Raw genomic sequence first — 115,343 nt, 5'->3', positions numbered from 1 at the left:
GACGTCATCCACGTCCTCCAACGAGGTCTGGGGTACGAGCCCCAACACGGGGATCGGTATGAGTTTCAGGAGCTTGGCCCGCTCGATGCGTGGGTCGGGCGCGTCTTCGGGAAGGATACCTTCGAATCTCATACCTCGATTGTGTACCAAAGCCCGTGACCAGCAACTTGTGTTTCGGAAATAGATTTCCCGCGCACACCGGTCCGATAACCGCCCGGCTACCGGGCATCGAGCCGCTCCATTGGAGGCGAATTTCTCGCGAAAGACCGAATGTGGGCGGCATTGCCGCGGATCGCAGGTTTGTACCGTCCCATATCCGGCGAGTCAACACCTTCTGCAACCACCTCAAGCAGCGAAGCGACGGCTTCATCGACGCGGCCGGACGCATGAAGGGTGATCGCTTGGAACACTGCCAGTGAAGGCGAGTCCGGAAACTCTTCCCGGGCACGCCCGAAGACTTCCACCGAGCGTGTGAATGCGCCGAGATTCCGCAGCGTGGATCCGTACTGGAGGTAGCACCGGCGCAGCAGATCGCCTGAAAGGCCTGCCTGGAGTGCTTGTTCGTAGAACGAGCCCGCAGTTTCCTCCATCCCCGCGGTGTCGTAGGCGCCGCCCACCTCGTAGAGCACACGCGCGTTGGACGGGTGCTCAGCCAGAACTGGCAACAGCGCATCGATGGTCGGCTGCATGTTGTTCCGATCGCGAGCAGCGAAGATCCGGTCAAGCTCCTCATTCAGTGTCATCCACTTAGTATGCCGTCACCGACCGTGCCCGCCAGCGGATCCGTCGCGGACAACCCCAAATTTCGGTGGACCCGTCCCGCATGAGGTTGAGGCAGGGGAACTAGACTTCGGAGCATGGACTTCTCATGGGACGATTCGCGACGGGCGTTCACGGACGCCGCTGAATGGTTTGTGCGCATATCCACCCTCGTCGGTGACCGGTGGGACCAGCCGGGCCTCGGCGGGTGGGACATTCGGGCGCTCGTCGGCCACACGAGCCGCGCACTTCTGACGGTCGAGTCGTACCTTTCCCGTCCTGCCACCGCCGTCGAGGTCGCCTCGGCCGCGGAATACTTCCGGGCGACGAGTGCCTCCGGCCCAGCGGTCGAGGCCCGCGGACGCGACGCCGGGACCGCTTTGGGCGCTGACCCCGCGGGCGCAGTGGCGGAGATCGCCGCACGCGTGATCCCGCTCATCGATGCCCAGGATGGGTCCGAGCTGGTAACGACGATCGTGGGTGGCATGTGGCTTCGGGACTATCTGCCCACACGCACGTTCGAATTGGCCATTCATACGGCAGACCTCGCCAAAGCGCTCGGTTTGCCGGCGGACGTTCCAGACACGGCTGCCACCCAAGCTCTCGGCGTAGTGGCCGACCTCGCCATTGCCGGAGGCCTTGCAGCTCCGCTCCTGCTCGCCGCCACCGGTCGGCCGGGTCCTCCGCCGGGCTTCTCGGTGCTTTGACGCGGCACGGGTGGCCCCCAGCCATTCCTCTACGGCCACAGTGGGTGGCGTCGCACGGCAACCCACATGATTGATTGCCCCTTCCACAATCGGAGTGGCAGCACCTCAAACTCTTGACAGCGCTCGGGCATTGGTCGGCGCTCCGGTCCCCCAGCCGCCAACGGGACGTTCACAGCTGTGGAAACGGCCCAAGAACTCCGTCGAGGGCTTTCGCTGCGACGATGGTGATACACCTGAGCATGGCCATTCGCCGAATCCTGCCCGACCTGCCATCTCCAATGCTCCGCTCCAGTGGTGGACCTACTTCTTTAGTGGTGACCCGGCAGCTTCAGCTCATCAAGCGCACTCAGACGCCTTCACGGTGGTAACTTCGCTCGCGCAACGCTACCTGGCGGCTGGCCGGCGGTGACGCCCCCGCAGCCAGGGACCCGCTGAACGTAGCAGGTCCACACCGAGCGGTCGGCGAACGCGGGTAGGTCCCTAGGTGGGTCCAGGATCCTGTGGTCATTCCCATCGACAGGCACCCGCGCCGGGAATAGGCTTATGCCGTCCCAACATGACCGACGAGGAAGACGGAGAGGTGCCCGACATGGGAGCTGCAGAAAACGCCGAGCTGATTCGACGGGGATACGAGGCCTTCAACGCGGGCGACCTGGCGGCACTTGGCGAATTGTTTGCTGAGGACGCAGTCTGGTACGCCCCCGGAAGCGGCGTGCTGTCCGGGACGAAGCAAGGGCGCGACGCCATCTTTGCCTACTTCGGCGAGCTGGGTGCGCGGTCCCAGGGTACCTTCCAAGCGACCGTCCAAGATATCGTCGGCGGGGAAAACCACACCGTGGGGATCCATCAAAGCCACGCCGAAAGCAATGGAAAGACCTTGGACCTGGCCACGGCCATCGCGTTCGTGCTCCGGGACGGAAAGGTCATCGAGGGCCGGGAGTACTTCGATGACACGGCCAAGGCGGATGAGTTCTGGGCCTGAATCCGGACCCGCCCGGACCGGAGTGCTGGTTGCCGGTGCCGCGCCAGTGCGTCTTGCTGCTCTGGCGCGGGCCCTAAGATGGGCACCGCAGTAGAACCTGCTGCTTCATGGCCAACCGGGCGCCGTTGCGAGGATGGAAGATCCTGGCCTTCGCCCCCGGAGCCAAAGGACCAGGCTGCAAACGGCAAACCCAAAAAGCACCCGCGGGGGCCATTCCGTATGCTGCGATTTAGTAGCCCATAAAGGACGGACCATCGTCGGGCAATGCTTCCGTATCGATAAGCAATGGCACAGCATTGCCGCACGATACGACAAACTCGCCATCACCCACTCGGCATTCGCCGCCCTCTACTCGTACTCGGCGCCGATCTGGCTACGCCAATACGGGGACCCGCTTTAGATGCGGGCCTGGACAAGGTTGGCGAACGGCAACCTGCCGTGAATTTGGCGAAACTCCGCATGGTAGGTCGTTTGGGCCGCATTGAGCGCCTCCGCAGGCAATTCCTTCCAAGCCACGAGAAGGGTTCCCGCGTCCGCCAGCTGCCAGATCAGTCGGCCGTCCCAGTGTCCCGGCGGCTTGCCCCTTCCAAAGTCCACGAATTCCTGGATCTGGCGCCGGAGCCCGCGGTTGCCCTTGCTTCCGAGGCCGGCCTTGCCGATGAACAGGACATCCGCGTCCGCGACCCATTCGGCGGCGAGCCCAGACTCGGGCAGGGAAGGATTCTTTTTCTTGAAAACCCCGGCTGTGCTTTTGGCGAGGAACCGCGGTTCAAAACCCTCGGGCCGCAGCACAGCGAATATCCCTTGGCGCTGCGGAATCCTGTTGATCTCAAGGGAAGCGATGGGCCGGAATCCGGTGAACCCGTCGTCTTTGAGTGCTTTTTTGTTGAACTGCATCGGATTCCTTGGATCTGGGCGGCGGTATTGTTGCTGGGCATTCTCCCGTGGGAGCGATGATTCGCAACTCCGATGCTACCCGGCCGGGCGTTGCTCGCTTTTCCCTGATGCCATCCGGAAGCTCATCCACCCAGCCGGCCCCGATCGCGCGCATGGCCCCACACAGCGTGGCGTCTCCGGCGGAGGGCGCCGCCAGCCGCAGATTGTCCGCGACCGTGCCCAGGAATAGGTGCTGCTCCTGCGTCACAAACTGGACCTGACGTCGCTGCCCGTCTCCGAGCAGGTCGGCGACGGGCAGCCCGCCGACCGTCACGGTGCCGGAGCCCGGATGGCCCTGGCCCGCGGTCCTCCAACATTCGGACCGCATCCCAGCGCGGCACAGCAACGAACGAGTTTTCACCGAAAGATTGCCGAGAGCCCGTCGATCATGTCGGGTTCCAACCCGAAGTCAAACGACAAATCCATGCCGGAACGGCATCATTCATGTTCAATCCATGCGCGGCTACGACGTCGGCCACGGCCCGACGTTGATTGCACAGCGTCCGATTCACGAATTTTTGGAGGACGGCATACGTTCGGAATCGGGCTCTCCACCGAGTCACCGGGTTCGCACTTGCGAACCACGAATCAGGCCACTTCGATGCCGAGGCCGGTGATGACTACTGGGGTTCCGGTCCCATATGAGGGCCCGAGCAGTTCAACGCTAGCTGGCGCGGCATACCTCGCTTCTCTACCAGCTGTGGTCAGCCGTTGAAGGCCAGTGGCCGTCGTCGGTGAATTGCGTGGCCCAGTAGTAGGGATTGACTTGCAGTAATGTGCGGGTGCTCCACCCAGACGCGGTGTGTGGCCCTGGAACGGCGACTTGAACGGTTGGCCCCCAGAGAGCAAGCCGTTCCTGGCAAATACCGCAAGGGGCGAGGACGGAGATTTTGCCGCTTCCGGCTTCCCTGCTCACGCATACCGAGGCAGTCACTTGCCGATCCATGGTGTAGGCCTGGCATATTGCGCCGGTTTCCGCACACAAGTTTGCCGCCGCGTTGAAGTTGTCGAGACTGACGCTGGTCAGTATCTGCCCGCCCTCGAGATACATAGCAGCCGCGACTGCTTGCTCTGCATTGGGCCAGCGGCGGCTTATTTGATCGATAGCGGCGTCGATGAGGTTTTGGTCAAGCTCCATGGTTGAATTCTGGCATGCCTTGCCAAGCAATTCCGTGGTTGGCCCGTTCAGCCTGCCGTTGAGCTGCCTCCGGGCGCGCACGATTGACGCAAGGCCTTGGCTAGCACGGTCGCGCTGCCGTTCATGAAACCCATCGAATCGCCAGTCGCAAGGTGCCCGGCTAGCGGCGGCCCTACTGATTACCACGGAGCCAAGGTTGTCTCCGTGTCCAACGGCCCGCGGCCGGCCAGCCACGCCATGAACCTCCGGCGGTCGTTGGATGAACTGAGCCTCTCGGAAACGGTGTCAAGCAACACCGGCAGATCCCAGGCCACATACTCATCCGGCCAGTTGAATGCGGTGTAGCCAAGTCCGAGATCGACGTGGTGCATCTCCACCTCCCGCAGCCTGTGCGCCGGGCACCCAGCCACACCGTAGTGCCCTCCGCCGAGGAAGTGGCCGTTGGGCCACCCTGCTGCGGAGCTCTGCACGAAGATGTCCTCGAGATGCGACTGGCTGGCTTCGAGGTCGGCAATGATCTCACCGGCCGACCGACCAGCCCCTTCCTCGATCTCGCCAACGCGCTGATCCTGGCCGCTTGCGTACTTCGGAACATCCGCTCCGCGCAGCGCGCCCGATAGCCGTCGCGCATGCGCATCGGCGTTGCGAGCCAGATGGGTCAGGACATGCCCAACAGTCCAGCCGGGCAGAAGACTCGGCGAACGGACTTCCGTGTTGGTCAACTCCGCCACATTGCCCATCAAGCGCGCCTGCGCTTCATTGCACAGCTGGGAAGCACGCTCCGGATTGCATTCAAGATTCACAGATACATAGACCTTTCACTTGGTCACACATTCGCAGGCGAGGCACCCACCCACTCATCCATCCTTATCGACCGGTCAACGAAGATCTTGCTTCCGGCGCGTCAAAGACTGATTGTGTCTCGGATGAGCGTCTACCCGGACTCCGTCAAGCAGGGGTCGCCACCCCGCCATTGCCACTTCCATGGAAGTTCCATAGCGCGCGAGGGGTTGGTTTCCGTGAATACTGCCTGCTCATACAAGTGTCTGCCTGCGCGTTTCATCAATTGGAGATACCGACCAAGGTCTCGCCAAACTCGATGATCCGTGCTGTCCTAATCTCAGGTGGTTGGTTGGCGAATATGGGAGTCGGCATGGTCGGGCAGGAAGATCGTTCGTTGTTGATTGAACGCAAAGACACCAGGGGTCCACTCATCGTGGTTGGCGGCTTCGCTGCAATTCTCTTCTGGTGGGTCGGCCTGACTGCATACATAAGCGCCGGTTACATAGACGCCGGCAGCTTTGGCAGTGGCGTGGTCGGATTCCTTGTTTTTCTGCTCGTTCCCACCTTGATCACGGCTGCCACCTATCTGGCGATCCGCCGTCAAAGGCGACCTGCCCGCGAAGCCGGCAAGGGTCGCCACCGCTCCAACTGACGGAACTTTTGGAAGCCGGGTGCGGGTGCTCCTGAGGGGCCTCGCGCTGGTCGATTCCCTGCGGCGCTCACCCTATGAGGGAGCGGGGTCTGTCGAGGCGGACTGCGATGCCGGGTGCTCGGGCACCACAGGGTAAAGCTCGGGCGGCAAGCCAACCGTGAATCCGTCATCACGGACCCAGATGCCATCCACCCTGAGCGCATGGGCATCGTTATGGCTGCCGTCTGTCAGATGAACGGTCACGCCGCTTCCAAACTGCTCCCCCACCACCACGCTGACGTTTTGTGGGGTGATGCCCCGTTGGACCAGGATCTCCCGCGTCTTGGCAACCATTGCATCGTCCAGAACCCCGCCCGGGAAAGGGTGGGTGACTCGGCATACCCCGTCCCGATCGGCGGCATAGGCGGCAGCCACCAACTCCTTGCCGGCTTGTTCAAAGGAGCCAACCGGCTTGCGCCCGTCACAGGTATCGCCCGAGTAATCCCGGAACACGGAACACCCCGTCAAAACGCCTGCACACAACACCAAACCAACGACGCCCAGTCCAGCCGTCCGGCATTTGTCCAGGAATCGCACGCTTAACCCTTTGCATTCGCTCATGCAGTTCATTATTGCCGAGGCATTTCCAGATGCTGTGCAAACTCTCCACGTCGCCAGGCGTCGATGGAGGCGGGGTCGAAGCACTGCTGTCCCCGTCGACAAACAACCCGTCTCGTGGCGTCCCCATCAAAACACCGCGTGTGGACGCTCAGTCAAAGCGCAGACGACTTCGGGCACCAATGCATTCGCCTTCGGCATATGACAACGTACTTGCCCGTTGCTTTGGGAACCAAAAACGACGCTATCTGACGGGCAACCCCGGGCCGAACCAGAAGTCGAGCGCATCCGCCAGCCCTTGATCGGTTCCTTGTCCCACCCAGGCGACATACCCATCCGGGCGGATCAACACCGCAGTAGGAGGTGTCACTTCGCCGACGAGGGGCAGTCTCCACGCGCCGGCGAATCGGGCATCGACCAGCTGCACCCGCCCAGCCCGGGGCGCGATCTCGAGGCGGTTCGGCTCGGCGAAGTTGAGCAGCACCGGCTTCGCGTCGTGAAGGAGCGTAAAGACGCGTGTCGGACCGTTTGCCGTGTCAAGGTCAAGATCCGGCATGCGACGCCCGAGAAGCGGGTGCCCCTCCCCGAGGTCGTAGGTGATGTCGAGGCCGTGGATCAACGCGGCGACGTGCCTGCGCGGCTGGTCCATCGACATGAGTTCGCCGACGGTCTCGGCGAGCGCCGCGGTCCGTGCGTCCAGGCGCTGCAGGGCTGTTTGCGCCATTGAGTGCTTGAGCGCGCGGGCACCGCCGGAATGCCGCTCCGAGTGGTAGGTGTCCAGAAGCGATTCGAGTGAGATGCCCTTGACCACCTGCGCGAGCTTCCATCCAAGGTTGACTGCGTCCTGCAGGCCCAGTCCGATCCCCTGCCCGCCGGCTGGATAGTGGACGTGCGCTGCATCCCCGGCAAGCAGCACCCGACCCTTGCGGTATGTCGCGGCCTGCCGGGTGGCGTCGGTGAACCGGGAGATCGAGGTCGGTGAGTGCACTCCGAAGTCCGTGCCGTACGCCGCCCTGAGTGCATTGCCGAGGTCGGTCAAGCCGGGTCCCTCCCGCGAGCCCAGCTGTTGTTCCGTCGTGATGACACGATACCTGCGCCCGTCCTCCAACAAGGTGAAGCCGTGGACCCCCGTCTCATCCTGAAGCATGCCGGACGGCGGCTCCTCGGATACCTGGACTTCGGCAATCAGGTTGCTGCGGGTCGCGTCCCATCCGGGGAAGTCGATGCCCGCGTTCTTGCGGACCATGCTGCGGCCCCCGTCGGCGCCGACAAGGTACGCCGCCCGAACTTTCTGGCCATCGGCGAGATCGACATCGACACCGGATTCGTCCTGGACGAAACCGACCACTTCGCATCCGCGGTGAACGATCACTCCGAGCTGGTCGATCCACCCCTCGAGGATCGGCTGCATCTGGCTCTGCCACAGGCCAAGCCCGTACGGGTGCCGCGTCGGAAAGTCGCTGATATCCAGAACCGTGCTGCCGAACCGGGCCGTCTGGCCCGTCTTTCCCTCCGCCAGGAACCGATCGGCGATCCCACGCTGGTCGAGGATCTCGATGGTGCGGGAATGGAAGCCACCGGCACGGGATTCCGCCAGTTCCCCTGTCGGGCGTCGCTCCATGATCGCAACGCCTACCCCCGCCAGGGCCAACTCGCCGGCCAACATCATTCCGGCCGGACCGCTCCCCACGACGATCACATCTGGCATCTCGTCCCCTTCCAGCTACGCCCGACGGTCGGGCGCATCCGAGCAGTGTATGGCACACCGCGGGCCTTGCCACAAGGCACCGTCCCGGCGATATGCTGAAAGTTCCAGGTGCGCTGCCGGTTGACTTGTTTCTCTTGTCGGCGGCGCACGGCCAGCGGATTCCGCAATGTGCTTTCTCCCTGCAACGGCGATGATCGGCTGTCAAGGAAAGCTGGGGTCTACAGCGCATCAAGATATGCGATGGCCTCCGATTTGCCTGCAATTGGCCGCAGCACTCAGTAACTGCGTTTTGTCGCTCCTTTCAGGGGATGCATCCACTTGCGGAGCTCCCCCGTTCTGACGGCTTGACCGCTTCAGACCAATAACTACCCCGAGGAGCACGAGCATGGTGCCGACGGCTTGGCGGGGGCCGAATGGTTCGGCGGCCACGAACGTGCCGAGCAGCACCCCGGCGACCGGGTTGAGCAGGCCGACGAGTCCGACCGTTCCCGCCGGCAAGTGACGCAGTCCAGCAAACCATGCCACAAAAGCCAGTGCGGTAGCGACAACTGTCACGTACGTGAAACCGATAGCAGCGGAACGATCGATCTCGGGGACGCCGCCCTCAACCAGAAGCGCAAACGGGAGAACGAGAAGACCTCCGACGATGAGTTGCCATGAAGTGATTGCAAGTGTTTTCTGGCCGACGGCCCATTTCTTGGTCAGGACGAATCCCAGTGATGACAGCAGCATGGCCGAGAGGGATGCCGCCACACCGCGTGGATCGATGGACGCGGTGGCTCCGAGCACCATGACCCCAACCCCGATAAAGCCAAGCAGCGCACCCAGGAGCGGGAGCCGTTTGGGGCGATCCGCGAGAAGCGGCCATGCGATCAGCATCAGGACGGCGGCGGAGGTGGCCATGATCGTCGATGCGACGCTTGAAGGCAGCAGTTGCGAGGCGAGGTAGATCAGCACAAAGAATGCGCCGACATTGAGCGCACCGAGGACCACCGACTTCCACCACCAGGATCCGCGCGGCAGCGATCGTGCCATGGCCAGCAGCATCAAGCCTGCCGGCAGCGCGCGCAGCACGGCGCCCCAAAGTGGACGGTCAAGCGGGAGAAACTGGCGGGTCACGTAATAGTTTGATCCCCAGGCAACGGGGGCGAGCGCGGCGACGAGCACCCAGCGCCAAGTGGACCATCGACCGGGTGCCGGTGAAGAAATAGCTTCCATGGAAGCCACTATAGCTTCCGAGGAAGCTATAGTGAAGTGTGGAAGAAAACGATAGGGTCAGTCGCATCCAAGAGGAATGGCGCCGGGAGCGCCCCGAGATTGATGTGGGCCCCCAGGGCATCATTGGGCGCTTGCACCGGCTCGCCGCTTACCTGACGGCCGAGCTCACGGTGGTCTATGAACGGCACGGGCTCGGGGAGGGTGAATTCGACGTGCTTGCGTCCCTTCGACGCGCCGGGGCTCCCTTCGAGCGCGCCCCGGGCGAACTGGCTCAGCACACCATGGTCACAACCGGTGCGATGACCAAGCGCCTTGACCGCCTCTGCGAGGCTGGCCTGGTCGTACGCCGACAAATCGACGGTGACAAGCGCCGTCGGCTGGCCGCGTTGACGCCCCGCGGAATCGAAGTGATCGATGCTGCCTTCGCAGAGCACATGGCGAACGAGCAACGGCTGATTGAGCGTGTCCCCCCGTCGGATCGCCAACTGTTGGAAGTCATCCTCAAGGAATGGCTGCAGCAGTTTGAATCCCCGGCACACGGCTAATAGTCATGCTGGATCGAACGGCGCCACGCGGGCACTTTGACGAGATCAATCCGGGCTGGAAGCGGGCTTGCCACCACGTCTCCCCTGTCGAATTCGTCGGGCTTGGAAACGGTGTTGGTTTTTCCGTCCGTGCCGATCTCGTCGCAAGCCTTGCTCCGCGCAACGAAGTGGCTGCCACGACGGGAGTCAACTGCCACGACCTCGGCCCCGGATGATTGCCGCGCTGATGAAAGACGGAGGTCCTGCGATCTTCGCTCATCACACAGCTCCAATGACTTGGCGGCAAACCGCCCAGCTCCGGGTTTGAAACAAATTATCCTTGGCGGCCGCCCATAAAGTTCGGGGGCCGGCGGGCTCCCGGCCAACATTGCGCCTTGTCCTATTGACCGATTTTTCGGAGGGAATCACACTTAAGGAACCATCAGTCCTCACTGCGGAGGCGTGCCATGGGGATTCGAAATCAGTCGCCGGGCAGATACTACGTACAGCCGTTTGGCATGGAAGGCAGTTCTTGGCCTCTCACCGCCGCGGAGATCGCCCGCGTTGTTCGCTACGTCGCCATTTCCTGCGTTGTCGTATTTATTGTGACCGCAGAAATGTTCACTTTCTTGAGGCCAGGATCCGCTGCTGCCGGGCTGTATCCGTTTTTCACCTACGTGATCCTGCTGATTCCGACGCTCCACGTGGTAAATCGCTTGCTCAGACCACCGGATACCGAGATTGCACGACGGTGGGAACACATTTTGTCGCACCCCGACGACTATCCATATGAGCCGAGAACCATGGCATAGACTTGCGAGTCCCGGATCACCCCCATGCCCTTGGATGTAGAGGGCTCCTACAGGGACATCGTCTTTGCTTAGTTGATCAAGTTCACGTCATTCCGATTCCTGCGCGGAAAAATGCCCGCAATCTCGGAGATGTCCGGCACGGGGCCATCGCAAGATTGGCAGGACCCCGCGGGTCTGGGCAGGCTCCTAAATCAGCGATCGACGTCGACGGACGGGGACGGGTGCCCCGGCCAAAAAGGGATGCCGGCTCCTCGAGGACGCATCCCCGGGGAACCGGCATTCTCCTGCGTGCATTCACGGTGGCTTGCTGGATCAGCCACACCGCGGTGCGGCTACTTGGAAACCTTGCGCACCGGATCGATGATCGCGTCTCCGGCGCCCTTGGTGCGCTTTTCGGCGCGCTTTTCCTTGATGGACTTGGAAGGTTTCTTGGCTTCGCTCTTGCGCGGTGATTTGTTCGACATGTGGTGCCGTCCTAGCCGGGAACGTTGGACATTCCCAAGTGATAGGGGAAAGTACCCCTACCCGAACCATACGCTGTATTGGCGGTGGCCCGGCCCGGAACGCCGGATTCCCCTCACAGCACCACAAATCACCCCCGGACCTCGTTTCAGGACTCTCCCCTGGAAGCCAGTGACTCCTTGATCTTGGCGATGCCGAATCCCAACGCCTGCCCGGCAGAGGCATTGGGGGGAACCGACACCTCCTCGGGGTTCGTCACCACGTCCAGGAGCACGGGCCCGTCATGGGCCAAGGCCTCCTGGATGGCAGCATCCAACTTGTGCGGATCCTCGACCCTGATTCCGTGCAGGCCGCAGGCACGTCCCACCTCGGCCAGATTCGGGTTCTTCAAAACCGTGCCGAACTCCGGCAGCCCGCCCTGTTCCTGCTCCAGCTTAACCATGCCCAGCCTGCCGTTGTTGAACACCACCAGCTTGACCGGCAAGTCGTAGGCGACCGCCGTCAACAGGTCACCCATCAGCATGGTCAGCCCTCCGTCGCCGCAGAGGGCAACCACCTGGCGCGAGCGATCCAGCGCCGAAGCACCCAGGGCCTGGGGCATGGCGTTGGCCATGGATCCGAGGTTGAAGGATCCAACCATCCTGCGCTGACCGCGCATCGTGATGTAACGGGACAGCCACACGGTCGTCATGCCGGTGTCGGAGGTGAAAATTGCGGAGTCGGAAGCGTACTTGTCGATCGCGGCGGCCACCGCTTCGGGACGTATGGCATGCTCCGGGTTGTCCATCGCGGTGCGTACCCGGCCCACCAGGTGCTCATCGTGGCCCGGATCCGCAAGCCGAGCATGCCGCTGCGCCCACTGCTGGTACCTGTCACGGGAGCTGACAACCAAGGAATGATCGGAATGGAGCTTCAGCAACGGAAGCAGGGCGGCCAAGGAGAGCCCGGCATCCCCGACCACGCCGTGGTCCACGGCGGTTCGCCGGCCGATGTGTTCGCCCCGGCTGTCGATCTGGATGACGGTCTTGCCTTGCGGGTACGAATCCCGGTAGGGGAAGTCGGTACCAACCATCAGGAGCGTCTGGCAGGCCTCGAGGGCGTGTTGGGCGCCCGGGTTGCCGATCAGCCCCGCCTGTCCCACCTGGAAATCGTTCCCGTCCTCAAGCATTTCCTTGGCCTTGAGCGTCAGCACCATGGGAGCGGCAAGACGCTCCGCCGTTGCCAGGACCTCGTCCTTGGCACCGCGTGCCCCCATGCCCACCAGCATGGTCACCTTGTACGATGCGTTCAGCGCATCGGCCGCGGCCCGCAGTGCATCCGGGTGCGCGGCGGTCGGCTGCTCCACGTCGATGAAGTTCGGCACCGGGCCCTTGCGCAGCTCAGCCGCCCCGATGTTGCCGGGGATGCTCAGCACCGCGACGCCGCGACGCGCCATCGCGGTGTTCACCGCCTGCTCCAGCAGGTACGGCATTTGGGCGGGGCTCGTCACGGTGCGCGCGAAGACCGCCACGTCGCTGAAGAGCTGGTCGTTGTTGACCTCTTGGAAGTAGTCGCTACCGATTTCCTCGCTGGGAACCTGGCCGCAAATGGCCAGCACCGGGGTGCGTGACTTCTTGGCATCGTAGAGGCCGTTGAGCAGGTGGATCGAGCCCGGCCCGACGGTTCCCATGCAAACGCCAAGTGTTCCGGTGAGCTGGGACTGGGCGCCGGCGGCAAATGCCGCGACCTCTTCGTGCCGTACGCCAATCCAACGCACCTTGTCGCTGGTGCGGATGGCATCGGTCAGTGGATTCAGTGCGTCGCCCACGACGCCCCAGATGGTCTTGACGCCAAGGTTTGCCAGGGCCTCGATGACCATCGTTGCAACAGTGCTCATTTCAACGTCCTTCCGTTCGTTCGATACCGCAATTCAGTGCCGACCCCCGGAAACGGGCGCCGGCCGGGCCTATTTCATGCCGGCGAAGTCGGGCGCCTCGGCGTGTTCCAGACGGATGATGATCGATTTGGACACCGGGGTGTTGCTGCCCTCGGCCGTGGCTTCGAGCGGAACCAGCACGTTGCCCTCCGGGAAGTAGGTGGCGGCGCAGCCCGGTGCCGTGGGATAGGAAATGACCCGAAGCCTGTGCAGCACCCTGTCCCGCCCGTCGTCGGCCTCGGAGTGGACGTCCACGTAGCCACCGTCCTGGAAACCGAGTTCGCGCAGGTCCTGGGGATTCACGAAGAGGACGTTGCGGCCCTTGTGCACGCCGCGGTAACGGTCGTTGAGGCTGTAGGTGGTGGTGTTGAACTGGTCGTGCGAGCGCAGCGACTGCAGGATCAGCCGGTTTGCCGGAAGGTCTATGGTGTCCAGTTCGTTGACGGTGATCACCGCCTTGCCGCTGGGGGTCGGGAAACGGCGTTCGTCCCGCGGCGGGTGGGCCATGATGAATCCGCCCGGTTGCCGGACCTTGGCGTTGTAGTCCTCGCATCCGTCCACCACGCGGGCGATGTGTTCCCGGATCGAGTCGTAGTTTTCCTCGAACGCCTCCCAGGTGAAAGGGTGTCCGGCGCCCAGCACCGCGCGGGCCATGCGCGAAACGATCGAAACCTCGGAGAGCATCTTCTCCGAGACGGGCATGACCCGGCCCTGCGACGCGTGGACCGCGCACACGGTGTCCTCCACCGTGACGAATTGCGGTCCGGCGTCCTGGATGTCGATGTCGCTGCGTCCCAGCGTGGGAAGGATCAGCGCCTGCTCCCCCGTGTAGGCGTGTGACCTGTTGAGCTTGGTGGAGATCTGCACCGAGAGCCCGGTGTTTTGGATGGCTTCCTCCGCGACCCCGGTGTCGGAGATGGCGTGGACCAGGTTCCCGCCCAGGGCGATGAGAACCTTGATCTTCCCGTCGCGCATGGCCTGGACGCTCTGCACGGCATCAAGGCCGTGTTTGCGCGGGGGCGCGAATTCGAACTCGGCGGCGAGCTTGTCCATGAAAGCCTCCGGCATCTGCTCCCAGATGCCCATGGTCCTGTCCCCCTGCACGTTGCTGTGCCCGCGGATCGGGCACGGCCCGGCGCCGGGCTTGCCGATGTTCCCGCGCAGCAGCAGCACATTCATGATTTCCTTGATCGTGGGCACGGCCTTCTTGTGCTGGGTCAGGCCCATCGCCCAGGTGACGATGACGTTCTCAGCGGCCAGGTAGCGGGCGGCCAACTCGTCGATCGCGGCGCTGGAGAGCCCCGTGGCCGCAAGCACCTGCGCCTCGGTGAGGGTTTCCAGGTGCGCCCGGTACTCGGCCAGCCCGATGCAGTGCTCCGCGAGGAAGCGGTGGTCAAGCACCGATCCCGGGGCCGCGTCCTCGGCCTCGAACACGCGCTTGGCCAGCGCCTGCATCAACGCCATGTCGCCGGCAATCCTGATCTGCAGGTATTGGTCGGCCAGATCCGTCCCCTTGCCAATGATGCCGCGCGGGCGTTGCGGGTTCTTGAAGTTCAGCAGCCCGGCCTCGGGCAACGGGTTCACCGCAACGATGCTCGCGCCCGCGCGCTTGGCGTCCTCCAGCGCGGTGAGCATGCGCGGGTGGTTGGTCCCGGGGTTCTGGCCCATGATGATGATCAGGTCCGATTTCTCGAAGTCCTCGTAGTGGATGGCGCTCTTGCCCACCCCGATGCTCTCCGTCATGGCCTTGCCGGTTGACTCGTGGCACATGTTCGAGCAATCGGGGAGGTTGTTGGTGCCGAAGGCCCGCACGAACAGCTGGTAGGTGAAGGCCGCCTCGTTGCTGGCCCGCCCGCTGGTGTAAAACGTCGCTTCGTCCGGGGAAGGCAGGGCATTGAGCTCACGGGCGATGATGCCAAAGGCGTTGTCCCAGGAAATGGGCCGGTAGTGGTCCTGTCCGGCGGCCTTGTAGACCGGCTCGACCAGCCGCCCCTGCTGGCCCAGCCAGTACTCGCTGCGCCCGCGCAGCTCGGTCACCGAGTGCTCCTCCCAGAACGAGCGCGGAACCTTCAGCGGATCCGCTTCCCAGCTCACCGCCTTGGCACCGTTTTCGCAGAACTCGGCCACCTTGCGGTGGGGAGGATCCGGCCAGGCGCAACTCATGCAGTCGAACCCGTCCTTGTGGTTCATGTGCAAAAGGGTCTTCAGTGCCCGTTGCGGCCCCATCTCATTGAGAGCCAGCGGGATGGATGCCAGCAGGCTGGGGATTCCGACGGCGCTCGTCTTCGGCGGGCCCACTTCCAGGAACTCATCGGTTGGATCGTCTTTCAGGGGTTTGTTTGCCATCTCCGCGCACATCCTTCACCGGGCTGCCGAGCACCGGCTAGTGATTCCAAGGCCCTGGAGGTTTCCGTTCCCGGCACGCAAAACCATGGGAGAACCGGAGCACCATTTAGCGGGCACCGTATAGTCCACCTGTTTAGCACCGTGGGACGCGGCAAACAAGGGGCGGGAGCCCCTGTGCGGGCAGAACCCGAGGCAGCTCGAACCGGGCAGGCGCCGGAAGCGCTCGCCGACCGCGGCCATCGCCGACTTAGCACTCGCGGTTTTTGCCGTTTTGGCAAAATTTTGGGACTGATTCTGTCGGTCATGCCTACGCTTGGTACATGACTCATTCCCAGCACCCGCACGGCCAGCACCCGCACGGCCAGCACCCGCACGAGCACGGCGCAACTTCTTCGCACGGGCATACCCACGGCCACGGCCACTCGCACGATCCATCCGACGACGAGAGGATGGCCGAGATGCTCGACATGGACGCCACCCTGCAGGCCGCCCACCTGGCGGAGATCACAGACTGGGTCGCGGGGCTCGGCGGCGCCCCGGAAACCATCGTTGACCTCGGCTCGGGCACGGGAACCGGCACCCTGGCGCTGGCCGAACGCTTCGAGAAGGCAACGGTGTTCGCCGTGGACAACTCGGAGCACATGCTTGGACGCCTGGCAGCCAAGGCCGAAGCACGCGGGCTGGACGGCCGGGTCGTCGGGGTCCACGCCGACCTGGATGCCCAGTGGCCGCCGGTCGGGACCGCGGGCCTGGTTTGGGCTGCCTCCTCGATCCACCACGTGGCGAACCCGGACAAGGTGTTCGCAGAGGTCTTTGCGGCACTGAACCCCGGCGGGTTGTTTGCGGTCATCGAGATGGATTCATTTCCGCGTTTCCTGCCGGACGACATTGGCTGGGGAGAACCAGGGCTTGAGGAGCGCTGCCACCGGCTCATCGACGCACAGGGCTGGAACTCCCATCCGGACTGGCAGGAGCAGCTTGAAGCCGCGGGCTTTGAGGTGGAACAGCGGGCCTTCGCCTATGAGCTGGCCCCGGAGCCCGCGGTCATGGCACCCTATGCGCAGCTGTGGCTAGGCAGGACCCGAACCGGGCTGGAAGACAAGCTGTCCCCCGGGGACCTTGCCTCGATCGATGCACTGCTGGACACGGAAAACCCGGCAGGCCTTGAGCACCGCACTGACCTGGTGCTGCGCGGCAGCCGGACCGTGTGGGCCGCCCGCCGCCGCTAGCAATAGCTCCGGTGACGGCGGGAGCCTGCCGCTACCGGCCGAAGGCCACGTCGCCGGTCTTGGCGACGGCGGCCGTGCGCTCCGGGGCACTTTGAAACTGCCAATACAGGTTCATGTGTGCGATGACCGCCTCCGGAGGCGGGGCACCCCATTGGCTGCGATCGCCCGCGGTGTGGGCATCGCCCACGAGCGTGACGTCGTAGCCGCGCGTGAATGCGCCGTGGATGGTTGACCTGATGCAGGCATCGCTCTCGGCGCCGGCGACCACCAGGTGACCGACCTCCGCCGCGGCCAGCACGGCCTCGAGGTCGGTTGCCTCGAACGAGTCGCCATAGTTCTTGTGGACCAGCGCCTCCGACTCTCGGGGGTCCAACTCAGGCACGATTTCCCAGCCGGGGGTTCCTCGTTTGAGTTCCGGATCGGAGTGCTGCACCCAGATAACGGGCGTTCCCGCCGAGCGGGCGGCATCGACCAGTGCCCTGATGTTGCCCAGGACGGCGTCTCGCTCATAGCCGTCCTTAACAACGTCGATCTGTGTGTCGATGACCAGCAGTGCCGTGTTCTGTCGATCGTCAAACGTAGCCATGTCAGGTTCCTTCTGGGCCGGGGTTCGAAAGTTGCCATCAAAACCCTATGCCCGGGGTCCGAACTTTTGGAACCCTTACCTGCGCTCATCCACGATGGAAACGGCCGGCGGTTCCGGTGCCCGGAAATCGCGGGTCCTAGCAGGAACACGGATGGGGGCGGAGCCGTCCACACGGCTCGGCCCCCACAGGCGCTCAGTCATCCAGACACTGCCGAAAGTTGACTATCCGCAGGGCTTCCAGCTCTTGCCACCGGGCGCGTAGCAGCGCGGCCCGGTGTAACCTGCGTACGAGCCGCCGCTTCTCTTCGGCTTACGCGTTTGGACCGGAGCACGGTACGTTTTCTTGGGCGCGACGTATCGTTTCTTGAGCGCGGCCTTGCGCTGGGCCGCCTTCTTGGCGGCAGCAGCGGCCCTGCGATCGGCTTTCGCTTCGCGTTCCGCTGTGGCCTTTCGTGTGGCTTCAGCTTTGGCCTCTGCCTTGGCCTTCTTGGCAGCTTTCGCTTTCTTTTCGGATTCCTGCATTGCCATCCGGGTCGTGGCAAGCTTGGATTCCATGGCGGTCGCCCGGTTGAGTGCCGCATCCAGCCGCGGCAGGTGCTTGGCCTTGCGCGCAGCCCACACCGCGCCGGCGACCCCGTCTTCACCCGTGTCCAAGGCCGCCAGTGCCGCCTTCTTGGCCTTGCCCGCAAGCACCGCAGCGGCGACGACGGCCAGGGCGGTCCACGCAGCCGCCGACGATTCCGGATCGACTTCCTCGAGCCCTTCCAAATCGGAGGTCGCCTGGTTGACCATGGCCGGAACCGTGCAGTCGATGGACGGGCTGAAGAGTCCCTGTTCCGCGTTTTGGGCGTCTTGCTCGGCGGCCTTCACCTCGGCGTAAAAGCGTTCGTTTGGCTGGTAAAGGACCGCGACTCCGAGTCCGGCCGCAACAATGTCGGCGTTGACCAGGCTGTCATCCTTGTACACGCCGGCCAGCGTGCGCCCGTACGGGTCAAGGCGCTGCACGTCGTATTCAAGGTCGATCATGTCCCCCGGCGCGAGCAGCGACTTCATGTACTCGGTGGACTCGGGCCCGAGGCACTGAACGGGCTCGTTTGGATCCTTGGTTTCCGGGGTGTCGATATTCAACAGCCGGATGGTGGTTTCGGTGCCAGACACCTCGGCGACGATGGTGTCGCCGTCCACGATCCGCACGATGGTTGCCCGCGAATCGTTCTTGCCAGCTGCTGCCGCCGGCGCCGATGTGCAGCCCGTGGCCACGATGCCGACGCTCAGCAGTGTGGCAATCGCCGCGGCAAGTTTCCGCTTGGCCGGCCTTGCGGTGTTGGATCCCCCGAACAATTGGACTCCCTTGTCAAAGTGCGAAAGCAAAGACCCAAGTCTTTCCGCCCCGCCCCTGGCGATTTCGGTCTTCCCAAGCCGCCGTCGATCCGGCACTAAACCCGTTGTCCCGGGCATCACCTGCATGGACGCGCTGAAAGTGTTTCCAGGGCCCGCAAGGCATGGCAAATCCGGGCGTCGGGTTCCTATACTGGGGCGGACACCTAGCAATCCAACTGCAACGAACTACCCCCGGAATCACGGACTTCGCGCCCTGCGAGTCCCGAACTCAGCACATGCTGGAGGGGCACTGTAATGCTATGACGCGTTCCCGTATCAGGTTTCAACCCTTGGCCGAGGAATCCCCCGCGCCGTACGTGCGCCCGCGATCGGCGATTGCGCTCGGGCCCCCGGCGGAACCCGTGGACATCGTCATACCGGTGTACAACGAGGAGAAGGATCTCGAAAACTGCATCCGGCGCCTGCACGGATACATCAAGGACGAACTTCCCTATGCCGTGCGCATCAGCATCGCCGACAATGCCAGCACGGATTCCACGCCGCTGATCGCCGAACGGCTGGCCCGGGAGTTTCCCGAGGTACATTCTTTCCGGCTTCCGGAAAAGGGCCGTGGCCGTGCGCTTCGCACCGTATGGCAGCAATCGCCCTCCCCGGTTTTGGCCTACATGGACGTGGATTTGTCCACGGATCTGGCGGCACTGGGTCCGTTGCTAGCCCCGCTGCTCAGCGGACACTCGGACGTATCCATCGGGACCCGGCTGGCCCACGGTTCACACATCCAACGCGGCGCCAAGCGTGATGTCATTTCCCGCTGCTACAACCTGATCCTGCACACGGCACTTGGCACGCACTTCACCGATGCCCAATGCGGCTTCAAGGCCGTGCGCCACGACGTTGCCGACCAGCTACTGCCCTTGATCAAGGACAACGAGTGGTTCTTCGACACCGAACTGCTGGTGCTGGCCGAACAGGCCGGGCTTCGAGTGGCGGAAATCCCGGTGGACTGGATCGATGACCCGAATTCCAGCGTGGACGTGATGCACACCGCGAAAAGCGACCTCCGCGGCGTGGGACGGCTGATAGTCTCGCTGGGCACCGGGCGCATCCCGATTGCCGCGGTCAGGCACGAGCTCTCGCGGATCCCGCCGCAGGCCGGCACCCGCTCGCTTTTCAGCCAGCTTGTCCGCTTCGGCGCCATCGGGATTGCCTCGACACTGGCCTACATACTGATTTTTTGGATGGTGCGCCAATACACCGGCGCCCAGGTGGCCAACTTTGTGGCGTTGCTGACAACGGCCATCGGCAACACCGCCGCCAACCGTTTCTTCACCTTCGGCATCCGGGGCAGCACCGGCGTTGTCACCCACCACCTGCAGGGACTTGTGGTGTTCGGGCTGGGCTGGTCGCTGACGGCGGGTTCCCTCTTCGCCCTTCATGCGTTGGCCGAGCCGCCGCCCACAGTCGAGTTGGCCGCACTGGTGGCAGCCAACCTGTTGGCCACCGTGCTGCGCTTTGTGTTGTTCCGGAACTGGGTCTTCCCACGCCCCGGCCGGCCCATCAAGGACCGGCTGCTCACCACGGACAGGGCCGAAACATGATGAGCACCCGGGCACCGGCAAGCGAAGACGGCCCGCACCCGCACAACTCCCGCCAAAGCGCCACGAAAAGCCATCCGGGCGGGTTGCATGCCGCACCGGGCCGGACCCGGCCGCTTGACCGGTTGCTCCTGGCAACCCTGCTGGTTGGCACCGGGATGCTCTACCTCTGGAACCTCGGCGCCAACGGATGGGCCAATGCCTACTACTCGGCCGCGGCACAGGCAGGGGCTCAGGATTGGACGGCTTTCCTCTTTGGTTCCTTCGACTGGGCCAATTCGATCACGGTCGACAAGCCGCCCGCCTCGCTGTGGATTCCCGCGCTGAGCGTGCGTTTCTTCGGCCTGAACACATACTCGGTCCTGGTCCCCCAGGTCCTCATGGGCATTGCCTCGGTTTTCCTGCTCTACGCGACCGTCACCCGTGTGGCGGGGCGCCGGGCCGGCCTGCTGGCCGGATTGGTGCTGGCCCTGACTCCCGTGGCGTTGCTGATGTTCCGCTACAACAACCCCGAGGCCCTGCTGGTTTTGTTGATGACGGCAGCCGCCTACTGCCTGCTGCGTGCCTTGCAGGCGATCGGCGGCAGGGCGCTGTCCTGGCTGCTCCTGGCCGGGGCATTGCTCGGGCTGGGTTTCCTGACCAAGCAAATGCAGGTTTTCCTGGTTGTTCCGGGGTTTGCCGCCGCCTACCTCCTGACGGCCCGGGTCCGGTGGGGGCAACGGGTCTTGCATCTGTTGGCCGCGGGGGCCGCCATGGCCGTGGCGGCCGGACGGTGGCTGGTCCTGGTTGAACTCTGGCCGGCAGCGACCCGCCCCTACATCGGCGGATCGCAGACTAATTCGATCCTGGAACTTACCTTCGGCTACAACGGACTGGGACGCCTCAATGGCGATCTGGTCGGCAGCGTCGGAAACCCCAATCGACGGACCCCCGGTGCATGGCGCCTGTTCACCGGGAACTTTTCCACGCAAATCTCCTGGCTGATCCCCGCCGCGTTGATCCTGCTGGCCGGAACCATCTGGATATTGTGGGGCACCCGGGCCTGGCGGAACCGCCCGGGCAGGGAGTTCCTGGGCCTCGTGATTGCCTACGGCACCTGGCTGGTGGGCACCGGACTGGTCTTTTCCTTCATGCAGGGAACCATCCACCATTACTACTCCGCGGCCCTGGCACCTCCCGTTGCGGCGCTGGTCGGCATGGGCGCATGGCTCATGTGGAAAAACCGAAACCGTCCCGTGGCCATGCTTGCATTGGCCGCATCAATAGTGGCGGCGGGGTATTGGGCCGGCGCGGTGGTGGAACACGATCCGACCTTCATCCGGTCGTGGGCCGATGAACTGCTGTTGCTCTCGGTGGCCGGCGCCCTGCTGCTGCTCGCCTGTGCCTGGTGGCCGCGGAAGCGGTCCGCCGTTCGCTTCCTGCTGCCCGTCGCCGTTGCCCTTTCGCTGGTGGCGGCCCTCGCGGCACCGGCCGCCTATTCCGTGGCCACGACACTGGGGGCGCGCACGGGGGCACTGGTCCTCGCCGGCCCGGTGGAGCAAGGAACCCCGCCCGCGCAGCCGGGCGGCGGCCTGCTGCGCGTCACGGTCCCGGGTCCCGGGGCATTAGAGATGCTGCGCGCCGATGCAGGCGACTACCGTTGGGCGGCGGCAACCACGGGTGCCAACAATGCCGCGGGCTACCAGCTTGGTGCGGGCGTGCCCGTCATGCCCGTGGGCGGATTCAACGGCACCGACCCTTATCCGACGCTTGCCCAATTCAAGGAGTACGTGGCTGCGGGCCAAATCCACTACTGGATCACCGGACGCATCAGCCACGAGGCCAACGGCGGATCCAAGGAACCCCTGCTGATCCGCGACTGGGTCGAGGCGAACTTCACGGGAAACAAGGTCGATGGCAGCGTGTTCTACGACCTGACAGTGCCGCCATCCGGCGGCTGACCGGGCACCTCACCGGCGACGTCCCTTCAGTCCCCGTCCGGATCGACGGAGCAATCGGGTTGGGTGTTGAACGTCGGTCCGACCTCAATGCGGTAGGCAATCCCCCTCTCGTTGCGGTACTCAACGCGCACCGCGCGCAGGGAGGACAACCGGCTCGGGTCAACGGGCTCCAGGGCCATGATCAGTGATTCGTTGGAGGCGTCGCCCAACGTGGCCGGCAGCGCCACGCGCTTGAGCCAGGCCACCGACTCCGGCGACCCGTCGTCAGCCACCGGATAGGGCAGCGCCACGATGCCCGCACCCTGGTCCTGGACGCCGGCCCCGGCCCCGGCCCCGGCCCCGGCGAGTCGATAGTTCACCCCGTCAACCAGGCCGATCGACCGCACGTCCATCCAGCGGCCCGGTTTCACCTCGATGAAGGGCGTGGCGATGATGCCGGGCGGGAGACCGGTAACCGGCCCAGGCGCCGGTTACCAGCACCGCCAGCAGCGCACCGATCGCCACGGCCAGCGGCCAGCACCTGCGCCCGGCGGCGGCTTTTGGTTTCGGCTCCTGCATGTCGGCATCCCCCTCAAGGTGGCGGCGGGAGCGCTGTCCGCGCTCCATTGATTCAGGTCATCCTGGCCTTTGTAGGTGCCGATGCCGCCGTTCCTGGCTCCGGATCCCGGCTGCTCCTCCGCGACGGGATCGGGCATCCGGGGCCCTCGCCGGGAAACGGCTCCACACGGATTCTCCGTGGATGGCCATCCGCGGTTTCTGTTCCTCCACGAAGTGCCGGATCCTACCTAGTACGCTGGGCAGATGGCTGATCAAACAGACAACGACTCCTCAAAATTCCGATCCCGGCTGGGTGGCGCAGCGGCCCTGGGGCTGGCAAGCGGTCTGCTGACCCTCATCGATCCGGCCAAGCTGCGGCCGGCCACCCGGGCGGGCCTGTGCTTTGGCACCGGCGCGGTAACCGGTGCCGCCGCATGGTTTGGGTCCGTGCGGGAAGAACCGCTGGAAACGACGAAGGTTTTCCGCGGCGCGCTCGCCCTGGGGCTGGCCATGCTGGGCGTCGGCAGCACCAAGCTCGGCTTCGTGCTTGATGCCAAGATCCACCAGGCACTTCTGCGGCGCGGAATCTCGAACCCGCGGCCCATCATGGCCGTGGGTTCGGGAATCCTCACCACCGTGACTTTCCTGCTGGACGGACCACGCGAAGGCACCGGCCCCTCACCCCGGCCGGGCTCCGCCGAAGAGGAGCTGCCCATCCGCGACCTGCCGCAACCGGTGCGCGAACTCATCGAAGGGATCCTTGGGGAAACCGATGAATTCGGTTCCGGGATCCTGCGTGAACAATTGGGCGAAGCCAGGGAGCAGTACTGGGGCAACCCCTGGGAGTTCGCCTACCAACTCGATCTCGCGGTTCCGGCCGACACCGCCCGGACGGTGCCGCGCGACTACACCTTCCCCGTGCACGCGAACTTCACGACGCCTGAAGGACATCCCGTCCGGGTGAGCCTGCTGGTCAACGACGGACAGCTGGGCGCGTTGACGGTGGATATCGACCACGAGGCCATGGAGCCGGTCCAGGGCGATGCCGCCGATCCGCTCGGGTCGTTCGCCCGGTGGCCGCTGGCCTCGGAGGTTACCTACTCGCTGGAGGGCTAGCGCAAACCAGGCGGCGGCTCGGCACCCCTGCCTTCGAGGGGGCTTGCCGGGCCGTCGCGTCTTGTCGCCGGAGCGGCCGGCATGCGGTGCCCTAGAGGCCCCTGCCGCTGGGCGAGACGATGATCTTCACGGCCGTTTCGTTGTGGTTGATCAGCGTGTCGAAGCCCTTGTCGATCAGGTCCTCAAGCGCGATGCGCCCGGTGATGAACGGCTTCAGGTCGATCTTTCCGCTTCCCACCAGCTCGATGACTTCGGCGTGGTCCCGCACGTAGGCAATGGTGCCGCGCAGGTCGATCTCCTTGAGCACGATTTTCTGCATGTCCACGGTGGCGGGCCTGCCCCAGATGGAGACGTTCACCAGCACCCCGGTCGGCTTGAGCGCATCGAGCAGGGTGTCCAGCACCACGTTGACCCCTGCGCATTCAAAGGCGACGTCGGCACCGAGGCCCCCGGTGATCTCCAGGACCCGGGCCTTGACGTCCTCCTTGCTGGGATCGAGCACATGGTCGGCAACGCCGCTCTCCCACGCCTTGTCCTTGCGGGCCAGCGACAGCTCGCTCACGATGGTTGTCACGCCCATGCCCTTGAGCACGGCGGCGGTGAGCAACCCGATCGGCCCGGCCCCGCCCACGAGCGCGACCTGTCCCGCAACAACTCCGCTGCGCACCACCGCATGGTGGCCGACGGACAACGGCTCGATCAGCGCCGCCTCATCCAGCGGGATGTCGCCGATCGGGTGCACCCAGCGTTTGTCGACAACGACCTTTTCCCCCAGTCCGCCGCCGCCACCGGCCAGGCCGATGAAACCCATCTTTTCGCACAGGTGGTACTTCCCGGACTTGCATTGGGGACACGTGCCGCAGGTAAAGTACGGCTCCACCACGACGTTTTGGCCCACGGCAAGGTCCATGACGCCCTCGCCCAGCGCGGTGATGGTTCCCGAGAATTCATGCCCCAGGGTCACGGGCGCCTCCTCGTGGGAAAGCGGGTGCGGATGCCCCGGCGCCGGGATGAAGATGGGGCCCTCGAGGTACTCGTGCAGGTCCGTCCCGCAGATGCCGCACCAGGCGACGTCGATGGCGACCGCGCCGGCGCGCAACTCGGGTTCGGGAATCTCTTCGATGCGGATGTCTTTTTGAGCGTGGAAACGTGCTGCCTTCACGGCCTGGCCTTTCGTAGTCATCGGGCACGGGGGTTTTCCGGACCCGTTTGCATCCGACGCTATCCCCGGTGGCCGGAGGTTGGCTAGGGGGCCGCCCGGCTCCCCTACTGGCGGCCGGTGAAATGCTCCATCGACTTGTAGACGCCGAAAACGCGCCCGGCAACCGCGTCCCAGGCCGCCAGCGGCAGCACCCCGCGCAGCGCGGTGCTCAGCTTCACCGTCCACGGCATCATGAGCATGGGAGTTCCCTCCTTCATCGCCCGCCACACGCGCTGGGTCACCGCCTCGGGTTCCAGCATGGGGGTCAGCAGCGGACCGCGGGCGCCCTTGAACATGCCGGTGTTGATGTAGGACGGGCAGAAGGTCGTCACGGCGACATGCTTGTGGCCGGCCTGGATGAGTTCGAGCCGCAGCGAATCGCTCCAGCCGACGACCGCCCACTTGGAGGAGGAGTAGATGCTCATCCGGGGATTGGCCAGCAGTCCGGCGGCGGAGGCGACGTTCACGATCCGGCTGGTGCGCCCGCGTTCGATCATGGCGGGCAGGAACTCGCGGGTGATGTGCATCAGGGCCAGCGTGTTGATGTTCATGGTGGCGGCGATGTCGGTGCGCTGGTCGTGTTCCCAGAAGTACTTGCCGCGCACGATTCCCGCGTTGTTGATCAGGATGTCCGGGGACCCGGCCTCCGCCCGGGTCTTCTCGGCGGCGCGCTCGATCACTTCCAGCCTGCTGACGTCCACCACCTGGGTGTGGATTTGGGACCCCCTGCCCTCCAGCTCGCGGGCGGTCGCCTCCAGCAGCTCGGCGTTCACGTCCCAGAGGATGACGCGGCTCGCGTTGTCCTCCACGGCGAGGCGGGCGTACATCTTGCCCATCCCCATGGCGGCACCGGTGATCAGGATGGTGGATCCGGCCAGGGATCCGATGGTCTTGCTCATGCTTGTTCCTCCGTTGCTGCAGGGATGAGTTTTCCGGGGTTCATGATGCCGCTCGGATCCAGGGTGTCCTTGATGCCGCGAAGCACCTTGATGCCGAGTTCGCCGATCTCGGCACCCAGGTACGGCGAGTGCTCGGAACCCACTGCGTGGTGGTGGGTGATGGTGGCCCCTGCCGCGACGATGGCCCGGGACGCGGCGCCCTTGACCCTCGCGTTTTGTGCCAGGCCGTCTTGCTCGAGCCCGCCCAGGAACGTGTAGTAGAGCGAGGCGCCGTCGGGGTAAACGTGGGAGATGTGCGTTTGGACGTACCCGCTGCCGCCGCCTTCCTCAAGGGCCTCGAGGATGGAGGAACGAACCGCCGCATGGGTCTTGCCCAGGTCGCTCCAGGTTGCGGCCGTTTCGAGGGTCTCGACGTAGACGCCGCGGGTGAGCAGTTCGTCGCGCAGGTAGGGCGCGCTGAACCGGCCGTGTTCCCAGGCGGTGGCGGGCATCGGGCCCAGCGGCCGACCACCGGCGCGGCGCATGATGCGGGCGCTGCGCCGCTTGCGCGCCTTGGTCTCGTGGGCGTCGCCCTCCCAGACAAAGAGGGCAAGCGCTGGGGTTCGCTGCCCGCGCAGGCGAAGGTAGCGCGAGAGCAGGCCGGTTTTCCAGCCGCCGAGCTTGAAGGTCGCGGCGGTCTCGTCGGTGTCGCTGAGCCTGCATACGTGGGGCATGTCGCCGCGGACGCCGTCCTGCTCCAGCCGGCGCATGGCACGGGCCCCGGCCTCGAAGGACGGGAACGACCAGGCGCCGTAGGACTTGTGCGCGGGCACCGGGGAGATCTTCAGCGTGGCGGAGGTGATCACCCCGAGGATGCCCTCGCTCCCCACGACGACGTCGAGCAGCTTCGGGCCGGCGGCGCTGCCCGGGGCGGAGGAGCCGAGCTCAAAGGGCCCGACGGGGGTTTCCAGGCGGACCGACTTGACCAGGTTTTCCGGCCTGCCGTATCCGGTGGAGGCCTGGCCGGCGGATCGGGTCGCCACGTAGCCGCCGAGCGTTGCCTCTTGGTGGCTCTGCGGGAAATGGCCGAGCGTGAACCCGTGGGCCTGCAGCGCGGCCTCGATCCCCGGCCCCCGCATCCCGGCCTCGAGCGTGGCGGTGCGGGAGACCGGGTCGATGTGCAGCAGCTTGTCCATGCGGCGCATGTCAAGGGTGACCACCCCGGCGAAGCCTGCCCGGACCGGGTCGACGCCGCCGACCACCGAGGTTCCGCCGCCGAAGGTCACCACCGCGATCCCGCGCCTGACGCACAGCGCCAGGATCTCCCGGATCTCCCCGGCGTCGCCGGGGAAGACCACCGCGTCCGGGGCGGCCAGGGCGTCTCCGGCGCGCAGCCGCATCAGGTCCGGCGTGCTTTTCCCGCCCGAGTGCAGGATGCGTTCGGAGTCCTCGGTGGAGACGTGTACGGCTCCGCTGATGACCCGGAGTTCGGCCAGCGTCTCGTCGTCGATTTGGCTTGCGCCCACCCGGACGGCGGAGAAATCGACCGGAGGGTTGTTCGGCTCCACGCCGGAGAGGCCGAGCGTGTTGCGCAGATAGCCAAGCGCGCCGGCCCCCAGCGGCCGTGCCCGGGCCGGGTCTCCCCAGCCGTACCAAACCGAGCGGGGAATTTCCTCTGTAATGTGCGTCACCATGGGATACAGTGTGACACATGTCGTCACAACGTACCATCATGCAAAGCGACGAAAAGTTGCTCACCGCCACCCGGGACTCGGTGATCCTCCACGGCGTGCGGCGCACCACCGCCAATGACATCGCCGAACGGGCGGGGGTTTCCCGCATGACGTTCTACCGGCGCATGGGTTCGGTGGAGAACGCGGTCCTGCAGACCCTCACCCGCGAGTTCCGCTCCCACGCGGCAACCCTGCGCACCGGGACCCCCGAGGGGACCGGGCGCGAGCAGCTTGTCCACTTCGCCGTGGAAAGCGTGAAGGTGTTCGCCACCTCGCCGCTGCTGGCCTCCATCGGCGAGCGCGACCCCGAGTTCCTGATCCCCTACGTGACTGACAGGTTCGGTTCGAGCCAGCAACTGATCCTTGAACAGATCCGCTCGCTGATCGAGCTCGGAACCTCCGACGGGAGCGTCGAGGCGGGCCCCGGCACCGCAACCACGCTGCTGCTGGCACTGCAGGGCGTGGCGCTGTCCTCGAAGGTCCTGCTGAAACTCGGCACCTTCGAGGAATCCCTGGCCGAAGTGCGGAAAATGCTTGAGCGGTACCTGACCCCCGGGAGTGCATCATGACAGCGACGTATACCGACAAGACGTGGATCAACGACGCAACACGTTCGCGTGCGCTGGGGCACGTCGCGGCCAACACCGTGGACGTGGCCGTGGTGGGCGGCGGCATCACCGGGGCCGGCGTGGCACTGGACGCGGTGAGCCGGGGGTTGAGCGTGGCGCTGGTCGAAAGCAACGACTTCGGCTCCGGAACCAGCGGCTACAGTTCCAAGCTTGTCCACGGCGGGTTGCGCTACCTCACCAAGGCCGACTTCCCGGTCGCCTGGGAATCCGCGGTGGAGCGCCGCTGGCTGATGCAGACCATCGCCCCGCACTTGGTCCACCCGCTGGGTTTCATCATCCCCGACGCCAAGGACTCCCCCGCCCACGAGGCCGTGGTCGCCGGGGCCGGCGTGGTGGTCTACGACCTGCTGCGCCGGGCCTCGGGATTGCGCAGCACCACGCTCCCGCGCCCGCAGCTGCTCTCCAGCCAGGCAGTCTCCGCCATGGTCCCGGCGCTGGAGGCCAAGAGCCTGCGGCGCGGGCTGCTCTACTGGGACGGCCAGGTCTTTGACGACGCCCGACTGGTGCTCGGTGTGCTGCGCACGGCCGCCGGGCTAGGTGCGCACGTGATGCGAGACGTGAGGGCAACGGCCATGGATTCCACCTCCGTGACCGCGACCGACACGCGGACCGGCGATCCGGTCCGGATCACCGCGCGGGCCGTGGTGAACGCCACCGGCGTCTGGGCGGCCGGCTTCAACGAGAACCTCGAGCTGACCCCCAGCCGCGGGACCCACCTGGTGGTGCGTTCCGCGCGGCTGGGCAACCCCCATGCCGCGCACACCGTCCAGATCCCGGGGCATTTCGGCAGGTACGTGATTGTGCTGCCGCAGCCCACGGGGCTCGTCTACATCGGGTTGACGGACGAGGAAGACCGCCATTCCGACGGCCACCGACCCGCCGTGCCGGAACACGACATCGACTTCCTGCTGGGGGTCGTCAACACCGCGCTGGCCGTTCCGTTGACCCGCGCCGACGTCGTGGGCTCCTTTGCCGGACTGCGCCCGCTGGTGCGCGGCAAACACGCAAACGGCAGGGAAGGCACGGCGGACATTTCCCGGCGGCACCTGGTGACCGACATCCCGGGGCAGCCGGTCACGGTGGTGGGCGGCAAACTCACCACCTACCGGCGGATGGCCCAGGACGCTGTCGACGCGGTGGTCGTCCGGCTCGGCTCCACCCAGAAGAGCCGCACCAGGAACCTGCCGCTGGTGGGCGCGGCCCGCCGAAAGGAACTCAAGGCACTCGACGCGCCGGCCCGGCTCATCCGAAAGTACGGGACGGAGGCGGAAACCGTGCACCGGTTCGCCCGGGAGGACCCGCTGTTGGCGGAACCGGTCTTCGAGGGAACGGAGATCACGGGAGCCGAGCTTCTCTTCGCGGTGCGGGCGGAGGGCGCCGCGAGCATCGACGACCTGCTGGACAGGCGCACCCGGCTTGCCCTGGTGCCCGAGGACGCGGACAGGGCCCGCGAACGGGCGGCACGCATCTTGGCGATCGGCCTCGACGCGCGCAGCGAAGGAACGCGCAGTGATGGAATGCGCAGTGAAGGAACCGTGAAATGAGCGGATTCGCCGGCGGCACGGTGCTGCTCCTGGTCAACCCGACGGCGGGACGCGGCCGCGGGCTGCGACTGCTGCCGCGGGTTGCCGAGGCGCTGGAGGGCGCCGGGTTCACCACGGTGGTTTCCGTCACCGACAGCCTCGAACAGGCCACCGAACGGGTCCGCTCCGCGGCCAAAGGGTCGCTGGTGGCGGTCCTTGGCGGGGACGGTTTCCTGGGGGCGGCGGCGGCCGGTGCCGCGGAATCCGGGGCGGTCCTGCTGCCGCTGGCGGGCGGCCGGGGCAATGACAGCATCAGGCGCCTCGGACTGGACCTCGACCCGGCCAGGGCCGTCCGGGGCATCAACGACCTTGCGGTGCGCGAGCTGGACCTGGGACTCGTCAACGGGCGCGCCTACCTCGGCGTGGCAAACGTCGGGTTCGACGGGCTGGCCAACGAGTACGGCAACGGTGCCCGGATGAACCTCGGCCCGTTCACCTACCTCTACGGAGGGCTCAAGGCCCTGGCCCGCTGGCGCAACGTGAGGTTCACGCTCACCGTGGACGGGTGCTCGTCCACCTTCCCGGGGTGGTTCATCGCCGTGGGCAACGTCGGCCAGTACGGCGGCGGGTTGCGGATCTGCCCTGAGGCGAAGGTGGATGACGGCCTGCTGGACGTGGTGTCGCTGGGACGCTCCACGGCGCTCGGCGTTGCGGCGACATTCCTGCGTTCCTACCGGGGCAGCCACCTTGGGCAGGCCAACATCGATTCGGCACGGGGGCACACCGTGGAAATCAGCGCCAACAAACCGCTAAACATCTACGCCGACGGCGAGATGGCCGGCCCGCTTCCGGCAACCATCCGGATCGGGTCCCGGGCGGTCAAGGTCTTGGTCCCGGCCGATTCCCCTGCTTTTGGCTGAACCGTCAACCGTCCGTTTCGGACATGTTCCCGCTGCGCCCCGGCATCCGGCAGGAACAAGGCAACCGCCACAGCAGGGGCCCGCCCGATACCCCTGAACGAGAACGGGACGACGCCGAAAGCGAAGGCGAAGGCGGCGATCGCCCGGCCCGGCCACAGGCCTTGAAAAGTCACCGGTACCGGCGGAGGATTACGGCATCGGGCATGGAAATTCCCTCCACATGGGCTTCCCGACCCACCCCCGCCATGTGGCAATACGGCAATGCACCCTGTGGCTAAGGACTCGCAAGGCCAGGCCGAATCCCTTCCCGGTATCGACCCGATCACGTCGACAGCCGATGACCCAAACCCCTGGTTGTGGGTCGATGGTTCCGAAAGAGCGGCAAACCACCAAAGGCGAGTGATGACATGACGGTCAATCCAACGACCGAAGGCACAACACCGGGCCCGGGCACTGTTCGCAGCGGAGTCGCGGGCGCCGTCGTAGCCCTGGTGATGGGCGTCCTGCTCGCGCTGGTTGGCCTCGGTGCGATCATCGGCGGCATTGCCTCGACCGCTGTCCTGTCCCGCCAAGGACCCGACGGCTATCTCAGCACCCCGATGCGTCAATTATCCGCCGCGTCCTACGCACTGACCTCTCCACCCGCCCTGACCGACACCGACACACTTCCCTTCAATTTGGGCAGCCTGCGACTGGCTGCCGAGTCCACGGCACCCGGCGGCCAGGTCTTCATCGGCATTGGCCCCAAAAGCGACGTCGACCGTTACCTCGGCGGCGTCCACACCACCGAGATCACCGGCGTGGAAACATCGCCGTTCCGCTTCCAGTCCCGGGACGTCCCCGGAGCGGCGGTCCCCTCCCCGCCGAGCGGGCAGGACTTCTGGGCCGCCTCCGCGTCCGGGCCTGGCATCCAGCAGGTCACCGTGGACCTGCCTAGCGGCGACTGGGTCGTGGTCATCATGAATGCCGACGCCGGTGCCGGGATCACGGCCAACGTGCAGGCCGCGGTCCGTTCCGAACTGTTCGGGGCGCTCAACACCGGCCTGTGGATCGGTGGAATCATAGCCCTGGTCATCGGCGCCGGGCTGATCGCACTCGGCGCCATCCTCCTTGGCAGGCGGACACGCGCACCCGGGACGGGGACGCCCGGCCAACCGTCCGCGGACTTGGCCGCACGGAAGGACTACCCCGCACGGCTTTCCGGGCACTTGGACCCGCAGCTGTCCCGTTGGCTGTGGCTGGTCAAGTGGCTTCTGGCCGTGCCCCATTTCATCATCTTGTTCTTCCTGTGGTTCGCCGTCATCATCACCACGATCATTTCCGGATTCGCCATCCTGTTCACCGGCCGCTACCCGCGCCCCCTCTTCGAGTTCGCCGTCGGCGTCCTGCGCTGGAGCTGGCGGGTGTCCTTCTACGCCTACTCGGCCCTGGCCACGGACAAGTACCCTCCGTTCACCCTCGCCTCCACCGGCTACCCCGCCGACTTCGACGTCGAATACCCCGAAAAGCTCTCCCACGGGCTTGTCCTGGTCAAATGGTGGCTGCTTGCAATCCCCCAGCTGCTCATCGTCTCCGTATTTACCGGCAGCGCCTGGTCATCATGGAACGGCAGCCACACCGGGTCATCGTGGGATGTCAACGGGAACTGGTCATCGGATTATTGGCACGGTGCAGGGTTCTCCCTGCTGGGCATCCTGGTGCTCATCGCCGCCTTCATGCTCCTGTTCACCGGCCGCTACCAGCGCCCGCTCTTCGACCTGGTCATGGGGATCAACCGGTGGATATACCGCGTCCTCGCATACACCCTTCTTCTGCGGGACGAATACCCGCCCTTCCGGCTCGACCAGGGACCCGACGACCCGGCCAAGGCGGCCGTTCCCACCGGACCGGCTTCTCCCCCGCCGAACGACGCCCCGCAGCCACCGTTGGAATAGCCGTGCCGATGCGGCCACCGCTCCGGGAACGCGCATGCTCTTCCTTGTTGCCCCGAGGCCTGCCTCGCATCGCCAATCCCGCACGGCAGGCGCTAAGACGGCACGTCACGTTCAGGGAGACCACGACGCCCGGTCGGATCGCCCGGCTCTAGGAAACACCCGCATTCTTGGGCGACCAGGGAATGGCTTTTATCCTCGTTGCCAGCGGGAACCCGGAATCGGCGATGCGGCCCCGAAGGCCGGGGCCGCATCGCCGTCAATCGTGACCTCCGAAAGTTCCGCCACGACAGCACCGGAGTTGCCCGCCCAAAGAGCAAGTGTCAACGCAGCGTAGTCTCAGCCGAGTTCTCCTAGCCGACGGCAACGCGCAGCTGGTTGCGCCACGGATCCTCGAAGCGCAGTTCGGCTCCTGTGTGGTGACTGGCGACGCCCGCGACCTTGAGGCGGTCGGCGAGCGCGCCCACTTCGTCCTGGTTCGGGACGGTGATGACAACCTCTCCCAGCCCCAGGGTGTCCTTGCGCGGGCCGGCGCCGCGGGAGTTCCACACGTTCATGGCCATGTGGTGGTGGTAGCCTCCGGCGGAGACGAACAGCGCCTGGCCGTGGAAGCTGGTGGTCTTGGCGAAGCCGAGGGTGTCAACGTAGAACTTTTCGGCCATCGGCACGTCGCCCACCTGCAGGTGGACGTGGCCGATTCCGGCGCGGGTCGTGCGCAGTTCGCTGACGGCCTGCTCGTTCAGGTGCTTGTTCAGGTAGTCGTTCGGGTCCAGGTAGATGGTGTCCATGGCAACCGTGTCTCCGTTCCACGTCCAGGTGTTGCGCGGGCGGTCCCAGTACAGCTCGATGCCGTTGCCCTCCGGGTCGTTGAAGTAAAACGCCTCGGAGACCAGGTGGTCGGAGCTTCCGGTGAACAGCGAGCCGTCGAACTGGGCCGAGGAGAGCACGGTGGCGGCCAAGTCGGCCTGGGTGTCGAAGAGCAGTGCGGTGTGGAAGAGGCCGGCTTCGCCTCGGGCTGGCAGGTCCAGGCCCTTGCCGTCGGACAGGTGGACGAGCTCCAGGCCCTGGCGGCCCAGTCCCACCCCTTGGGCGGATTCGGAGACGACCTCGAGGCCAAGTGCCTTCTGGTAGTAGCCGCTCATGTTCTTCATGTCGCCGACCTTGAGCATCACGGTGCCCATGGAGAGGTCTGCGGAGAGTTGGTCCTGGGTGGTGCTCATGGCTGCCGATCCATTCTGAGGAGGGTGGAATTGTTCTTGTTTCAAGTATCGCACAATTTACTTGAAGCTACAATCATTCCAATTTCCGGTGCATCACTCCGGATCCTTGCATGGCTGAAATCCGTGGATTCCCGGGGACGGGCACGGTGTCACCGCGGCCCCATGAACCAGACCCCGCCCGCCGCCTGCTACGTGCTGGTGCCGTGCGCGGCCTCGGCCGCGCAGCAATCCGGGCCGCGCACCCCGAGTGCGCGCGGCCGGCGGGCTGGCGGCGGTGCGGCGGCGGTGCGGCGGCGATCGGCGCCGTCCTCAGGGTGCCGATGCTCAGTGCCCGGTGCTTGCCTTCCAGTAGCCGCAAAAGGTGACGTTGCGCTTGGGCACGCCGGCGGCGACCCAGTGCCGGCGGGCGCCGGTGGCCATCGCCGACTCCCCCACGGCCCAGGCGTAGAACTCCTCGGTGCCGATCGGCTCGCCCTTGAGCTCCTCGAGCCCCAACCGGCCTGGAACCGCGGAGTCCCCGCGCACCAGCCAACGGACATCGACGCCGGAAGGTGCATTGATCTCACGTGCATCCCGCTCGTCCGGGATCTCCAACAACGCGGTCCCGGTGGCGGTGCGCGGCAGCGAGGCCAGCACCCCCGCGGCGGCGGGCAGCCCGGACTCATCGGCGAGGATCACCACGCGCTCCAAGCCGGCCGGGGCATTGAAGCCCAGGCCCTCGTCGATGAAGGCGACCTTGTCCCCCTGCGCCGCGTCCAACGCCCACCGGGCGGCCGGCCCCATGGCACCGTCCGGGGACGCGTGGATCACGAAGTCGATGTCCAGCTCCGGACCCACCGGCCCGCCCGGCCGGAATGCGGCGACCGTGTAGTTGCGCAGCATCGGGCGCACGCCCTTGGGCAGGGCGAGGTATTTGAGGTAGGCGAGGGTGTCGAGCTTGGCCGGCACCCGCTCCAGGCTTCCGGCCGGGGACGGCAGGAAAAGCCGGAACCACTGGTCGTAGCCCAGCGGCACGAAGCCCTCCAGGTTGCCGCCCGCGAGGGTGACCCGCTGGAAGCTGTGGCCGAACCGGGCGCTGCGCAGCACCTGCGCCCGCACGAGTCCCTCGGTCTGCGCTGCCACGCGCGTTGCCGTCATGTTGGTCTTGGCCATGTGATGTGTCCTGTCGTCGGTGGGCGGTGGTTGCAGGAGGTGCTAGTTTGCCTTGGTGCGCGAGCGCCAAAGCAGGTAAATGAAGTACGGGGCACCGACCAGCGCCGTCATGATGCCAGCGGGGATCTGCGCCGGGGCTATCAGCGTGCGCCCGATGGTGTCGGCGATCGACACGGTGCACGCGCCGATGAGCATCGCCACGGGAAGAACACGGGTGTGCCGTGCCCCGACCAGCGAGCGGGCCGCATGCGGGGCGACGAGGCCCACGAACGCGATGACCCCGACGGTGGATACGGCGCCGGCCGTCAGCAGCACCGCGGCGCCCAGCAGCCAGAGCCGCCCGGGAACCAGCGCGATGCCGAGCACGCGCGGGGAATCGTCGTCCAGGGCCAGCACGTCCACGTCACGGCGCATCCAAATCAGCACCGGCAACACCAGCAGCAAGGCCAGGGCCACTGGCAGTACCGCGCCGAAGGAGCGCCCGTAGGTGGAACCCGAGAGCCAGGTCAGCGCCTTGGTCTGCGAATAGGGGTCGGTGGTGACGAGCAGCACCGCGATCAGCGCCGAGAGCCCGGCAGAGACGCCGAGGCCGATCAACACCAGCCGGCCCTGCTGCAGCCCGCCGCGCATGGCAAGCCCGAAGACCAGCACCGCCACCAGCGTGGAGCCGATGAGCGCGGCACCCGTCACGGTCCAGGGACCCGCCATGGGCACCATGGTCAGCACCAGGATCGCGGCGAGCCCGCCGCCGCCGGAAACGCCCAGCAGGCCGGGTTCGGCCAGCGCGTTGCGCGAAACGGCCTGCACCAGCGCGCCGGCCAGGGCCAGCGCGGCGCCGGCGAGCAGCGCGGCCAGCACACGCGGCATGCGGGTGCCCAGCACCGCCGAGACGGTGTCCCCGGCGCGGCCGGAAAGCCAGTTGGACACGTCCCCGAGCAGCAGCTTGGCATCCCCCAGCAGGGCGCCGGCAACCAGCAGCCCGACAAGCAGGAGCAGCAAAGTGAAAAGCACCGCCGCGAAGACGCGCGTGCTGCGCATCTTCGCCAGCGTGTCCCCGCCGCCGGCCAACGACGAATCGTTCAGCCGCAGCGCCAGGATGACCAGGAAGATCGCGCCGAGCACCGTGGTCACGGTCCCGGTGGGGACCTCCACGCCGGCGGCGGCCCCGAGCACCACGCGCAGCAGCACGTCGGCGCCGATCACCACCACGGCCCCCATGATGCCGGCCATCGGCAGCAGCGCCCGGTGCCGTGCCAGCCCGGGGACGACCCCGGCCAGCAAGCGGACCAGGGCCGGGGCGGCGAGGCCCACGAATCCGATGGGCCCGGCCAGCGTCACGGCGGCGGCCGAAAGCAGCACGGCCAGCAACACCGCGGCCAGCCGGGCGAAGCGGGGGTCCGCCCCGGCCAGCCGGGAGGCGTCGTCCCCCAGTCCCAGCAGGTCAAGCCTGCGGGACAGGGCCCACAGGGCCGCCACGCCAAGGCCGATGACGGGGGCCAGCTGCACCAGTTCGGCGTTGCGGGTCTGCACGATGCTGCCGCTACCCCAAGCCAGCAGGCCCGTGGTCTCTTGGCTGAAGAGCAGGAAGAGCGCGCTGGTCACCGAAGCCAAGCCGAGGGCCAGCGCGGAGCCGGCGAGCACCAGCCGCACCGGGCCGGAGGATCCGTTGGCGCCGGCGCCGGAGAGCAGCAGCACCAGGGCGGCGGCGGCCAGCCCGCCGACGAACGACACCGACCCCGAGAGCAGCGGCGGCAGCGAAACCCCGGTCACGGCCACGGCGGTGATCGCCAGGTGCGCCCCGTCGTTCACCGCCAGGGTGTCCGGCGAGGCCAGGATGTTTCCGCTGGCCGACTGCAGGCCGGCCCCGGCGACGCCCAGCGCCACGCCGACCAGCAGGCCGGCCAGCAGGCGCGGCACGCGGGAGGCCACCACCACGGCGGCCTCCTGCTCGCCGCCGTTGCCGGAGAGCACGTCGAGCAGCTGCCCCACCCCCAGCGTTGCGGTGCCCTGGGTCAGGTGCACGGCCGCGAGCAGCGCCAGGAATCCGAGCAGCGCGGCCGCCAGCACGGGGGCCGAGACCCTCCGGCGACTCGGCGCGTGCGCGGGGTCGCCGGCGCTGGTGTTTTCCCGGGTAAGGATCTGGCTCACGAGTGCTGCTTCCTGCGGTTCTTCGGGGGCGGGGACGTAGGGGTGTTACTTGGTGAGGGAGGCGACGATGGCGTTGACGTACTGCGTCATCGAGGCCGGGCCGCCGAACATCCAGATGCCGTCCTCCAGCCGGTGGACGTTGCCGGCCTTGACGAAGGCCAGCGAGTTCCAGATGGCGTTGGACTTCAGTTCGTCGGTGAAGTCGCCGTCGGCGCTGTTGGTGATGTAGACGAAGTGCTCGGCGTCGACCTTGGTCATGCCCTCGACGTCGGTGGAGGCCAGCCCGTAGGCCTCATCGCCTTCAAGTTCCCACGGGGTGACGAGCCCGAGTTCGGTGTTGATGTCGGTGATCAGCGATCCCTTGGCGAACGGGCGGATGGAGACCGCGCCGTCGGCGACCCAGCCGTCGGCGAAGGCCACGCGCGTGCCCTTGAGGCCTGCGGTTTCCAGGGCGGTGCGGCCGGCGGCCAGCGCGGATTCGTAGCCGGAGGTGATCTCGGTGGCCTTGGCCTGCGTGCCGGTCAGCGCGGCGACGGTGTTCAGGTTCGCGATGGCCTGGCCGATCTGGTTGGAGGCGTCGGCGGATTTGAGCACCACCACGGGGGCCAGCTTCTCCAGCTGGGCCACCGCGGCCTCGGGCAGGTCGGTGGTGGCCACGATGACGTCGGCGTCGAGCGCGGCGACGGTGTCGATGCTCGGCTCCCCGCGGGTGCCGATGTCCTTGACGGAATCGTCGAGCTTGGCTGCCTGCACCCAGGCGTTGTAGCCCTTGACGTCGGCCGCGCCCACCGGCATGGTGCCCAGCGAGGCCATGTTTTCCAGCACGTTCCACTCGGTGCCGACCAGGCGGGTGGCCGGGGCGTCGAGGGTCACGGTCTTGCCGCGCGCATCGATCACGGAGACCGGGGCGCCGGAGGCGGAAGGCGCGGCGGAGGAGGACCCGGAGGCGGGTTCCTCGGTGGTGCCGCAGCCGGTCAGCGCGAGGGCACCGGCGGCGATCAGGGCAAGCAGGGGGCGGTGGAGTGATTTCATGGCTGTCCTTGTTAGATGGTTGAAGCGAGTGGTTGTGCAGCGTCGGAGTGTGCGGCGGCTGCGTGCGCGCCGCGGTTGTGGCGGCCCACCGCGCGGGCCTGCACCCGACCCGTGAACGGGTCGGTGTGCGTGCGGATTTCGATGCCGTAGACCGCGGAGAGCAACCCGGCGTCCAGCACCTCGGAGGCGGGCCCCAGGCCCTTGACGACGCCCTGGCTGAGCACCGCGATTTCGTCGGCGATGCCCGCGGCCTCGTCGAGGTCGTGCAGCACCAGCCCCACGGCCACGCCGTGTTCGCGGGCCAGGTCGTGGACCAGGTCGAAGATCTCCACCTTGTAGCGCAGATCCAGGTGGTTGGTGGGCTCGTCGAGCAGCAGCACCGAGGTGTCCTGGGCCAGCGCGCTGGCCAGCCAGACGCGTTGGAGCTGGCCGCCGGAGAGTTCGTGCACCCCGGATTCCGCCAGCACCCTTACGCCGGTCATGTCCATGGCGCGTTCGACCATGGCGGCACCCTCCGGGTCCGCGGCGCGGAAGCGCCCGCGGTAGGGGTGGCGGCCGAATTCGACGACCTCGCGCACGCTGAGCCCGAGCGGGACGGGCCGGCTTTGCGAGAGCAGGGTGACCCGGCGCGCGAACTCGCTGCGCTTGAGTGCCAGCGCGTCGATCGCCGATTCGTCGGTGCTGCCGAGTTCGATGCGGCCGGAGTCGACGGCATGCAGGCGCGCCATCGCGCGCAACAGTGTCGATTTGCCGCTGCCGTTGGGCCCGACCAGCGCGGTGATCCGTCCGGGGCGAAGCTCGAGGCTGGCTCCGTGGACCACTTGCTTGGCCCCGTACCCCAGGACGAGGCCGTGGGCGTTGAGCGTGTATCCGCTTTTTCGTTCATGCACGGAACATCATAAACTTAGCCTTGCCTTATTTGTAAAATTTACGATTCGAAACCGTGTCCTAATAAGGTTCAGCGCTTGCGCATCCGTCACTTCGACCGACGCAAGAAGTGGATTTGACATGGGCATATCCGACGGAAAGTCGGCGGCAGGCTGGTGCTGCACATGCGTCGCGGCGCGTCATCAAACCCCTCGACGCGGCAGGAAGCGCGGCTTTCCGCCCTCCCCACCGAAGTCGACGGGGCACGGAGGGACGAAACATCAGACGGCCATCAGGTCCCGACCGGCGACGATTTCCCCGGCGAAGCCCTACCTCGCATCGGCCAGCCAGATCCCTTCCGGCACGGCCGGGCTGCCCGCCACGAAGTGCGAAAGCACCAGCTTGCCGACCCCGGCCCGCTCGGTCACCGCACCCACGTCCGTGGGCGAGGTGTGCAAATTGATCAGGTGGTCGCGCAGCCGGGCGCCGTTGGAACGCTTGAGCAACGGATCGATGCCGGGAATGTACATGACCTCGTGCACCAGCACATCGGCGCCCCGCGCCAGGTCGACGAGCAAGTCGCAGGGCGTGGTGTCCCCGGAGATCACGTAGGAGCGGTCCTCGGTGTCGATGCGGTAGGCAAGTGCCTGGATCGGCGGGTGGTTCACTCACGCGGCGGTGATCTTCACCCTGTCGTCCTCGAAGACAACCCCCGGGTCCACCACGTCGGTGGCGGTGACCATCGAGGCGAAATCCGGGCGCCCCTCGTCGACCTTGCGGATCTCCACGTCGGTGCGCGAGTACTCGAGGAACGAGGCCCAGATCCCGGACCACGTGGGCGGGCCGAAGGTTTCCACCGGCCCGGTCGCATCCCAGCAAGGGCCGAGCAGCCAATGAACCAGAGGCCCCCTCGCGGAGCCCGTTGAGATCGAACTACAAAGTTTCCGCCGCCTAGCAGACACACCCCGCCGGGCCGCACCCTTCCAAACGCCCACATGGAATCGCGCAACGCGTACTGGAAATCCGCCGAATCCTCGCGGGAGCGCTCAGCCCCGGCGAGGATTCGGCGTCAATGACGTGCAGAAGCAACTCGACGGAGCTGGTTTCGGAAATGCCCCAGCGAAGCCCTTCACGCTGGTGGCCCCGTGGCGCCACAGTCCTCGGCGCATCTGGGGCAGGTCGAATCCCAACTGCGACGTCACCGACAGCACCCGCACCCCGTCTCCGGGAAGGGAAATGTCGCTGAGCCTCCGGACGGCTGTTGCTCTATTGCCCGGGGGCCCGGTATGACGGTGTCTTCTGGGCTGCGTCGTCGATATCTTGGGGACTCATAAGCGGCTTCAAACGCAGGTTCACGGCGCCCGTCGAATTGATCATGAGGGACAGTGCCACGGCGTCGGCCTGATCCGGGATGTCAAAGATCCCTAGGACGTCGGTCTCCCCGAATGCGTAGTAGAAGCTTTCGAGCGAGCCCCCCACGGACTTGAGGGCCTCGTCGACAGCATCGCGACGCTTGGTGCCGCCATCGCGCATGAGGCCCTTGATGCCTTCGCCCACGTAGTTCGCTTCGAACAGATACTTGGTCATGGTCTTTCCTGTCCCGTGATGTCCAGGACATGCGGATCCTACGGTGCGCACGACGCTTGTCGTGGGAAGGTCCCGGAGCTGTTCCCCGAAGTGGGGCTCAAGGCACATGCTAGGCCTTCGGCTTCGCGCTGACAACGGTGCCCGGCAAGTCAGCCAACCAAAACATTCGGTCCATGCATGGCTCCCCTCCCGGCGATGAGCTGCAGAATGACTTTTCCCAGCAGCGCCCCGTCAACCCAGAGCGCCGCCCACAGGGCCGTCTCGTCACTGGTCACGCCCACCATGCCCAACAGGACGATTGCCAGCGGCACCGCCACTGTGCGTCCTTGCGTCGAAAACCGGGCCATGCTTGACTGCGGGCGAGCTTGGGGACGGGAATCGTGAACCAACGATCATCGAGGTGCCGAATGTCTGCTCGAGACAAATCAATGAACGGGAGCGGCTTCGCGGCGGAGCCGCCCGCGGAGAACGGTGCGGCACCGGAATCCGGAAACAAGCGAAAACCGGAATCGCCGGCAAACCTGAATGCGGCGTCCTGGAAGTATGCGGCGGGACGTTCGGTGCGGGAATTTTCCCGCCTCAAATGCACCGACCTCGGCGCAACCCTTGCCTACTTCGGGATACTCTCGCTCTTCCCGGCAATGCTTGCCCTCGTCTCCCTGCTTGGCGTAGTCGGGCAGGCGGAGGCCACGACGCAAACGCTGCTGCAGGTGATAGAAGGCGTGGCAAGTAGCGAGGTGGCGCAAACCCTGCGGCAACCGATAGAACAGCTCTCAAGGACCCCGTCGGCGGGATTCGCCTTGATTGCTGGCCTGGCAGGTTCCCTGTGGAGTGCCTCCGGCTATGTGGGAGCCTTTGGCCGCTGCGTCAACAGGATCTACGGGGTCAGCGAGGGCCGCCCGTTCTACAAGCTCAAGCCGCTGATGCTTTTTCTCACCCTGTGCCTATTGCTGACGACCGCGGTCATGGCAGTGATGCTGGTCGTCTCCGGCCCGCTGGCCAGGGCCATCGGGGACGTGGCCGGACTGGGTGAAGAATCGCTGTGGGTGTGGAACATTGCCAAGTGGCCGGTGCTGGCCTTGTGCGCCATCGCGTTGGTAGCGGCCTTGTACTACGGAACCCCGAATGTCAGCCATGCGAAATTCCGCTGGCTGAGCCCCGGCTCGTTCGCCGCGCTGGCAATCCTCGCCGTGGCGACCCTCGGATTCTTTTTCTACGTCTCGAACTTCGGCCAGTACAACAAGACCTACGGCACCATCGGCGGGGGAATCGTCCTGTTGCTGTGGCTCTGGATTGCCAACCTGTCGCTGCTTTTCGGCGCAGTTCTTGACGCCGAAACCGAACGGGCCCGGGAACTGCAGGAAGGCATCGAGGCCGAACAGTCGCTGCAGCTGCCTCCGCGGGAAACGACGGCAAGTGACAAGGCACTGGCCAAGGAAAAGTCGGACATCGATCGCGGACACATCCTGCGGCTCGACGCCAAGGAACGGAACGACTCGCGTGCGAAAACCGGGGAAAGCCAGGACTAGGGCCTATGCCTCGACGAGAATCGCCTGGTTCTCACCAGGACGCCGTCGTGGGCGATTGCCGCGGCCATCTCCTCCGATTTCATGGCCTCCATGAGGGCGTCCAGGTCGGGGATGTCCATCACCACCGCGGCCTTCTTCGGATTCCCGGGGTCCACGAACGTCCGGATGTTGGTGATGCCAAGGGGTCCGAAAACCTCTTCGCCTTTCGGTGCGGCAAGCCAATGATCCTTGTCCTTGTCGTCGTGGTATCCGATCACGGTCGGCCTGTCGGGTCCTCCCTACGGGGCCGGCGGTCCACAGGCCCACTATTCATCACACCACGGGCCGCTCGGCACGCGAACAAGGTCTTGGATCACGGCTTCCGGCCGGTGTGCCGCCGCGGCTTTCCATGGAAGGCGGCGCGGCTGGAACTGTCCGGAGCTCCGCCGCAGGGCCCAGGATTTTCCGTCCGGATCGCTGAAGCATGCGCATCTGGCTCCGCCGCAAATGTCGTTGGCCTCAGACACAGCAATCCCGTTCCCGACGAGTGTTCGGCGGGCGTCGACGAACAGGGGCTTGAATCCTTCGCATCCAACGTGCAACCTGCACCGTGCCGGGGCATCTCAACCGGCGATGACCTCCATGCCCTTCCACCATTGGCCGGTTGCGACGATGCCGGCCAGGGAGACCGGGACGCAGAGGAAAAGCTGCAGCGGGCCGACGGTGTCGGCGCCGCGTAGGGGAACCACGCCCCGCCGCCGAAGGCCGTCACCACCTGGGTGATGACAATCAGCAACACCAGTCCCCCGACGCCCGGAAGGTATCCGCGCGCCATGCTCGCCATGACGGCGAATGGGCAGGCCAGCAGCGCCGCGAGAACGCCAACGAACCACGCCTTGGCGGCCGCACCCAGGGCCTCCGGGCCGGGTAGGCCCAGGCCGATGACTAGTCCGGCCAGCAAGGAAACCGCCATGCACGCCAGGCAAAGGGCCAGCGACCACAGCAGGATCACCGCGAACTTCGCGTAGGCGATCCGGCGGCGGCCGACGGGCAGGCCGAACAGGCTCGCCTCCCTCTTTTCGGTGAATTCGCGCCCGAAACACCAACACACCACGAATCCAATGCCCAACAGCGCCCCCACGGACAAGATCATGCCCACCATGGCCAAATACCCGCTCCATCCCGCGCCCGTCAGCATGGCAGCCGCCTTGAGTTGGAGCTGGCCGGCGCCGCCGGAGGTGGCGGCGACCATGAATGCCGCAGCAAGCACGGGCAGTCCCGCACCGATCAGGATCGAAACCGTCCGCACCACGGGCGCACGGCGGAACTTCAGCGCCTCGAATGCCAGCACCGGCTCGGAGGCTTCCATCATTGCTCCTGCCCCTGCACGTCGGATTCCAGCACCAGGTCGAAGAAGCGACGCTCGAGGTCCGCCGTCCCGGGCAGCAGCGTTCCGATGATCCTTCCGCGGTGAAGCACGCTGATCCTGTCGGCCATGCGGGCAACCTCGTCCAGGTGGTGGCTGGAGACAAGGACGGCGGCACGGCGATCACGGCAGGCATCCCGGAGCAACCGGCGCAGCACAAGGACGCCCCGGGGATCCAGCGAGTTGGTCGGTTCGTCCAGGACGATCACGTTCGGGGCATGCACCAGGGCCGCGGCCAGGCCCACCCGCTGCCGGTTTCCCAGGGAAAGCGTCCCGGTCCGCTTGGCGGCATATTGGTCCAGACCCAGGGCGGCCAGCGCGTGCCCGGTGGACACGTCGGCGGTTTTCCTGTCCATGCCGTGCAGCCGCGCGGAGGAATAGACGTTTTCCCTGGCGCTGAGCTCCGGGTAGGCGAAGGGCGTTTCCAGCATCTGGCCAACCCGGGACCAGGGAAGCGCACCCGCCCCGGACACCGGGGACCCAGCCAGCATGACCGATCCCCGGTCGGGCTTGAGCATGCCGAGCAGGATCCGCATCAAGGTCGTTTTCCCGGCACCGTTCAGCCCGATCAGCGCATGGACCTGCGAAGGCTCCACGTCCAGGGAAACGTCGTCGAGGACGGGCAGCCCGTCCAGTGCCTTTGAAATCCGTTCGGCCTTGATGCCTGCCCGCGTTGTCATCGGTCGCCTCTCAGGGCCCGGTCCGATGCGCCCATCACGGCCAGGGCCGCACACATGCGCTCTCCCAGTTCCTGCCCGTCCGGTTCCGATGCCCAATCCAGCAGTGCGGCCGTCAAACCGCCCAGGCACGCGCCAGCGGCTACCCGCGCCTCAAACCGGCCCGTCCCGGTTCCAGTGAGGGCCTCGACAATCAGATCCTCGGTCCTGCGGTTGTTCTCCCAGATGCCTGCCGCAAGCCGGGGATGGCCGGCTATCAGCCCGATCTTTTCCTTGGTCGCGTTGTCGCCGGGTTCTGGCACAGCACCCCATGCAGCCAGCAAGCCCAGCCGGACGCGTTCCAGCGCGGGCAGGCCGGGTTCCTGAGCGGCTACGATTTCAGCGATCACTGGATCGTAGGGGTCGTCGAAGACCACCGCATCCTTCGTCGGAAAGTGTCGGTAGAAGGTCATCTGTGAAACCCCGGCAGCCTCGGTGATTTGCGCGACGGTCGTCTCGTCGAAGCCCTGTCGAACGAACAATGCCAAGGCCCGCTCCTGCAGGAGGGCTTTCGTGGCAGCGGCTTTTCCCATGCCACGAATGTTAGTCTCTAACATTTTCTTGGACAAGGGTTGACTCCTGGAATTGCTTGCGATTGCGAGCTTCCCGGCACGGTTCGCACGGTCAGCAAGATCAGCGGGCAGAAGCCGGAAGGCCGCCCGCCCCTCCGAAATCCAACCGTGCAGACCGGAGCCAAGACGCGTCGTTGTGTGCAGGATGGATCTTGCGCCGAACCGCGAACCACCGCCGGACAAAGTGGAGAAAATCATGGCCTCGCGCCAGCTTGGGGTACTCCGCCCCCTAGGTTCCGCCTACCATGTAAGAAGGCTGTGGGGGCACGGCGGAGCGTACCGGGTGAAGAAGCACGGGGCGGCTGGAGCGTCGCTTGGGAAAGTAAGAAGATGGTTCGACGGCGGAAGGGCAGACAGGACACTCAGAGCCAGAGCGTCCGGAATCGGCAAAAACATCCCCCCATTTCCGGACGCAGCGAAATTCCCACAGCATCGTCCCGTCATCCTGGGCACGGATTCGCCCGATCTAACCGGCAACCGCCTGCCACGAGCACGCAGACCCCTCCGTGAGGCGGCGACAACTACTCGGCGACGGATTGATGGCAACGATGCTGCTATCGGGGGTGACCAGATAGCACCTGAGATGAACCATGAGGTCCGTGATGAGCGTTGCAAGGCAGAATCCGGAATCCGCCACTGAAACCACCGCAACCCCCACTGTGGAGACGCCCGTGGCGCCTTCCCCAACACGACGAGCCATGGGAGTGGATGTTGCCCGCGCAGTGGCATTGATTGGCATGGTTGCCGTCCATGTCTTCCCCGAGGAGCATGTAGACGGAGCCATGAGCTGGCCCTTTGCAGTTTTCGCTGGGAGGGCCTCCGCCTTGTTCGCAGTGCTCGCCGGGGTATCCATTGCCTTCGTGGAGAAAAGATCCCGCGGCCAGCTCCACGGCCGCACCCTGGCCGCCGACAGGGCAGCCCTGGTTGTCCGGGGCCTGCTCATCCTGTTGATTGGCCTTCTGCTGGGCCACCTGGAAACGCCGATCGAAACGATCATTCCCTACTTCGGCATCCTGTTCATTCTGGCAGTTCCGTTCTACGGCCATTCCTCACGGTTCCTGCTGATCGCGGCACCGATCTTTGCCATTCTCGGACCCGTCCTCCGCCACCTGCTCAACGGGAACATTCCTGAACAACAGCCCGATCCGGAGGCCGACTACACACTGGTCACCGCGGCGCGGCAACCGGTGCTGTTCATCATCGACATGCTCGTGACCGGTTTCTATCCGGCGATTCTGTGGATGGCCTACCTCTGCGTGGGCATGGTCATCGGGCGCCAGGTGCTGACGTCGAGGAAAGTCGCGCTCAAGTTAGTTGGTTGGGGCGCGGGGCTGGCCATCTCCACTTGGGCGCTGTCGAAGATCCTTCTGGGCCCCGCCGGGGGCATGCAGCGCCTGATCGAGGCGACGCCGTCACTGAGCACGGAAGAAATCGCAGAGCAGCTGGCATACGGCCCGGAATCCATATTCATACCGAATACAACGTGGTGGTGGATGGCGGTCGTTTCGCCCTACTCCGATACGCCGCTGAACATCCTGCACAATCTTGGCGCGGCCGTGGCCGCCATAGGCGTCATCCTGCTCCTGACCCGCTCCGGCAGCAAGGTATTCTCCCCCTTTGCGGCGGTCGGGACGATGACGCTGACACTTTATTCGGCCCACTGCATCGTTATCATGCTCGAAGTACTGGACGAGGAGCGGCCGGTGGTGTCCCTGTGGGTCCAGATCATCTCGTTCATGTTGTTCGCCATGGTGTGGCGCAGCGCCATCGGCAAGGGCCCGCTTGAGGGCATCATCTCCGACGCCAGCGAATGGATCCGCAACCGGGTACGCACGCCGCGAAAAAGGCGGCCGAGGGATTCGTCGGCGACCGAACCGCCGACGCCGGGGACCATCAATTTGAAAGCACCACTCCAACGCCGGGACGGAACGCCATGACGGACGACCGTCCCCCGAATCCAAGGGGCCGTGCCTGCTTCCACGGTGCGGCCCGGCGCTGCAGGAACCCGGTGGGAGCCCGCGGACAGCCGAAGTTGCAGAGACTGCTGGGAAGATCCAGCCGAAATCGTGAGGTGGATGGACGATGAAAACACTGATAGTCGGAGCCGGGGCGACGGGAGGGTACTTCGGGACACGCCTGGCCCAGGCCGGCCGCGACGTAACTTTCCTGGTCCATCAGCAACGGTTCGACCAGCTGCGCCACGGGCTCCGGGTCTATGGGCCCGGATACGACGAGACGGTGCCCGTTCGCACCGTGACCGCCAGGCAACTCGACGGCACGTACGATCTGGTCCTCCTGATGGTCAAGGCATGGTCCCTGGAATCGGCGTTGCGGGACATGGCACCGGCCGTCGGGCCGGGCACAACCATCCTGCCGCTTCTCAACGGCCTGGCCCATCTGGAAACACTCAACGAACGGTACGGCCGGGACGCCGTCCTGGGAGGAATCGTCCGCGTGGTGTGCACGGTGACCCCGGACGGTTCGGTATTCCAGATGAAACCGCACGCATCCATGACGTTCGGCGCGCAGGACGGCAAGCCGACGGAACGACTGGCGCGCATCGGCCTCGAAATGGCGGCGCCGGGCTTCCGCATGTCCATCGCCGAGGACATCCTGGCCTCCATGTGGCACAAGTGGTCGTTCATCGCCGCAGGCGGAATCATCACCTGCCTGATGCGTGGCACGATCGGCGACATCATTGCCGCCCCGGGCGGGACGGAGTTCGTGCTGGACGTCGTCGAGGAAACCGAACGGGTGGCCGAAGCGGCCGGATACGCGGCCACGCCGGCCGCTCACGCCGCGAGCCTGGAAATGTTCACCGAGGAGGGCTCGGTTTTCACCTCTTCGCTCTACCGGGACGTATTGGCAGGCTCCGCCCATGAAGGGGAACACCTGCTCGGCCAGTATGCAGCCGTCGCTGAGAGGTTCGGCGTGGACGTCCCCCTGACGCGGCTGGCATTGACCCAACTTCGTGTCCACGACCAGGCCAGGCGCCGGTAGCCTTATCCTGATCGGGACAAAGAACCGAAGAATCAGCCAGTTCTCTTGTCCCCGATGGTTTCCGTTTCCCTTGCCATGCGCACTGATTACGTCGCTGAGTCCGCCACGCCAACCGCCCGCCCGAGACCTACCGAAATCTTGAGGAAAGAGACATGACACAGACACCCATCGCCCCGCTGGAAGGCGTGCGCGTCCTTGAACTGGGCAACTACATTGCCGCACCCACGGCCGGGCGGCTGCTGGCGGACTTCGGGGCCGAGGTGATCAAGGTGGAGCGGCCGGGCACGGGCGACGAGCTGCGGAATTGGCGCCTGCACAAGGGCAATACCTCCATGCTGTACCGGACCATCAACCGCAACAAGAAGTCGGTGGTGCTGGACCTGCGCGCTGAGGCGGGCCGGCAGGCGGTGCTGGAGCTGGCGGCGAAGTCGGACATCCTCCTGGAGAACTTCCGTCCCGGCACGCTGGAGAAATGGGGCCTGGGTCCGGAGGTGCTCAACGCGGTGAACCCGGAGCTGGTCATCACCAGGATCTCCGGTTTCGGGCAGACCGGACCGATGTCCGGGCGACCCGGGTTCGCCGCGGTGGCGGAGGCCTACGGCGGCCTGCGCAACCTGGTCGGGGACCCGGACCGTGCCCCGGTGCGGGTGGGCGTCTCGATCGGCGATTCGATTGCGGGCCTGTACGCGGCCTTCGGTTCGATGATGGGACTTTTCCAGCGCGAAGCCCGGCGGCGGACGGCGGATTCGACGATTGGGCTGCAGGAGCGGATCATCGATGTGGCGTTGAACGAGGCGGTGTTTTCGATGATGGAATCACTGGTTCCGGACTACGAGGCCTACGGCGTGCACCGCGAACGCACCGGCGGGCGGATGGAGGGCATCGCACCTTCGAATGCCTACGTGTGCGGCGACGGAGCCAGCATCGTGGTGGCCGGCAACGGGGACTCCATCTACCAGCGCTACATGGAGACCATCGGCCGGCCGGAGCTGGGCGCCGACCCGGGGCTGCAGACCAACGCCGGCCGCTGGGACCGGCGCGAGGAACTGGACGCGGCAATCGGCCAATGGGCCGGGCAGCGCAGCGCGGCCGGGGCGCTTGAGGCGTTGGCCGCCGCCGGGGTTCCGGCCGGGCCGATCTACACGGCGGCGGACATCGTCGCCGACGACCAGTACGCGGCACGGAACATGATCCAGAAATTCGATGTCTCCACCGGCGAGGAGATGCTCACCGGCATCGGCTTCCCTGGCATCGTCCCGGTGATCGGCGGGCAGTCGCTGCCCGTTCGCAACCTCGGCCCGGATCTGGGCGAGAACACGGAGGAAGTCCTGGGCGGGCTGTTGGGCATGGATGCGGACCGGATCAATGCCGCCACCGGCCGGGGGGAAGGACCGCAGGCATGAGCTACACCCTTGAACCCCTCGCGGAACTGCGCGACGTGACCCTGCGGGACGGGCTGCAGCTGACCGGCAAGGTGCTCTCCACCGAGCGGAAGGTGGAGACGGTCAGGGAGCTGCTGCGCCTGGGCGTGCCGTCCATCGAGCTCGGCTCGATGGCCCGCGCCGACCTTGTGCCGACCATGGCCAACACCCTTGAGGTTGTCCGGGCCCTGACGGCGGAAGAACTGGAAAGGTGCTGGATCTGGGTGGCGACTCCCGGCCACGTGGCCAAGGCCGCGGCGGCGGGTGCGCGGAATTTCCAGTACTGCCTGTCGGCGTCCGACTCGCACAACCAGGCGAACATCGGCCGCAGCACGGATGCCAGCCTCGAGGCGCTGCCCCAAGCGGTGGAGGAGGCCCGGAAGGTCGACGGACGGATCCAGCTGTGCATTGCCACCTCCTTCACCTGCCCCTTCGAAGGGCAGGTGCCCGAGCAGCGTGTGCTGTCCATCGCGAATGATCCGCGGGCCGAGGGCACGTGCGACATCGTCATCTGCGACACCCTCGGCCAGGCTGTTCCGGCGCAGGTGGCCAGCCTGGTCGGCAGGGTCCGCGCCGAGTCCCCTGCGCGGCGGATCGTCTACCACGGACATGACACCTGGGGCCTCGGGGTGGCAAACACGCTTGCCGCCATTGGCGCCGGAGCCACCTTGGTGGACGGTGCACTGGGTGGACTAGGCGGCTGCCCGTTTGCACCGGGAGCCAGCGGAAACACCTCCTCCGAGGACATCCTCTTTGCCACCCGGCCCGGGTGGCTCACCCCGGACACCTTTGCCAGCCTGGTGCACCTGTCCGAAGCGCTGCTGGCGGAACTCGGTGAACCCAACCGTTCCAAGGCAGCCCAGGGAGCCCGGTCCAGGGCCGCGGCCTTCGAATGGGTCATCGGATCCGGCCATGCGCCCGAGGGAACGGGGCAACTTGCGTAGGGGAAACGGCAGCCTGCCACAAGGGCGTTTGCGCCCCCGGTTTCCACAGGGCAGGGCACCGGGTCGGCGACTTCCTTCGTCGCAGTTTTCCTGCGTGCCGGCATTGCAGGACCCCGGCCAGTCGGGGCCCGTACCCGTGAACCTCGGTCCAGGCACGCTCGGGGAGAAACCACGGGAAACCCGCCGAAAATCTGGTCCTTTAGCCTCTATCCAAGGAACCGCATACATGTTTAGCCTGTAAAGGAATCTTGCGAGTAGGCCTAGAAACCCTAGGGGTCGATCATCGGTCGTTGGCATTCACATTGACGCCGTGAATGCCCGATTCAACCCAGGGACTGTTTTACCGGTCCCGAACGCACCAGAGACGGTGCAAGCCGTGCGCGTGATGAAGCGCTCTGAAAGGTCGTGGATTATTGTCGATCCGGTTACCAATGTGACGGCAACACCAAATGCCCGCAATATGGTTTCGATCGATGACTGGGCCTAGTTGCAGGATTCCAGGAGAGTTGGAGCCCGGTTCTCTGAGAGGCGACCGAAACAAGGCACCCATGGTTGTGGCCCGGATACACAGGTATCCGGGCCACAGCTTTGTCCAGCGGGGCGCTACTCGGGGCGCTGCGCACGCCGTTCGCGAAGCAGGCGCCTCAGGCCCAGTCCCAGGTTCGCCAGAGCATCGGCACTCCAGGCGACGACGATGAGAATGATGATCCACCGGTTCATCCAGGGATCGCTCCAGTTCGTGAGGGTGATTATCAGGGCAGCGACGATGCCCTCGAACACGCCCCACAGCATTTGCAGGCGGGGACGCCAGGCAAAGGGATTGAGGAACTTTCGGATTCCCGTGGCCTCGCGTGACTCGGCGGACATGCTGGCGGAAATTGAACCGGTGAAACCGCGCGGTTCGACATCCACGGCCGAGGCCGGAATGGGGGCCTGCTCCAGGTAGTCGGCCAGCTCCGGCGACTTGCCGAAGATGCCCAGCACGCGCTTGACGGCGTCCAGGCTTCCGCTTCCACTGAGCACCTGGTTCAGCTGCGCGAGCTGTTCCTCGTCGACGCCGAATTCGCGCAACTCCGCGATCGCTTCCAGGTCGGGTTCGGCCCATTCCCGTTGCAGGAACTCCACGGCCTTCGCCGCGGGCGTGCCCGGCACGACATCGAGCACCGGTTCCGCGGCAACCGACCATCCGTGGCCGAAGCCCGGGTAGCCGTGTAGTTTGCGGCTTTGCCCCTGGAACCAAAACACCATGGAAAACCGCGGGCCGGTGCGGCTGAGCATGATCGCGGGCACAGCGGATTTGGAGAGCATGATTTCGGGCATGTAGCCCTCGTGGATGGCAACATCCCCGTGTTCGGTGGAGAAGTACTTCCACGCCGTCTTGGTGACCCCGGCAAACATGGCAACCTCGGATTCCTTGAAGGAACCAAGGAGCACCGACCGACCGCCGCCAGGGTGGTCCAGACGGGGGTCTTCAATGGGCTCCCCGCCCTCGGCATCCACACCGTCGAAGTCGGCAAAGAGGGCGCCGGTGCCGCGTTTGAGGGCTATGGCAAAGCCCTCGATTTGCTGGCCGTAGCTCGTGTTTCCGTCGTCATCGGCCATGACAATGAAACCCTCGGGGTTCACGGCGATGACCATTTCGGCCACGCTGAGTTCGCCCCAGGCCACCGGCCGGGCCAACAACGAAATGCTGCGCCGGGCGGACAGCAGGTCCTGGACGCGGCGGTGGGCGTTCAGCCCCTCCGGCTCGTCAAAGATGAGCGCCAGGGAGGCGATCAGCATTTCGGGCCGCTCGCCCCCCTGGCTCCCTTCGGGGCTACTTGCCAAGGAACTTCTCAAACCCCTTGGGCAGGTTCATGTCGGCCGGGTTGAATTCCTTGTTGCCCGCGCCGAATGCGGCGCCGCTCGGTGCCTTCTTGGCGGCGGCCGCCGCGGCCTCCAACTGGGCCGCCTTGGCGGGGTTGCCGAACTTCTGCTTCTTCTTGTTGGCGCCCTTGGCCGCAGCCTTGCGGGCACCGCCCTTGCCGCCGGGCATGCCCGGGATGGCGCCGCCGGAGGCCAGCTTCTTCATCATCTTCTGGGCCTCGCCGAAACGCTCGAGCATCGAGTTGACCTCGGAAACGTGCACGCCCGAACCCTTGGCGATGCGGGCGCGGCGCGAGCCGTTGATGATCTTCGGTGCCACGCGCTCGTGCGGGGTCATCGAGCGGACGATGGCCTCGATGCGGTCCATCTGGGACTCGTCGAACTGCTCAAGCTGCTGGCGGGAGATCTGCGCACCGGGCATCATGCCCAGGATCTTCTTCATCGACCCCATCTTGCGGATCTGCGCCATCTGCGCCAGGAAGTCGTCGAGGGTGAAGTCCTCGCGGTCGGCGAACTTCTTCGCCATCCGCTCGGCTTCGCCCTTGTCCCAGTTGGCCTCGGCCTGCTCGATCAGGGTGAGGATGTCGCCCATGTCCAGGATTCGGCTGGCCATGCGGTCCGGGTGGAAGACCTCGAAGTCGTCGAGGTTCTCGCCGGTGGAGGCGAACATGACCGGTTTGCCGGTCACCGAGGCGACGGACAGCGCGGCACCGCCGCGGGCGTCGCCGTCGAGCTTGGTCAGCACCACGCCGGTGAGGTCCACGGCGTCGTTGAAGGCCTGGGCCGTGTTGACGGCGTCCTGGCCGATCATGGCGTCGATGACAAAGAGCACTTCGTCCGGGTTGATGGCGGCGCGGATGTTCGCTGCCTGCTCCATCATTTCGGCGTCGATGCCCAGGCGGCCGGCGGTGTCGACGATGACCACGTCGTGCAGCTTGGTGCGGGCCTCGGCCACGCCGTCGCGGGCCACCGCCACCGGATCACCGGTTGCGGCCTCGAACTCGGAGGAAACGCCCGGGTGCGGTGCGTACACCGGCACGCCGGCGCGTTCGCCGTTGACCTGCAGCTGCTTGACGGCGTTGGGGCGTTGGAGGTCGCACGCGACCAACAACGGGGTGTGGCCCTGTGACTTCAGGTGCTTGGCCAGCTTGCCGGCCAGGGTGGTCTTGCCGGCGCCCTGCAGGCCCGCGAGCATGATGACCGTCGGCGGGACCTTGGCCAGGTTCAGGCGGCGGGTCTCCCCGCCCAGGATGCCGACGAGTTCCTCGTTGACGATCTTGACGATCTGCTGGCCCGGGTTCAGCGAGGCGGAGACCTCTTCGCCCAGGGCGCGTTCCTTGACCTGCGCCACGAAGGCGCGCACCACGGGAACGGCCACGTCGGCGTCGAGCAGGGCACGGCGGATCTCGCGAACTGTGCCGTCGATGTCGGCCTCGGTCAACCTGCCCTTGCCGCGAAGGTTCTTGAAGGTGGATGTCAGGCGATCGGAGAGTGAATTGAACACGTGCCGTGCACTTCTTTCGTTGTGGGATTCAGGCGCGGTCTAACCCGCTGGTCTCAACATCCAAGATTACCAAGTTCGTGGGCCACATTGTGCCGGACATGGCAGTCTTGTGGTGTGAAACTTGATTCCGGCACCGCAAACGCGGTCCATGTACGCACGTTGTTGATCCTCGGAGCCTCCGGCGACCTGACCGGAAGGCTGCTGTTGCCGGGCCTTGCACGGCTCATCGCCTCCGGCCGTGCGCCCGGAATCACGCTGGCCGGCGCCGGCGCCCCGGGCTACTCCCCCGAGCTGTGGGGCGAACGGGTGAAAACCGTATGTGACGCCGCGATGACGGGAGCCACGGATGCCGGCAAGGCGGCGCTGGGGCAGATCACGGCGAACACTTCCTACACCGAACTGGACGTGACGGCCCCGGGAGAGCTGGCCCGGCTGGTCGGCAGCCTCGAGGGGCCAGTGGCCCTGTATTTCGCCCTGCCGCCAGCCGTCAGCCAAAGGGCATGCGAGGTGCTGGAGCCCGGCGAGCTGCCCGAATCCACGCTGCTGGTCATGGAAAAGCCGTTCGGATCCAACGAGGAATCGGCCCGCGAACTGAACCGCACGCTGATCCGCCTGGTGCCCGAACAAAACATCCACCGCGTCGACCACTTCCTGGGCAAGGGCACGGTGTTCAACATCCTGGGCCTGCGCTTTGCCAACCGCCTGCTGGAGCCGCTGTTCACCGCCGAGCACGTGGCCAAGATCGAGATCTTCTACGACGAGGAACTCGCCCTGGAGGGACGCGCCGGGTACTACGACCGCGCCGGCGCGCTGCGCGACATGATCCAGTCCCACCTGCTGCAGGTGCTGGGGCTGCTGACCATGAACGCCCCGGCAACCCTGTACGAACGCGACGTCCGCGACCACCTGGGATCGGTGCTGCGCGCCACCGCCCTGGCCGGAACCCCGCAGGATTCGACGCGCCGGGCCCGCTACACCGCCGGAACTTCCAAGGGCCGGGCGGTTCCCGACTACGCCAGCGAGTCCGGGGTCGATGCCCATGCCAGGACCGAGACCCTGGCCGAAGTCACCCTGAACATCAAAAACTCCCGCTGGGCGGGGGTCCCCTTCATCCTGCGGGCGGGCAAGGCGCTGGGACGGATGCGCAAGGAGGCAATCGTGACGTTCCGGCCGGTGTCCCACCTGCCCACCGGGTTCAAGGGCACCGACGAACCGACCAAGCTGCGCATCGGATTCGGGCCCGACACCCTGGAACTGGACCTTGACGTGAACGGCCCGGGCGACCTGTACACGCTGGACCGGGTGACCCTCGGCGCGGAGCTGAACTCCCCGGACCTGCTCCCCTACGGCGAAGTGCTGCTCGGGGTGCTCTCCGGCGACCCGACGCTTTCGGTGCGCGGTGACACGGCCGAGGAATGCTGGCGCATCGTGGACCCGATCCTTGCCGCGTGGGCCGCGAACGAGGTCCCGATCGAGGAGTACGCCGCCGGCGGAAACGGTCCGACCGGCTGGGAAACCAACTGCACCCTGCCCCCGGCGCAAGCACGGGCATAGCCGGCCGGGCGTGGCGTGGTGGTTCAGTGCGCGGGGGAAAGCTCAAGCAGCCGGGTGATCAGCTCCCGCACCCGGCCGCTTTCCAGGCTCTCTGCGATGCGTCCGTCGCAGAAGCGCTCACCGCGCCGCAGCCAGGTGAACCAAGCCGAGAGCTCCTCCAGCGCGGCCCGGGCAATGGGCCGCCGCTCGATCCGCTCGATGTGCGCCAGGTAATCGTAGTCGGGGCAGCCCAGCGTGAGGAGGCCGTCCTCGCGCGCTGAGCCACCGCGAATCGGCGTTTCGTAGCCGGCATCGAGCAACGCCGGCACGGATTTCAGCGTGAAATCAGGGTGAAACCCGTGCCGGCGTGCGCCATCTGGTTGCTTAGCGCAGGTCGTTGCGCACGATCGCGCCCTGGGCGATCACCACGCGCACCTCACTCAGCGCCTTGGAGGTTTCCAGCGGGTTGCGGTCCAGCACCACCACGTCGGCCACGCCGTGGCGGACAAGGCGCCCCACGCCGTCGCGCTCCACGCCCAGCAGCTTGGCCGGGGCGGTCGTGATCGACTGAAGTGCCTTCAGCTTGCCCAGCCCGGCCTCGGCCAGGGCGTTGGCCTCGTCGCCGATCGGGATGACATCGGTGCCGAAGGAGTCGGTGCCGCCGATGACGGCCACGCCCAGTTCATTGGCGGCGCGGGCGGCCGCGGCGAGGATCGGCCCGTAGGTGCGGCCGCGCTCGGCCAGCACCGAGTTGCCGGAGTCAGCCATGCCGGCAATCCCGAAGAGCGTCGGGGTGAAGTACGTGCCCCGCTTGGCCATGCGCGCCAGGGTTTCCTCGTCCACGAACACGCCGTGCTCGATGCTCTTCACTCCTGCGGCCACGGCACCGGCGATTCCCTTGGCGCTGTAGGCGTGGCACAGCACCCCGGCGCCCTTGGCTGCATGCACGATCGCGGAGAGCTGTTCCTTGCCGTAGACCAGCTCGAGCGGATCCTGCTCGGGGATGCCGGCGCGCGGATTGGCGCGGGTCTTGATCACGGTGGCGCCGCGGGAGCGGTTCACCCGGGTCAGGTGCGCCAGGTCTTTCGGGTCCGTGAGCTGCTTGCGCCTGGCGGCCAGCGGCGCGAGGTCGGGGTCGGCCAGGATGGAGTCGCCCTGGTCGGGGGAAACGAACAGGCCTGCCGCGTGCATGCGCGGTGCCAGGCCTGGGGCGTGGTGCGGCACCCGCGCCAGGGCGATGTCCTGGTAGAAGCTTGAGGAGCCGCTGCGGACCGTGGTGGCGCCGTGGCTGAGGATCAGGGCCGCGTCTTCGAAGGCCTGGGCGTGCACGTGGGCATCGACGAAGCCCGGCAGGACGAACTTGCCGTGCGCGTTGATTCGGGTCGCCTTGGCGCCGGCCTCGCGAACGGCCTTGCGGGTCTCGTCCCGCGTGCCTGCGGCCTGGACCACGCCATCGGCCAAAACCACGACGGCGTCTTCGGTGGCGTGCCCGGTGCCAGGGTCGATGAGCGTGCCGCCCTCGATGATAACCGCGCCCGGGTGCTTTCCCTTGCCGCGCTGCAGCGGCAGGGATGCCGGCGAGGCGGCCGGTTCGGCGGCGAGGGCTCCTGCCGGAAGCACGCCGGTCAGGCCCAGCCCGGCAAGCGCCGCGGCCCCAGCCAGCACATGACGGCGTTCAAGCGGCTTGGAAGGAACGGGGCCGGTGCTGTGATCGTGCTCGCACATGGGTATCTCTGCCTTTCGTTGGGAATGTCTTTGGCCCAGACTAGCGGGAATCCGAACAGATTTCCATGGATGGGATACCAAACTACTAGGCGTTTTCTCGGGACACACTCAGGCTGACGCCGCCATAAACACCTGTTGCTATCCGAAATGGGACCCGGAGCAGAGCTGCACACGGTCTGGAAATGATTCACCAACGGGCTTTCGGGAGCGAGATTGAATCCCGAATGCGGCCCGGACCGCTACATCGCCGGACCGTCAGTGCCCGCGTCCATTTCGGGGCTTTCCGCCGACCCAGGAACCGGGCCCGGTCCCTGGGCGTACTCGGGCGCCGGTGCGGCGCGCCACGTCCCGCGCACCGCATAGGAAACCATTGCGTTGACCACCGCGACGGTCGGGACGGCGAACAGCGCGCCGGGGATGCCCGCGAGGTAGGAACCCGCCGCCACGGCAAAGACGACGGCCAGCGGGTGGACCTTCACCGCGGCACCCATGGCCAGCGGCTGCATCACGTGGGCCTCGAGCAGGTGGACCAGCAGCACCCCGCCAAGCATGACCAGCGCCTGGATCGGACCCACGAACACCAGCGCCACCAGCACCGCCAGGGCTCCGGTGACGATGGCGCCGATGACGGGAATGAAGGAGGCCAGGAACACCAGGATCGCGATGGGCACCACCATGGGCAGGCCCAGGAAGAAGGCGAACAGGCCGATTCCGATGCCGTTCCCGGCGGCGACCAGGATCTGCACGCGCACGAAGCTGGTCAGCGTGTTCCAGCCCGCCTGCCCGGCCCCGTCCACCGCGGGACGCGCGCCACGGGGAAAGAGCCGCACCGTCCAGCGCCACACGTTGGCCCCGTCGATCAACATGAAGATCGTGGCAAAGACCGTCAGCAGGGTTCCGGCCAGCAGACGGCCGGCCGTCTTTCCCACCACCAGGGCGCCGCTGAGGATCTCGTTCGCGTGTTGCTGGACCTCCTGGCCCAATTGCACCAGGAACGCGTCGAACTGGGCGCTGGTGAGTTGCAGCGGCGATGAGTCAAGGTAGTCGCGGAACTGCTTGTAGGCCGCCAGCGAGCGCTTCTGGACCTCCGGCAGGCCCGCGCCGATCTGGGTTTCCACCAGCACCACCAGGCCCACGATGACACCGGCCGCAAAGACCAGCGCCACGATGATCGCCAGCCACTTGCGCCATCCGTGCGCCACCAGCCAGTTGACCAAGGGCTTGAGGAACGCGGTGAGCAACAGCGCGACCAGGAACGGGACGACGATTTCCTCAAGCCGGGAAACGAGAAACACGAACACCGCCAGCACCCCGATGATGCCAAGCACGCGCCAGGCGCCCTTGCCCACCAGGTCGATCCCGGGTGGAAGCATCCTAAGGGCGCTTGCGCCGCGCGGCCGCAATCCGCCGCCCCCGTCCCGCTGCTTGCCCTGGCCTGTCGGCTGCATCCGTTTCCCTTTCCCGGATCGTGTTCCGGGGCCCGAATCCGCGGTGCCGGAACACACCCACGTGGGACGAATCTACCCCCGGCTTCTGCACAAGTACCAGTGGGAACGGAGCCGGGTTTCGGTGCCGGACGGGGACGTCCCGCAGCGCCAGCCCCCAGCCGACGATCGGGACGACGCGCAGGCCCGGACCCCGCTCCGACCTGAACCGGGACACCGCCGGAGGCCGCGATCGAGGGCTTCCGGAGTGCGGCCGGGCCGGGCCGCACCCCAAAATTTTGCGCCACGGGTCGCCAAGTTTCCGTTCAATGCCAAGGTACCGGCCGAAAGGGAATAACGTATGACGTGGATTACAAGCTCCATTGGGCTTAGTCTTGGCCCAATATCCGGAAGCTCCGGCGAGCTCGCCACGCACCCTGAACGAAGGCTCGGTCTTGAACGGAAACGCAACATTTCGGCACAGCAATTCGGCTCTCCTGTCGATCACCAGTGTTCAGGCACCGGTGGTCCTCAGCTCCGCCGAGTTTGACGAACGGCTGGCCCCCAGCCTCAAGCGCCTGCGGCTGTCGCGCAAGCTCCTGGAACGCGTTGCGGGGGTCGTAGAACGCCGCTGGTGGGATGCCGGCACAAGCTTCGACGACGCCGCCGGGGTGGCCGGGGGCAAGGCCCTGGCCGAGGCAGGCATCGAACCGGGACAGGTGGGCCTGCTCATCAACACCTCGGTGACCCGGCGCAACCTCGAGCCCTCGGTGGCGGCCAAGGTCCACCACGGACTCGGCCTTCCCTCCTCCGCCATGAACTTCGACGTGGCGAACGCGTGCCTGGGCTTCGTCAACGGCATGACCCTTGCCGCCAACATGATCGATGCCGGCCAGATCAAGTACGCGTTGATCGTCGCCGGGGAAGACTCGCAACCCACGCAGGAAACCACGATCCGGCGGCTCAACGACTTAGCCTCCACGCGCGAGGACTACCTGCGCGAGTTCGCGACGCTGACCCTGGGTTCCGGGGCGGCGGCCGCCGTCATCGGACCGGCCGACGAGCATCCCGGCGCCCACCGCATCCTGGGCGGGGTCAGCCGCGCCGGCACCGAACACCACGGGCTGTGCGTCGGGGGCCCGGCCGGCATGTTCACCGACACCAAGGGCCTGTTGGACAACGGCCTGAAGCTGGTGGTCAACGCGTGGGACGAGGCACACGCGGCGGGCTGGAATTGGAGGTCGATGGACCGCTACGTCACCCACCAGGTCTCCAACTCCTACACCAACGCCATCATCAAGGCCGTGGGCCTGGTCCGCGAGCGCGTCCCGATCACGTTCCCCAAGTGGGGCAACGTGGGGCCGGCCTCGCTGCCGATGACCCTCTCCCAGGAGGCCGCCACGCTGCGCCCAGGGGACCGGGTGCTGTGCATGGGGGTCGGTTCCGGGCTGAACACCGCGATGATGGAGATTACCTGGTGAACGGGACCTTCCCCGGGGTGAACCCTGAGTGGTCCCGCCGCGTCCGGGTCCCCTCGACCTCCGCGGCGGACGCCCCCGGCACCGAACACGACTGGCACCTGCTGGACAACGGCCCCGGGCTGGAGGCCCGCGGCATCGAACCGCGCGGCACGCTGTTGTGCGTGCACGGGAACCCGACCTGGTCCTTCCTGTGGCGCAGCCTGCTTCAGCATGTGGAAGCCAACGACCTGCCCTGGCGCGTCGTCGCAGTCGACCAGCTGGACATGGGCTTCTCCGCGCGCACCGGGGTCTTCCGCCGGCTCGCCGACCGGGTCAACGACCTGGGGGACCTCACCAAGGCCCTGAGCCTGCACGGCCCGGTCACCACCGTGGGCCACGACTGGGGAGGCATCATCTCGCTGGGCTGGGCACTGGAACACCGCGACCTACTCAGCTCCGTGGTGCTGGCCAACACCGCGGTGCACCCCGCGGGCCACGGCCTACCGGCGGCCCTGCGCCTTGCCACCCACCCCGCGGTGCACGGCTGGGGCACCACCACCAGCAGCGCCTTCCTGCGCACCACGCTCGCCCTGGCGCAGCCCGCCCTGTCCCCCGAAGTCCACGACGCCTTCATGGCCCCCTACCGCGGCCCGCGGCGTCGTGCCGGGGTCGGCAATTTCGTCGCGGACATCCCCTTCGGCCCGACGCACCCCAGCAGGCCGGCGCTGGATTCGATCTCCGAGGGCATCAAGTCGCTCGACGTCCCGGCCCTGCTGCTCTGGGGTCCCAAGGACCCCGTGTTTTCCGACAGGTACCTGCGCGATCTCCTGGACCGGCTGCCGCAGGCCTCGGTGCACCGCTTCGAGGGTGCCAGCCACCTGCTGCCCGAGGACCGCGATGTGGCCGCCCCCGTGTTCGACTGGCTCACGACGCCCCCCGCCCAGGCGCCGGAAACGGCCGAATCGACTGAAACGGTCAACGATCCCGCGGCCGCGGGCTACCGGCCCATGCTCGCCGAGGTGGACGCCCGGCGTAACGACCACTCGGCCGCCGTGGTGGACATCAATCCGCCCAGCACCTTGTCATGGTCCCAATTGGGCAACCGTGTGGATGCGCTGGCGCGCGGACTGGCCGGCATCGGGGTGCGCCCCGGCGACAGGGTGAGCCTGCTGGTGCCCCCGGGGATCGAGCTGACCACACTGATCTATGCCTGCCTGCGCCTGGGTGCGGTGATCGTGGTTGCCGACGCCGGCCTGGGCACGGCGGGGCTGGGACGCGCCATCCGCGGTGCCGGCCCCGGCTACCTGGTCGGCATCGACCGGGCCCTCGCGGGGGCCCGGATCTTCGGCTGGCCCGGTGTCCGGATTGCCGCGGGTCCGCTGCCCGCCGCCAAGCGGAAGCTGCTCGGCGTGGCACACACCATTCCCGAACTGCTGGAGGCGGGGACCCTGTTGCCGGACGGCCGGTTGGGGGGCGGCGCGGCCGCGGACACCCCGCCGGTCTTCGCGCCGGCCGACCCGGACGCCGATGCCGCGGTGCTCTTCACGTCCGGCTCCACAGGCCCGGCAAAGGGCGTCGTCTACACGCATCGCAGGCTTGCCGCCATGCGCGACACCCTCAGGGACACCTACGGGCTGAAGGCCGGCTCCGGACTGGTGGCAGGGTTCGCCCCCTTCGCGCTGCTCGGCCCGGCGCTGGGCGCCACCTCCGTGACCCCGGACATGGATGTCACCTCCCCGCGGACGCTGGGCGCCGCCGCGCTGGCGGATGCGGCGGCGGCGATCGACGCCGACACCGTCTTTGCCTCCCCCGCCGCGCTGGCCAACGTGCTGGAAACGGCAGGCTCCCTGGACGCGGCACAACGGCGCTCGCTGGGGAAGATCAAGCTGCTGCTCTCGGCCGGGGCACCCATCCCCGAACCCCTGCTGGCCCGGGTCCAGGGGATCGTCCCCGCGGCCCGCATCCACACGCCCTACGGGATGACCGAGGCGCTGCCGGTCACCGACATCGACCTGGACGGCATCCGTGCCGCGGGCGCGGGAAACGGGGTCTGCGTGGGCACCCCCGTGGCGGGGGCCCACGTGGCGATCGCCGCACTCGCGCCCGATGGCAGCGTGTCGGACCGGCCGGAAACCCGTCCGGGAATCACCGGAGAGATCCTGGTGCGCGCACCCCACGTCAAGGAGCGCTACGACAGGCTGTGGATCACCCAGCGCGCCAGTTCCTCGATCCCCGGCTGGCACCGCACCGGTGATGTGGGACACCTCGACGATTCGGGGCGCCTCTGGGTGGAGGGCCGGCTGGGGCACATCCTGCGCACACCCTCAGGCATCGCCACCCCGGTATCGGCCGAACACGCGGCCGAATCGGTGGCCGGCACCGGGCGGGCAGCGATCGTCGGCGTGGGACCCGCCGGGACCCAGGTTGGCGTCGCCGTGCTTGAAACCGTGCCGCCGGTCCGCCGCGCGGCTCCGGCCGGGCCGGAACTGGCCACTGCGGTGCGTTCCGCGGTCGCCGGGGCCGGGTTGGACCTGGCCGCGGTGCTGGTGGTCCCGGCCCTGCCCACGGACATACGCCACAACTCCAAGATCGACAGGACCGCGCTCGCGGCCTGGGCTGCTCAAACGCTGGCCGGCGGAAGGACCAGGACCCCGTGAGCGAGGCACAATTCGCATCCCGGCCCCGCCGCGTGCTTGTCACGGGCGCCAGCGGGTTGCTGGGCGGCAAGGTCGCGGCATTGCTGCGCGCCAGGGGGCACGCGGTGCGCACCTTCCAGCGCCGGCCCTCCGCCGGTTCCACCGCGGAGGTGCTCGGATCGCTGGGCGATGCGGCGGCCGTGCACCGCGCCGTGGCGGACATGGACGCGGTCATCCACCTGGCGGCCAAGGTGTCCTTCACCGGCCCCTGGGACGAGTTCGTTGCCACCAACATCACCGGCACCACCACGCTCCTGGAGGAGGCCCGGGACGCAGGGGTCCGCGACCTTGTGTTTGTCTCGTCGCCCTCGGTCGCCCACGTCGGTGCGGCGCTGGCGGGCGCAGGCGCCGGGGTCGCGGATCCGGAGCGCGCCCGCGGACACTACGCACGCTCAAAGGCGGCGGCCGAGCTGGCCGCCCTGGCCGCCGACTCTCCGGGCTTCCGGGTTGCTGCCATCAGGCCGCACGTGGTGTGGGGCCCCGGCGACACCCAGCTGGTCGGGCGCGTGGTCGCCCGGGCACGGGCGGGGCGCCTGCCGTTGCTCGATGCCGGCGCCGCACTGATCGACACCACCTACATCGACAATGCCGCGGAGGCAATCGTGCGCGGGCTCGAACGCATGGACCACGCCCGCGGCCAGGCTTTGGTGGTCACCAACGGCGAGCCGCGGCCGGTCGGAGAACTGATTGGCGGGATCTGCCGTGCGGCCGGGGCTCCCGCCCCCGCGTGGAGCGTCCCGGGCTGGCTGGCCCGCGGTGCCGGATCGGCGATTGAACGGATTTGGACGGCGGCAGGGACCCGGAACCTGGTTCACGACGAGCCGCCCATGACCAGGTTCCTCGCCGAGCAGCTTTCCACGGCTCACTGGTTCGACCAGCGCCATACACGTGCGGTGCTGGATTGGAAACCGGCAGTAAGCATCGACGAAGGCCTGGCCCGGCTCGCCATGCACTATGGAGAGGCCGACACCGGGGCGAATCGCCGGGAACTTTGATCGGCTTGTGGCGCCCGGACCATGAGGTTTCCGCCGCGGATGTGCGCCACCGTGCATGCCCCGTCCTGGGCAACGGCAAACGCTTCCGCGCGCTTTCGGGCGAGCGTCGGAAGGCAGCCCCACGGACAGCAAAACCGCCTCGGGTCTGTTGTTTTGCGCCCATCGATGCTTACTCTTGGGAACATCGGCATTCGTTCCTCAAGTAGACTCCCTTCCCGGAGAGGCTAGGCATGGCACAAGAGATTGACCCCGGAGCCCCCGCAACCGGTCCAAGTCGGCCGGACCCCGTGCGAGCGGGTGCACGTCCCACCCTGATGGTCACATGGTCGGTGGGTGAGACCTTTGGCGGGATGACTGCCATGTGTTTGAAGCGCGCGAGTCTCTTTCATGAACGAGGCGTGCCCAGTGCCGTCGTTTCCTTTAATCCCGCGCCGGCGTTCGCCTCCATTCGCTCCGCGCTCGTGGCCGCCAAGAAACTCCATCCGGATGTGCCCATCATCAATCTTCACGAGTACTACGCATCTTTGCTGCATGAGCCCGCGACGGCGCAACAGGATCCCAGGGAGCACAGGAACTTTGATTGGAATCATCACTCAATCACGAAACGTGAATCGGACGGTTCCGTATTCTTTACGGATCATTCGTCTCGGTTATACGGGGGGCTGTCGCATCGGGAGTATTTTCGTCCCGACGGAACCATCTATTTAACCGACTCGGTGCTCCCGCTGGCACATAATTCCCAGAAAACACGCCGGGTCCTGCTACTTCTTGATTCCCATGGAGGGGTTCGAGGTGAATTCGCCGGCGCAAGCGACCTTTACAAACATTGGCTGGCGGAGTTGGTGGGCGAGAGCGCAACCGATGTCATCGTCGACAGCAAGTTCTCAGCGGGATTCCTCGGGTCTTTTGAACACCCGCTCGCCATGAAATTCGTCAATTTCCATAGCACCCATGTTTCCGCGGGTGCGGACACACTCACCGGCAAGCTCTCCGATGCCCACCAAGGCATCATCAGCAACCGGGACAATTGGGATGGCATCACGTTTCTCACTGAGTCCCAACGCCAGGCGTTCGTGGAACGTTTTGGCGGCCAGGGCAATACCGTGGTCATCAGCAACCCCGTGGATGGGCCAGCCGTGATTCCGGAATTCGCGAAACGGGACCGGTCCAAGGTCCTGCACGTAGGGCGATTCACCAAGGGAAAGAATGTTTCCGAGGTAATTGAAATCGTTCGTGGCGTGGCTTCTGGCGGCACAGCCGTCCGCTTGGACCTGATCGGCGAAGGCGAACAGCATAAGGATCTCGAGGATTTGGTTCGCGATTTGGGGATGAGTGACCTTGTCCGGTTCCGTGGTCACATCGATACCGTGGAAGAGGAATTGGCCACGGCAAGGGCGCTCATCCTATGCAGCAAATTCGAGGGTCAGTCCTTGGCACTGCTCGAGGCCCAGGCTTGGGGGTGCGTTCCTGTTTCGTACGACGTGAATTTCGGGCCACGTGATGTGATCAAAAACGAAAGCACGGGATTCTTGGTGCCGTTCCATGACCGCGAAGCTGCGGTCCGCGCCGTGACACGACTGCTGACCGACGATGCGCTGTGCCAAGAGATGTCGCTGAATGCGTTCAATCTGGCCAAGAACTACACCAGCGATGCAATCTTCGACCAATGGATTCAAGCCCTGGATTCAGCCAGGGCCAAGCAATCAGCACGAAAGGCCATCGCAGGAATGAAAGCAAAGTTATCCGCAATTCGTTTCCGTCCCGACGGAACGTTGGAGATTGAAATCAGCACCGAACCGTCGGTACTCGAGCCGGACGGCTTGGAGCTCGTGCTCACCGAACGCGGGAATCCCGACGCCCAACCCGTAAAATGCCTTCCATACAGGGAAACGGACGGTAATTTCAAATTCCTCATCCCGATAGATCTACGAACGAAAATCCCCGGGGACGGGCCTATCGACCTGCACGTACGTTTTGAAACGGGAGGCATAGGCCGCACCGTGCGTTTAGGGGCCGACAAGAAGCCAGCTGCTTACCCGTTCATGACGGCCTATGGGAACCTCAGCTTTAAGTAGTCGGCAGAATAAGCAAGAACCGAACAGAAGGACACAAATGGATTTCTTCCCTTGGGCTTGGTCTGAGCATGCAAAGCCGAGCGCGGGTCCGCGGGTTCGGAACGATCGTCGCCTCGCCGTGTCATCCGGCGGCAACTTCGCCCGGGCCATCAGTCCGCGCCATGTCCAAGCTGGTATAGTAATAGCGCTAAGCGGCCGTGACGGTGATCGTTGTCATGTTCAACCCCTTGAAGGTGGAACCAAAGACGAATGTGTAGTCGCTACTCAATTCACCGCCGCAGCACTTGGTTCTTGTCAATACCAACCAGCACCAACGAGCATCCCACGGCAAATTTCGGGACGGATTCAGCCAACATAGTTTGCTGAATCAATATCCCGTTGGAGCCTTATAGGCTTCAACGGTGACAGCAACCAACACAGACAGGTGTCGCGCGTGAAAGACTGGCTAGGCCAACGATTGTCGGCATTGATTTCGTCGCCATCCGGAGTAAAAATACGTAGATCGTTGGGCGTCGGTCCCGCGCCGGTGGCGAATCACGAGTTGGATCAAGTTCATGTCGCGGGGGAAGTCGTCGTCTACTTCAGCGACGTACCCAACCGTGCCTACCAACTGGAACAGTGGCTGCCGGCACTCGAAAATCTCAACAAGGTCCACCCTGTCGTTCTGGTCTTCCGAAAAGTTCCAACGATGCGTCACTTCCGAGGCCTGACCACCTTGCCGAAGATATTCTTGCGGAGGTACGACGATCTCGTTAACTTCTACAAGTTCAACGACTTCAAACTCTGCCTCTACGTGAACAACGGCGTGGCTAATTTCCAATCCCTGAGCATCCCCGATCTGGTGCATGTGCATGTCAACCACGGAGAGAGCGACAAGCTTTCCATGGTGTCCAATCAAGCCAAGGCTTATGACAAGACTTTCGTCGCAGGGCCGGCCGCCATGGAGCGGCATAAGGCGGTTCTAATTGATTTCAATTTGGCTAGCCTGGTGCAGGTAGGCAGGCCGCAGTTGGACAGCATCTTTATGTCGCCCATCCCCGCTTTCTCGGGAAGAACCGTGATGTATGCCCCCACGTGGGAGGGTGAGAACGATGCCAATAACTACACCTCGCTCGAAATCTTCGGCGAGAGAATCATCACTTCTCTCGTTTCCCTGCCGAACACCCGGGTCATCTACAAACCGCACCCCCGTATTTCCACTACGACCAACAAGAACATGGTCGCCGCGAATGAACGGGTGGTCGAAATCCTGCGTGAAACCCATGTGACTGGCGGAAAGCACATCGTCGATAGTTCAAGCAACATCCTTGACCTGTTCGAGGGCATTGACGTGTTGATCAGCGACGTATCGAGCGTTGGACTTGATTTCCTCTATCTGCATCCCGACAGGCCGCTGCTGTTGACCGACCGCAGGGACAACATGGAAATGCTGCACCGGGAAGTTCCGGTTAGCCGCTCCTGCCCTGTTATTGCCAAATCCACCGTTGATCAGCTTCTGTCAACCCTTGCCAGCCACTTCGATGGTTCGGAAAACCTTGAACGGCGTCAAGAAATGCGCTCCTTCTATTTTGACGAATTTGAGAAAGGCCAGTCGACGGTCGCTTTTATTTCTGCGATCACAAATCTCATCGACGATCGTCGACAGAAGCTCGATTCCAACGCAGCGGGATCGGTCGTCTCTAGCCCCGAGTAGCCGATAGCAGGCATTCGCCGCAGTTTCACGAACCAAAGCGAGATGCCGCGTTGCTTCAGCCTTGAAGGCTGATGCAACGCGGCATCTCCTGCTATTTGTTCAGACGGCTGCCAGTCCACGTTCCCCTGTGCGCACTCGTATGACTTCCTCAACGTGGCTCACCCAGATCTTGCCATCCCCCGCGTTTCCGGTGTTCGCCGTGGAAACCAAGACATCCAGTATGTCGTCACACAAGGCATCCTCGACGAGGACTTCCAAACGAACCTTCGGCAATAGGTCCACGGTATAGTCGGCACCTCGATAGACCTGTGTGTGGCCCCGCTGTCGTCCATAGCCGCTGGCTTGGCTGATGGTCATGCCCTGCACCCCGTAGGTTTCAAGTGCGGCGCGAATCTGATCCGTTTTTTCCGGGCGAATAATCGCCGTCACAAGTTTCATGCGTTGATCTTCTCCTTGACTGTTTCCGTTGGTTTCCCCGCACCGTGGTGCTTCAGGTGGGACGACGTGGCCGGGTGCGGAACAAAGGTTCCACCCGTGCCTAGCCCGCCAAATTCGTACCCCGTTTCCGCATGCTGCATGAGGTCGATGCCGGCGACTTCTTGTTCCTCGGTAACCCTGAATCCCATGGTCTTGTGAATGGCCAAGCCGATGACGGTGGTCATGGTTGCCGTGAATGCCATGACGACCGCGCAGGCGACCAATTGGGCCCATAGTTGGCCGAATCCCCCGCCGTAGAAGAGTCCACCGCCGATGCCGTCCACAGGAAGTGCGATGAACCCTAGCGCCACGGTTCCGATCACCCCCGAAACCAGGTGGACACCCACAACGTCAAGCGAATCGTCGTAGCCCCAGCGGTATTTCAGCCCCACTGCCAGGGCGGATACCAACCCGGCGACGAGACCAAGGCCAATGGCCGCCACAGGCGAGATGTTTGCGCATGCGGGCGTGATGGCCACCAGACCCGCAACGATTCCCGATGCCGCGCCCAAGGACGTGCTGTGGCCGTCACGGATGCGTTCAACCAGTAGCCAGCCCAACAACGCCGCGGCCGGAGCTGCCAAGGTGTTGATCCAGATGAGCCCAGCTTCCTCGGCGGTGCTTGCGGCCCCACCGTTGAAGCCGAACCAACCGAACCAAAGCAATGCGGCACCGAGCATCACCAGGGGGATGTTGTGGGGGCGTTGGCTCGGATCCTTCCCGAACCCGCGGCGCTTGCCCAGGATCAGGGCAAGTATCAGGCCCGCCATGCCTGCGTTGATGTGGACGACCGTGCCGCCGGCGAAGTCGATGGCTTCTCCGACAACCGACCCGATGGCGCCGTCGGCGCCAAGGATGCCCCCGCCCCAAACCCAAAACGCGATGGGTGCGTACACAAGCGTCACCCAGACCGGAACGAAGACAAGCCACGCACTGAATTTGGCCCGGTCTGCGATGGCCCCCGAGATCAGTGCCACCGTAATGATCGCAAAGGTGGCGCCGTACCCGGCTGCTATCAAACCATCGGTTCCAATCAGGGACTGCATGCCGAATCCGTCAGCCGGGTTCCCCAACAGCCCAGCGATGCTTGCGCCCCCGCCGGCCATCGAATTTCCCCAAAGAACCCAGACCACGGCGACCAACGACACGGCAGAGAAACTCATCATCATCATGTTCAGGACGCTTTTGGCGCGGGTCATCCCGCCATAAAAGAATGCCAGTGCAGGTGTCATCAGCAGCACAAATGCCGCACAAACCATCATCCACACCTGAGTGGTTGTTAGCTCCATGTCCAACGCCTCCCGAGATCGATGGCGAGACTTTCTCGCCTTGATCCAAGGATTCACTTCCGGTGTTTCAGGTTTTCCAGCACCTTGTTTCACCGTGGTTACGGAAAATCCGTTGACGTAAAAGGCTAGTGTCGGGAGGATTGCGAGGATGTTACGGGTGCGACTCCGAGGTCAACGGATCGGCTGGGTCCCCGAATCACCTTTTCCAGTTTCGTGGCCAGATACGGCATCAGCGTCCTCACGTATGTCGCGGTCAGGTGCGACCCATCGATATACGCAATGACGGAGCCAATGATCGCCGGGCAGATGTCGTCCCGGCAAAAGAACTCCGACATGTCGACGACCGAGGCACGCCCCTTAGCCGAGCTCCCTGCAGCATCGGCCAACGGGTCCATTGAATGCCACGATTTCGGCGTTCCCGAGCAATCGACCAGCGGCTTCCTGCTGGAGGCGATGCAATCGGGAACGTTTCGCACGGTGTTCCCGGGGTATGGGCTGTCGCGAATCACCACAATCGGGGTACCACCGGTTGTCCATTTTTGAAGATACGACTCGTACCCGGTGATCGCTTTGTCTCGCGTTGTCCCGAAGTCTTCCCCTTGGACGGGCAAAGACTGCCGGGCCGCGGCGATAATCACGTCGAACTGCCCATGCGAGGTCCGCTCAAGAACCCATTTCCCAAAAGCCACACAGCCCTCGGCGCTGGCGTCGGAGTCAAAGGCCAACTCGGAATCGGTTGGCGAGCAGCGAGACGCCAAGAACGTGGAAATCGTCCAGTCCCGCTCCTTGGCGATCTCTTGGAGCGCGGGCAGCCATTGCCCCGCATGGGAATTCCCGACCAGGGCAACCTTCGTCCTGCCATTCCCATAAGTACAGACCGGACGCCTGGCGAATTCTCCTTGGGACCAGCATTTGTCGTCGTATGCGTCCGACCTGTCCTGCTTGGCTGCAGTCGGCGCCGGGACTAAGGGCCCGGCGCCGCTATCCACACAATCATTCACCATTGATGCAGCGCCAAAACACTGAGTTCCGACGTTGTCCTTGGCTTCCAGGACCTGGCTGGCCACTTGGGCGGGTGTTTGCTCACGCTGAGCCGCCGTCCCCACGACGGCTCCGCTGATGAGGCCAATTCCGAGGGACCCGACCAAAAGAAACCTGCCGCCGGTCATGATCTTGGCACGGTCCAGTGTCCGGCGGAAATTGTCTTCGATCAACGCCTTGGTAAGGAAGGCCATGAATACTGTCGCGGCGATGATACCAAGTTTTTGCGGCCAATGAAGTGTTCCGATGACAAAAGGCATGAGCACTATCAGCGGCCAGTGCCACAGATAGATCGAGTAGGAGTGGTCCCCCAGGAACCTCGAGGTCTTCCATGCCAGCAATCGGGCGGGGGAAGTTTTGGCTTCCGTGTGGGCCCAAATGACCGCGGCCGTGCCCAGTACCGGCAATGCGGCAGCTGAACCGGGGAACGGGGTGGTTTCGTCATAGGCTGTGGCAGCATAAAGAATCGCAGCCAATCCCGCCCAGCTCATGGCGGAGGCCACGTGTGAACTTCGAAAATGTTCCGTGGCCGGAGGGATCAACGCGATAATCCCTCCCGCCGCGAACTCCCATCCACGGGTCAGCGTCGAAAAATACGCGATGCCCGGTTCGTTGCCTGTGAGATGGATCGAGTAGGCAAGTGAAAGCAGCAGGAAGCCCAAGACGCCATACCGAGGGATCAGCGCTCGCTTGGCTCCCAGCGCGGCCCCGGCGATGAAAAGCCCGCCGAGGATGAGCGGCCAAAACAAATAGAATTGTTCCTCGACGGAGAGTGACCAAAAATGCTGTACAGCCGACGGGGCGTCCTCCGAGGTCAGGTAGTCGACGCTTGATGCCGCCAAGGCCCAATTCTCGACATAGAACGCGGCAGCCACTACCTGGCCTCCCCAAGCGCGCCAGACGGTGTCGGGCGCAAGCAGCCTGATCCCGATCATGGTGACAGCCAGGACGAAAAAGGCCGCGGGCAGGAGGCGTTTTACCCTTCGCATCCAGAATGCCCAGACATCACGCGCCCTGACAGGGGGGTTCTTCACCAGATGCGTGGTGATAAGGAATCCGGAGATGACGAAGAAGGTGTCCACTCCGATGAACCCGCCGGAGAGGGCTTCAGGCCACAGGTGGTAGACGACAACCAGCACCACGGCGATAGCGCGCAATCCCTGGATATCGCCTCGAGAGACGGTCTTGGCAACATGTTTCATTGAACAGGAACATCCTTCGGGCTAGCTAGCGGTGACCGTGGGCTTCACTCCATTCGCATGCGTTCGGGATTCTCCTCATGGTACGCGCCGGACCGGGCACTAAGAATGCCCGGTGCCCGATTCCCCTTAAACGCAAAAAGTGCGGGTACCCTCCATCGAGGAATACCCGCACCCTGCCATTCCGACGGCTCAGTCGAGCAACGCGTCCACGAATGCTTCGGCATCAAACGGCGCCAAATCATCCGGGCCCTCGCCCAGACCCACAAGCTTCACCGGGACACCAAGCTGACGCTGGATTGCCACCACGATGCCGCCCTTGGCGGTGCCGTCAAGCTTTGTCAAGACAATGCCGGTGACGTTCACGACTTCGGAGAAGACCCGGGCCTGGTTCAGGCCGTTCTGGCCGGTGGTGGCATCCAGGACCAACAGCACCTCATCAACGCTGGCTTTCTTTTCAATGACCCGCTTGATCTTTCCGAGCTCGTCCATCAGCCCAACCTTGTTCTGCAAGCGGCCGGCGGTGTCGATCATGACGATGTCGACTTCCTGGTCGATACCTGCGGAAACCGCCTCGAAAGCCACAGACGCTGGATCCGCACCGTCGATGTCGGATTTCACGGTCGGGACACCCACCCGGTCGCCCCAGGTGGCCAGCTGTTCGGCGGCAGCGGCACGGAAGGTGTCGGCTGCACCAAGGAGGACGTCCTTGTCCTCGGCAACGAAGACACGGGCCAGCTTGCCAATGGTGGTGGTCTTGCCCACGCCGTTGACACCTACAACCATGATCACGTTGGGGCGGTCGGCGTGACGCGTGGGAATGAAGCTGCGGTCCATGGAAGGATCCACCAGCTTGATGAGTTCCTCGCGCAACATGTCGTGGACCCGCTGCGGGTCGCGGCTTCCTTCCACCTTGACGCGCTCACGCAGGGCGTCGACAAGTTCGAGGGTGGGTTCCGTGCCCAGATCGGCCAGGAGCAACGTCTCTTCGATCTCGTCCCAGACGTCTTCGTCGATCTTGTCCTGGCTCAGCAGGGCCAGCAGGCCCTTGCCCAGGGCGTTGTTGGATTTGGCCAGACGGGCACGCAGGCGGGCAAGACGCCCCTGGACCGGCTCCGGGACCTCCGTCGGGACGACAACCGTTTCGGGAGCTTCCTCGACGACGACGTCGACCGGCGCTTCGGTCGCAGCGGAAGGCACCGTGGCAACGGGGGCTTCCGCTGCCGTTTCGGGTGCGGTGAGAGTGGGCGCTGGGTCGTTGGCATCACGCGGGCCGGTGTACGTTCCCTTGGGCGCCTTGCGACCGCGTACAAGGAAGAATGCAGCACCAATACCGATGATGGCGACCACTGCGACTAGGACAATGATCAAAGTTAGTTGTTCAGACACCGTCCTAGCTTCTCACACACTAAACTGGTGGGACCTATGTCTACGAATGCCCCGACGCCCAGTTCCTCGGAATCGACCGATCCAACGTCGCCCGAGCAGCGCCCGTCCGTCCCCCGTGAAATCCGCGTACTGGTCGCGGCCGCCTTTGTCATTGCGCTGGGATTCGGCCTCATTGCCCCCATCCTCCCGCAGTTTGCAACGAGCTTCGATGTCGGGGCCGCGGCCGCCAGCGTCATCGTGAGCATCTTCGCATTCACCCGGCTCGTTTTTGCGCCGGTCAGCGGCAAACTCACGGACCGGCTTGGAGAACCCGCCGTCTATGTCACGGGCGTGCTGATCGTCGCGGCCTCGACGATCCTGTGTGGCTTTGCCCAGAATTACACCCAGCTACTGGTATTCCGCGGCATGGGCGGCCTTGGTTCAACCATGTTCACTGTCTCGGCCATGGCGTTGATTGCCCGATTGTCCCCCAAGGAAATCCGCGGCAGGATCGCCGGACTCTATTCGGGAGCGTTCCTTCTGGGCAACGTCGCCGGGCCGGTTCTAGGTTCCCTGATGGCGGGCATGGGATTCAGGATCCCGTTCTTCATCTACGGCGGTTCCCTCGTCGTGGCCGCAGCGATTGTCTACTTCTCGCTCTCGCATTCCCGCAAGGCACCCGAGGGCGAGCCGTCCGGAATCTCCCCTGTCATTGAACGCATCCCGCTTTCGGAAGCGTGGGGTGCCGCAACATTCAAGGCTGCCCTGGTGTCTGGATTCACCAACGGATGGATGGCATTCGGGGTCCGGATGTCCTTGATCCCCCTTTTCGCCGTTGCTGCGTTCGCCACGCAGGGAACGCTTCTGGCGGGTCTGGCCCTTGCGATCTTCGCCGTGGGCAATGGCGCGGCACTGTTTGTCGCGGGCAGGTTCACCGACGCCCATGGCCGACGCCTGCCGATCTTGATCGGGTTGACGGTGGCGTCGATTTCCACTGCGTCAATTGGGTGGGTGGACAACATCCCGTTGTTCATTGTCCTGTCAATTATGGCAGGCATTGGTACCGGCCTCATGGGCCCAGCCCAACAGGCAGCCATCGCCGACGTGGTGGGACAGGGACGCAACGGCGGCAAGGTGCTGGCAACCTTCCAAATGGCCACCGATTTTGGTTCGATCATTGGCCCCATACTGGCGGGCCTGGTTGCGGACCAAGCCGGATACGGCTGGGCCTTCACCATCAGCGGCGGTCTTGGGCTGATTGGCGTGTTGGCGTGGCTCCCGGTGAGGGAAAACCGTGGGCAGCCCAAAAACGCCCGCACCTCGGAAGGCTAGAACTCTCCGTCCGGAAAAGGACAGTCACTGACAAGCGACAGTAGCCCAGGCCAAGGCCTGGTGCACCGCCACGGGGCGGCCCTGCTCGAACGCTTTTGGCACCCTATGACGAGTTACCTGTTGGTCATTCCCTGATGGGCTGAAGACTAAAATTGCCGTACTTGGTGCGGTATGGCGTCAGGCTTCCGTTTGTGGAGAAGGCGGGGCTCGTTCCGCTCGGCGCCCGCCTTGCGCTACCTTGGATGGCCCCCGCGGCAGGCTTCAAGAAGAAGTCGATAATTTCTTCGCCTTCGGGAATGCCGGAAAGCGTTCCATCGAACTTGCCGTTTCGGGCTGATAGTGTCGCCTCGGCCAAGACTGAGGGACCTCCTCCGCGATTTCTGGCGGAGATGCAAATCGAATCGATGCCGGACGAATGCAGGGTCCCTGAAATTTGCAGTTCCCCATTTACATAGTGGGCGCTGTCGATGACCACTCGTTGTTCCAGCTGTTCTTGGACGGCAATGATGCCGAGAACGCCGTGCTTGTCCTGGTTGCGGATGAACTCCGTCTTGCCGTGGCGGATGTCGCTGAGGTTCCTGGCTGATTCATCAGTAATGAACTCATTCACGAAATTGGAGTGGGCATCCATCCATTTGTTCTGGACTTCTTCCGAATAGCGCTTGAACCGTGCAGGGGCATAGATTTTCAGCCCCTTGTTCGACCACAGAGTGAGCGTCATGGCATGGGCCAGTTCATCATCTTTTGCTTCGGCCCGAATGATCGCTGCGATCTTGGAGATTGAAGCGGTGTATGTGTAGGGATCCAACGGTTGGCTGCTGATGTTGGAACCGTCGGCGCGGGCTCGCAGGCTGTAGAGGTCCTGGTCTGCGGCGACACCGATTTTTTCCGCAAGTAGGTAGCAGGCAACCATGAACATTCCATCTTCAAGCCGGACCGGCTCTTCCGGAAAGCGAAGCCGGTTTGATTCAATCAATTCACGCGAAATCAACTTCTGCGGCGTCAAGGTGTTGATGGCCAGCAACGGTGAGATCGATGGGTTGGTCTTCGTGTACAGGCCCTTCGATACCGTCCGGCCGCCGATACCCACGACCTTCGGAAATACCACGTCGATCTTGTGTTCTGAGGCGAACTCCGACATTTGTCGCAAGGCCGATGGCGCCAACACATCATCGCTGTCGGCAAAAAAGACATATTGACCTTGGGCCAAGTCGAGGGCAACATTTCGGGGCTTGCCTGCCCACCCGCTATTTTCCTGGTGTAAAACCCGAAAATTAGGGTAACGGTTCGCATACTCGTCCAGTATTTCGCCGCTGGCATCGGTGGAACCGTCGTTTACCGCGATGACTTCAAATTGCTCAACGGGAAGATCCTGCGCCACGAGGCTATCGAGCAGCTCCCGGAGGTACACCTCGGTGTTGTAGACCGGGATGATCACGCTGACGCTGATGCCGGCGCCACCGGATTTCTCCGAGCCGACCGGGACCAATCGAGCTATTGCCCGTTTGCCCCTTGAGATCAATTTTCGTATAGCCACTCAACATCCCCAATTCGATAGCACGCAGACAAGGACGCCGGCGCAAACGTAGACCAAATGCCCACACTAGACGACCAGACTGTGAACATCGTTCGAAGTCACTGTACGTTTGGCCACATTTCGGAAGTAACTCCAGAGCGGAGACGGCAGGGGCCCTACGGGCGATCGCGCTCGATGCGCTGACTGATCACCTTTGAGACGCCGTCGCCTTGCATCGTCACGCCGTAAAGCGCATCCGCAACCTGCATGGTTCGCTTCTGGTGGGTGATGACAATCAGCTGGCTGGATTCGCGCAGCTCTTCGAAAATGGTGATCAACCGACCGAGGTTGGTGTCGTCGAGTGCCGCCTCGACCTCGTCCATGACATAGAACGGGGACGGTCGGGCCTTGAAGATGGCAACCAGCAGTGCAACGGCCGTCAGCGAGCGTTCCCCGCCGGACAACAGGGAAAGCCGCTTGATCTTCTTGCCGGCGGGCCGTGCCTCGATTTCGATTCCGGTGGTCAGCATGTTTTCCGGGTCGGTGAGCACCAGACGCCCCTCGCCACCCGGGAAGAGCCGCCCGAAGACACGCTCGAACTGCACGGCCGTGTCCTCGTAGGCTTCGGTGAACACCCGTTCAACCCGTGCGTCCACGTCCTTGATGATGTCCTGCAGATCCTTGCGGCTTTTTTTCAGGTCTTCAAGTTGAGACGTGAGGAACTTGTGGCGTTCTTCCAACGCGGCGAACTCCTCAAGCGCCAGCGGATTGACCCGGCCCAGGGTCGCCAAATCCCGTTCGGCCTGCTTGAGGCGCTTCTCCTGGTCGACCCTGTCAAAGGGGATGCCGACCGGCACGGGAACGCCCAGTCCGTCGACCTCCTGGTGAAGGGCCGCCCATTTGTCCCCGGATTCAAAGGTTTGCGGAATCAACATGTGGGGGCCGAAGTGCTCGATCAGATGGTCGCTTGTCATCCCCAGTTCTTCGATGCAACGGTTGTCCAGGGCTTCGATGCGCAGCTGTTGTTCGGCACGCGCCATTTCATCCCGGTGCACGGAGTTCGTGAGTTCGGCCAGCTCAAGGGCGACCTTGTCGGCACCGGCTCGAACCACACCCAGCCGTGATTCGAGTTCCTCGCGACGCACTTGCAGTTGCTTGTGCTCACGGTCCGCAAGTTCCAGGGAGACTTCCAGGAACGAGACGACGCGCTGGACCTGGTCGCCGACCCCGCGTGCCACATTTGCCTGCCGCTTGCGGATCTCGGCCCTGCGCTGGACCTCCAGTCGAGCCTTGCGCTCGGTTTCGGCGGTGCGCACCAATGCATCGACCCGGGCTTTCAGCCCGTTTGCGCGTTCCTCGGCGCTGCGCAGCGCCAAGCGTGCGTCGAGTTCCTTCTGGCGGCTCTGCGCGGCCGCGGCAGCCAGTTCCTGACGCTGGTCGTTTTCCGGTTCCGTTTCGTCGGTTCCGTCCTGCGCCATGGCCAGCCGATGGTTGAGCTCGTCCATCCGCTCTTGGTCGACCTCAAGCTTTTCTTGGGCAACGGCGATCTGTTGCACGAGGCGTTCGCGTTCCTCCTGGCCCTGTCGGAGCAACGATCCCAAGCTCGCCAGGCGCTCGGCCACGGCGGAAATCCTTGCGTCCGAATCGTGCAGTCGGTGAAGCGCCAGCTCCGCGGCTTCCTCGGCCTCCAACAGCTTCGCCGTCAGTTCGGCGCTCTCCAGCCGCAAGGTGTCGAGTGCGGCTTCGGCGTCACGGAGGCCTGCCTCGGTTTCCGCGATTGCTGCATGCTGCTCGATCAGCGAGGGTGCTGCGCCGGTACCGCCGCTGGCGGTTCCCAGGGTCACCACGTCTCCCCCGCGCGTGACGGCGCAGACGCCTGGGTCGGAATCCAGGAGTTCATGCGCTTCCGCCAGGTCCGCAACTATCACGGTGTCGGCAAGAAGGTGCAGGAGCGTGCCTGCCAAGGACTCGGGCGCCGAAACGACATCGACTGCCGGTCGGCCAAGCGACGGCGTTTTCACACTCCCGGCGGGGAGGCTGAGACCGGCCGTGACCAGGTGCACCCGGCCGCCGGAGGACTCCCTGAGCCCATTGAGGATCTCCAGTGAATGGCCGCGTTCGCGGACCGCCAACGCCTCGGCCGCCGGTCCCAGCGCAGCCGAAACGGCAGCCTCGAAACCGGCTTCGACCTTCAGGAAATGGGACATGCGCCCCAGCAATCCGTGGTGCTCCCCCGCCAGGATGTCTTCCGAGGCGTCCTTGCGAACGGCCCCCATCCTGAGGGCCTCCAAACGTCCATTGAGGGACCCCTGTCGAGTAACCAGGTCTTGCTCCCGAATCCGCAACGATTCCATGCTCTTGGCCAAGGATTCGTGCCGGTCGGCCGCGTGCTCGTATGCGGTGTCCAGGTCTTCCTCGCCGTCTTCGACCGTGGCAGCTTGTTGCTCGAGGGCCGTAAACTCGGTGGCGCTGGATTCGCGACGGGCAGACCAACCGTTCAGGGACTCCCTGAGGCGCCCCAGCTCCCCTTCGGTTCCCTCAACACGGCTGCGGGCTGCGGCAGCCTGCCCCGCCAGCCGGGCAAGGCCTTCACGGCGGTCGGCAAGGACGCGCAGCTGCTGGGTTAGCCGTAGTTGTTCGGCGTTCGCGGCGTCCTCGGCATCAGCTCGGGCTTCGAGCGCCTCCTCGAGCAGTTCACGTCGGAGTTCGAGGTTCTCCTCAAGTTCTTCCAGCTCTCCGTTCAAGCGTTCCGCCTGTGCTTCCAGCCGCTCCGGATCTCGTCCGGGATCGAACGTGTTGGTTTCGGATCCCAATAGGCGGGAACGCTCGGCCGCAATGGCACCAAGGGACCCGAAACGCTCACGCATCGAGGTCAAACCAAACCACAGGTCCCGTGCTCTGTTGAGCTCGGGAGTCGCGTGGGCCGCTGCTGCCTCCAACTGGGCCAGCTCGGCCCGCAATTGCTCCAAGCGCCGGTTCGCATCATGCTGGCGGGTACGTTGCGATGCCTCGTCTGCCAGTTCCTTTTCGAGGGCTCCTCGCAAGGCCACCATGTCATCGGCCATGAGCCTGGACTTCGCGTCACGGACCTCAAATTGCACGGTCTGCGCCCGTCGGGCGATCTTGGCCTGCTTGCCCAGGGGCGTGAGTTGGCGCCGGAGTTCTGCGGTGAGGTCCTCAAGACGGTTCAGGTTGCCCTGCATGGCGTCGAGTTTTCGTACCGTCTTCTCTCTACGGCGTCTGTGCTTCAACACGCCCGCAGCTTCTTCGATGAATCCACGACGGTCCTCGGGAGTTGCATGCAGGATTCGGTCGAGTTGCCCCTGACCCACAATGACGTGCATTTCACGCCCAAGCCCGGAATCGGAGAGGAGTTCCTGGATATCCAGCAGTCGGCACGAGTTGCCGTTGATGGCGTATTCCGAACCGCCGGAGCGGAAGAGCGTGCGCGAGATGGTGACTTCGGCGTAATCGATGGGCAGCGCGCCGTCGCCGTTGTCGATGGTCAGGGATACGTGGGCACGGCCCAGCGGAGCCCTGCCCGAGGTGCCGGCAAAGATCACATCTTCCATTTTGCCGCCGCGCAGGGTCTTGGCTCCCTGCTCCCCCATGACCCAGGCCAGCGCGTCCACAACGTTTGACTTACCCGACCCGTTGGGCCCAACCACTGCCGTTACGCCCGGTTCAAATTCGAAAGTCGTTGCTGAGGCAAACGACTTGAACCCACGTACTGTGAGTGTTTTCAAATGCACGTGAGGCAGTCCTACGTTCTGGGTAGCTAAAGTGGTTAGGGGGTTAGCTTCTATAGTATCGACTAGCATCCATTCCCCAGGCAGTGGCAACCCGGTAGACGGGCATTTTTATGTGTGATCCAAGGAGAAACAGTTCCATGCAAAGCCTCAAGGCAATAAATTCTTGGCCGTCGGCCCATGCCGTGACGGCTGTTGTGGCCAAAGACGGCTCCGTGCTCGGATCCCACGGTGACCTAACTCGCAGTTACGCCCTTGCATCCGTGACCAAGCTGCTCAGCTCCTATGCATTCTTGGTCGCCATTGAGGAGGGGGCTTTCGATCTGGATACCCCGGCGGGCCCCGAGGGTTCGACAGTCAAGCACCTCTTGTCCCATACCTCGGGTTACGATTTTGCCGAAAAGACGGTCCGGTTCGCACCCGGCACAAGGCGCCTCTACTCAAATGTTGGTTTTGAAGTCTTGGCAGGGACGCTGGAAGCCGCAACCGATATGACCTTCCCCGATTACCTTGCCGAAGCCGTCCTGCACCCCTTGGGCATGGCTTCGACCAGCGTGGAAGGCAGCGCCGCGGCCGACGGCGTTTCCACGGCGGCCGATCTGGTGAAGTTTGCCGCGGAACTGCAGGCTCCGACCCTTTTGGCCCCGGAAACCCATTTTGAGGCCACCCATGTGGTGTACCCGGGGTTGGCGGGAATCCTGCCCGGCTATGGCCGGCAAAAGAACAACGCGTGGGGGTTGGGCATGGAGATACGTTCGGAGAAGTCGCCGCACTGGACGGGCTCCCTGAATTCCCCTGAGACTTTTGGACATTTCGGGCAAGCCGGAACGTTCCTCTGGGTGGACCCCGCCTTGGAAACGGCGTGCGTAACATTGACTGACAAGCCGTTTGGACCGTGGGCCGTCGAAGCGTGGGCTCCGTTCAATGACCAGGTTGTTGCCGAACTTCGCGCCCGATAACCGGGTTCAAGAAACGGGTTAGCTGTTTTAGCGCGGCTTGCGTTGACAGCGGGGGCAGGTGTAGGACGACCGCCCCATGAAGGCGTCACGTCGAATTATCGAAAGTATCCCCGCGGCTTCGCAACGGTGGCAGGACTTCCCTTCACGCCCATAGGCGTTTAGGGATCTGTCGAAGTACCCCGAGGCTCCGTTGACGTTTACATAGAGTGCGTCGAAGCTGGTTCCACCTGCATCGAGCGCACGGCTCATTACATCCACAAGGGCCTCGTGCAGGCGTTGCACGTCCGGACGTCGAATCGTTGCGGTTGATCGTAAGCCGTGCAATTTGGCAGCCCAGAGCGCTTCATCCGCGTAGATGTTTCCGACGCCCGAGATGACTTCCTGGTCAAGGATGGCCCGCTTGAGCTGCGTATTGCGTTTGCGCAACGCCAAATACAGGCTTTCGGGGGTCGATGCCGTATCGAGTACGTCCCGGGCGATGTGCGATGCTGCCTCGGGGATCCAGTCAATGTCGGAGCCAAGGCCACCAGGCATATGGTCCAACGTGGGGACTAGCGGCGAGAGGAACATTCCACCAAAGATTCTTTGGTCAATGAAACGCAATTCCCGCGGCTTGGCTGCATCCGGCGTGAGACTCAAGCGTACTTTCAGGTGCTTTTCATCCGGCGCTGCGGCTTCTTCCACCAGGAGTTGGCCGCTCATGCCGAGATGCCCAACCAGTGCAGTCGGCCTGCGTGGTCCGTCAAGGAGCATCCAAAGGAATTTCCCGCGGCGCACGGCGGCGCTAATGGTTGTATCGGCCAGTTTCTTCTCGAAGTCGCTACGGCCGTCGTGGTGCCTTCGAATCGAACGGAGATCCAGGACCTGGACCGATTCGACGTTGCGGCCTACGACCCAGTCGACCAGACCACGCCGAACCACCTCTACTTCAGGTAGTTCGGGCATGGTTAGTTGGCCTTGCTGTTTTCCGGCTGAACCATTTTCCATGAAACAGCTGCCGATTCTTGCTCGGCTTCCTTTTTGGAAGGTCCTTTGCCTTCACCATACGGTTTCCCGCCGATGTGGAGAACGGCAACATAGGAACGTGCATGGTCCGGTCCGGAACCGGTAACCCGGTATTCGATGGCACCGAGTTTCCGGGCAGCCGCAATCTCTTGGATGGCGGTTTTCCAGTCGGTGCCGGCACCCAGGACTTCAACGTCCTGGAGCAACGGACCGATATGACGCATGACCATTTGGCGTGCTACTTCGATGCCATGGTTGAGGAACGTTGCACCAATCAGTGATTCCATGGTGTCAGCAAGGATCGAAGATTTGTCCTTGCCGTTTGTGAGCTTCTCACCCTGTCCAAGCAGGATGAATTCGCCTACGCCGAGCGAGCGGGCAATGCCGGCGAGTGCGCGGGTGCTCACCACTGCTGAACGACGTTTAGCCAGATCGCCCTCGGGCAAATCTGGATAGTTGTTGTAGAGATGGTCGGTCACGGCAAAGCCGAGCACCGAGTCACCCAGAAATTCAAGCCGTTCGTTGGTGGGAATTCCGCCGTGTTCGTAGGCGTATGAGCGGTGTGTGAGGGCAAGACGAAGCGTCTCGGGGTCAATATTGACCCCGAGACGCTTCAAAAGCTCTTCTGTTGAAGGCATCAGACAGACTTACGCGTCTGCGACCTTGCGACCCTTGTATTCAAGGAACAGCTCGGTGCCTGCGGAATCCGTTACAACCTTGGCCTGGTGCGGCAGGCTGTAGGTGACGCGACCATTTTCCATGGTCTTCACCAGGGTAGGCGCGGTTGCCTTCCACTGGGCGCGACGGGCGCGAGTGTTTGAGCGGGACATCTTCCTCTTAGGAACAGCCACGGCTACTTCTCTTCTCTCTCGACTGAATGTGTACTCTGTGTCGCGTCCTCTGCGACGATGTCGGTCAGCCCGGCAAGCGCTGCCCAACGAGGATCCAAGACCTCATGGTGATGCGCAGGATCCTCATTCAGGCTTTTTCCACATTCGGAGCAAAGCCCTGCACAGTCTTCCCGGCACACCGGTTGGAATGGCAGCGCGGTCACCACTGCATTCCGGAGCACAGGTTCGAGATCAATACGATCATCTACAACCTGGTACTGGTCCAACTCTTCATCTTCGTCGAACTCGTGTAAGCCCTCGTAGTAGAAAAGTTCTTGTATGTCGGCATCGAAGTCATACGCGATGGCTTCCAAGCACCGGCCACATTCACCATTGATTTCAACAGTTGCTGTACCGGACACCAGAATGCCCTCGTGCACGGCTTCAAATCTCAGATCCAGATCAATTTCTGATCCTTCACGAACACCGATGAGTGCAACACCCACTTCCGCGGGTGCAACGACCACCTCTTCAAGGGTCGTCATGTTTCCCGGGCTGCGCCCGAGATCCTTGGTTAGAAAAACCAAGGGCGAACTGCGATCGATGTCGCGTGACGACGAACGATCTGAACGCTTTTCGCTGATAATGACTCCTGTAGAACATAGACGGACATTACATCTTAACCCGACAGGCCCAAGCAGACCAAACCGAAACGATGGAGCCCCGCGTGAAACAGCTCTCCAAACCGTATCGGGATGGGCGTTGAAACCGCTAGCTTGTTTTTTCGAACCGTGATGCCACGGGCAGGAATTCTTCCAGACTCTTACGAATGAATGCATCTGTTTCGATCCGCTGCTCGTCCGTTTCATCGGTCGAGCCGTCATTGACGCAGATCGTGTCCTTGTCATGCTTCGCTATGACACGAAGCATTCGCCGGCGCCCGTCTTCGATGGCCGGGTCAATGTAGTCATATCCGATTCGGGCCGGAACAGCCGTTCCCATGGCCCCGGCGACATTGAAGTAGAAGGAGCCAGCAACGGCAACGTCCGTCTGTTCGCGGAATTGCGCCCGCCTGGTAACGGCAAACAGCTCAGGGTAGGTCTTTTCAAGGCGCTCGGTCACGCTGCGCCGCAACGGTGACGGCGTGTGAAAGAACTTGCGCGATGCAGTGTGGCTGCCCTGCACAAGCATGGCCTCGCGGGCGTTCTTTGCCGCGATGGTCGAGGCGTTGTCCTCTTCGCTGATATCGCAAAAATCAACCAGCGCGCGCGAGTAGAAGTACTTGCTGACACCGTTCCCGTGGAAGAAACGACTAGGGCTCACCGGACGACCCAGAATCATGTCGTCATTGAAGTAGAGGTAGTGCTCCGCAAGGCCCTTGATCCGGTGCAAGCAAGCCTCAATGGCGTGCGAGTTGAAGTTTGGCAGCCCCTCGGGAGTCGGCCAAATTTCTTCGTGCGAGACCACCTGGATTTTCGGGTTCTCAGTGTCTAGCCAGGCCGGCGCTTGCCCGTTGGTGACAATCCAAATCTTTCGAATCCACGGCGCGTATTGCTCGATGGACCGCAGACTGTACCGCAACTCGTCATGGTCGGCAAAGCGTGCTGCCGCCATTGCATCCTGGATGAGGGACTCCCCCGTCTGATCGGTCTGGGCCGCCGCCTTGAGCCGCTGCCACTCTTCATCCGTTCCGTCGACCCACGTATACACCGCGTCAATCGGGAAATCTACCTGGTCGGCGAGCGGACGGTTGGCCTCTTGCAGGGCCTTCTCAAAGGCTCCACGATCGGTTTTCAGATCGGGAAGCTCAGTGACACGTCCGTTCAATACACGGGATACCAGTCGTTGCCTATCCTCATCCGTTTCCCAAAATTGGATACGGACGCCTTGACGTCCATCCGAGCCGAATGAATGGTGCTTCTCATGGACGGCAACCTCGTAGAGGCTGAACCCCGACCATGACGCACCCATTTTGCCATCGCCGACACGGTAGACCGCCGCCAACGTACTGCCGTTCGGAGCGATCCTCTTGGAGTACCAATGCTGAAGTGCGTCTTCACGCGCGAGTACCGCAATAAGGCGCTCGGCATCACGGGCTTCAATTCCGTAAACGGTAGCCGCGTTGCTCTCGCTGGCAAGCGACCAATAACCGATATTTGCAGTATCCATGACGGCCGCCACCGTTGCGGCCGAAGCGTCACGCAGGTCAGGCAAACGCAGGGAATCGCTAGAGCGTGCGAGAACCGGGCTGAGACGCGTGCCGACCTTAACGAACCCGTCAGAAACAACGCCAGGACGGCTCGCAATCATATGGGAGGTAGCCGCCCGAGCGACACGTTGTTTCATTTTGAATGCTGTATTTCGGAGGCTCAAAAAACTTTCCTAACTAGATTTCCACTGGCAAATTAAGCCAATCATGGTTATGAGTATGGTGAATGGTTGTTCTAGCTGTCCTGCGCCAGATCGACCGATTCATCATGCGAAGGCATCGAAAACTTGGTTTCGAAGAACTGTCGGATCTGGCAATCCGTTTCCTCAGGATTTTCATAACCACTATTGGATTCTCCGAACGTTGCAACGTCCAGGCGCGCCGACGTCACCAGAGCCGCCAGTTGTGCTGCAGTTCCTGGACGCCCTAGACCAACGTACGTGTATCGAATTGATCCTTGGACGTATCTTTCGAGGCAGAAACCGTAATACTGGCCGAGCGACGACAGGAAGGAAACATCCTCAGCATGCCTGAATCTGTGGCTTCGGGTTGCTTCAACAACATCCCGCTGCTCATGCTCAATTTGGGCCAGCACCGATTTCCTGTGCGGGTGCGGGGTGTGCAGCATCGACTGCGAAATTTCCACGCCGAACCGTTCACGAATGATGGCCCGGTTGTTCTTGGCCGCGGCGATGTGTGGTTCGTCTTGGCCGGAAAGGTAGTTAATCTTCACCGGCGAAGGGAAGAACTTTGCCAGCCCGTTCGGCGTGAAGTAAGTTTCCGGTGATTGAAGACGCAGCATGACGGTGTCGTCATTGAAGTAGAGAAAATGCTCGGCGAGACCTAGGATCCTGTGCAGCGAAGTTTCGATTGCGTGGCTATTGAAAGTTGGCAGGCAGGACTTATCCGGGAATATCTCGCTGTGCGAAACAACCTTGATATCAGACTCGGCGGCGAGCCAAGCGGGAACCTGGTCATCGGTCACCAGGAAGATGTTTCGCACCCATGGCGCAAACCGCCGCACGCTGCGAATGGAGTAGCGAAGTTCATCACGATTCGTAAAACGAGCAGCGCTGGTTGCTTGGTCGTGGGCTTCATTGCTGACAGGCAGGTACGAAGCCTTCTTTTCCATCCATGCAGCGTCGTTGCCATCCACCCATGTGTAGACGACGTCAATCGGAAAATCGATGCTCGACCAAACATTCTCGATGGCCGCTCCTTCTTGGCCATGAGGCCCAAAGTCGGCTTGTTCCATTGAATCGACAACGCGGTTGTGCCGAGGTGCAATGTAGTGGCCAGTCTCCTCGTCGCTAGTCCAAAACTCGATATCGACTGAGGACTCCGCACCTAAGTGCACCAAGGCATGCGCATCTGTATAGCGCCCGTAAAAGCGGACTACGTTTGCCTCGCCAAGTGCGGCTGGAACCGATTCTTCGGCCGGGTGCCAGGTCCCTGAAGTAAGGCGAGTTGAATCCATGAAGAGTTCAACAGCGATTGCAGGGTCAGATATTTGGCTCAGTTGATCAATCACTGCGAGCCGATCATCCTCGGGCACGGCAACAACGTGGCGATTGGCATGGTTGCCTTCGACGGAACGAGATCTTGCGTTCGCAGCCTTCATGATTTGGTCAAGGAGGCTGCGGTTCTTGCGGAGAATCTCGCCGTAACCAAGCTCCGAAATGTCAAGAATCTTGGGGGGCGGGGTTTTGCTCGTCGACTTGACTACAGGGAGTTCGTCCGATGATTCTGCGTTGGCACTCTCTTGCACCGTATTCAGCGCACTAGCGAACCTCTCTGCATTGCGTTCGGCTCGAACCGGCAAGCGGTTGGCTTCATCCATGAGTTCCGAATAGAGGCGGTTCCACTGGGCCCCAATCCTCGAAGGAGAGTAAATACCAATTGCTGCTTTCGCTGCTTGCCCCATTTCGAACCGCAACGGGGCGTCACTCATCAGCTTGTCCAAGGCCAAAGCCAGGGATGCAACATCATTTGGCGGTACCAAGATACCCGATTTGCCGTCATCGATTAGTTCGGCCGGTCCGGTCAGGCAATCGTACGAAATCGTTGGTATTCCGGCTCCAGCAGCTTCCATAATGACCAGGGGCAACCCTTCAGAACGCGAGGTGAGTGCCAAGATACTTCCCTTTGGCCATTCGAGCTCGAGATTCTTCACAGGCGCCATAATCTGAACGGCGTGCGCGACGTTAAGCCGTACCGCTTGGTTCTTCAGAGCATCTTCGAGTGGCCCCTGACCATAAATTCTCAGGATCCAGTCGGGGTGTTGATCGCTGATTCTGCTAAATGCATCTATCAGATGTGAAAACTGCTTGCCCCCGGCGAACCGTCCGGCAGCAAAAACAACCTTCTCATCAGTTGTGCTTTGTGGCCGGAAAATGTCGGGTAGAAAGTTCGGAATCGTTTCAAGCCGAACTCCAGAATTGGCCACCTTCTCCGATAGCCAATCTTTGCTGGCGTCGGTCAACGATACGATGCAGTCGATATGGGCCGCGGCTCGTTCCAGGGGTGTGAACCCCGGACCTCTGCGCATGGTTGCGCGGTGTTCTTGGGCTACTACAACCGTCCGTTGCTTTGCAAGGCTTCCAGCCAACAAACCCAGCGCAGGCGTAGTCGTGACGATGATGTCCGAGTCAATGGTTGGAATGATCCGGCCTGCAACCACATCAGTGAGCAAACTGAATTGGTCGTCCCACTCGCGTGGAATCAAGCGAGAGGGCTTGGTCGCGTATTCCGCCGTTTCAGCTGCATCCCCAGAACCGCTGATATCCCTCAGCGATTCACCGTCGATCCAATACCGTACGGCGACGTTCTCATTGAGCGGGAAACCTGGCGCACCTGTAGTTCGATACACGCTATGTATGTCGACCTGAGCACCCGATTCGACGAGGCTGTTGGCCTGGCTGATAATCGCACGTTCGGTACCTGCGGCACTGTCAACGGTAGTCAAAAAGAAAGAGATTTTCATTTGTTTCATTTCTAAGTTACTGGATTCTCAACGCGGAGAGGTCTGCTGTTAGTTTCATCTCAAGAGACAGTTTCCTGTCCAACGTCCAGTACGGGCGAAGCTTGACACAGTGAGTACCTGACGGTGCAATAATCCAGCCGAACCTGTAGACGGCTCGCGGGTTGACGATGTCGGTTTGCCCGATCTGCAGCCTCTCACCGTTGGCAAAGAGATCCCACGTGAACTTACCAACCGGAAATCCACGGACAGACTCAGCTACCGAAGCTCCGTCAATAATGCATAGTCCTTGACCTGCATCACTGCGGACGGGCACCACAATCTCTTTGCCATGTTTTCTTGCGCGGAGAGTAATATTTGGCAATGACGTCTCTTGAGCGGTCGAATATCCCAATTTCAATGAGATTTGACCCAGTCCAGTCGAAACACCAAGAACTGAAACTGGATTTACGTCTGGTTTCAAAACAAAAATAATTTTTTGGCTACGGAACTCCGCTAACCAATGTGCTCCCCGCTTCCACGACCTGTAGCCGTGGAGATGCCCCGGGCCCAACGCGCCGGCGGTGCCGTCTGTCACCGGAACATATCTTTGGCCGCGCTTGGCCTTGAACTCGAACTCTTCCGTTCCCTCGGGGATCTTGCCATAGAACTGAATCCAAGTGCTTGTTTCAGCCACCACTTCAAGCTGGATCACAAAAGAGGTGGGAGAAAGTCCGACGGCCACCAAGTCAAGGGCTCTGAAATTCTCCCCTTTTTCAACCAGTACGTTGACCGATTTCCCATCTGGATAAACCAAGCCGATCACATTTGCAGGTTGTCCCCGCAAGAGTGTTGCACCAGCCTCGGAAGCATTTGAGAGATCTCGGCCGACTTTTGATTCAAGACGCCGAAGGATTCGCTTTAGGTCCTTTATTTTGACGATCAAACCTTAGCCTGCTCCTTGAATTGCACTTGCTGATTCGGAAAACGGCACGCCCAATATTGCACACCACCAGCAATCAATATTAGCCCACCCGAAGCATCAACCTGAGGGCCGGGCAGCGGTTAGGTTGATGCAACAGGATACTTCGAGCTGGCTGGAAGCCGAAGCAACGTCGGGTTCCATGGATTCCGCAGCCGCCGTTTCTGGCAACGCCTGCATCTATCCATGCATATTTCTTCTTTGGAGGACACCAGCCCGAATTCTTTCATAAGTCCCCGGAGCTGGGCACCTCTGCGGAGTGTTCGTGGGCGCGCGGTTGCCCTCATATTGGTGGGCATGGCGAAATAACCTTTCGTCGCGGGTTCTGCTTCGGTTCCCGTTGGCCCGCCGTGTTGGGTTAGAAGTTTGCTGGTCATGGCCGCAGCGACCCTCAGTACGTTGCCACTGCCTGATTTCAGACCTTGTCCGCCAACTCTGCGATGTCTCCCATCAGATGGATGCGCGGCCGGTCCACCGGCACGATTGAGGACGTCGGTGAAGTGGATAATGGTGCAGACTCCTGCTGGTGGCAATGAAGGGTCGCTATAGCCAACCATTCACGACACGGCCCCACCCCATGGTCGTTTTGGAAGGCAGCCAACTAGATCCAGAAAATTTGGTTTATCGACGGAGCGGCAATCCTCCACCCGAGCTCGAGTCGTGTCGAAGCCAGCGAAGGGCATCCTCCGGAGGTTATTGGTTTTCAGAACGTCGATCCGCTCCTCGAAGCTATCCCGGACACGGTGTCGGACATCTAGAAACCAGCGTGGGGCGCCGGCCAGGAATACGAGGACGTAGCCGTCCAGCAGTGTTTCCGGGGCGCCGTACGCAAGATGTCGGCGCCCAGATACAGGATGCGACTCAGCAGCGTCCGTTTCACACTCATTCTGGCGCGGTCCCGCATTCGGGTCCAGTGTAGCTTTCCGAGCAGTGCCTGGCGTCGATCCATCAGTTCAATTGCGTTCCAGGCACTGGCAGGGGAAACGCTGATACGAACTCCCCCGTGCTTGGGGTGATTGCGAGAATCTCCGCAACGGGCACCGGAACCACCAGAAGCGCCACGACATTTTGTTCGAGAGGGAAGGATCTGCGGCGCAGAGCTCCTCCGGAAATCGGGCGCACGCACAACTCGAGACTCGGTTGTCACCATCGCCGCTTTGGGCCCAGACATTCCCGTGCCGTAGGAACGGCGAAAGAATTTACCCGACACCAAAGCCGGATCCACAACCTACGCGAGCAACGAACAGGGCAGTTCCATGTCACTTTGGCGGGCGCCAACAGTTTGTATCTCGTCACCGCGTAAGGTCGCGAGCGCTGCATGAAGGCCGAGGACTAACCGAACCGGCACGGTCGCAATGTCTGCCGAAAAACTCCGCATCCATAATGCGTAGAAGTTGCGCTCACCTGCATCAGAGAGGTTGGCCATGGGTTCCACCGTTCTGTCATCTCAGAACAATTCTTCGTCTGTTAGACGGGCCCACGCCGGGTCACTCATGAAAGCCCCCGGCCAGCTGTATTCGAAAGCGCTTCGCTGAACAAACCGAGGCTGAGTCGCGGGATCTCCGGGGCGCTGACCATCCACCGGTCAGAATCGCTACCAAAGCCGAAAGCGGGCGTCTGGCGTGTCAAAGAACCAACTGGCCCACGCAGTCTTCAGGCAAGTCTCGATGCAGAAGTCGCCGTCGAATTACGTGAGCACATTCAGCCTGCTGCAGGCGTCCGCTATGGACCTAGGAACAGTGAGTAGCGGCTTGGCACTGAACACAGAATCACATCGGTACCAATCTCCATAGTCCGACCTTGCGAACGCACACTCTGGAATTTCTGTACCGTGTCTGCACCCACAGGGGCACATGGGCCGGCTTTAGACTTCGAAGGAAGACTTCCACGGGAACGCGTACTCCAAGAAATGCTCCAGTGCCGCGTTCTGCCGCATGAGATCTTCTTTCGTGCCTGAGACTTGGTTCAGGCAGAACATCTGAGGACGTTCACCCCAACATAGTTTCACAAGATTCATCTGGGCGTTCTTTGCTCCCAAATCAACGTAGGAATACGAGACATCCTTGCCTATGGCGCTGCCTAGGACAGATCCATAATAGTGCGCAAGAGATGACGGAATCGACAAATCTGACGAGCTCCTGAATTTGGCGGCCGCAGTCTGAGCCACTTGCTCTGGGTGGTTGCGTTCAATAGTTGACAAAAGAGACCTGCGCTGCGGATGTGCAACGTGTTTGAACTTTAGCGTAGCCCTAAGTCCAAAAGTTTCCTCAATCAGCTTTGCATTATTTTTTGCCGCAAGATTAATCGGTAGATTGTTTTTAATATCAGTCTTATAACTACGTTCAGAAGTGGAAAAAACAGGAAATCCTTGCGCTGAATAGAAAGTATTTTGATGCATGGATTTTCCGAAGAAAAAATCGTCGTTCATATACAGAAAATGCTCTGAAAGGCCCTCGATATGATGAAGCTGCGATTCGATTGCATGCGAATTAAAGGTCGGGAGGTTCTGAGGATCCTGGAAAATCTCTTCGTGACTAACCACCGTCAGCTTCGGATGGTCCGCAACAAGCCATTCCGGCCTCTGGCCAGCAGTCACGAGATAGATGTGGCTAACCCAGGGCAAAAAGGCTTCGACGGAACGAAGCGAGAAACGCAATTCGTCGTTCGACACAAATCGGGCGTCTGATGCCGCAGTTGGAAGAACGCTCCCTTCCTTGGAATCCACATGGCGATCGCGTTTGGCAATCCATTCCGGATCTGTTCCATCGACCCACGTGTAAACCACGTCGATTGGATCGACAAAGTCCAAAACATTTGGTTGAAGCGGTTTGAGTCCGTCATGCGTTTCAAACAGCCTTACGCCGAACGCTTCGGCAAGGTCGCGACGACGGCCGACCAATTCCTTCGATGCCACGGCCCACGTAGCTATTATGTTTGGCGAAACTGCTTGACGATCTATGGCGACAACGATGGCTCCCATGGCCTCGAGTTGCATCCTGAGCGTTTTCGAATCGGCGGGTGAGATGTAGGCGCCTAAATCCCGCTCGAAGACTTGCGCAGTCGATTTGGCCAGAACATGGTGATATCGGGCAAATTCGCGGGATTTGATTTCATCAAGCGATAGATGAGACGTTTGCGTCCGCCCGTTGGTCAGGTCAACGAGTAGTCGCCACTTCCAGTCAGGTACAAGGCGCGCCAAGTTTCCCTTCCATCGTGACATCCAATTCGCTCCTTGTATTTCAATTCGTGACTATTCGGACCTGCTCTGCACGTCCGCCTTACAAGTCTAGTGAACATTGATGCGTATGGTGGCATGTGCCACGATGGCATTTCTCACCAATCAGACTAGTCTGTGACAGTGCACTACTTTTCTAAACTCATGCGTATAGCTACAAAGACGGTTCATAAGCTGAATGGTGCCATTCACGAATCATCCATTAGACGCAACTTAAACAAGACGAATCCACCATTCGGCGAAACATGCGATTTCGTAGTCTTTTTCGCCGATCCGCTCGAGCAGATCTACCAGGTCACTCAATGGATCAAGCCGTTGGAATCACTCTCCAGCAGTGAGCAGACGGTTGGATTCGTGGTCGCCGATCCCTTTGTTGCGCGGGAACTGGCTATGCAAACCAGGTTGCCTATATTCCTGACCCGGTCAATGGAATCATACGAAAATTTTGTGCTTGAACGTGAGGTTCGCGGCGTTTTCTACGTCAATAACTCCCAAGCAAATTTCACAGCCCTTCGCATCACATCACCCACGCACATTCACCTGAACCATGGGGAAAGCGACAAGGTCTCAATGGTTTCAAATCAACTAAAGGCATATGACTTTGCATTCGTGGCTGGAGATGCAGCGGTGGAAAGAATTAAGTCTGCAATTAGACGATTTAATGCGGACCGCCTATATACGATTGGGCGCCCCCAATTGGATAACCAGCCGAGTAACCCCGCCCAACGGAACGCTTCGCGAATTGAAGTTCTGTACGCACCAACTTGGGAAGGTGACAGCCGGCATATGGCGTATGGCTCTCTACCAAGCATGGGCGCCGCAATCATTGAAGAACTGCTCAATGACACACGATTCACGGTCGTATTCAGGCCACATCCAAAATCCGGAACCTGGTCAAAAGAAACGCGCAAAGCGCTCAACCACCTCGAGAACAGGATAAGCAAGGCATCTGCACTAGATCCAGTCGCAGGACATCGCACAGACCGTACCACCGATGCAACGGCAGCAATGTTCAACAGTGACGTGGTCATCGGCGATAACTCGGCAATGACGATGGATGCAGTAGGCCTTAACAAGCCGATCCTGTTGTCCATGAGCGAAGCAATGCGCCTGCAGTCGGCGACTAGTACCTCCACTCAAAGGACCGTCGAAGCACTCAGGCACATTGGGCCGGAGAATACTGGAAGAATTGCAGATCTCGTTGTTGAAGTAGCCGCTGCACCAATTCCGCCAAGTCAATTAGTCTTACGTGACCGTGTTTTTGGTTCAGAATCGCTCGGAACTGGAACCGAACGATTCATTCGAGCAGCAAAACTGGCAATCGAAGACACGGCCGGCTAACTCAGCTCAGTTCCTTCACTATTTGGCTCAAGCTGTCCAAAGTGTCCTTGAGTTTGGCGACATGCCGTTCGTCAAACGCGCTCAATACTCGCTTCAGCTCCGTCGTCGAGATGCCGGAGGTGCGCGGCAAGTAGATGACTTCGACTTTGTCGCCTAGGTCATCAAATTTGCCTTGCCAGTCTTCACCGATCCCGAAAACATCAACGTCGTATTTGGCGATATCCAAACGCTTCTGGTCCCAGTTGTTTTCCGGGATTGCCTCATCGACGTACTTTATGGCACGCACAATCTCAATTCGTTGTTCAAAGGGAACAATCGGCTTCTTACCCTTTACGGCATTGAATTCATCCGTTGAAACACCAACGATGAGTCGATCGCCACTTTCTTTGAGGCGCTTGAGAATATTCAAGTGCCCAATGTGGAACAGATCGAATGTACCGTATGTCAGTACTGTCTTTGCCATGAAGCGCTCCAATGACTTTGTTCCGGCACGTTGTAAGTGCCTGGATTACTAGGATTCAAATAATGGGCGGACGCCCGGCCAACATCATCCGTAGATGAGTCGACCACTTGAGTTTAGGCCTGTGTGAGGCATACCAGGGGCTATCTCTCCAGCCGGCCAGCCAGCCACTCACATACTGGCGGACGGCACCGGGTTCACTTCGAAGTCGAAGGCACTCCAGAAGTCCCCAACTGGTGACATAGGCCCAGGTAAAAGGCCATCTGAGGTTCCGACGGGCCAACCAGACCCTGTTTCGGGCATTGAGTCTATAGAACTCTTCGTGCCGGCGCGGATCGATGACGGGGTGTCCGATACGCATGTCACCGGCATACCAAACATGGTGTCCGGTGTCCCAGACACGCCAGGCAAGTTCGATACCCTCGTGTGCGTACCAAAAACCGCCTGCCCATCCCCCGGTTTGGTCAAAGACCGCCCGTGGCATGACCAAACATGTTTCACCAACATGGAACACCTTGCTGGAATCCATAGCGGTGCGTTTGTTTAGTCGTGGAATCCATCGTGTCGGGTCGTCCGTGCGTTCCGGGTCAGTGATTCGAGGCTGAAGCAGACCCATCCTGGGGTGCTGGGTGAAACGGGAGACGGCTTCTTCCAGGAAATCATCATCCAGGAACCATGAATCGTCGTCGAGGAAACACAAGAATTCCCCCGACACGCACGGCACACCCGCGTTGCGTCCCGCAGGGATTCCTATATTGGATTCTAGGAAGTGGCCACGCACGCCTTCAGGCAGCCCAGCCGGATCCCAGCCGTTTCCAACGACCACCACGTCAAGGGCGACGTTTCGTTGGTCAAGGAGGCTTTTCAGTGCCCGCTCCAACTCAGCTGGCCTATTCCCCATGGTCAAGACGACAACGCCAACGGTGGGCAGGTCCCGAGTCTGCTTCATTCGTGGATCACCGCAACCTGGATGAGGCCATACTTGCAACGAAGTGGCCGATGTTGACGAAAAACACTGCCGGAAGCAGGATCCAGATCATCCACTTTTCAGCGATGCTTGGGGTCCCTACCACCAGCGAGACTATCGACATGAGCAGAATCAAAAGACTCAGTTCCACGGCATGGAGCATCTTGTGGAATGGAAGGAATCGGGCCGCGGAACGTAACTTGCCCACGAGGCTCGCGGACGATACGGACCGCGCCTCTGCGGTGTCCGGCAGCTTGCCCAATCCGGCCATGCTGCGTGCAGCATGAACCATGAGGCTCTGTGAGCGGTTCAGTACCAGAAGAACCGAGAGCAGGGCGGCCACAAACAAAGTCGGCCAGGCTTGTGTGGCATCCGTGCCCTGCATCTGCAGCTCACGGAACACCCGATACCCGAGGGCTATCGGGATGAGGGCTTCGGTGGTGTGGTGGCCCACCATGTCGATGAAGATGCCCCTCGGCGACTGGGTCCCCCGCCACCTTGCGACTTCACCATCGCTACAGTCAAAGAAGAGCTGCATCTGGGAAAGCACAACGGCCAAGAGCGGTCCCCAAATACCCGGGATCAGCAGGGCAAACGACATCAGCCAACCGGCAAGGATCATCAGCCCCGTGACACCGTTGGCGCTGATTCGAGTGCGAACCAGTACTGCCGTCAGATAGATCGAAATATGCCGGAGGTAGAGCTCTGCTGTCCAATGCTCGGCGTTTCGTCGAGCGCGAACCTCAGGTGGCTGGCAAATGGCCCGCAATTGTTCAAGCGACGGGTTCTTGGGACGCATGGTGGAATTGTCGCTCACGATCGGACTCTTCCCTTGTCCAAGGTGCCCTGGGCGCCCTTGAGACGCCCCTTGACGAAGCCAATCGCCCATGGGAAGTGAATCGTGGGTAGCACACGAAGCATCAAGAATTTTTCCTTGTTGGAAGCGCGCGAGGCCGTGGCCGACGCATAGACGACCAATCCTGCATAGGTGACCGGTGCCAGCTTCGCTAATTTCCAGATTAGCCGGACCGTTGGATTGGTCTTGCGTCCCAGGAACGGCTCGATGATCAATGCCAGGGATCCGATCGCAGTTCCGGCGACCATAAGCGGCGGCAAGTCATGTCGGAGCGATTTGCCGGCAGGATAGCGTCGCGCAAGTTCTCCTCGCCACATACCTGAGGCATAGGATTGTGCGGCCAAGGCCTCGAACTCGTCTCGTGGGTAGTATCCGGTTCGTAGCTCCGGATCGAACCACACCTTGTGCCCAGCCTGGCGAATGCGGAGACATAGTTCCCAGTCTTGGGCTCGCCAAAGCGATTCATCATAAAATCCGACTTCGTCGAAGACTTCGCGACGGAAGATGCCAAGGTAGGCAGATTCTGCGGGTCCTTCAGGGGCGCCGCTATGGTAGGCGGCGCCACCCAATCCCCAAGGTGAATGGTAGGCTGCCGCAATCGAGCGTTGCAGCGGGTTCTTACCGCGTGCATCCATGAGGCCACCAACATCATGGGCGTCTACACGGAACATGGTCTCAATGCCGCGGGCAGTGTATGAAGGTTCCAACTCGCTGTGGGCATCGACACGGATGATAATGGGATACTTTGAGGCCTTGATCGCGAGATTCAATCCAATGGGCGTACGCCCACGCGGATTCTCAACCAAACGGACCCGGGAGTCTTCCGCCGCGAGTACGGCCGCAACTTCATCGGTCTTGTCGACGCTGGGCCCAAGCGCAAGAATCATTTCCTTGTCGCCGGCATAATCCTGGTTCAGGATGCTAAGTACCGCATCGCGCAAATAGTTGGCCTCGTTCAGCACCGGCATCACATAGGAAACACCGGGCGTCTGTGTTGACGTCACTTCTTGTAAGCCTTGTACGCATCCACCACGGTCTTGGCATCGCCATCCATCTCGAGAACACCCTTGTTGATCCAGAGGACACGGTTGCAAGTATCAAGGATTGAGTTCATGGAGTGCGAAACGAGGAACACGGTTCCGGCGTTTTCCCTGATTTCCCTGATTCTTGCCTCGCTGCGCTTGCGGAATCGCGCATCGCCTACCGCCAACGCTTCATCCACGATCAGGATTTCGTGCTGTTTGGATGCCGCAATGGCAAACTTAAGGCGCGCCGACATGCCCGAGCTGTATGTACGCATGGGCAAGTCAATGAATTCTTCCAGCTCAGCAAATTTGACGATGTCGTCACGAAGTTCATCAACTTCCTTGCGATTGAACCCGAGAGCCAGCCCACCAAGGGTGATGTTCTTGTCACCAGACAGATCCGAAATAAGTGCAGCACCAACGCCTAGAAGGTTAGGTCGTGATGACGCATAGACGGATCCGGATGCCGGCGGCGTAAGTCCAACGATGCTTCGCATCAAGGTTGATTTGCCGGAACCATTGGATCCAATCACACCGATGGATTCATTCTCATATGCGACAAAAGAAACACCCTTGACGGCATGGACCTCCCGGATGCCACGGGTGGATGGGGCCAGAAGACGTCGGGCGCCTGCCGTTCCCACCGACTTACCGCTTGAATAGACTTGATACTTGACGTGCAAATCGTCCACGATGACTACTGGTCGACGGGTCTCTTCCGGTTCCAGCGCGGTTGTCATTGGTGCGTCTGCCAACGGAGTTTTCTCGCTTACGGGCCTGGGCTGCTGATTTCCAACGAACACAGGCCGAGCCTGATAGGTCTCATGCAGTTGGGGGTTTAAAAGATCATCAAAATTAGTTGACTCGACCATAACGCTCCTCAGCCGTCCAGAAGTAAATGACTCCACCTACAAACATGACAACAGCCCAGACGGACAGGACGATCCAATAAAAAGCAGGGTAGTCGGCATTGTTCATGATTGAACCGCGGGCGATCTGGAGAGCCTGGTAGATGGGGTGGAAGTCATACAGGCGTACCAGGACGGGAAACTCTTTCAGGATCTTGTCGACGCCGAAGAGCACACCAGACGTGTAGAAAAGCATTCGCGTAATCAGTGGCAGGAACTGAGTGAAGTCTCGAACGTGCACAGTGATCCTGGCGCAGATCAGCGCGACACCCGTGTTAAACAGGGTGAAAATAGCCAACAACGGTACAAGCATGAACCACGACCATTTGGGCGTTGTTCCAAGGACCATGCAATAGATGAACATGACACCGATCATCGGCATGAGCGTCAGGAATTGTTGAACTACCGAGGCTATCGGCAAGGTAATTCGGGGGAAAGCCAACGACTGCACCAACGATGCGTTGCCAGTTATGGATTTCGCTCCCTGGGTCATCGAATCGGAGAAGAACTCGAAGAGGAACACGCCAATTACAACGTATACGGGGAAGTCTGCGGGCTTGCTGCCACCCTGCAAGATGCCAAAAATTACACCATACATAAGGGCATTGAGCGTCGGCCGCAAAACAACCCAGAGCATACCCAAACGGTTCTGTTGGTTGCTGGCCTGAATGCGGCTTCGTGCAAGCTCATAGGCGAAGTCACGCCTTGTCCAGGCTTGCCTTAGATAGCTCACCAGACTCGGACGTGCACCAACCCTGTGCAGGTTGTGCTGCTCCGCATATTCGGCAGCTGTCATGTGTCTTCATACCTCTTATGTTGCTGATTGTGAGCCTAGCCGTTGTGGGCAGACCCTTTCGATTCTAGTAGATGGTGCTGTAGTTCAACGCCGCGATCAGCATCTCACCATTGGAAGGCAATCCACATTTCAGAAAATCAGTCGGTTAGGTCTGCCGTCTTTAGATAGTCACTCAGCGTGTCAGTCCGCAGTGCCTCACCGATCTGAACTAGTGCACGTTCATCACGCAGCACTATCGATTGTCCGTCAGCCGAGGTTCCGATTCCGGCAGTCGGCAGCGTGAACATTTTCACGTTTGACGCGCGCAGGTTCTTGAGCTGCAAGCCCAGGCCCGCTGCAGTTGCAGCATCGAAACCGTTATCAAATGAGAGATAAGGGGAAACCTTGTCGATCACTTCATAGATGGTGCCAGGGTTCGTCAGCGTGTCCTTGGAGAGCATCTCGCTCATGACTGCCTTGATGAATATTTGCTGGTTTCGCACGCGTTGGTAGTCGCCATCGACAAATGGCTTGCGTTCGCGGACAAATCGCAACGCTTCGTTACCCTTCACGTTGATGTCGCCGACTGGGTAGTGGTATTTATATTTGTCGGTCGAATAGAACTCGATGTCGTTGTGAACTGTCACCCCGCCCAGCGCAGTGGAGAGCTCTTTGAAACCATCAAAATCAATCATTGCGACGTGGTCAATCTTGGTATCAAGCATGCCTTCTACTGTCTGAACAGCGAGGGGCACCCCACCCAATGACATGGAAGCGTTGATCTTTTGCCGGCCGTGGCCCGGGATATCAGTCCAAAGGTCACGCATGATGGACATCACGTAGACGCCCTTCCGATCTTCCGGAATATGCATCAGCATCATGGAGTCGGAGCGCTGGTCGGTGCCGCCCCCCGCCAGCAAATCGCTGGACAAGGTGCCTTCCGCCCCGTGGTCTACGCCCAGCAACAGGAAGTTGATCGATCCGTCGTCGGGATTCTTGACTGGTCGGAGATTTTCATCCGGAAACGCCGAGGCAATGACTTGGGTTTTGTCATTAAAGGTCTTGGCGAGATTCATGACGTACCCGGTTGCAGCCAGCCCTGCGATCAGCACCAAGGCAACCACGCTTGCCAAAACCACCAAGCCGGTCCGTTTCTTGGGCGCTTGCAGTCGTCGGGGCTCATAGCCGCCGCGGAAATTTCTATTGTCAGTCAATCAACGTCTCCATTAGACAAGAACGAGTTGCCAGGCACTTAGCGATACTACTGATCGCCCGGCAACTTTCGCACAAACAAAGCAAGGCTAACCAGTTCCCCTGTGAGAAAGCTGGGCTAGCCTCGCTGACAAGTCTCTATTTTAGAGACCAGCTACGAAATCCTTCAGCCAAGGAACGAGTCCCGGGCCGATGTCGCTGCGGTCTGCGGCCAGCGAAATGACAGCCTGGATGTAGCTCAGCTTGTCGCCGGTATCGTATCGACGTCCACGGAAGATGACTGCGTGAACGCCGGAGCCTTCTCCTTCCGCTACCGCCAAAGTTTCCAACGCGTCGGTGAGCTGAATCTCTCCGCCACGACCCGGCGCAGTTTCCTCCAAAACGGAAAATACGCGCGGGTGGAGCACGTAACGACCGATGACGGCCAAGTTTGACGGAGCGTCTTCGACTGCAGGCTTTTCAACCAACCCGTTGACAGTCACGTAGTCGGCGCCGTCAACAGCAGTGACGTCGGCACATCCATATGCACTAATTTGTTCGGGGTCGACTTCCATCAGGGCAATGACCGATCCGCCAGTCTTCTCCTGAACATCAATCATGACGGACAGCAGTTCGTCGCGTTCGTCGATAAGGTCGTCACCCAGCAGAACGGCAAACGGCTCATTTCCTACGTGCTGCTTGGCACAAAGCACTGCGTGTCCGAGGCCCTTGGGGTCACGCTGACGGATGTAGTGGATTTCACCTAGTTCGGTGGCTTCCTGCACCCGACGCAGCTTCTCCATGTCGCCCTTGGCTTCGAGCGTGGATTCAATAAAGGGAACGCGATCAAAGTGATCTTCCAGTGCGCGCTTGTTGCGGCCGGTGATCATCAGCATGTCGGTAAGTCCGGCTCGTGAAGCCTCCGCAACAACGTACTGGATGGCCGGCTGGTCGACAACCGGCAGCATTTCCTTGGGCATGGCCTTTGTGGCCGGAAGAAAACGGGTTCCGAGGCCTGCTGCTGGGATGACTGCTTTGATGACGCGCCTGCTTGTATTCATGGGTTCGACTTTACTTCATGAATTGCACAAACTACGAAACACTAATTTCCCATTGCTATCCGTGGTTCAAGCGTTTGAGCACGGTGCGGGGCAAATAATCGGAAACGTCTCCCCCCAGCGACTGCACTTCTTTCAAAAGCGATGAGGACAAATGGGTGTACCTGTTGTCAGCCGCCAAAAAAACCGTTTCTACGCCCGTGAGATGGCGATTCATCACGGCCATAGGAATTTCGTATTGGTAGTCGACCGTTGAGCGCAAGCCCTTGACGATGGCATCCGCGCCGTGTTCCCTGCAAAAGTCCACAAGAAGGCCATCGCCCATGGGCAGAACGCTAACACCACGGAGCCCGCCGATGGTTTCCTGAACCATTTCCAGGCGGTCGGCGGCCTCGAACTTGTACTTCTTTGCATAGTTGGTGGATACCGCCACAATCACCTCGTCAAAAAGGCTGCTGGCACGGGCAATGATTTCAACATGACCATTGTGAATGGGGTCAAAGGATCCGGGGCAGACGGCTCTACGCATACTCAGCAATCTACCAAAGGCGGGAGCTCAGCACCTGCGTGAATGAATCGACCATTGCATCGTGTCGTACCGAAACTGCTCGGTCTGATGATCACGCCAAGAATCGGGATAATGGATCATGCCCACATTCAATTTCCCATGGCAGCGTACGGCCGCCGGCGCCAATCTCCTCTCACCCTCCGGCCAACTTGGTGTCACCATTTTTGAGGAGATAACCTCACTGGCGGCACAACACGGCGCCATCAATCTTGGCCAGGGGTTCCCGGACACCGATGGCCCGGCGCCCTTCAAGGACCGCGCCGCCGAAGGGATCACAGGAAACCTCAACCAGTATGCTCCCGGCGGCGGAATACCCGCTTTGCGGACGGCGATAGCCGAGCATCAAAAGCGTTTCTACGGGATCACGGTCGACCCTGACACAGAGGTGGTTGTAACAACGGGAGCCACCGAAGCCATCGCTGCCTCGATCCTCGCATTCATCCAGGCCGGCGACGAGGTAATCACTTTCGAACCGTTTTACGATTCCTACGGGGCGACAATCGGGCTTGCCGGAGGCATCCACCGGACCGTCGCCTTGAACGCGCCCTCGTTCCAGCCCAACATCGCCGAACTTCGGGCTGCCTTCAACCCGCGTACCAAAATGATTGTCTTGAACAACCCACACAACCCCACGGGTGCGGTCTTCGACCGGGAAGTTTTGGCCGAGATCGTGGCACTTGCCACGGAACATGACTGTCTCATTCTTTCAGACGAAGTCTATGAGCACTTGACGTTTGGGGTTGCCCACACCCCCATAGCGTCCTTGCCGGGAGCATGGCAGCGGACACTGACCCTTTCGTCCGTCGGCAAGACCTTCTCGTTCACTGGGTGGAAGGTCGGGTGGGCCAGCGGACCGGCAGAGTTGGTCGCCGCAGTGCGCACCGTCAAACAATTCCTCAGCTACTCCTCCGGTTCGGCGTTCCAGCCCGTAGTTGCCGAAGCGTTGGGCTCCCCCACTGAATTCTTTGCCGGCTTCGCAAAGGATTTGGCGCATCGTAGCGAGGTTTTGGCGACCGGCCTCGAGGCAGCCGGCATGACCGTTTACAGGCCCCGGGGAACCTACTTCATCGTTGCCGATGTTGCGCCGTTGGGATTCACCAGCGCCCTCGACCTCGCAAGAAAAATGCCGGCTTCCATCGGGGTGGCGGGCATCCCGCTCTCGGTCTTTTGCCATGCAGAAGGCGCCCAAAAAACCCGGACGCTAATGCGATTCGCATTCTGCAAGAAGCTCGAGGTTCTCACCGAGGCAGCCGAACGCCTGTCACATTTGACCGCCAAGATAGGCATCTAGCCGTGGCCACTCACATCTCGCGTTGGATGAGCAATCTGGGAGCACACGCGACCTTGGAGGAAGACACCTTCGTGCCCGGCGCCTGGGTGCTGTCATTGGCCGGGGCGGAGCAGTCCCATGTCAATGTCGCGCATCCGGACGAGATCTTCTACGAATACCTGCGGCGGCTGGCAAACTTCGTCGACGAGATCGGCATTCCAGGCAAACCGCTAAGTGTGCTGCATCTTGGGGCAGGCGCATTGACGCTTGCTCGCTACATTGAAGAGGTTCGTCCCGGCAGCACACAAGTCGCGGTTGACTTGGAACGCGAGCTCCTTGACTTTGTTCTTGAATCGCTCCCGCTGAACAATCCGGCGAATCTCTCTACCCTGATCGGGGACGCCCGAGAGGTCCTGACGCATGAGCTCGCAGACAGGAAATTCGATGTCATTGTTTTGGACATCTTCAGCGGTTCCGGGGCGCCCGGACACCTGACCGTGCCGGCCTTTTACTCCGAAATGAACGACCTGCTCAAAGACAAGGGCATGGTGTTGGTCAACGTCGGCGATGATCCGCCGTTTGCTTTTGCCGACAGCCAGATCAATGCACTGTCAGAGGTCTTCAGATCGGTCATGGCCAGCGCCCCAACCGAAATCTTTTCCCGAAAATACCCCGGCAACATGATCTTGGCGGCGACCCATTCAAAGATTGACGTGGGGCTCGTTGAACGACTCCGTGTGGCCGGTCCCCATCCCGGTGCCGTCCTATTCGGCAGCGACCTGGACGGGTTCGGCAAACCATAGCCGCGTTTCGCCGTATTTTTTCTCGGCGAAACGCGTAAGGCCCGTCGGCCAAATGGGTTCTTCCGACCTTGAGGAACGTTCGACCACCACCGTTGAATGTTCCTCAAGGAGCAGTGCCACCTTTTGGAGCGTCTTGGCGAGTTCGTCGTTGGTCATGGGATAAGGCGGATCCATGAACACCAAATCCCAGCTCTTGCCGCCGGACACGCCTGCGGCCGGAGCGAACGAGTCCAGAACCGTATCCACGGCGCCGCGCCTGACACTCACGATGTCGCTTCGCAGCGCCTTGTTGACCAATCCGGCGTTGGTCTGGCAAACGGCCGCAGCTTTGGGCGCCAATTCGACCAACAGCACCGATCGGGCTCCACGGCTTGCCGCCTCGAGCCCCAACGATCCTGCACCCGCGTAAAGATCCAGGACTCGGGCATCGGCCAATACGTCATAGCTTTCCAGCCTCGAGAAAAGTGCCTCCTTGACCCTGTCCGTGGTCGGCCTGGTGGAATCCCCAGGAACGCTTTTCAGCGGAAGCCCTCCTGCGGCACCGGCAACTATTCGACTCATTTTCCCTATCCTCTTTCCAAAAATGCTTGCATGTCTTCGTCCACCCATTCCTCGACTGCTTTGCGCAGCAGTGGGTATGCGTCCAGACCCTGTCTTGATTCAATGATCTGCTCCGCGGCGTCCCGAGCCCGAGCGATGAGTTTTGAGTCCTTGATAACCCTCAGCACCTTGAGAGTAGAACGCGAACCGGACTGACTTGCCCCTAAGATATCGCCCTCTCGGCGTTCCTGAAGGTCCGATTCGGCCAGAAGGAACCCGTCGGTCGTTGATTCCACCGCGCGCAGCCGGGAAACCGAGGGATGTTCCGCATCCAACCAAGTAGTCATCAAACATGTACCGGGATAGAGGCCACGGCCGATGCGTCCGCGCAGCTGGTGAAGTTGCGAGATTCCGAAGTTTTCGGCGTCGACAATCACCATGAGTGTTGCGTTGTGCACGTCAACACCGACTTCAATCACTGTCGTCGAGACGAGAATGGAGGCGCGGCCACTGTCAAAATCGCCCATGGCCGCCGCCTTTTCCTCGCTGGACATGCGACCGTGCAGTTGGCGAATCTCGGTTCGGGCAAAGGCGGGCATGGTGCCAAGTAGGTTCATCATCTTTTCGACGGTCATTGAGGCGGGTTTTGCCGCCGCAGGGCTTCCTGAACCATTGACCTCGATTTGATCCACCAACACCGGTGGCGCATCGTCCTCGACGACCGCCTCGGTGATCCGTGGGCACACGACATACACCTGATGGCCCTTTGCCACTTCCTCGGCCATCCGTGAAAAAAGCCGGGCCTGCATGTGAGGAAGCTGAAGCGGGACCAGATGCGTGGATATGGGTGCGCGTCCCGGCGGGAGCGACTTCATCAGGCTGACTTCCAAGTCTCCGAACACGGTCATGGCCACTGTTCGGGGAATGGGCGTGGCCGTCATCACCAGCATGTGCGGAGGGTTGGCTGCCTTTGCACGCAACAGGTCACGTTGCTCGACACCAAAGCGGTGCTGCTCGTCAACGACCACCAGGCCTAGGTCCGCAAAGCTCACCACGTCCGAAAGCAAGGCATGGGTACCGACCAGGATGCCGGTTTCACCCGATGCCGCCCCGAGGAGCACACGCTTTCGTTCGCCGGCCGTCGCCGACCCCGTGAGCAGGTCGACCCTGGTGGCCATCGGATCGGCGCCTCGCTCCCCCAGTTTTCCCAGGTCGCCCAAAAGTTTTCGGATTGATTGGTGGTGTTGCTGCGCCAAGACCTCGGTCGGAGCCAGCAGTGCAGTTTGCCCGCCAGAGTCAATGACCTGAAGCATGGCCCGCAGGGCAACCAAGGTCTTGCCCGAACCGACTTCGCCCTGAAGCAGGCGATTCATCGGGTGGCCGCGGAGCAGGTCCTCCGCGATCTCGGCTCCGGCTTGAACCTGCCCATCCGTGAGGGTGTATGGCAGCGTCCGTTCGAACGCCGCCAGCAACCCGTCGCTGCGACCCGCCCGCGCGATGGCAGGCTGCAGGCGTCGGTGTGCCCGCCGTTGCAGAAGTGCCAGTTGCAGCAGGAAAGCTTCCTCGAAGGCAAAACGCTTTCGGGCCGCATAGCCTTGGGCCAGGCTTTCAGGCCCATGGATTTCGGCGTATGCCGTTGAGCGGGTAGAGAGGTGCTGATTCTTTAGCACCGTTTCCGGAATGAATTCCGGAAACCCCTTTTCGCTCGTGCCTGCCACTATCAGCGACATCACGTCACGGATCTTCTTATTGGGGAATTTTGCGGTGGCCGGGTAGATCGGGATGGGCCTCGGGTCAGCTTCTTCGACTGTCTCCAAAAGTGAGTATTCCGGGTGCGTCAATTCCAGATGGTTCTGATAGAGCGTCACCTTGCCGCTAAACATGGCGGTAGCACCGATTTGTAGATCCCGTTTAGCCTCGTACCCGTTGAAGAAGGTCATCTTGAGCATTGATTGATCGGGCCCTATGGCGTCACGTACGGCGACCTGCAACAAGAATCCTGATCGCGAGTGCATTCGTCGTTGGTTGATGGATTCAACCTGGGCAACGATGGTGACTTCCTCGCCGATGGGAAGTTCGGAAATGTTCGAGAGCTCTCCGACTTCCATGTAGCGGCGGGGGAAGTGCCCCAGCATCTGCCCCACGGTTTCATACCCGAAGGCTTGCTGGACCTTCCTGGCCGTAGCACCGCCAAGGACTCGGTCCAAGGGCGTTGTTGCAATAAAGTCCAGGTCATCCATCATGGGTGCAAAGATCGGTGATCGATACGTTCACCGGGGAACCGACACCTCGAATGGCATTCAGGGCATCCTCCGCGACAGGCACGTGGACGTGGACCCTCCAGCGGTATCCCTCGTTGGTCGGGTTCACCGGACTCATGATCACCGAATCGCCCAAGGCATCGAGCTGTCCACGTAACGTGGCTGCCCCCAACGCATCAAGGTTGATGGTGCACATGACTTCCACACCGGACCCGTTCGACACACCTTGGTGGATGTGCGGATCCTGGATGTCGTAGCCGTGGAATTGGGCGTACTCATCGGGGTCGATCACGTGTCCTTGGAGGGCTCCGCGCAGTTCGTCCAGGATGATGAGCATTCCTACTGCACCGGCATCCACGATCTGGGCTTCATGCAAAACGCCCAGCTCTGATTCCGTGGCCACCACTGCGTCTTCTGCCGCAACACAAATCGCTTCAAGAATCTCGGTCAGTGCGGCTTTGCTAGCCGGCTCCAAACTGCTGGCCCTGTGAGTCCTGCGGGCGACGTTCGCCGCGACCTCCATCACCGAGAGCATGGTCCCCGCGACCGGCTCGCTGAGTGCGGACCATGCACGTACCTTGCCTCGTTCCAATGCAGTTGCCAGAAGCGGGGCTGTGAGTCGTTCAACTCCGCATAGCGGCTCGGCCATTCCAGCCAGAAACACCGCCAGAAGAGTCCCGGAATTCCCCCGCGCCGATTCCATAGCGGCACGCGAAGCCATGGTCAGCATTTCGCCGATGCTGTCCGTTTCCAATTTGGAGATGGCATCATGTGCCGCCCGTGCGGTCAGGTAGAGGTTGCTTCCGGTGTCGCCATCCGCCACCGGGAAAATGTTGATGGCGTTTAGGCGATCGCTGTGGTTGCCAAGGCTCTTTACTACCCGTTCAAGCCATTTTGCCATTGCTTGGGAATTGGCATGGATTTTTACATTCATGGTGTGGGTGATTTCTTAACCTTTAGAGGTTTCTGTCCTCTACGAACTGGGCGACTTTGTCTTTGTTCAGTGCTTTTGAGAATTCGTTGATTTCTGCCATGTCTGGGATGACGATGGACTGACCGTTGGCAGACCGGCCGGTTCCCTTGTTGGGAAGCGTGAAGAATTTCATGTCACCCGAACTGGTTCCAGTCATTGTGATGCCAAGCTGCGCCACCTTCATTGCATCCAATGACTTGTCCACTGCGATGTACGGCGCGAGCTGCCTGACGCTTTCCAAGATTTTCCCCGGGTCGGTCAACGTCTCTTTGGACACCAGCGTGCCCAAAACGGCCTTGATGTATAGCTGCTGGTTACGTACGCGTTGGTAGTCGCCGTCCTTGAAGGCGTAGCGTTCACGAACAAAAGCAAGGGCTTCGTCGCCGTTGAGCGTTTGAACGCCCTGCGGGAAATGAAGTTTCTTGGCCGTACGCGGGGAGAACGCAATCGGGTTGTTGATTTCCACTCCGCCCAAGGCATCGGTAAGTCCCTTGAACCCTTCGAAATCGATGGACGCGACATGGTCGATACGCGTGTTGAACAGGCCTTCCAGAGATTGGACGGCAAGTGGCACACCTCCATAGGCAAACGCAGCATTAATCTTTGCCTTGCCATGCCCCGGGACGTCCAACCAGGTATCACGCATGATCGACGTTACATAGATGCCCTGCCGATTCGACGGAATGTGGACCAGCATCATCGTATCGGAACGCCCGCCGTTGGGCAGTGAAGCGAAGTTCTCTTCACCGTTGTCTTTGGCGCGAGTGTCGTTGCCCAGAAGAAGGATATTAACCGCTCCTTTGGCTTGGTCCGATTTCTGCGGACGCAATGATTCCTCCGGAAATGGATTGGTGAGCTTTTGAGTTCCGTTGTCGAACGCGCGAGCAAGAGTGAATAGATATCCGCCAGCCACCAACAACGCAATCAAGACGAGAGACAGCGCACCCAGCAAAAAAACTCGCCCCGTTCGTTTCTTCTTGGGCGTTTCGTTGGTGGTGTCCTCGAAGGACTCATGCAGATATGTCATTTATGCCTCTCATCCAAATACTCCTTTACATCCTAGTCACGTCCTACGACCGGTAGGCTGTTTAAGTGCCAAGAATGACAGTTTCGAATCCAGCAGCCCCGAATTCACAGCGTTTATTCAGCGTTGATTCAGTTTCAGTTCCCGTTAAACACCGTTTCTCCGCCGCCGTTGCCGGCGCGGTTGTCTGCGTGGCGGTCCTCACCGGATGCAGTCCCATCGCAAACGTGCAGTCTGCCGATGATGCGGGGAACTCGCTTTGCGCCGAGATGATGGTGCTGCTTCCCTCCGAAATCGCAGACCAACAAAAGCGCCAGACCAACAGCCAGGCCACGGCGGTGTGGGGGAATCCGTCACAGCTTGTCCTCCGCTGTGGCGTGACTCCCCCACCGCCGTCAACCGACCCCTGCATCACAGTTAACGGTGTTGACTGGCTTGCCAAGGAAGGCGAAAAGACCTGGACATTGACTACCTACGGGCGCACTCCGGCCACGGAGCTCATTTTCGATCCGAATGTAATCCCGTCGAGCACCGTATTGGCTTCCCTAGCCACTGCGGCATCAAAGATTCCTGCCCAAAGACATTGCACGGATGTCACCAAGTCTGAAGACATTCCGTAGTTTCCCGATCATGCAATTGGGGGGTGTTGCCTTTGGCAACACCCCCCCCAATTGCATGATCGGGCTTTTCTAGCGGAGACCAGTCTTGCGGTTCAGCCCCAGGTGAATCAGCTCATCGATGAGGTCGGCATATTCGATGCCCGTTTGAGCCCACATGTGCGGGTACATGCTCGAGGGCGTGAACCCCGGCATGGTGTTGATCTCGTTGATGATCCATTTGCCGTCTTCGGTATAGAAGAAGTCGACCCGGGAGAGGCCTTCGGCGTTGACCGCGTCAAAGGCCTTGGCTGCCAAAGCCCGGATTTCAGTCGTTGCTTCTTCAGACAGGGCAGCTGGGCAACTCAATTGCGCTGCTGCTCCGTCCACGTACTTCGCATCAAAATCGTAGAAAGTGTGCCCGTCATTGGACACGGAAACCTCGCCGGGCATCGACGCACGTGGTGCAAGGTGTCCGCGCCCTTCAAGGACACCGCATTCAATTTCCCGGCCGATGATTCCCTGTTCCACGACCACCTTGGGGTCGTGGATCCGGGCCGCTTCAATTGCTTCTTCAAGTGCATCCGGGGTGTCAACCCGTGAAATACCGACCGAAGAACCTGCACGGGCGGGCTTTACGAAGAGCGGGTACTCGAGTCCCTGGACCGATTCCATTGCGGACACACGGTCGCGTCCCCACTGCTTGTCCGTGATGACTACGTAAGGTCCGACTTCAAAGCCGGCAGCTTCGAATACCACCTTCATGAAATGCTTGTCCATGCCAATGGCACTGGCTGCGATGCCCGAACCAACATACGGTACATCAGCCATTTCAAGCATTCCCTGAAGTGAACCGTCTTCACCGAACGGGCCATGGAGCAACGGGAAGACCAGGTCGATGTCACCCAGGGTCCGGACATCGTGCGTCGGCCCGGAAGCCAGGAGCTCATGGTGGCCCGGTTCGCCGGTGAGTCGGAGGATTTCTTTCCCCGAGGTTACCTCGGGCTTGGCACTGCCGGCCAAGGACCAAGTGGCCACGTCCTGATCCACCAGCGTCCATGTGCCGTCACGGGTGATCCCAACCGGGATCACCTCGTACTTTTCGCGGTCAATCGCATCGAGCACCCCTGCTGCGGTTACACAACTCACCGGGTGCTCAGAGGAGCGACCCCCGAACAAGAGCAAGACTCGAGGCTTACGAGTGTTTGTTGGACTCATTGGAGTTCCCCTTCGGATTTCAATTCACGGCCCAGGAGGCGCGCGCCCATGTTTTCTACGCTCAAGGTGCCTTCAAGTACCATGACCACGGCTTCGGTGATGGGAACCTCGACATTGTTGCGAGTGGCCAGGTCCAACACGGCACGACCCGATTTGATGCCCTCGGCCGTTTGGGACATCCGGTCGTTGACCTCATCGAGGTACAGTCCTTGTCCCAGGAGGCGTCCCGCGGTGTTGTTGCGCGAGAGCGAAGATGAGCAGGTGGCAACCAAGTCGCCCAGGCCCGCAAGTCCTGACAGGGTTTCATATTTTCCGCCCAATGCCAAAGCCAGGCGTGTGGTCTCGGCAAGGCCACGGGTAATGATGGATGACTTGGTGTTGTCCCCCATGCCCATCCCGTCGCAGATGCCCACGGCAAGGGCGATCACGTTCTTGGCGATACCGCCGATTTCAACGCCGATGAGGTCGGTGTTGGTGTACGGACGGAAGTATTCCGTGGAGCAGAGCGCCGCAATCCACGCCGCGGTTTCAATGTCGGAACAAGCTACAACGGAAGCCGTCGGTTGCTTGCGCGCAATCTCCATGGCCAGGTTTGGCCCGGAGAGCACCGCAATACGCTCGGGCTCGATGTCAATCTCCGCGGAAATTACTTCGCTCATGCGGGCATCCGTGTCTCGTTCGAGGCCCTTCATCAGGGAGATGAGCACGGCACCTGGTTCGATCGCATCACGGAAGGAGCGCAACTGCTCACGAAGGCTTTGCGCGGGAACGGCAAGGACAACCAATTCGGCGCCGGCCAAGACTTCACGGGGATCCGAGGATGAGGTGATGTTTACGGGCAGCTGCGTTTCACGCAGGTATCGAGAGTTCGTGTGGCGGGTGTTTATTTCAACGGCCACCTCTTCTCGACGCGCCCACACCATTACTTCCCGGCCTGCTTCTGAACCCGAATCGGCGAGCACCTTGGCAAAGGTTGTTCCCCAGCTTCCGGCTCCCATGACGGCGATCTTTTTTGGCAGGGTTCTCAATTATTTGCCTTCCGATTCGCCCGAAGCGGATCCACGTTCAAAGTTGCGTCCCTTGGTAGCTTGTCCGTGCTCGGTGGGGTCCCAAAGAACGTCAGGGGCCTCTTTACCACGTATCTCAGCCACGTCTTCGGCGATGGCACGCATGATTCTCTCGGTTGCCTCGTTCAGGACGGAACGGGTCATTGGAACGCCCCGGAGGTCGTCCAAGTCGACGGGATCGCCGATATTAACCGTTACCCGCTTGCGCGGGAACAGCTTGATGCCCTTGGCATAGCGCGGGAACAGATCCTGCGCACCCCAGTGTCCCATGGGAATCACCGGGGCTCCGGTCTGCAAGGCGAGGCGTGCCGCACCCGTGTGTCCGCGCATCGGCCACAGGTCCGGGTCACGCGTAAGGGTACCCTCGGCGTAAATAATGATCACACCGTTTGCATCGAGCACCCTGCGGGCTGCAAGAAGCGATTCGGAAGCCCCGACACTCGTGCGTGCCACGGGGATCTGACCGGTTTTCCGCAGTACAAATCCGAGCACCGGCACCTTGAACAAAGACTCTTTGGCCAAGTACCTGGGATAACGCTTGTTGCTGTAGACGGCGTGGCCGACCACGAGCGGATCAATCTCCGTGACGTGATTGGGACACAGGATGAATCCGCCAGTCGGTAGCTTTTCAAAGCCCTTCCAAGTCCGGCTGAGCATCAAATTCATGATCGGCCGGACGATTCCTGCAGCTGCAGCAAACACGGCTCTGGTACCGCGTGATTCTTTCATGCAAATTAGCCTATGCGGACTAGGCTATTTCATTCATTTCGACTCGCGCACCGAGATCAGTGAGCTTGTCCATGAACTTCTCATAGCCGCGGTTGATCAGTTCGATTCCCGTCACGTGGCTCGTGCCTTCGGCCGCCAGGGCCGCAATGAGATGCGAGAAGCCGCCGCGGAGATCGGGGATGTCGATATCGGCGCCCTTCATCACGGTCGGGCCGGAGATGATCGCCGAGTGCTGGAAATTGCGCTGGCCAAAGCGGCAAGGGATCGCACCAAGGCATTCACTGTGCAGCTGAACCTGGGCACCCATCTCAACCAAGGCGCTGGTGAACCCGAATCGGTTTTCGTAAACCGTTTCGTGGATGATGGAAACGCCGTGGGCCTGGGTCAATGCAACAACCAGTGGCTGCTGCCAGTCGGTCATGAAACCCGGGTGGACATCGGTCTCCAGCATGAGTGGTTTCAGTTCTCCACCGGGGTGGTAGAAACGAATGCCCGCATCCCGGACCTCGAATTCGCCACCAATCTGGCGGTAGGTGTGCAAGAAGGCGGTCAAGTCCCGCTGGGCCGCGCCTTCGACGAAGATGTCGCCCTTGGTTACCAGGGCGGCCGAGGCCCATGAAGCCGATTCGTTGCGGTCTGGAAGGGCCTTGTGGTTGTAGCCGGAAAGACGCTCGACCCCCACAATGCGGATCACCCGGTCGCGCTGAACCGTGATGATAGCGCCCATCTTCTGCAAGAGGGAGATCAGGTCAAGGATTTCGGGCTCAATGGCTGCACCTTCGAGCTCGGTGGTGCCCTTGGCTCGGACTGCCGTCAGCAGTACCTGCTCGGTCGCACCAACGCTCGGATATGGCAGTGAAATCTTTGCACCGGTCAGACCGTGGGGAGCACGAATGCTCGTACCCAGGGGCCCGGCCTTGTCAATGATGGCGCCGAAATTGCGCAAGACTTCCAAGTGGAAATCGATGGGGCGGTCACCGATTTTGCAGCCGCCAAGATTGGGAATCAGCGCTTCTCCCAGGCTGTGGAGCAATGGCCCACAGAAGAGAATCGGAATGCGCGAATCGCCAGCGTGGGTGTCAATCTCGTTGCTGGTGGCCGTCTTGGTGCCGGCTGGATCCATGGTCAGGTCACCGGTGGTTTCATCCTTGATGACCGTGACACCGTGAATCTTAAGCAGGCTGGTGACCACCGCAACGTCTTTGATCTCCGGGACGTTGCGAAGAACCGAGGGGGAATCCGCCAAAAGAGCGGCGACCATGGCCTTGGGTACCAAATTCTTGGCGCCTCGGACGGTCACTTTTCCTTTAAGTGGCACGCCACCATGAATCGTTAGGACTTTCCCCATGAACTTAAGAACCTCACCAAATTGTTTGTCCTTCGAAACCGAAGGTAAGACTTAGTAAGCATACAGCCCCCGGCATTGCAGGGGGCTGTATGCGGGCTGTAACGCCTGTCGCGTTTAAGCCGCTTCTAGCTGTAGGACCCTACTCAATTCGGGCTTGATCAGTCATGTCAGCATTGAGCGCGCCGCACCAGTTACGCGGTCAGCAAAGAGTTAAGAATACTTTGCCGGCAGCGTCGTGGGCTTGAAAGCCGGGCGCTGGTTCTCGAAGGCCGTGATCTCGTCTTCGTGCTGGAGCGTCAGGCCGATATCATCCAAACCCTCCATAAGACGCCAGCGAGTGTAGCCATCAATCTCAAACGGGGCAATGATCGAGCCACAGGTTACCGTGCGGGATTCGAGATTGACCGTAATCTCGGTACCCGGGTGATTCTCGATTTCCTTCCAAATCAACTCGATGTCGCTTTGTGCAACCTCGGCGGCGACAAGCCCTTGCTTGCCGGAGTTGCCGCGGAAGATGTCAGCGAATCGCGAAGAAAGGACGGCCTTGAATCCGTAGTCCTTGAGCGCCCACACAGCGTGCTCACGGGAGGAACCTGTACCGAAGTCGGGACCGGCGACAAGCACCGATCCGGTCGAGTACGGTTCTTGGTTCAAGATGAACGACGAATCCTTGCGCCAACCGGCAAACAGAGCGTCTTCAAACCCGGTGCGTGTGATCCGCTTGAGGTAGACGGCCGGAATGATCTGGTCGGTGTCGACGTTGCTCTGACGCAGCGGAACACCAACACCGGTGTGGGTCGTGATTTTTTCCATGATGTTTCCTTAGGCTGCGGTGGTGGCGGCTGATGCGGTGGGAAGGTCTGACGGCGAGGACAGCGTCCCCCGAATCGCGGTGGCCGCTGCGACAACGGGGGAAACGAGGTGCGTTCGGCCGCCCTTACCCTGCCGGCCCTCAAAGTTGCGGTTGGACGTCGAAGCGCAACGCTCCCCTTCGGCCAACTGGTCCGGGTTCATGCCCAGGCACATTGAGCAGCCGGCAAAACGCCACTCGGCACCGAAGTCGGTGAAGATCTTATCCAGGCCCTCGGCTTCCGCTTCGAGGCGAACTCGAGCCGAGCCGGGAACAACAATCATCCGGACGTTGGGGTCCTTTTCCTGACCCTCAATGATTGCGGCGGCGGCGCGCAGGTCTTCCATGCGACTGTTGGTGCAAGAACCCAGGAACACCGTGTCAACACGGATGTCCTTCATCGGGGTGCCCGCTTCAAGGCCCATGTAATTGAGGGCGCGCTCGCATGCGCTGCGTGCATTCTCATCCTCGAAGTCTTCCGGGGACGGAACCCTTGCAGACAGCGAGACGCCCTGCCCCGGGTTGGTGCCCCACGTGACGAACGGTTCGAGCTCGTCCGCGTTAAGGAACACCTCGGTGTCGAAGATTGCGCCTTCATCGGTGGCCAGAGTTTCCCATTCGGCGACCGCGGCATCCCAATCTTCACCCTGCGGGGCATGTGGTCGGCCTTGGATGTATTCGTAGGTGGTTGCATCGGGCGCCACCATGCCGGCGCGGGCGCCGGCCTCGATGGACATGTTGCAAATCGTCATGCGCGCATCCATGGACAGCGCACGGATGGCAGATCCACGGTATTCAAGCACGTAGCCCTGGCCGCCACCCGTTCCGATCTTGGCAATGACGGCCAAGATAATGTCCTTGGCCGTCACGCCAGGCTTCAAGGTCCCCTCGACGTTGATGGCCATGGTCTTGAACGGCTTCAAGGAGAGGGACTGCGTGGCCATCACGTGCTCGACCTCGGAGGTGCCGATGCCAAAGGCCAAGGCGCCGAAAGCACCGTGCGTGGAGGTGTGCGAATCGCCACAGACAACGGTCATGCCGGGCTGGGTCAGACCCAGCTGCGGACCCACCACGTGGACAATGCCCTGCTCCTTGTCGCCCAATGAATGCAGGCGCACACCGAATTCGGCGCAGTTCTTCCGCAGTGTTTCAATCTGGGTTCGGCTAGTCAGGTCCGCAATGGGCTTGTCAATATCCAGCGTGGGAGTGTTGTGGTCCTCGGTGGCAATCGTGAGGTCCGGGCGGCGCAGCCTTCGTCCGGCCAACCGAAGACCCTCGAAGGCCTGCGGCGAGGTCACTTCGTGAACCAAGTGCAGGTCGATGAAGATCAGGTCGGGCTGGCGCGCAGCGCCTACCCCTTCGCCCTTGCGCACGACGTGTGCGTTCCATACTTTTTCGGCCAGCGTCTGTGCTGCCTGGTGTGCGGCCATAACCGACTCCCTCGCTTGATAAAAGTCTTATAGGTTTACTGTTTCACCGCAAGCCACGTAATATCCACTACACGGATTTGCATCTCAAATAGTGAGACGTCAATATCATAGTATGGACACATCAAGTGGGGTCGGCGTCATCGATAAAGCGGCCCTTATTCTCAACGCCCTCGAGGCCGGACCCACCTCATTGGCGCAGTTGGTAACCGTCACCAACATCTCCCGCCCGACCGTGCACCGCCTGGCCCAGGCCTTGGTGCACCACCGCCTGGTGGGCAAGGACATCCATGGGCGCTTCGTCTTGGGCGGCAGGCTCGTCGAGTTGGCCTCGGCGGCCGGAGAAGACCGTCTGATTGCCGCCGCGGGACCGCTGCTCATCCAGCTCCGTGACAGCACCGGCGAAAGCACCCAGGTCTTCCGTCGCCAAGGCGACTACCGCGTATGCGTCGCATCGGCCGAACGGCCTGTCGGCCTGCGGGACACGATTCCCGTGGGAACCCAGCTTTCCATGAAGGCCGGATCCGCCGCGCAGGTCTTGCTGGCCTGGGAAGACCACGAACGGCTTCTTGACGGATTGCAGGGCGCGCGTTTTACCCCGACAATCCTGGCCGGCGTGCGCCGCCGCGGGTGGGCCCAGAGCCTAGGAGAACGCGAGCCTGGAGTGGCTTCGGTC

General features: G+C 62.4%; 101 protein-coding genes (2 of these 101 cut by a window edge). 31 read left to right on the top strand and 70 right to left on the bottom strand.

The genetic code is table 11. From position 1 onward, the window contains the following. A protein-coding gene (locus tag JOF47_RS05900) for a hypothetical protein (RefSeq protein ID WP_209996572.1) crosses the window boundary here: on the bottom strand, nt 1-132 show its 5' portion. 552 nt of this gene lie to the left of the window's left edge; only the first 132 of its 684 coding nucleotides appear in the window; its start codon is at nt 130-132; its stop codon lies beyond the left edge, outside the window. Nucleotides 133-218: 86 nt separating this feature from the next. Next, nucleotides 219-743, bottom strand: a complete 525-nt coding sequence (locus JOF47_RS05895; RefSeq protein WP_209996571.1) for a tetratricopeptide repeat protein — start codon at nt 741-743, stop codon at nt 219-221. 114 nt (nt 744-857) lie between these two features. Here JOF47_RS05895 and JOF47_RS05890 point away from each other — a divergent pair, with 114 nt between their 5' ends. Next, nucleotides 858-1,466 (top strand): maleylpyruvate isomerase N-terminal domain-containing protein, encoded by a 609-nt coding sequence (locus JOF47_RS05890; RefSeq protein ID WP_209996570.1) that lies wholly within the window; start codon nt 858-860, stop codon nt 1,464-1,466. 556 nt (nt 1,467-2,022) lie between these two features. Then, nucleotides 2,023-2,448, top strand: coding sequence for a nuclear transport factor 2 family protein (locus JOF47_RS05885; RefSeq protein ID WP_245356275.1), 426 nt, complete (start codon nt 2,023-2,025; stop codon nt 2,446-2,448). Nucleotides 2,449-2,844: 396 nt separating this feature from the next. Here the strand turns inward: JOF47_RS05885 and JOF47_RS05880 are convergent, their stop codons facing one another. The 3 genes from JOF47_RS05880 to JOF47_RS05870 all read right to left on the bottom strand — a co-directional run bounded on the left by JOF47_RS05880 (nt 2,845) and on the right by JOF47_RS05870 (nt 5,325). Further along, nucleotides 2,845-3,345, bottom strand: a complete 501-nt coding sequence (locus JOF47_RS05880; protein WP_209996569.1) for a hypothetical protein — start codon at nt 3,343-3,345, stop codon at nt 2,845-2,847. A 730-nt stretch (nt 3,346-4,075) separates the two neighbouring features. Continuing rightward, nucleotides 4,076-4,522 carry a cytidine deaminase gene (locus JOF47_RS05875; RefSeq protein ID WP_209996567.1) on the bottom strand — a complete coding sequence of 149 codons (447 nt, stop codon included), beginning with the start codon at nt 4,520-4,522 and terminating at the stop codon, nt 4,076-4,078. Between the two features lie 179 nt (nt 4,523-4,701). After that, nucleotides 4,702-5,325, bottom strand: a complete 624-nt coding sequence (locus JOF47_RS05870; RefSeq protein WP_209996565.1) for a maleylpyruvate isomerase N-terminal domain-containing protein — start codon at nt 5,323-5,325, stop codon at nt 4,702-4,704. A 350-nt stretch (nt 5,326-5,675) separates the two neighbouring features. On the opposite strand from JOF47_RS05870, the gene JOF47_RS05865 reads away from it, so the two are divergent. Further along, nucleotides 5,676-5,957, top strand: a complete 282-nt coding sequence (locus tag JOF47_RS05865) for a hypothetical protein (RefSeq protein ID WP_209996563.1) — start codon at nt 5,676-5,678, stop codon at nt 5,955-5,957. Nucleotides 5,958-6,029: 72 nt separating this feature from the next. Here JOF47_RS05865 and JOF47_RS05860 read toward each other — a convergent pair whose 3' ends face one another. The 3 genes from JOF47_RS05860 to JOF47_RS05850 all read right to left on the bottom strand — a co-directional run bounded on the left by JOF47_RS05860 (nt 6,030) and on the right by JOF47_RS05850 (nt 9,480). Further along, nucleotides 6,030-6,557, bottom strand: coding sequence for a hypothetical protein (locus tag JOF47_RS05860; protein ID WP_209996562.1), 528 nt, complete (start codon nt 6,555-6,557; stop codon nt 6,030-6,032). Between the two features lie 241 nt (nt 6,558-6,798). After that, the gene (locus tag JOF47_RS05855) at nt 6,799-8,262 is read right to left on the bottom strand and encodes an FAD-dependent monooxygenase (protein ID WP_209996560.1); all 1,464 of its coding nucleotides are present in this window, start codon (nt 8,260-8,262) and stop codon (nt 6,799-6,801) included. A 228-nt stretch (nt 8,263-8,490) separates the two neighbouring features. Continuing rightward, nucleotides 8,491-9,480: a DMT family transporter gene (locus JOF47_RS05850; protein ID WP_209996559.1), complete on the bottom strand. Its 990-nt coding sequence runs from the start codon at nt 9,478-9,480 to the stop codon at nt 8,491-8,493. A gap of 38 nt (nt 9,481-9,518) precedes the next feature. On the opposite strand from JOF47_RS05850, the gene JOF47_RS05845 reads away from it, so the two are divergent. Next, nucleotides 9,519-10,025: a MarR family winged helix-turn-helix transcriptional regulator gene (locus JOF47_RS05845; RefSeq protein ID WP_209996558.1), complete on the top strand. Its 507-nt coding sequence runs from the start codon at nt 9,519-9,521 to the stop codon at nt 10,023-10,025. On the opposite strand, the gene JOF47_RS05840 is transcribed toward JOF47_RS05845, so the two are convergent. The 4 genes from JOF47_RS05840 to JOF47_RS05830 form a co-directional block, all read right to left on the bottom strand. Then, nucleotides 10,022-10,222 (bottom strand): hypothetical protein, encoded by a 201-nt coding sequence (locus JOF47_RS05840; RefSeq protein WP_209996557.1) that lies wholly within the window; start codon nt 10,220-10,222, stop codon nt 10,022-10,024. The two genes, JOF47_RS05845 and JOF47_RS05840, sit on opposite strands and share 4 nt — an antisense overlap. Before the next feature lie 926 nt (nt 10,223-11,148). Then, nucleotides 11,149-11,280 carry a hypothetical protein gene (locus JOF47_RS22145; RefSeq protein WP_281070236.1) on the bottom strand — a complete coding sequence of 44 codons (132 nt, stop codon included), beginning with the start codon at nt 11,278-11,280 and terminating at the stop codon, nt 11,149-11,151. Between the two features lie 146 nt (nt 11,281-11,426). Further along, nucleotides 11,427-13,154: a thiamine pyrophosphate-dependent enzyme gene (locus JOF47_RS05835; protein ID WP_209996556.1), complete on the bottom strand. Its 1,728-nt coding sequence runs from the start codon at nt 13,152-13,154 to the stop codon at nt 11,427-11,429. A gap of 69 nt (nt 13,155-13,223) precedes the next feature. Continuing rightward, nucleotides 13,224-15,539, bottom strand: a complete 2,316-nt coding sequence (locus tag JOF47_RS05830; RefSeq protein ID WP_209996555.1) for an FdhF/YdeP family oxidoreductase — start codon at nt 15,537-15,539, stop codon at nt 13,224-13,226. Between the two features lie 320 nt (nt 15,540-15,859). Between JOF47_RS05830 and JOF47_RS05825 the strand changes: the two genes are divergently transcribed. Continuing rightward, nucleotides 15,860-16,768, top strand: coding sequence for a class I SAM-dependent methyltransferase (locus JOF47_RS05825; protein WP_209996554.1), 909 nt, complete (start codon nt 15,860-15,862; stop codon nt 16,766-16,768). Between the two features lie 31 nt (nt 16,769-16,799). Here the strand turns inward: JOF47_RS05825 and JOF47_RS05820 are convergent, their stop codons facing one another. Then, a complete protein-coding gene (locus JOF47_RS05820) occupies nt 16,800-17,354 on the bottom strand; it encodes an isochorismatase family protein (RefSeq protein ID WP_209996552.1) in 555 nt (184 codons plus the stop codon). A 222-nt stretch (nt 17,355-17,576) separates the two neighbouring features. Continuing rightward, nucleotides 17,577-18,725 (bottom strand): thermonuclease family protein, encoded by a 1,149-nt coding sequence (locus tag JOF47_RS05815; protein WP_209996550.1) that lies wholly within the window; start codon nt 18,723-18,725, stop codon nt 17,577-17,579. A 299-nt stretch (nt 18,726-19,024) separates the two neighbouring features. Here JOF47_RS05815 and JOF47_RS05810 point away from each other — a divergent pair, with 299 nt between their 5' ends. Continuing rightward, nucleotides 19,025-20,293, top strand: a complete 1,269-nt coding sequence (locus JOF47_RS05810; RefSeq protein WP_245356274.1) for a glycosyltransferase — start codon at nt 19,025-19,027, stop codon at nt 20,291-20,293. Beyond that, the gene (locus tag JOF47_RS05805; protein WP_209996547.1) at nt 20,290-22,230 is read left to right on the top strand and encodes an ArnT family glycosyltransferase; all 1,941 of its coding nucleotides are present in this window, start codon (nt 20,290-20,292) and stop codon (nt 22,228-22,230) included. Before JOF47_RS05810 ends, JOF47_RS05805 begins: the two co-directional genes overlap by 4 nt. Before the next feature lie 26 nt (nt 22,231-22,256). Here the strand turns inward: JOF47_RS05805 and JOF47_RS05800 are convergent, their stop codons facing one another. Beyond that, on the bottom strand, nt 22,257-22,622 hold the full coding sequence (locus JOF47_RS05800; RefSeq protein ID WP_209996545.1) for a hypothetical protein: 366 nt from the start codon (nt 22,620-22,622) through the stop codon (nt 22,257-22,259). 409 nt (nt 22,623-23,031) lie between these two features. On the opposite strand from JOF47_RS05800, the gene JOF47_RS05795 reads away from it, so the two are divergent. Next, on the top strand, nt 23,032-23,883 hold the full coding sequence (locus tag JOF47_RS05795; RefSeq protein WP_209996543.1) for a hypothetical protein: 852 nt from the start codon (nt 23,032-23,034) through the stop codon (nt 23,881-23,883). Nucleotides 23,884-23,974: 91 nt separating this feature from the next. Here the strand turns inward: JOF47_RS05795 and JOF47_RS05790 are convergent, their stop codons facing one another. The 3 genes from JOF47_RS05790 to JOF47_RS05780 all read right to left on the bottom strand — a co-directional run bounded on the left by JOF47_RS05790 (nt 23,975) and on the right by JOF47_RS05780 (nt 27,656). Then, nucleotides 23,975-25,045: a 2,3-butanediol dehydrogenase gene (locus JOF47_RS05790; RefSeq protein WP_210001428.1), complete on the bottom strand. Its 1,071-nt coding sequence runs from the start codon at nt 25,043-25,045 to the stop codon at nt 23,975-23,977. Nucleotides 25,046-25,149: 104 nt separating this feature from the next. Continuing rightward, entirely contained in the window at nt 25,150-25,983 is an 834-nt protein-coding gene (locus JOF47_RS05785; RefSeq protein WP_209996542.1) for an SDR family oxidoreductase, read from the bottom strand. After that, nucleotides 25,980-27,656 (bottom strand): FAD-binding oxidoreductase, encoded by a 1,677-nt coding sequence (locus JOF47_RS05780; protein WP_209996540.1) that lies wholly within the window; start codon nt 27,654-27,656, stop codon nt 25,980-25,982. The genes JOF47_RS05785 and JOF47_RS05780 overlap by 4 nt, the downstream gene beginning before the upstream one ends. A gap of 17 nt (nt 27,657-27,673) precedes the next feature. Between JOF47_RS05780 and JOF47_RS05775 the strand changes: the two genes are divergently transcribed. The 4 genes from JOF47_RS05775 (at nt 27,674) to JOF47_RS05760 (ending at nt 32,701) form a co-directional block, all read left to right on the top strand. Then, nucleotides 27,674-28,264, top strand: a complete 591-nt coding sequence (locus JOF47_RS05775; protein ID WP_209996539.1) for a TetR/AcrR family transcriptional regulator — start codon at nt 27,674-27,676, stop codon at nt 28,262-28,264. Further along, the gene (locus JOF47_RS05770) at nt 28,261-29,868 is read left to right on the top strand and encodes a glycerol-3-phosphate dehydrogenase/oxidase (RefSeq protein WP_209996538.1); all 1,608 of its coding nucleotides are present in this window, start codon (nt 28,261-28,263) and stop codon (nt 29,866-29,868) included. The genes JOF47_RS05775 and JOF47_RS05770 overlap by 4 nt, the downstream gene beginning before the upstream one ends. Continuing rightward, nucleotides 29,865-30,767 (top strand): diacylglycerol/lipid kinase family protein, encoded by a 903-nt coding sequence (locus JOF47_RS05765; RefSeq protein ID WP_209996537.1) that lies wholly within the window; start codon nt 29,865-29,867, stop codon nt 30,765-30,767. Before JOF47_RS05770 ends, JOF47_RS05765 begins: the two co-directional genes overlap by 4 nt. A 407-nt stretch (nt 30,768-31,174) precedes the next feature. Next, nucleotides 31,175-32,701, top strand: a complete 1,527-nt coding sequence (locus JOF47_RS05760; RefSeq protein ID WP_209996536.1) for a DUF4389 domain-containing protein — start codon at nt 31,175-31,177, stop codon at nt 32,699-32,701. Between the two features lie 350 nt (nt 32,702-33,051). Here the strand turns inward: JOF47_RS05760 and JOF47_RS05755 are convergent, their stop codons facing one another. From JOF47_RS05755 to JOF47_RS05715, 9 genes are all read right to left on the bottom strand, one after another. After that, nucleotides 33,052-33,918 (bottom strand): VOC family protein, encoded by an 867-nt coding sequence (locus JOF47_RS05755; RefSeq protein WP_209996535.1) that lies wholly within the window; start codon nt 33,916-33,918, stop codon nt 33,052-33,054. 324 nt (nt 33,919-34,242) lie between these two features. After that, nucleotides 34,243-35,070 carry a siderophore-interacting protein gene (locus tag JOF47_RS05750; RefSeq protein WP_245356272.1) on the bottom strand — a complete coding sequence of 276 codons (828 nt, stop codon included), beginning with the start codon at nt 35,068-35,070 and terminating at the stop codon, nt 34,243-34,245. Between the two features lie 42 nt (nt 35,071-35,112). After that, complete coding sequence (locus tag JOF47_RS05745) at nt 35,113-37,218, bottom strand: iron ABC transporter permease (protein ID WP_209996534.1); 2,106 nt, start codon at nt 37,216-37,218, stop codon at nt 35,113-35,115. Between the two features lie 45 nt (nt 37,219-37,263). After that, on the bottom strand, nt 37,264-38,250 hold the full coding sequence (locus tag JOF47_RS05740) for an iron-siderophore ABC transporter substrate-binding protein (RefSeq protein ID WP_209996533.1): 987 nt from the start codon (nt 38,248-38,250) through the stop codon (nt 37,264-37,266). A gap of 11 nt (nt 38,251-38,261) precedes the next feature. Beyond that, nucleotides 38,262-39,140 carry an ABC transporter ATP-binding protein gene (locus JOF47_RS05735; protein WP_209996532.1) on the bottom strand — a complete coding sequence of 293 codons (879 nt, stop codon included), beginning with the start codon at nt 39,138-39,140 and terminating at the stop codon, nt 38,262-38,264. 306 nt (nt 39,141-39,446) lie between these two features. After that, nucleotides 39,447-39,785, bottom strand: coding sequence for an MBL fold metallo-hydrolase (locus JOF47_RS05730; RefSeq protein WP_209996531.1), 339 nt, complete (start codon nt 39,783-39,785; stop codon nt 39,447-39,449). Then, entirely contained in the window at nt 39,786-39,974 is a 189-nt protein-coding gene (locus JOF47_RS05725) for a hypothetical protein (protein ID WP_209996529.1), read from the bottom strand. 409 nt (nt 39,975-40,383) lie between these two features. Further along, on the bottom strand, nt 40,384-40,704 hold the full coding sequence (locus JOF47_RS05720) for a GYD domain-containing protein (RefSeq protein ID WP_209996527.1): 321 nt from the start codon (nt 40,702-40,704) through the stop codon (nt 40,384-40,386). A gap of 149 nt (nt 40,705-40,853) precedes the next feature. After that, nucleotides 40,854-41,021, bottom strand: a complete 168-nt coding sequence (locus tag JOF47_RS05715; protein ID WP_209996525.1) for a hypothetical protein — start codon at nt 41,019-41,021, stop codon at nt 40,854-40,856. Between the two features lie 90 nt (nt 41,022-41,111). On the opposite strand from JOF47_RS05715, the gene JOF47_RS05710 reads away from it, so the two are divergent. Continuing rightward, complete coding sequence (locus JOF47_RS05710) at nt 41,112-42,233, top strand: YihY/virulence factor BrkB family protein (RefSeq protein WP_209996523.1); 1,122 nt, start codon at nt 41,112-41,114, stop codon at nt 42,231-42,233. Here JOF47_RS05710 and JOF47_RS05705 read toward each other — a convergent pair. The 4 genes from JOF47_RS05705 to JOF47_RS05690 form a co-directional block, all read right to left on the bottom strand. Then, nucleotides 42,230-42,490, bottom strand: a complete 261-nt coding sequence (locus JOF47_RS05705; RefSeq protein WP_209996522.1) for a hypothetical protein — start codon at nt 42,488-42,490, stop codon at nt 42,230-42,232. The two genes, JOF47_RS05710 and JOF47_RS05705, sit on opposite strands and share 4 nt — an antisense overlap. 95 nt (nt 42,491-42,585) lie before the next feature. Then, a complete protein-coding gene (locus JOF47_RS05700) occupies nt 42,586-43,584 on the bottom strand; it encodes an ABC transporter permease (protein ID WP_209996520.1) in 999 nt (332 codons plus the stop codon). Beyond that, nucleotides 43,581-44,318 carry an ABC transporter ATP-binding protein gene (locus tag JOF47_RS05695; RefSeq protein ID WP_209996518.1) on the bottom strand — a complete coding sequence of 246 codons (738 nt, stop codon included), beginning with the start codon at nt 44,316-44,318 and terminating at the stop codon, nt 43,581-43,583. Before JOF47_RS05695 ends, JOF47_RS05700 begins: the two co-directional genes overlap by 4 nt. Next, nucleotides 44,315-44,923: a TetR/AcrR family transcriptional regulator gene (locus tag JOF47_RS05690; protein WP_245356271.1), complete on the bottom strand. Its 609-nt coding sequence runs from the start codon at nt 44,921-44,923 to the stop codon at nt 44,315-44,317. Before JOF47_RS05690 ends, JOF47_RS05695 begins: the two co-directional genes overlap by 4 nt. 605 nt (nt 44,924-45,528) lie before the next feature. Between JOF47_RS05690 and JOF47_RS05685 the strand changes: the two genes are divergently transcribed. From JOF47_RS05685 to JOF47_RS05665, 5 genes are all read left to right on the top strand, one after another. Then, entirely contained in the window at nt 45,529-46,863 is a 1,335-nt protein-coding gene (locus JOF47_RS05685) for a heparan-alpha-glucosaminide N-acetyltransferase domain-containing protein (protein WP_245356586.1), read from the top strand. Nucleotides 46,864-47,008: 145 nt separating this feature from the next. Further along, entirely contained in the window at nt 47,009-47,926 is a 918-nt protein-coding gene (locus tag JOF47_RS05680; protein WP_209996514.1) for a ketopantoate reductase family protein, read from the top strand. A 152-nt stretch (nt 47,927-48,078) separates the two neighbouring features. Beyond that, complete coding sequence (locus tag JOF47_RS05675; protein WP_209996512.1) at nt 48,079-49,329, top strand: CaiB/BaiF CoA transferase family protein; 1,251 nt, start codon at nt 48,079-48,081, stop codon at nt 49,327-49,329. After that, nucleotides 49,326-50,291 carry a beta/alpha barrel domain-containing protein gene (locus JOF47_RS05670; RefSeq protein WP_209996510.1) on the top strand — a complete coding sequence of 322 codons (966 nt, stop codon included), beginning with the start codon at nt 49,326-49,328 and terminating at the stop codon, nt 50,289-50,291. Before JOF47_RS05675 ends, JOF47_RS05670 begins: the two co-directional genes overlap by 4 nt. 310 nt (nt 50,292-50,601) lie before the next feature. Beyond that, nucleotides 50,602-50,778 carry a hypothetical protein gene (locus tag JOF47_RS05665; RefSeq protein ID WP_209996508.1) on the top strand — a complete coding sequence of 59 codons (177 nt, stop codon included), beginning with the start codon at nt 50,602-50,604 and terminating at the stop codon, nt 50,776-50,778. A gap of 116 nt (nt 50,779-50,894) precedes the next feature. Here the strand turns inward: JOF47_RS05665 and JOF47_RS05660 are convergent, their stop codons facing one another. Together JOF47_RS05660 and ffh are read right to left on the bottom strand one after the other, a co-directional pair. Beyond that, on the bottom strand, nt 50,895-52,073 hold the full coding sequence (locus JOF47_RS05660; protein ID WP_209996507.1) for a hypothetical protein: 1,179 nt from the start codon (nt 52,071-52,073) through the stop codon (nt 50,895-50,897). A 34-nt stretch (nt 52,074-52,107) separates the two neighbouring features. Then, entirely contained in the window at nt 52,108-53,661 is a 1,554-nt protein-coding gene (gene ffh, locus JOF47_RS05655) for a signal recognition particle protein (RefSeq protein WP_209996505.1), read from the bottom strand. A gap of 114 nt (nt 53,662-53,775) precedes the next feature. Between ffh and JOF47_RS05650 the strand changes: the two genes are divergently transcribed. Continuing rightward, nucleotides 53,776-55,215 carry a glucose-6-phosphate dehydrogenase gene (locus tag JOF47_RS05650; RefSeq protein WP_209996503.1) on the top strand — a complete coding sequence of 480 codons (1,440 nt, stop codon included), beginning with the start codon at nt 53,776-53,778 and terminating at the stop codon, nt 55,213-55,215. 23 nt (nt 55,216-55,238) lie between these two features. Here the strand turns inward: JOF47_RS05650 and JOF47_RS05645 are convergent, their stop codons facing one another. The 3 genes from JOF47_RS05645 to JOF47_RS05635 form a co-directional block, all read right to left on the bottom strand. Then, nucleotides 55,239-55,523 carry a DUF6508 domain-containing protein gene (locus JOF47_RS05645; protein ID WP_209996501.1) on the bottom strand — a complete coding sequence of 95 codons (285 nt, stop codon included), beginning with the start codon at nt 55,521-55,523 and terminating at the stop codon, nt 55,239-55,241. 55 nt (nt 55,524-55,578) lie between these two features. Next, a complete protein-coding gene (locus JOF47_RS05640; RefSeq protein ID WP_209996499.1) occupies nt 55,579-56,919 on the bottom strand; it encodes an amidohydrolase family protein in 1,341 nt (446 codons plus the stop codon). Between the two features lie 239 nt (nt 56,920-57,158). Beyond that, nucleotides 57,159-58,367 (bottom strand): AI-2E family transporter, encoded by a 1,209-nt coding sequence (locus JOF47_RS05635; protein WP_209996497.1) that lies wholly within the window; start codon nt 58,365-58,367, stop codon nt 57,159-57,161. 431 nt (nt 58,368-58,798) lie between these two features. Between JOF47_RS05635 and JOF47_RS05630 the strand changes: the two genes are divergently transcribed. From JOF47_RS05630 to JOF47_RS22290, 5 genes are all read left to right on the top strand, one after another. Then, nucleotides 58,799-59,824: a 3-oxoacyl-ACP synthase III gene (locus JOF47_RS05630; protein ID WP_209996495.1), complete on the top strand. Its 1,026-nt coding sequence runs from the start codon at nt 58,799-58,801 to the stop codon at nt 59,822-59,824. Next, on the top strand, nt 59,818-62,460 hold the full coding sequence (locus tag JOF47_RS05625) for an alpha/beta fold hydrolase (RefSeq protein ID WP_245356582.1): 2,643 nt from the start codon (nt 59,818-59,820) through the stop codon (nt 62,458-62,460). Before JOF47_RS05630 ends, JOF47_RS05625 begins: the two co-directional genes overlap by 7 nt. Then, on the top strand, nt 62,457-63,494 hold the full coding sequence (locus JOF47_RS05620) for an NAD-dependent epimerase/dehydratase family protein (protein WP_209996493.1): 1,038 nt from the start codon (nt 62,457-62,459) through the stop codon (nt 63,492-63,494). Before JOF47_RS05625 ends, JOF47_RS05620 begins: the two co-directional genes overlap by 4 nt. A gap of 329 nt (nt 63,495-63,823) precedes the next feature. After that, nucleotides 63,824-65,569: a glycosyltransferase gene (locus JOF47_RS05615; protein ID WP_209996492.1), complete on the top strand. Its 1,746-nt coding sequence runs from the start codon at nt 63,824-63,826 to the stop codon at nt 65,567-65,569. 433 nt (nt 65,570-66,002) lie between these two features. Beyond that, entirely contained in the window at nt 66,003-67,262 is a 1,260-nt protein-coding gene (locus tag JOF47_RS22290) for a CDP-glycerol glycerophosphotransferase family protein (RefSeq protein WP_209996491.1), read from the top strand. Nucleotides 67,263-67,361: 99 nt separating this feature from the next. On the opposite strand, the gene JOF47_RS05605 is transcribed toward JOF47_RS22290, so the two are convergent. The 4 genes from JOF47_RS05605 to ftsY all read right to left on the bottom strand — a co-directional run bounded on the left by JOF47_RS05605 (nt 67,362) and on the right by ftsY (nt 72,657). Beyond that, complete coding sequence (locus JOF47_RS05605) at nt 67,362-67,700, bottom strand: P-II family nitrogen regulator (protein ID WP_209996490.1); 339 nt, start codon at nt 67,698-67,700, stop codon at nt 67,362-67,364. Beyond that, complete coding sequence (locus tag JOF47_RS05600) at nt 67,697-69,028, bottom strand: ammonium transporter (protein ID WP_209996489.1); 1,332 nt, start codon at nt 69,026-69,028, stop codon at nt 67,697-67,699. The genes JOF47_RS05605 and JOF47_RS05600 overlap by 4 nt, the downstream gene beginning before the upstream one ends. A gap of 125 nt (nt 69,029-69,153) precedes the next feature. After that, nucleotides 69,154-71,271, bottom strand: a complete 2,118-nt coding sequence (locus JOF47_RS05595) for an acyltransferase family protein (RefSeq protein ID WP_209996488.1) — start codon at nt 71,269-71,271, stop codon at nt 69,154-69,156. Between the two features lie 189 nt (nt 71,272-71,460). Continuing rightward, the gene (gene ftsY, locus JOF47_RS05590; protein WP_209996485.1) at nt 71,461-72,657 is read right to left on the bottom strand and encodes a signal recognition particle-docking protein FtsY; all 1,197 of its coding nucleotides are present in this window, start codon (nt 72,655-72,657) and stop codon (nt 71,461-71,463) included. A gap of 36 nt (nt 72,658-72,693) precedes the next feature. Between ftsY and JOF47_RS05585 the strand changes: the two genes are divergently transcribed. Then, nucleotides 72,694-73,968, top strand: coding sequence for an MFS transporter (locus JOF47_RS05585; RefSeq protein ID WP_209996484.1), 1,275 nt, complete (start codon nt 72,694-72,696; stop codon nt 73,966-73,968). A 124-nt stretch (nt 73,969-74,092) separates the two neighbouring features. On the opposite strand, the gene JOF47_RS05580 is transcribed toward JOF47_RS05585, so the two are convergent. Both JOF47_RS05580 and smc read right to left on the bottom strand, forming a co-directional pair. Next, nucleotides 74,093-75,505 (bottom strand): glycosyltransferase family 2 protein, encoded by a 1,413-nt coding sequence (locus JOF47_RS05580; protein WP_209996483.1) that lies wholly within the window; start codon nt 75,503-75,505, stop codon nt 74,093-74,095. Nucleotides 75,506-75,660: 155 nt separating this feature from the next. Further along, the gene (smc, locus tag JOF47_RS05575) at nt 75,661-79,236 is read right to left on the bottom strand and encodes a chromosome segregation protein SMC (protein ID WP_209996482.1); all 3,576 of its coding nucleotides are present in this window, start codon (nt 79,234-79,236) and stop codon (nt 75,661-75,663) included. 137 nt (nt 79,237-79,373) lie between these two features. Here smc and JOF47_RS05570 point away from each other — a divergent pair, with 137 nt between their 5' ends. Continuing rightward, nucleotides 79,374-80,192, top strand: a complete 819-nt coding sequence (locus tag JOF47_RS05570; RefSeq protein WP_209996481.1) for a serine hydrolase domain-containing protein — start codon at nt 79,374-79,376, stop codon at nt 80,190-80,192. A gap of 27 nt (nt 80,193-80,219) precedes the next feature. Here the strand turns inward: JOF47_RS05570 and mutM are convergent, their stop codons facing one another. The 9 genes from mutM to JOF47_RS05525 all read right to left on the bottom strand — a co-directional run bounded on the left by mutM (nt 80,220) and on the right by JOF47_RS05525 (nt 91,397). Then, nucleotides 80,220-81,137 carry a bifunctional DNA-formamidopyrimidine glycosylase/DNA-(apurinic or apyrimidinic site) lyase gene (gene mutM, locus JOF47_RS05565; protein WP_209996480.1) on the bottom strand — a complete coding sequence of 306 codons (918 nt, stop codon included), beginning with the start codon at nt 81,135-81,137 and terminating at the stop codon, nt 80,220-80,222. A gap of 2 nt (nt 81,138-81,139) precedes the next feature. Then, a complete protein-coding gene (gene rnc, locus JOF47_RS05560; protein ID WP_209996479.1) occupies nt 81,140-81,835 on the bottom strand; it encodes a ribonuclease III in 696 nt (231 codons plus the stop codon). A 9-nt stretch (nt 81,836-81,844) separates the two neighbouring features. Then, nucleotides 81,845-82,048 carry a 50S ribosomal protein L32 gene (rpmF, locus tag JOF47_RS05555; RefSeq protein ID WP_007273166.1) on the bottom strand — a complete coding sequence of 68 codons (204 nt, stop codon included), beginning with the start codon at nt 82,046-82,048 and terminating at the stop codon, nt 81,845-81,847. A 2-nt stretch (nt 82,049-82,050) separates the two neighbouring features. Further along, entirely contained in the window at nt 82,051-82,614 is a 564-nt protein-coding gene (locus tag JOF47_RS05550) for a YceD family protein (RefSeq protein ID WP_209996478.1), read from the bottom strand. 184 nt (nt 82,615-82,798) lie between these two features. After that, nucleotides 82,799-84,373 (bottom strand): Stealth CR1 domain-containing protein, encoded by a 1,575-nt coding sequence (locus JOF47_RS05545; RefSeq protein ID WP_209996476.1) that lies wholly within the window; start codon nt 84,371-84,373, stop codon nt 82,799-82,801. Between the two features lie 98 nt (nt 84,374-84,471). Continuing rightward, on the bottom strand, nt 84,472-87,228 hold the full coding sequence (locus JOF47_RS05540; protein ID WP_209996475.1) for a stealth conserved region 3 domain-containing protein: 2,757 nt from the start codon (nt 87,226-87,228) through the stop codon (nt 84,472-84,474). Between the two features lie 7 nt (nt 87,229-87,235). Continuing rightward, the gene (locus JOF47_RS05535; protein WP_209996474.1) at nt 87,236-88,141 is read right to left on the bottom strand and encodes a hypothetical protein; all 906 of its coding nucleotides are present in this window, start codon (nt 88,139-88,141) and stop codon (nt 87,236-87,238) included. Between the two features lie 1,264 nt (nt 88,142-89,405). Further along, nucleotides 89,406-89,603 (bottom strand): hypothetical protein, encoded by a 198-nt coding sequence (locus tag JOF47_RS05530; protein ID WP_209996473.1) that lies wholly within the window; start codon nt 89,601-89,603, stop codon nt 89,406-89,408. A 438-nt stretch (nt 89,604-90,041) separates the two neighbouring features. Further along, nucleotides 90,042-91,397 (bottom strand): stealth family protein, encoded by a 1,356-nt coding sequence (locus JOF47_RS05525; protein WP_209996472.1) that lies wholly within the window; start codon nt 91,395-91,397, stop codon nt 90,042-90,044. 138 nt (nt 91,398-91,535) lie between these two features. Here JOF47_RS05525 and JOF47_RS22285 point away from each other — a divergent pair, with 138 nt between their 5' ends. Continuing rightward, on the top strand, nt 91,536-92,753 hold the full coding sequence (locus JOF47_RS22285) for a CDP-glycerol glycerophosphotransferase family protein (protein ID WP_209996466.1): 1,218 nt from the start codon (nt 91,536-91,538) through the stop codon (nt 92,751-92,753). Nucleotide 92,754: 1 nt separating this feature from the next. Here the strand turns inward: JOF47_RS22285 and JOF47_RS05515 are convergent, their stop codons facing one another. The 9 genes from JOF47_RS05515 to coaD all read right to left on the bottom strand — a co-directional run bounded on the left by JOF47_RS05515 (nt 92,755) and on the right by coaD (nt 100,522). Continuing rightward, the gene (locus JOF47_RS05515; RefSeq protein ID WP_209996465.1) at nt 92,755-93,216 is read right to left on the bottom strand and encodes an FAD synthase family protein; all 462 of its coding nucleotides are present in this window, start codon (nt 93,214-93,216) and stop codon (nt 92,755-92,757) included. Between the two features lie 55 nt (nt 93,217-93,271). After that, nucleotides 93,272-94,114 carry a glycosyltransferase gene (locus JOF47_RS05510; RefSeq protein ID WP_245356572.1) on the bottom strand — a complete coding sequence of 281 codons (843 nt, stop codon included), beginning with the start codon at nt 94,112-94,114 and terminating at the stop codon, nt 93,272-93,274. Nucleotides 94,115-94,169: 55 nt separating this feature from the next. Further along, nucleotides 94,170-94,979, bottom strand: coding sequence for a CDP-alcohol phosphatidyltransferase family protein (locus JOF47_RS05505; RefSeq protein WP_210001422.1), 810 nt, complete (start codon nt 94,977-94,979; stop codon nt 94,170-94,172). A 14-nt stretch (nt 94,980-94,993) separates the two neighbouring features. Beyond that, the gene (locus JOF47_RS05500; RefSeq protein WP_209996461.1) at nt 94,994-96,040 is read right to left on the bottom strand and encodes a glycosyltransferase family 2 protein; all 1,047 of its coding nucleotides are present in this window, start codon (nt 96,038-96,040) and stop codon (nt 94,994-94,996) included. Continuing rightward, complete coding sequence (locus JOF47_RS05495) at nt 96,037-96,801, bottom strand: ABC transporter ATP-binding protein (protein WP_377738802.1); 765 nt, start codon at nt 96,799-96,801, stop codon at nt 96,037-96,039. The genes JOF47_RS05500 and JOF47_RS05495 overlap by 4 nt, the downstream gene beginning before the upstream one ends. 115 nt (nt 96,802-96,916) lie before the next feature. Next, nucleotides 96,917-97,765 (bottom strand): ABC transporter permease, encoded by an 849-nt coding sequence (locus JOF47_RS05490; protein WP_209996459.1) that lies wholly within the window; start codon nt 97,763-97,765, stop codon nt 96,917-96,919. A 137-nt stretch (nt 97,766-97,902) separates the two neighbouring features. Next, nucleotides 97,903-98,958 carry an LCP family protein gene (locus tag JOF47_RS05485; protein WP_209996457.1) on the bottom strand — a complete coding sequence of 352 codons (1,056 nt, stop codon included), beginning with the start codon at nt 98,956-98,958 and terminating at the stop codon, nt 97,903-97,905. Between the two features lie 141 nt (nt 98,959-99,099). Continuing rightward, the gene (gene galU, locus JOF47_RS05480) at nt 99,100-99,996 is read right to left on the bottom strand and encodes a UTP--glucose-1-phosphate uridylyltransferase GalU (protein ID WP_209996455.1); all 897 of its coding nucleotides are present in this window, start codon (nt 99,994-99,996) and stop codon (nt 99,100-99,102) included. 55 nt (nt 99,997-100,051) lie between these two features. Continuing rightward, entirely contained in the window at nt 100,052-100,522 is a 471-nt protein-coding gene (gene coaD, locus JOF47_RS05475) for a pantetheine-phosphate adenylyltransferase (protein WP_209996454.1), read from the bottom strand. A 118-nt stretch (nt 100,523-100,640) separates the two neighbouring features. Here coaD and JOF47_RS05470 point away from each other — a divergent pair, with 118 nt between their 5' ends. Beyond that, nucleotides 100,641-101,852, top strand: a complete 1,212-nt coding sequence (locus JOF47_RS05470) for an aminotransferase class I/II-fold pyridoxal phosphate-dependent enzyme (RefSeq protein ID WP_209996453.1) — start codon at nt 100,641-100,643, stop codon at nt 101,850-101,852. 2 nt (nt 101,853-101,854) lie between these two features. Beyond that, nucleotides 101,855-102,634, top strand: coding sequence for a spermidine synthase (locus tag JOF47_RS05465; RefSeq protein ID WP_342592715.1), 780 nt, complete (start codon nt 101,855-101,857; stop codon nt 102,632-102,634). Here the strand turns inward: JOF47_RS05465 and rsmD are convergent. Genes rsmD through JOF47_RS05445 form a run of 4 tightly spaced genes read right to left on the bottom strand, consistent with a single transcriptional unit; the run spans nt 102,596 to nt 107,435 of the window. After that, entirely contained in the window at nt 102,596-103,195 is a 600-nt protein-coding gene (gene rsmD / locus JOF47_RS05460) for a 16S rRNA (guanine(966)-N(2))-methyltransferase RsmD (protein ID WP_209996452.1), read from the bottom strand. The two genes, JOF47_RS05465 and rsmD, sit on opposite strands and share 39 nt — an antisense overlap. 5 nt (nt 103,196-103,200) lie before the next feature. Further along, the gene (locus tag JOF47_RS05455) at nt 103,201-105,417 is read right to left on the bottom strand and encodes an ATP-dependent DNA helicase RecG (protein WP_245356270.1); all 2,217 of its coding nucleotides are present in this window, start codon (nt 105,415-105,417) and stop codon (nt 103,201-103,203) included. Next, nucleotides 105,407-106,336 (bottom strand): DAK2 domain-containing protein, encoded by a 930-nt coding sequence (locus JOF47_RS05450; protein ID WP_245356269.1) that lies wholly within the window; start codon nt 106,334-106,336, stop codon nt 105,407-105,409. The genes JOF47_RS05455 and JOF47_RS05450 overlap by 11 nt, the downstream gene beginning before the upstream one ends. A gap of 55 nt (nt 106,337-106,391) precedes the next feature. Next, nucleotides 106,392-107,435 (bottom strand): LCP family protein, encoded by a 1,044-nt coding sequence (locus JOF47_RS05445; protein WP_209996450.1) that lies wholly within the window; start codon nt 107,433-107,435, stop codon nt 106,392-106,394. A 74-nt stretch (nt 107,436-107,509) separates the two neighbouring features. Between JOF47_RS05445 and JOF47_RS05440 the strand changes: the two genes are divergently transcribed. Then, nucleotides 107,510-108,052, top strand: coding sequence for a DUF3515 family protein (locus JOF47_RS05440; protein WP_209996449.1), 543 nt, complete (start codon nt 107,510-107,512; stop codon nt 108,050-108,052). Between the two features lie 69 nt (nt 108,053-108,121). On the opposite strand, the gene JOF47_RS05435 is transcribed toward JOF47_RS05440, so the two are convergent. The 6 genes from JOF47_RS05435 to leuC all read right to left on the bottom strand — a co-directional run bounded on the left by JOF47_RS05435 (nt 108,122) and on the right by leuC (nt 114,670). Beyond that, nucleotides 108,122-109,246: a D-alanine--D-alanine ligase family protein gene (locus JOF47_RS05435; RefSeq protein WP_209996448.1), complete on the bottom strand. Its 1,125-nt coding sequence runs from the start codon at nt 109,244-109,246 to the stop codon at nt 108,122-108,124. After that, nucleotides 109,243-110,274, bottom strand: a complete 1,032-nt coding sequence (locus tag JOF47_RS05430; RefSeq protein ID WP_281070234.1) for an NAD(P)H-dependent glycerol-3-phosphate dehydrogenase — start codon at nt 110,272-110,274, stop codon at nt 109,243-109,245. The genes JOF47_RS05435 and JOF47_RS05430 overlap by 4 nt, the downstream gene beginning before the upstream one ends. Next, nucleotides 110,275-111,042 (bottom strand): lysophospholipid acyltransferase family protein, encoded by a 768-nt coding sequence (locus tag JOF47_RS05425; RefSeq protein WP_209996447.1) that lies wholly within the window; start codon nt 111,040-111,042, stop codon nt 110,275-110,277. 19 nt (nt 111,043-111,061) lie between these two features. Continuing rightward, on the bottom strand, nt 111,062-112,390 hold the full coding sequence (murA, locus tag JOF47_RS05420; protein WP_209996445.1) for a UDP-N-acetylglucosamine 1-carboxyvinyltransferase: 1,329 nt from the start codon (nt 112,388-112,390) through the stop codon (nt 111,062-111,064). Between the two features lie 210 nt (nt 112,391-112,600). Next, nucleotides 112,601-113,203, bottom strand: coding sequence for a 3-isopropylmalate dehydratase small subunit (gene leuD / locus JOF47_RS05415; protein ID WP_209996443.1), 603 nt, complete (start codon nt 113,201-113,203; stop codon nt 112,601-112,603). A gap of 9 nt (nt 113,204-113,212) precedes the next feature. Then, on the bottom strand, nt 113,213-114,670 hold the full coding sequence (leuC, locus tag JOF47_RS05410; RefSeq protein WP_209996441.1) for a 3-isopropylmalate dehydratase large subunit: 1,458 nt from the start codon (nt 114,668-114,670) through the stop codon (nt 113,213-113,215). 112 nt (nt 114,671-114,782) lie between these two features. Between leuC and JOF47_RS05405 the strand changes: the two genes are divergently transcribed. Then, on the top strand, nt 114,783-115,343 hold the 5' portion of the coding sequence (locus JOF47_RS05405) for an IclR family transcriptional regulator (RefSeq protein ID WP_209996440.1). 159 nt of this gene lie beyond the right edge of the window; only the first 561 of its 720 coding nucleotides appear in the window; its start codon is at nt 114,783-114,785; its stop codon lies off the right edge, out of view.

This window comes from Paeniglutamicibacter kerguelensis, from assembly GCF_017876535.1.
Classification (GTDB): Bacteria; Actinomycetota; Actinomycetes; order Actinomycetales; family Micrococcaceae; genus Paeniglutamicibacter; species Paeniglutamicibacter kerguelensis.
The sequence above is the reverse complement of the archived record's forward strand: the minus strand, read 5'-3'. Positions and strand labels throughout refer to the sequence as shown.

Bases quoted from the DNA above. Each gene is read 5' to 3' on its own strand.
- JOF47_RS05895 (WP_209996571.1), bottom strand. From the start codon at position 743: ATGACACTGAATGAGGAGCTTGACCGGATCTTCGCTGCTCGCGATCGG.
- JOF47_RS05890 (WP_209996570.1), top strand. From the start codon at position 858: ATGGACTTCTCATGGGACGATTCGCGACGGGCGTTCACGGACGCCGCT.
- JOF47_RS05885 (WP_245356275.1), top strand. From the start codon at position 2,023: ATGACCGACGAGGAAGACGGAGAGGTGCCCGACATGGGAGCTGCAGAA.
- JOF47_RS05880 (WP_209996569.1), bottom strand. From the start codon at position 3,345: ATGCAGTTCAACAAAAAAGCACTCAAAGACGACGGGTTCACCGGATTC.
- JOF47_RS05875 (WP_209996567.1), bottom strand. From the start codon at position 4,522: ATGGAGCTTGACCAAAACCTCATCGACGCCGCTATCGATCAAATAAGC.
- JOF47_RS05865 (WP_209996563.1), top strand. From the start codon at position 5,676: ATGGTCGGGCAGGAAGATCGTTCGTTGTTGATTGAACGCAAAGACACC.
- JOF47_RS05860 (WP_209996562.1), bottom strand. From the start codon at position 6,557: ATGAGCGAATGCAAAGGGTTAAGCGTGCGATTCCTGGACAAATGCCGG.
- JOF47_RS05855 (WP_209996560.1), bottom strand. From the start codon at position 8,262: ATGCCAGATGTGATCGTCGTGGGGAGCGGTCCGGCCGGAATGATGTTG.
- JOF47_RS05850 (WP_209996559.1), bottom strand. From the start codon at position 9,480: ATGGAAGCTATTTCTTCACCGGCACCCGGTCGATGGTCCACTTGGCGC.
- JOF47_RS22145 (WP_281070236.1), bottom strand. From the start codon at position 11,280: ATGTCGAACAAATCACCGCGCAAGAGCGAAGCCAAGAAACCTTCCAAG.
- JOF47_RS05835 (WP_209996556.1), bottom strand. From the start codon at position 13,154: ATGAGCACTGTTGCAACGATGGTCATCGAGGCCCTGGCAAACCTTGGC.
- JOF47_RS05830 (WP_209996555.1), bottom strand. From the start codon at position 15,539: ATGGCAAACAAACCCCTGAAAGACGATCCAACCGATGAGTTCCTGGAA.
- JOF47_RS05825 (WP_209996554.1), top strand. From the start codon at position 15,860: ATGACTCATTCCCAGCACCCGCACGGCCAGCACCCGCACGGCCAGCAC.
- JOF47_RS05820 (WP_209996552.1), bottom strand. From the start codon at position 17,354: ATGGCTACGTTTGACGATCGACAGAACACGGCACTGCTGGTCATCGAC.
- JOF47_RS05805 (WP_209996547.1), top strand. From the start codon at position 20,290: ATGATGAGCACCCGGGCACCGGCAAGCGAAGACGGCCCGCACCCGCAC.
- JOF47_RS05800 (WP_209996545.1), bottom strand. From the start codon at position 22,622: ATGGACGTGCGGTCGATCGGCCTGGTTGACGGGGTGAACTATCGACTC.
- JOF47_RS05795 (WP_209996543.1), top strand. From the start codon at position 23,032: ATGGCTGATCAAACAGACAACGACTCCTCAAAATTCCGATCCCGGCTG.
- JOF47_RS05785 (WP_209996542.1), bottom strand. From the start codon at position 25,983: ATGAGCAAGACCATCGGATCCCTGGCCGGATCCACCATCCTGATCACC.
- JOF47_RS05780 (WP_209996540.1), bottom strand. From the start codon at position 27,656: ATGGTGACGCACATTACAGAGGAAATTCCCCGCTCGGTTTGGTACGGC.
- JOF47_RS05775 (WP_209996539.1), top strand. From the start codon at position 27,674: ATGTCGTCACAACGTACCATCATGCAAAGCGACGAAAAGTTGCTCACC.
- JOF47_RS05770 (WP_209996538.1), top strand. From the start codon at position 28,261: ATGACAGCGACGTATACCGACAAGACGTGGATCAACGACGCAACACGT.
- JOF47_RS05765 (WP_209996537.1), top strand. From the start codon at position 29,865: ATGAGCGGATTCGCCGGCGGCACGGTGCTGCTCCTGGTCAACCCGACG.
- JOF47_RS05760 (WP_209996536.1), top strand. From the start codon at position 31,175: ATGACGGTCAATCCAACGACCGAAGGCACAACACCGGGCCCGGGCACT.
- JOF47_RS05755 (WP_209996535.1), bottom strand. From the start codon at position 33,918: ATGAGCACCACCCAGGACCAACTCTCCGCAGACCTCTCCATGGGCACC.
- JOF47_RS05750 (WP_245356272.1), bottom strand. From the start codon at position 35,070: ATGGCCAAGACCAACATGACGGCAACGCGCGTGGCAGCGCAGACCGAG.
- JOF47_RS05740 (WP_209996533.1), bottom strand. From the start codon at position 38,250: ATGAAATCACTCCACCGCCCCCTGCTTGCCCTGATCGCCGCCGGTGCC.
- JOF47_RS05720 (WP_209996527.1), bottom strand. From the start codon at position 40,704: ATGACCAAGTATCTGTTCGAAGCGAACTACGTGGGCGAAGGCATCAAG.
- JOF47_RS05710 (WP_209996523.1), top strand. From the start codon at position 41,112: ATGTCTGCTCGAGACAAATCAATGAACGGGAGCGGCTTCGCGGCGGAG.
- JOF47_RS05700 (WP_209996520.1), bottom strand. From the start codon at position 43,584: ATGATGGAAGCCTCCGAGCCGGTGCTGGCATTCGAGGCGCTGAAGTTC.
- JOF47_RS05695 (WP_209996518.1), bottom strand. From the start codon at position 44,318: ATGACAACGCGGGCAGGCATCAAGGCCGAACGGATTTCAAAGGCACTG.
- JOF47_RS05685 (WP_245356586.1), top strand. From the start codon at position 45,529: ATGAGCGTTGCAAGGCAGAATCCGGAATCCGCCACTGAAACCACCGCA.
- JOF47_RS05680 (WP_209996514.1), top strand. From the start codon at position 47,009: ATGAAAACACTGATAGTCGGAGCCGGGGCGACGGGAGGGTACTTCGGG.
- JOF47_RS05675 (WP_209996512.1), top strand. From the start codon at position 48,079: ATGACACAGACACCCATCGCCCCGCTGGAAGGCGTGCGCGTCCTTGAA.
- JOF47_RS05670 (WP_209996510.1), top strand. From the start codon at position 49,326: ATGAGCTACACCCTTGAACCCCTCGCGGAACTGCGCGACGTGACCCTG.
- JOF47_RS05660 (WP_209996507.1), bottom strand. From the start codon at position 52,073: ATGCTGATCGCCTCCCTGGCGCTCATCTTTGACGAGCCGGAGGGGCTG.
- JOF47_RS05640 (WP_209996499.1), bottom strand. From the start codon at position 56,919: ATGTGCGAGCACGATCACAGCACCGGCCCCGTTCCTTCCAAGCCGCTT.
- JOF47_RS05635 (WP_209996497.1), bottom strand. From the start codon at position 58,367: ATGCAGCCGACAGGCCAGGGCAAGCAGCGGGACGGGGGCGGCGGATTG.
- JOF47_RS05605 (WP_209996490.1), bottom strand. From the start codon at position 67,700: ATGAAACTTGTGACGGCGATTATTCGCCCGGAAAAAACGGATCAGATT.
- JOF47_RS05600 (WP_209996489.1), bottom strand. From the start codon at position 69,028: ATGGAGCTAACAACCACTCAGGTGTGGATGATGGTTTGTGCGGCATTT.
- JOF47_RS05595 (WP_209996488.1), bottom strand. From the start codon at position 71,271: ATGAAACATGTTGCCAAGACCGTCTCTCGAGGCGATATCCAGGGATTG.
- JOF47_RS05585 (WP_209996484.1), top strand. From the start codon at position 72,694: ATGTCTACGAATGCCCCGACGCCCAGTTCCTCGGAATCGACCGATCCA.
- JOF47_RS05570 (WP_209996481.1), top strand. From the start codon at position 79,374: ATGCAAAGCCTCAAGGCAATAAATTCTTGGCCGTCGGCCCATGCCGTG.
- mutM (WP_209996480.1), bottom strand. From the start codon at position 81,137: ATGCCCGAACTACCTGAAGTAGAGGTGGTTCGGCGTGGTCTGGTCGAC.
- rnc (WP_209996479.1), bottom strand. From the start codon at position 81,835: ATGCCTTCAACAGAAGAGCTTTTGAAGCGTCTCGGGGTCAATATTGAC.
- JOF47_RS05545 (WP_209996476.1), bottom strand. From the start codon at position 84,373: ATGAAACAACGTGTCGCTCGGGCGGCTACCTCCCATATGATTGCGAGC.
- JOF47_RS05540 (WP_209996475.1), bottom strand. From the start codon at position 87,228: ATGAAACAAATGAAAATCTCTTTCTTTTTGACTACCGTTGACAGTGCC.
- JOF47_RS05530 (WP_209996473.1), bottom strand. From the start codon at position 89,603: ATGGCCAACCTCTCTGATGCAGGTGAGCGCAACTTCTACGCATTATGG.
- JOF47_RS05525 (WP_209996472.1), bottom strand. From the start codon at position 91,397: ATGTCACGATGGAAGGGAAACTTGGCGCGCCTTGTACCTGACTGGAAG.
- JOF47_RS05515 (WP_209996465.1), bottom strand. From the start codon at position 93,216: ATGGCAAAGACAGTACTGACATACGGTACATTCGATCTGTTCCACATT.
- JOF47_RS05510 (WP_245356572.1), bottom strand. From the start codon at position 94,114: ATGGGGAATAGGCCAGCTGAGTTGGAGCGGGCACTGAAAAGCCTCCTT.
- JOF47_RS05505 (WP_210001422.1), bottom strand. From the start codon at position 94,979: ATGCGTCCCAAGAACCCGTCGCTTGAACAATTGCGGGCCATTTGCCAG.
- JOF47_RS05495 (WP_377738802.1), bottom strand. From the start codon at position 96,801: ATGACAACCGCGCTGGAACCGGAAGAGACCCGTCGACCAGTAGTCATC.
- JOF47_RS05490 (WP_209996459.1), bottom strand. From the start codon at position 97,765: ATGACAGCTGCCGAATATGCGGAGCAGCACAACCTGCACAGGGTTGGT.
- galU (WP_209996455.1), bottom strand. From the start codon at position 99,996: ATGAATACAAGCAGGCGCGTCATCAAAGCAGTCATCCCAGCAGCAGGC.
- coaD (WP_209996454.1), bottom strand. From the start codon at position 100,522: ATGCGTAGAGCCGTCTGCCCCGGATCCTTTGACCCCATTCACAATGGT.
- JOF47_RS05470 (WP_209996453.1), top strand. From the start codon at position 100,641: ATGCCCACATTCAATTTCCCATGGCAGCGTACGGCCGCCGGCGCCAAT.
- rsmD (WP_209996452.1), bottom strand. From the start codon at position 103,195: ATGAGTCGAATAGTTGCCGGTGCCGCAGGAGGGCTTCCGCTGAAAAGC.
- JOF47_RS05455 (WP_245356270.1), bottom strand. From the start codon at position 105,417: ATGATGGATGACCTGGACTTTATTGCAACAACGCCCTTGGACCGAGTC.
- JOF47_RS05450 (WP_245356269.1), bottom strand. From the start codon at position 106,336: ATGGCAAAATGGCTTGAACGGGTAGTAAAGAGCCTTGGCAACCACAGC.
- JOF47_RS05445 (WP_209996450.1), bottom strand. From the start codon at position 107,435: ATGACATATCTGCATGAGTCCTTCGAGGACACCACCAACGAAACGCCC.
- JOF47_RS05440 (WP_209996449.1), top strand. From the start codon at position 107,510: ATGACAGTTTCGAATCCAGCAGCCCCGAATTCACAGCGTTTATTCAGC.
- JOF47_RS05435 (WP_209996448.1), bottom strand. From the start codon at position 109,246: ATGAGTCCAACAAACACTCGTAAGCCTCGAGTCTTGCTCTTGTTCGGG.
- JOF47_RS05425 (WP_209996447.1), bottom strand. From the start codon at position 111,042: ATGAAAGAATCACGCGGTACCAGAGCCGTGTTTGCTGCAGCTGCAGGA.
- murA (WP_209996445.1), bottom strand. From the start codon at position 112,390: ATGGGGAAAGTCCTAACGATTCATGGTGGCGTGCCACTTAAAGGAAAA.
- leuD (WP_209996443.1), bottom strand. From the start codon at position 113,203: ATGGAAAAAATCACGACCCACACCGGTGTTGGTGTTCCGCTGCGTCAG.
- leuC (WP_209996441.1), bottom strand. From the start codon at position 114,670: ATGGCCGCACACCAGGCAGCACAGACGCTGGCCGAAAAAGTATGGAAC.